This window comes from Variovorax sp. 10L421, from assembly GCF_056395365.1.
In genome coordinates, this window is record NZ_JBFTJJ010000016.1 from 1 (window position 1) to 111,597 (window position 111,597).

Here is a 111,597-nt window from a genome sequence, read left to right on the forward strand (position 1 = left end):
CGCATCGCCTGGTCGGCCAGCTACAAGGCCTGGGGGGAAGCCAGGCAGGCGATCAGCGAGGCGGGACGCAAGGCGGGGTTCAGGAATCCGATCCGGTTCCAGGGGCAGTACTTTGACGACGAGACGGGGCTGCACTACAACCGGTATCGATACTACGATCCCGTGGGTGGGCGATTTATATCCAATGATCCGATTGGATTGCTTGGCGGGATCCACCTTCAGCAATATGCTCCAAATCCCACTGAATGGATTGACCCGCTTGGATTAAATCGTACAAGCGGCGCAGGCCGAAAACGGGAGTCATCAAAGCCCAATCAAAACCCCAAATGCTCCGAATGCAGAAGACCGTGGGAAGTAAATCGCTACGACAGACTTTGCGATGGTCATGTCCCCGGTGTTGGCAGAGTGAAATATTTCCATGATCCCAAAACCAGGCAGTGGTGGTCGCCGGATCAAACAGGACATGGTGGAAGTGCCTGGAAAGTTTACAACAGTGATGGTTCTTGGAGAGCTGATGCGGACCGGTATGGCGACTTTATGAGCAAACATAAGAGTGAAACCGGAAAGAACGTTGACCTCAAAAATATGAAGTGCAAGGATGTTCAATGATTGAGTCTGCAGAAGAATTCGCAAGACTGAGATTAAGCTCTATAAAAGAAGAATATGACCGCGCCGCTCACGAAGAGGCACCAGTTGAGGTTTGGATTGATGTAATAGAAAATTACCCTGAACTCAGGCAATGGGTTGCACACAATAAAACCATTCCTCTTGAAATACTCGAATGCTTGGTCAAAAATCATCCCGAAGTAAATTCATTTGTGGCAGACAAAAGAAAGTTATCTCCGGAGTTGTTTGACATATTGTCTAGAGATGAAAATTATCTTGTTCGCGAAAGAATTGCAATTAATGCAAAAACCCCCATCCACATACTAGAGAGGCTTTCAAAGGATTTTGCAGAAGATGTAGCACAAGCAGCACGCTACAATTTAAAAAATAAAAAATAGTTTCGAATTTAAATCTGAATGTAATACTACGGCGCGCTCTGGTCAAAACAATGTCACGTTCGGCGTGGAACGAACGGCTGGCGAAGGGGACCGCAGTACGGGAAGATGTCCCGTCACCGCGTCACGCGTCACGGTTCGAGGGAATATTTTCAGCGCGATTTACACAGCTTACCCTCAATTATGAATTCATTAAACCTCAATTATCTACGCGGTCTCTATGATTTCTTAATTGGCAAAAATGACGAGGAGCTAGAGGATTTTGATATAAATTCCATCGCCAACCAGAAGAAGCTTTTTGAAGAGATGAGACGCAGTTTTTTGACTTTTGGTCCAACCTCAAAAAAGAATATCATCAGCGGACTAAATTATATTTAGGTGAATTTTTCCGATGATGATTTATGGAGAAGCGCCATCCCCCACGATCTTCCTCTTAATCGCGTGGCAGACAGGCAAAGTTATTTGAAGGGAATTCTCTTTGCATTAACGGACGCCTCTCCAAAATTGGTAAATTTGGATGATTTTAATTTGATTGACGAAATCGGGCCGTGCGGTTTGGATTATTCGAAATAGTCTGGGCACCGTTCCCCTCTTCGACTGGGACGGCGACACGCTGGCCTTCGAGAGCACGCAGAGCACCGAGGGTCAGCAGGAACAGGCATGGCGCGGCGACCGCGTGCACTACCTCCACGCGCCCCGACCCCAAGGAGAGAAGGGTAGAGCGCGCGACGGCACCGCCCATGCGCTGCAGATAATCGAAACATGATCGCGCTCGACTGCTACTACAGCCTCTCCTCCCCCTGGGCCTACCTCGGCGGCCCGCAACTGCAGGACATCGTGCGCCGCCACCACGTGCGGCTCACGCTCAAGCCGTACGACTTCCAGGCCGTGGTGCCTCAGACCGGCGGCATCCCGCTGAAGACCCGGCCGGAGCCGCGCCGCACGTACCACGCGCTCGAGCTGGCGCGCTGGAGCGACTACCTCGGCATGCCGCTGAACCTGGCGCCCGCGCACTATCCCAAGGGCGCGCCGAGCGACCCGAACTGGAACAAGTACCCTGGCTGGATGGTGATTGCCGCGCAGCTGCAGGGGCTCGACGCGCAGCCGCTGTCGCACGCGCTGCTGCGCGCGCTGTGGGCCGAGGAGCGCGACACGTCGCAGGCGGAAGTGCGCATCGCGGTGGCCGACGAGAGCGGCTACGACGGCGCCTCGCTGCAGGCGCTGGAGCAGGCGGCCGAGACGCTGGCAGCCTATCGTGCCAACAGCGCGGCGGCAGTGGAGGCGGGGGTGTTCGGCGCACCGACCTTCATCCTGAACGGCGAGCGCTTCTGGGGGCAGGACCGGCTGGCGTTTCTCGATCGGGCATTGGACAGACTGCGCCAAGCCAGCGGCGGATAATCCGAGGATGCGAATCCGCTTTACCAAGATGCAGGGAGCCGGCAACGATTTCGTCGTGCTGGACGAAACGCGCGGCACGTTGGGCCTCAGCGCCGCGCAGTACCGCTTCCTGGCCGACCGCCACTTCGGCGTCGGCGCCGACCAGATCCTCACCGTGCGGCCCTCGCCCGCGGAAGGCATCGATTTTCAATACGTCATTCACAACGCCGACGGCGGCGAGGTGGAGCAGTGCGGCAATGGCGCGCGCTGCTTCATGCGCTTCGTGAGCGAACACAAGCTGACCAAGAAGACCGAAGTGCGCGTGCAGACGCTGGCCGGCGTCATCGAGCCGCGCATGGGCGCGGACGGCCGCGTGACGGTCGACATGGGCGCCCCCGTCTTCGAGCCCGAACGCATTCCCTTCGACACCGCCGGGCTCGACCCGCAGCATGACGGTGCATGGCAGAAGTGGCATCTTGCGCTGGGTACGCGAGCAGGCAGTGCTATCGTTTCGGTAGCGGTGCTGTCGATGGGCAATCCGCACGCGGTGCAGGTGGTCGACAACGTCGAAACAGCCCCGGTGGCCGAGCAGGGCCCGCAGATCGAGCACCACCCGCGCTTCCCGCAGCGGGTGAACGCGGGCTTCATGCAGGTGGTCGACCGCTCCAACATCAAGCTGCGGGTGTTCGAGCGCGGTGCCGGCGAAACGCTGGCCTGCGGCACGGGCGCCTGCGCGGCGGTGGTGGCGGGCATCCGCCTCGGCCTGCTGGACCGCCGGGTCGACGTGCAGACGCACGGCGGCATCCTCACGATCGAGTGGCAGGGAGAAGGCCAGCCGGTGCTGATGACCGGGCCGGCCACCACGGTCTTCGAAGGCGATATCGAGGTGCCTGAGCTGCCATGACCCCCTTCACGAACAACAACGACGCCAAAAACGCCATGAATCCGATCACCGAAGACGACATCGCGAACTACCTGGCGAACACGCCCGATTTCTTCGAGCGCCATGCCCAGCTGCTGGCGCAGGTGCAGCTCACCAGCCCGCACGGCAACCGCGCCGTGAGCCTGCAGGAGCGCCAGGCCGAGATGCTGCGCGAGAAGATCAAGGCGCTGGAGCACCGCCTGATGGACATGGTGCGCCACGGCACCGAGAACGTGGTCATCGCCGACCGCCTGCAGCGCTGGACCAAGGGCCTGCTGACCACGCGCGATCCGCGCAGCTTGCCGTACAGCATCGCGGTCGACCTGCAGTCGCTGTTCCTGGTGCCGCAGACGGCCATCAAGGTGTGGGACTGCGGCAGCGAATACCTCAACGAGGCCTATGCCCAGTGGGTGAGCGACGACGTGAAGGCGCTGGCCACTTCGCTGACCTCGCCTTACTGCGGGCTCAATTCGGGCTTCGAGGCGGCCAACTGGCTGCCGGAGCCGCAGGCGGCGATGTCGATCGCGCTGATTCCGCTGCGCCCCGACGCCGAATCGCCGGCCTTCGGCCTGCTGGTGCTGGCGTCGCCCGACGCGCAGCGCTTCAACGCCGAGATGGGCACCGACTTTCTCGAGCGTATCGCCGAGCTGGCGTCGGGCGGGCTTTCGCGGCTGCGTCCTTGAAACGCCCGCGCTGGTTGCGGCGGCCCTGGCAGGTCGCGCTGGCCGGCGCGCTGCTGGCCGTGGCGCTGGCGTACGCGGCCATCGGAGCGTTCATCTGGTCGCATGCCGAAGAGCTGCTGGCGCATCCGACGCAGCGGCCGGCCGACGCGGCATTGGTGCTCGGCAGCCGCGCCTATCTCGACGGAAAGCCGCACCCGTGCCTCACCGGTCGGGTCGATACGGCATTGGCGATGGCGCATGCCGGCGTGGTCAGGCAGCTGGTTTTTTCAGGCGGCGTTGATTCGGAAGACGGCCGCACGGAGGCCATGGCGATGCAGGAGCATGCCGTGGAGGCGGGCTTTGCCGGGCCGATGTTGCTGGAGCCGGCGTCGACTTCCACGCGGCTGAATCTTTCGCTGTCGCGTCCGCTGCTGCTGGCGGCCGGCGTGCGCAGCGTGGTGATCGTGTCGGAGCCGTATCACCTGTGGCGGGTCGAGCGGCTCGTGAAGATGAGCGGCTTCGACCAGAGCTTCGACGTGCAGTACGCGGCGGCGCCCACGTCGTGCTGGCGTGCCCTGGGCCCGTTCTCCAAGGGCGCATTGCGCGAGCCGGCGGCCATCATCAACAATGCCGGCCATGGCTACCTCTTCTGAGCCGGTCGCATCCACTCCATCGGACTGGATCGAGAAATACCTGGAGCACGTGCGCGTCGAGCGCCGGCTCGCGGCGCGTACGGTCGAGCTCTACGCCTTTCACCTGCAGGCCCTGCGCGACCACGCAGCCGAGGCCAGGCTGCCGCTGGACCGCGTGCAGACCGCCCACGTCCGACGCTGGATGGCGCAGCTGCACAGCGCCGGGCGCGAGCCGCGCGGCATTGCGCTGGTGCTGTCGTGCTGGCGCAGCTTCTACCGCTGGCTGGGCCACGAAGGCCTGATCGGCTTCAACCCCGTGCAGGATGTGCATGCGCCGAAGGCCGGCAAGCCCTTGCCCAAGGCGCTGGGCGTGGACGACGCGGTGCGCCTCGCCGAGCTGTACGACCCCGATGCCGACCCCTGGACCGAGGCGCGCGACGGCGCCATCGTCGAGGTGCTCTACGGCTGCGGCCTGCGCGTGAGCGAGCTCACGGGGCTCGACGCGCAGGCGAGCGGCACGGCGCGCGGCTGGCTCGATCTCGATGCGGGCGAAGCCAATGTGCTCGGCAAGGGCAGCAAGCGCCGCATCGTGCCGATGGGCAGCAAGGCGGCCGAGGCGGTGCGCGACTGGCTCGCCGTGCGCGCAGACTGCGCCGGACTGGCCACCGCCCGGCTGCGCGACCCGCAGGCCGCGGCCGCGCTCTTCATCAGCGCCAAGGGCCTGCGGATGTCGTCGCAGGCGGTGTGGAAGCTGCTGCGCGAGCGCAGCCTCAAGGCCGGCCTTGCAGCGCCGGTGCATCCGCACATGCTGCGCCATTCGTTTGCGAGCCACGTGCTGCAGTCGAGCAGCGACCTGCGCGCGGTGCAGGAGCTGCTGGGCCACGCCAACATCGCGACCACGCAGGTCTATACACGGCTGGATTTTCAGCACCTGGCCAAGGCCTACGACGCGGCACATCCGCGTGCCAAGGCCAGGCCCGAGAACGACAAGTAAGCAAGCAACGAACAATGAAAACCCTTCGCCTCAAACCCGGCAAAGAGCGCTCGATGCAGCGCCGCCATCCCTGGGTCTTCGAATCCGCCATCGCGCGCGGTGGCGCCGACTCCGGCGAGACGGTGCGCGTGGAGTCGCACGACGGCGCCTTCCTCGCCTGGGCGGCGTTCAGCCCCACGTCCAAGATCCGCGCGCGGGCCTGGAGCTTCGTCGAAACGCAGCGCATCGACGCCGCGTTCTTCGCCTCGGTGTGCGCCCGCGCCGTGACTGCCCGCGGCCTGTTCGATCTGCAGAGCGACGGTGTGCGGCTGGTGCACGGCGAGGCCGATGGCCTGCCGGGGCTGATCGTCGACCGCTACGGCGATACGCTGGTGGCGCAGTTTCTCTCGGCCGGCGTCGAGCGCTGGAAAGATGTTCTGGCCGACGCGCTGCTCAAGGCCACGGGCCTGATGAAGCTCTACGAACGCTCCGACGCCAGCGGCCGCGAGCGCGAAGGCCTGAAGCCGGTCACGGGCTGGCTGCGCGGGGAGGGCGCCACCGAAATCACGATCCGCGAGCACGGCTGGAAGCTCTCGCTCGACATCGCGACCGGCCACAAGACCGGCTTCTACCTCGACCAGCGCGACAGCCGCCAGCGCTTTGCCGAGCTGGCGCAGCATCGGCGCTTCCGGCGCGTGCTGAACTGCTTCTGCTACACGGGCGGGTTCACCGTCGCGGCGCTGGCGGGGCTGAAGGCCGCGGGCGCGCTCGAAGGCGCGGAGCTGGTGTCGGTCGATTCATCGCAACCCGCGCTCGAACGCGCACGCGGCCATCTCGCGCTCAACGGCTTCGAAGGCCAGGGCATCCAGGCGGAGTTTCTCGACGCCAACGTCAACACCGTGCTGCGGGAGTTCATCGACCAGGGGCGCACCTTCGACGCCATCGTGCTCGACCCGCCGAAGTTCGCGCCCACGGTGGCGCATGCCGAGCGCGCCGCGCGGGCCTACAAGGACATCAATCGCCTGGCGCTCAAGCTGCTGGAGCCGGGCGGCGTTCTGTTGACGTTCTCGTGCTCGGGCGGCATCAGCGCCGACCTGTTCCACAAGATCGTGGCCTCCGCGGGGCTCGATGCAGGCGTGGACGGCTATATCGCCGAGCGCCTGGGCGCAGCGCCAGACCATCCGATGACCATCGAATTCCCGGAAGGGGAGTACCTGAAGGGCCTTGTGGTGGTCCGAAAGCCAGCCTGAAACCGGCTTGACCCTGCCACCAACGCAACTCAGTGGCATTGGCTAAACTGCCGGCCACGCCTTTTTCGCCCCCTTTTTCCTGTTTTTCCGCTTCCGGAGCACTCCCTTCATGGCCCTCATTCCCGCGACCATCCTCACCGGCTTTCTCGGCTCGGGCAAGACCACGCTGCTCAAACGCATCCTGACCGAAGCCCACGGCCAGAAGATCGCGGTCATCGAGAACGAGTTCGGCGAAGAGAACATCGACAGCGACATCCTCGTGACCGAGTCGAAGGAGCAGATCGTGCAGATGAGCAACGGCTGCGTCTGCTGCACCATCCGCGAAGACCTGCGCGAGGCGCTGCAGCTGCTGGCCGCCAAGAAGCGCCAGGGCCTGCTGGATTTCGACCGCGTGGTGATCGAGACCACCGGCCTGGCCGATCCCGGCCCGGTGGCGCAGACCTTCTTCATGGACGACGAGATCGCCGAGAGCTACCTGCTCGACTCCATCCTCACGCTGGTCGATGCCAAGCATGCGCCGCAGCAGCTCAACGACCGCCAGGAAGCGCGCCGCCAGGTGGGCTTTGCCGACCAGATCTTCATCAGCAAGAGCGAGCTGGTGTCGGCCGAGGAGACCGATGCGCTCATTCATCGCCTGAAGCACATGAACCCGCGCGCGCCGCAGCAGAAGGCGCACTTCGGCGATGTGCCGCTGAAGGACATCTTCGACCTGCGCGGCTTCAACCTGAACGCCAAGCTGGACATCGACCCCGACTTCCTCAAGGAAGAAGACGATCACCACGATCATGACCACGCGCATGGCGAGGCATGCGACCACCCCTCGCACAAGCACGAAGGCGGCCACGGCCACCATCACCACACGGACGACGACGTCAAGAGCTTCGTCTACAAGGCCGACCGGCCGTTCGACCCGGCCAAACTCGAAGACTTCCTGGGTGCGATCGTCAACATTTACGGCCCGCGCATGCTGCGCTACAAAGGCGTGCTGAACATGAAGGGCACCGAGCGCAAGGTGATCTTCCAGGGCGTGCACCAGCTGATGGGCAGCGACCTGGGCCCCGAGTGGGGCAAGGACGAGGCCCGCCAGAGCCGCATGGTGTTCATCGGCATCGAGCTGCCGCGCGAGATCCTGGAACAGGGTCTAGAGCAGTGCCTGGTCTGAGGCCCTGACTTGCTCCTTCCCCCGCTGGGGGAAGGTTGGGATGGGGGCAGGCCTTCGATCGGGCTCTGCGCTTTTTTCGGAGGCCGTCGTGCCCCCACCCCGGCCCTCCCCCAGAGGGGAGGGAGAAACACCGCGGCTTACTTGCCCGCGCTGCCCATGCCGCCCAGCGGCTTGCCGTTGACCTTCAGGCTGCCGTCGCTGAACTCGACCTGGCCGGTCACGTCGTCGCCGTCGCGCTTCACGAAGCCCATGGCCTCGCCTTGCTCGACCAGGCCGGCCACCATTTCGGGCGGGGGCGTCTGGCCGCTCTCGGCGCCGGTTTCGGCCAGCTTCTCCAGCCACTTCATGGGCAGGCGCGCATGGGCCTTGAGTGCGCCGCGCTTCATCATCAGCGCGGTGCCCGGCAGTTGCAGGTCTTCGTCCGTCACGCCGGCCATGCTGACCGTGTAGCCGAGTTCGCCGCGCTTGCCGTCGATCTCGACCAGCATCCTGTCGAGGCCGGCCTCGGGGGCGTACTTGGCCATGGCCTTGAGGTCGGGCGCGAGCTGCTCGGCCAGCGCCTGCATCGCTGCCTGGGAGGCCTTGCTGCCGCCCTTGCCGCAGCCGTTGACGGCACCGGACTGCATCCAGGCGTCGGCCAGCTTCTTGTAGCCGGCGGCATGGATGCGGCGCGCGCTGCTGGTCAGCTCGAACTTGTCGATCTTGGTTTCGCCGATCTTGCCGGCGCCCTTGAGCGTGCCGCTCGACGTGTAGAGGCCGTCCTTGATGCTCGCGTCGGCCAGCAGGTCGATGCCCTGGAGCACGACGGTCGGCAGCGCCTTCGGTGTTTCGGCCGCAGCCGCGCCGTCAGCGGCTGCCTTCTTCTTGATGGCGAATTCGAGGGTGTCGAGCCGGCCTTCGCTCTTGCCGGTGGCAAGGAACCAGCCGGCGCTGCTGTCCATGTCGGCCTTGGCGGTGAGCTTGCCCATCTTCATGGTGATGCCGCTGCGCGCGTCGCTGAAGTCCAGGCCGGGCACGGTGAGGTCGTAGCGCGCCTGGGTGCGTGCTGCGTTCACTTCCACGCGGGCCTGCGCGCCTTGCCAGTCGAGCCGGCCCTTGCCTTCCTCGGCCAGCTTGACGGGCGCGACGGTCAGGTCGGTCGTGACGGCGCCGCTGAAGCCGACCTTGGTGTGCGCGGTCAGGGGCTTTGTCTTGCCGAAGAACTTCTCGACATCGGCCTGCACCTTGGCGTCGAGCACCAGCTCGCTGTCGATGGTGGCCGCCGCCAGCATGCCGCCGGCCAGCGGGCCGTGGTGGATGGTGTCGCGGATGGTGAGGCGCAACTGCTTCGGCGGCTTGATGCCGGCGTCCTCCTCGTCGTCTTCCTCCGCTTCGTCGCCCTCGGCGGGCTTGCTGGCGACGGCCGCGGCGGCATCGGGCGCGCAGCCGATTTCCAGCGTCACGGTGCTGACGGCGCCGAGGAAGCCGCGTTCGTACTTGCGCTCGGCCACGCGCACCAGCGCGGTCTGCTTCGGCAGCTCGTCGAATGCGGTGTCGTAACGCGACTTGATCTGCGAACCGGCCCACCAGGTGCTGCCGCCGTAGGCGACGGCGATGGCCGCGGCCAGGACTCCCAAAACTGCTTTCTTGTTCAAGGCTTGCTTTCTTTTTGCGAATGATCGGATAAGCCCTGCCGCCATATGGGCAAAGGCTCGGGCCCCGCGCTGCCCCCTCAGGCAGCGCGGGGCGATGCTAACGGAGTTGGCCGGCACGCCAGGACATCGCCCACGCCTGTGAGTTCTCTATACAATCGCGCGCCTGTTCCGGCAGCCATGTCCAGTTCCCATGGGCAAGATGTGACTTCCGGCACGGGGCGCCATACGTTACTGGGGGGCTTTCGGGGGTATAACCCCGGGGTTCGCCACTGGCGAGCACCCCGACAACGGGGAGCCTGCGTGGCCTGAAAGCTGCAAGGGGCTCCCATGGGAGGAGACACCCAGTGAAAGCGCGTTCCAGTTCGTCCAAGGAGCCAGTCACCGTGAAGAAACCCGCCGCCAAGGCCACGCCAGCACCCAAGCCCGCCGCAAAGAAGGCGCCGGCTGCGAAGCAGGCTGTACCTGCGGCCAAGAAGGTTTCTGCCACCGCACATGGCCCTGTCGCGAAGGAGAAAAGCGCGCCGTCCAAAAAGCCCGCAGCACCACCGGCCAAGGCCGTGACCGCTGCGACCAAGAAGTCCGCCAAGCCTGCAACTGCCGCCACCAGGACCGCAGGCGCGGGCTCATCGTCATCCAAACCCGTCGGCCGCCCTGCTGCCGCTCCTTCTGCTCCCTCGATCCCCATGAAAAAAACGGCTGCCGCCTCCACTTCCGCCCCGGCGACACCCTCGATGCCCGCTCAAACCGCCACGCCCGCACCCGCCGCGCGTGGTGGCCGTGTGTCCCGGCTGTCGCAACTGACCGTGCCCTCGATGCCGCAATCCGTGGCATCGACCGCCGCCAAGTCCAGCTTCTCGCAGGCGCCTTCCAACGCGCTGGTGCCGCCACCGCCACTGGCCGTGAAGAAAGACCCGAAGCTGGCCAACAACTGGAAGACCAAGACGCCCGCCGAGCTGAGCGATGCCGAAGTCATCGCCATGCCCGACGACGAGTACATGAACGAAAAGCAGATGGCGTTCTTCCGCCTGAAGCTCGAAGAACTCAAGCGCGGCATCCTCGAGAACGCCGGCGAGACCACCGAGCACCTGCGTGAAGACACGGTGGTCGTGCCCGACCCGGCCGACCGCGCCACCATCGAGGAAGAACACGCCCTCGAGCTGCGCACGCGCGACCGCGAACGCAAGCTGCTGAAGAAGATCGAGCAGTCGATCCAGCGCATCGACGCCGGCGACTACGGCTACTGCGACGAAACCGGCGAGCCCATCGGCGTAGGCCGCCTGCTGGCCCGCCCGACCGCGACGCTGTCGCTCGAAGCGCAGCAGCGCCGCGAGCTCAAGCAGAAGATGTTCGGGGATTGACACAGGGTCAAGGTAGATAGAAACCAGCGTCTTCGATAGCCTTCGCCGAATGCCAAAGGAAGAATCGGGCCGCCTTTTTTCAAAGGTGGCCAAGTTTGTCCGCAATCCCCTGAAGGATTGGTCGGAGCTGGATGCCCCTGCCGCCGCCTCGACCTCGGACTCCTCGCTGCCCGCCCAGACCTACAGCCGCGAGATGCTGAAGGAGATGATCGAGCGGCGCCAGCGCAACGATTTCGTGCGCCGGCGCGAGTTCGACATGCTGCGCAAGCTGCGCCAGCGCGAAGCTGCGGCCCATGCCTTCGAGGCGACGGTCACGCCGTCCTCGTTCAACCTCAACAGTTCCTCCGAGGGATCGGACGGACGCGCACTCACGCTCAAGAAGATCGACGAGATCGAGCAGCAGATGTCGCAGCAGTGGTGGAAGGGGCGGGGCCCGAACGGCGAAACGCTGGTCAACCCGCCGCCCGACGCCGGGGCCGAGACGCTGCCGCCGGTGCATACCGACGAACTGCTGGCCGAGCCTGCCGGACACTTGCCTGTCCCCGCGGCCGCTGAAGCCAGCAGCAGCCCGGCCGCGGCTGCCGGCGACGTGCCGCTGATGTCGTCTCGCCTCGCGCACGACGGCGCGCTGGAAGAAGCGGTGATCCGCTTCGCGCACGGCGACGACACCGGTGCCGAAGCCATCCTCCTGCAGGCCCTGGCCTCCGAGAGCGCGCCGGCCACCGAGGACGGCCACGACAACCCCGCCGCCGAACGCGACGACGGCCGCTGGCGCGCCCTGTTCGATTTGTACCGCGCAACGGGCGATGCCGCGAAGTTCGCGGCCGCCCGCATGCGCTACGCGCAACGCATGCGGCGCATGGGCCCTGACTGGGTGTCGCTCGAAGAGCTGGCCCGCAGCGTCAAGGCCGTGACCGCCAGCGAAGAGGCCGCCGAGGCGGCTGCCGAAGGCGGCGCCGCCCATGCCGATTGGACTTGCCCCGCGCGCCTGGCGCGCGAAGGCCTCATGGAGCTCACCCGTGCGCTCTCGAAGGCGGGCGCGGTGTGGACGCTCGACTGGCGCGGGCTGCACGCCATCGAGCCCGAGGCGGCCGCGCCGTTGCGCGTGCTGTTCGCCCACTGGGCCGGTTCGCCGGTCCAGCTGCGCTTCATGGGCACGGCGCAACTGCTGGCCGTGTTGTCCGAGGCTGCGCCCAACAACGAGCGCGGCACCGACGACGTCTGGTGGCAACTGCACCTCGCGGCGCTGCGCATGATGCATCTGCCCGACGACTTCGAGCTGGTCGCGCTCAACTACTGCATCACCTACGAGGTGTCGCCGCCCGCCTGGCAGGACCCGTGCGGCGAGTGCACCACGCTGGCCGCGCCGCCCGCAAGTCGGTCCAACTCGGTCTGGTCGCTGCTGTCGGTCGGCGGTGATTCCGAGAGCTTCCCGTCCACCGACAGCGGTTTTGCCGCGCTGGCGGGCGACCTGCGGGGAGAGTCGCTGTCGAACTGGCAGCGGCTGGACAACGACCTGCGCCACACCACGGCGCCCGTCATATCCTGCGCGGCGCTGCTGCGCATGGACCTGGCCGCCGCCGGCACGCTGCTGAGCTGGGTGCGTGCGCGCGATGCCAACGGCGAGCGCGTGCAGTTCGTCGACGCGCATCGGCTCATCGCCGCGCTGTTCAATCTGGTAGGCATTGCCGATCACGCCACGGTGGCGGTTAGAAAAAACTAAACCGGTACCGCTTCTCGGCGGTTGCATTGCCGCCGCACACCCCCAGATGGCTGCGATGGAACAGTTTCACGGCACCACCATCGTGAGCGTGCGCCGCAAGACCCCCCAAGGCGACCAGGTCGCCATCGGCGGGGACGGGCAGGTCACTCTCGGCAACATCGTCATCAAGGGCACGGCGCGCAAGGTGCGGCGGCTCTATCACGGCAAGGTGCTCGCCGGCTTCGCCGGCGCCACGGCCGATGCCTTCACGCTCTTCGAGCGTTTCGAGGCCAAGCTCGAAAAGCACCAGGGGCACCTGACCCGGGCGGCCGTCGAGCTCACCAAGGACTGGCGCACCGACCGCGTGCTGCGCAAGCTCGAAGCCATGCTCGCCGTGGCCGACGCGACCACCTCGCTCATCATCACCGGCAATGGCGACGTGCTGGAGCCCGAGGACGGCGTGATCGCCATCGGTTCGGGCGGCGCGTATGCCCAGTCGGCGGCCAAGGCACTGATCGAGAACACCGAGCTCTCGGCCGAGCAGATCGTGCGCAAATCGCTGGCGATCGCCGGAGAAATCTGCATTTACACGAACATGAATCACACGGTGGAAGCGCTCTGACCATGTCCATGACCCCCCAGGAAATCGTCTCCGAGCTCGACAACCACATCGTCGGCCAGCCGGCCGCCAAGCGCGCGGTGGCCATCGCCCTGCGCAACCGCTGGCGCCGCCAGCAGGTCGACGACAAGCTGCGCCACGAGATCACGCCGAAGAACATCCTCATGATCGGCCCCACGGGTGTGGGCAAGACCGAAATTGCCCGCCGCCTCGCTCGCCTGGCCGACGCGCCCTTCATCAAGGTCGAGGCCACCAAGTTCACCGAGGTGGGTTACGTCGGCAAGGACGTCGATTCGATCGTCCGCGACCTCGCCGAGATCGCGGTCAAGCAGACGCGCGAATCCGAGAGCATCAAGGTGCGCGCGCGTGCCGAAGACGCCGCCGAAGAACGCATCCTCGATGTGCTGCTGCCCCCGGCGCGCGGCGCCGACGGCGCAACGCCTGCGCTGGACGGCCCCAGTCCCACGCGCCAGGCGTTCCGCAAGAAGCTGCGCGAGCATCAGCTCGACGACAAGGAAATCGAACTCGACCTCGCCGAGGCCCGCGCCCCGCTCGAAATCATGGGCCCGGCCGGCATGGAGGAAATGACCGAGCAGCTGCGCGGCATGTTCGGCCAGCTCGGCGGCGGCAAGCGCAAGACGCGCAAGCTCAAGATCGCCGAGGCGATGCGCCTGCTGATCGACGAAGAGGCTGCCAAGCTGGTCAACGAGGACGAGATCCGCGCGCAGGCCATCACCAACGCGGAGCAGAACGGCATCGTCTTCATCGACGAGATCGACAAGGTCGCCACCCGCAGCGAAGCCCAGGGTTCCGACGTGTCGCGCCAGGGCGTGCAGCGCGACCTGCTGCCGCTGGTGGAAGGCACGGCCGTGACCACCAAGTACGGGGTGGTGCGCACCGACCACATGCTGTTCATTGCGAGCGGCGCGTTCCACCTGAGCAAGCCGAGCGACCTGATTCCAGAGCTGCAGGGGCGCTTTCCGATCCGCGTCGAGCTGCAGTCGCTCTCCGTGTCGGACTTCGAAAGCATCCTCACGCAGACCCGCGCTTCGCTCGTGAAGCAGTACCAGGCGCTGCTCGCCACAGAGGGCGTGACGCTCGAATTCACGCCCGAGGGCGTGAACCGGCTGGCCGCCATCGCCTTCGAGGTGAACGAGCGCACGGAGAACATCGGCGCGCGCCGCCTGTCGACCGTGATGGAGCGCCTGCTGGATGAGGTAAGCTTCGACGCGACCCGCCTCGAAGGGCAATCGATCCGCATCGATGCCGCCTACGTCGACGAGCGCCTCGCGGCACTAAGTCACGACGAAGACCTTTCGCGCTTCATCCTCTGAAGCCGCTTCTCCTCCCCCTGTAACGGGGGAATCCTTCACGCATCACTTTCACTGCGTGGGCTAAGTACTTCATTCTCAACGAAATTCGCCGATTCCGAGGATTTGGAATCGGCGCTAAGTCGTTGATTCCATTACAAAAAATAGCCCAAACGGCCAGTTGCTTCTGAAGTGTTTCCTGCTACAGTGCAAAAAAGTGCAGTTAAGTGGGAAAAAGTGCGGGTAGTGCCTCTTTCAGGTGCCGCAGCACTCCCAAAACAGGGGTTTCGTGGTCGTGTTTCAAGGCGCTTCATCGCTCAGTCTGGATGCCAAGGGGCGGCTCTCCGTGCCGACCCGGCACCGTGACGTCCTGAGCGCGACGGCAGGCGGCCAGCTCACGATCACCAAGCATCCGCACGGATGCCTGATGGTGTTCCCCCGTCCCGAATGGGAAAAATTCCGCGAGCGCATCGCTGCGCTGCCGATGTCGGCGCAGTGGTGGAAGCGCGTCTTCCTGGGCAACGCCATGGACGTCGAGATGGACGGCACCGGCCGCATCCTGGTGTCGCCCGAACTGCGCGCGGCCACCGGCATCGTGCGCGACACGCTGCTGCTGGGCATGGGCAACCACTTCGAGCTGTGGGACAAGGCCACCTACGAGGCCAAGGAGGCCGAGGCCACCCAGGGCGAGATGCCGGATGTGTTTCAGGACTTCGCGTTCTGAGGGCTCACGTGAACACCGCATGGACCCATACGACCGTCTTGCTGAACGAGGCGGTGGAAGCCGTTCTTTCCGGCAGCACGGCGGCAACCGGCACCTACGTGGACGCCACTTTCGGTCGGGGAGGGCATGCGCGTGCAATTCTCTCCAGGCTGGCGCCGGAGGGCAGGCTGATCGCATTCGACAAGGATGCAGAAGCAGTGGCCGAAGCAGCGCGCATCTCCGATGCGCGTTTTTCCATCCGCCATCAGGGATTCCGCTCGCTGGGCGAATTGCCCGATGCGAGCGTCGACGGCTTGCTGATGGACCTGGGCGTGAGTTCGCCGCAGATCGACAACCCGGTGCGCGGTTTCAGTTTTCGTTTCGACGGTCCGCTCGACATGCGCATGGACACCACGCGCGGCGAGAGCGTGGCCGAATGGCTGGCAACGGCCGAACTTCCACAAATTGCAGAGGTGATCCGTGACTATGGCGAAGAACGGTTTGCTGTTCAGATTGCAAAGGCGATTGTTGCTCGCAGACAAGAACGGGGCGCAATTTCAACCACCACCGAACTGGCCGAGCTCGTGGCTGGCACGGTCAAAACCCGCGAGCAGGGCCAGAACCCTGCAACGCGCACATTTCAGGCTTTTCGGATTTTCATCAACGCCGAGCTTGAAGAGCTGCAACAGGCGCTAGAGGCCAGCCTGTCCGTGCTCAAGCCCCACGGGCGGCTCGCGGTGATCAGCTTCCATTCGCTGGAAGACCGCATCGTGAAGCAGTTCATCGCCAAGCACTCGAAGGAGGTCTACGACCGCCGTGCGCCGTTTGCCGCCCCGAAGGTCATGAAACTGCGCGCCCTGGAGCGCATCAAGCCCTCCGACGCCGAGGTAAGAGGCAATCCGCGCTCGCGCAGCGCCATTCTTCGCGTCGCCGAACGCACCGAGGCGCCCTGACATGGCGCGCATCAACCTGCTCCTGCTGATGGCCGTCATTGCGACGGCGCTGTACCTCGTGCATACGCAGTACCTCTCGCGCCAGCTCTATACCGAGCTCGATCGCGTGCAGCAGGATGCCCGCCGCCTGGAAACCGACCGCGACCGCCTGCAGGTCGAGAAGCGCGCGCAGGCCACGCCGCTGCGCGTCGAGAAGCTCGCCAAGGAGCAACTGCAGATGCGCACCACCTCGCCGGCGATCACGCAGTACGTGCGTCCCGACGGCACGGTGATCCCGGCCGTTGCGCCCGTGGCGCCCGCACCCGCCCCACCCAAGCCGGCCACGAAGCCGGCCACCGCAGCGAGGGCCGCACGATGAGCCGGGGCAACCGCAGCGTGCGCTACACCACCAGCCCCTTGCTCGCGAGCAAGACGCCGGTGTGGCGCAGCAAGTTCATCGTTGCGGGCATCGCGCTCGGCTTTGTCATGCTGGCGGGCCGGGCGGCCTACGTGCAGGTGCTCAACAACAGCTTCTTCCAGCGGCAGGGCGAAGTGCGCTTCGCGCGCACGCTCGAACTGCCGGCCAACCGCGGCCGCATCCTCGACCGCAACGGGCTCATCCTCGCCTCCAGCGTGGTGGCGCCGAGCATCTGGGCCATTCCGGAGGACATCGAGCGCGATGACCCCGAGGTGCGCGCCAAGCTCAAGCAGGTCGCCAAGCTGCTCGAGATGCCGCAGAAGGACTTCGACAAGAAGCTCGAGGACGAGGACAAGACCTTCGTCTGGATCAAGCGCCAGGTCGACGAGCCCGTCGCCAAGCAGATCGCGGCCCTGAACCTCAAGGGCATCTACCAGCGCAAGGAATACAAGCGCCAGTACCCCGAGGGCGAGGCCGCTGCGCACGTGGTGGGCTTTACCAACGTGGAAGACAACGGCCAGGAGGGCATCGAGCTCGCGTTCAACAAGGAGCTGGCCGGCAAGGCCGGTTCGCGCCGCGTCATCAAGGACCGCCTCGGCCGCGTGGTCGAGGGCGTGGGCGAGACCGTGCCACCGCTCGACGGCAAGGACATCCAGCTCAGCGTCGACAGCAAGGTGCAGTTCTTCGCCTACCAGAAGCTGCGCGACGCCGTGACCGCGCGCAAGGCCAAGGCCGGCAGCGTGGTGGTGCTCGATTCCGTCACCGGCGAAGTGCTGGCGCTGGCCAACTACCCGAGCTACGTGCCGGACAAGCGCCAGAACCTGACCGGCGAGCAGCTGCGCAACCGCGCGCTCACCGACACCTTCGAGCCCGGTTCGACCATGAAGCCGATCACGGTGGGCATGGCGCTGGAAGCCGGCCGAGTGAAGCCCTCGACGCTGATCGAAACCAGCCCCGGCCGCTTCCAGCTCGGCGGCTTCACGATCAGCGACACCCACAACTACGGCACGCTGACGGTGGAAGGCGTGATCCAGAAGTCGAGCAACGTCGGTGCGCTCAAGATCGCCCAGAAGATGACCCCGCACGAGATGTGGGACACCTACACCGCGCTCGGCTACGGCCAGAAGCCGCAGATCCAGTTCCCCGGCGCCGTCACGGGCCGGCTGCGCCCGTGGAAGACCTGGAAGCCGGTCGAGCAGGCCACCATGGCCTACGGCTACGGCCTGTCGGCGTCGCTGTTCCAGATGGCGCATTCGTACACCTCGTTCGCACACGACGGCTCCATCATTCCGGTGACCATCCTGAAGAATTCAGAGGCGCCGGTCGGCGTGCGCGTGTTCTCGCCGTCGAATGCGCTGGCGGTGCGCAAGATGCTGCAAATGGCCGCCGGCCCCGGCGGCACCGGCACGCGCGCGCAGACGGTCGGCTATTCCGTCGGCGGCAAGTCGGGCACGGCCCACAAGCAGGTCGGCAAGGGCTACGCGAGCAACAAGTACCGGGCCTGGTTCACCGGCATGGCGCCTATTGAGAAGCCCCGCATCATCGTCGCCGTGATGATCGACGAGCCGAGCGACGGCCAGTATTTCGGCGGCGTCGCCGCGGCCCCCGTGTTCAGCGAAGTCGTGCAGCAGACCCTGCGCATGATGAACGTACCGCCCGATCTGGCGGTCAAACCGCTTGTGATGACGCAGGGCGTCGACGAGAGTTTCTGAACATGCTGACCTTCACTTCTCCCCAACTGGCCGCGGCCTGGCTCAAGGAGCGTGCATCGCAGGCCGCGATGCATGCCGACAGCCGTGCCGTGGGTGCGGGCGACGTCTTCGTCGCCTGGCCCGGCGCCGCGACCGACGGGCGCAAGCACGTGGCGGCCGCGCTGGCGCAGGGCGCGGCGATCTGCCTGGTGGAGCACGAGGGCGTGGAGGCCTTCGGCTTCGAGGGCGACGAGCGCATCGTGAGCTACCCCGGTTTGAAGGCCGCCACCGGCCCGATCGCCTCGGCCTTCTACGACAACCCTTCGGCCCTGCTCGACGTGCTGGCCGTGACCGGCACCAACGGCAAGACTTCCACCGCATGGTGGCTGGCCGAATCGCTTTCCACGCTGAGCGCGGCGGGTGGCGTGCGCGCGATGAACCCCGACGGCACCGTGCAGCGCGATGCGCCGTCGCCCTGCGCGGTGATGGGCACGCTGGGCATCGGCGTGCCGCCCGAGCTGACCTACACCGGCCTGACCACGCCCGACCCGGTGATGCTGCAGCGCGAGCTGCGTTCGCTGGTCGAGCGCGGCTTCGGCGCCTGCGCCATCGAGGCCTCGTCCATCGGCATCGCCGAACGCCGGCTCGACGGTGCGCAGATCGCGGTGGCCGTGTTCACCAACTTCACGCAGGACCACCTCGACTACCACGGCAGCATGGATGCCTACTGGCAGGCCAAGGCCGAGCTGTTCCGCTGGCCCGGCCTGCGCGCAGCGGTGATCAACATCGACGACACGCACGGCGCCAGCCTGTGCGCGAACCTGATCGACGCCGGTATCGGCGCGCTCGACGTCTGGACCGTCTCGGCCGGCGGCAAGCCGGCCCGCCTCATGGCGCGCGACATCGGCTACGACGCGCAGGGCCTGGAGTTCTCGGTGGCCGAGCACGGCACCACCGCGGTGGAACGGCTGTCGACCGGCCTCATCGGCCAGTACAACGTGGCCAACCTGCTCGGCGTGCTCGGCACCCTGCGCGCGCTCGGCCTCACGCTGGCCCAGGCCGTGGCCGCCTGTGCCAGCCTCACGAGCGTGCCGGGCCGCATGGACCGCGCGGGAACCGGCGAAGGTGCACCGCTGGCGGTGGTCGACTACGCCCACACACCCGACGCGCTCGACAAGGCCCTGATCGGCCTGCGCCCGCTGGCCAGGCAGCGCGGCGGTGCGCTCTGGTGCCTGTTCGGCTGCGGCGGCGACCGCGACCCGATCAAGCGCCCGATGATGGCCGCGGTCGCCGAACGCCAGGCCGACCGCGTGATCGTCACCAGCGACAACCCGCGCAGCGAGAAGCCCGACGCGATCATCAGCCAGGTGCTGCGCGGCTTCTCGCGTCCCGAGGCTGCGCAGGTGCAGCCCGACCGCGCCATCGCCATCGCCGACGCGATCGCGCAGGCCGCGCCGCGGGACGTCGTGCTGATCGCCGGCAAGGGCCACGAGGCCTGGCAGGAAATTGCCGGCCAGCGCATCGACTTTTCGGACAAGGCCCACGTGCTGCAGGCGCTGGCGAAGCGGAGTGCCGCGGCATGACCGACACGACGCCGCTCAATATCACGCTGGCCCAGGTGCAGCAATGGATTCCGGGTTCGCGCCTCGTGGGTGACGCCTCGACCGTCATCGCGCGCGTGCACACCGACACGCGCACGCTTGCGCAGGGCGACCTGTTCGTCGCGCTCAAGGGCGAGCGCTTCGACGCCAACGACTTCCTCTCCGATGCGAAGAAGCAGGGCGCCGTGGCCGCCATTGCGCACCGCGGCCTGGAAGCCGTCGGCCTCGCCGGCCTCGAGGTGCCCGACACGCTGGCCGCGCTGGGCGCCCTCGGCGCGGGCTGGCGCGCGCAGTTCGAGCTGCCGCTGATCGCCGTGACCGGCAGCAACGGCAAGACCACGGTCACGCAGATGATCGCGGCCGTGCTGTTCGCCGCGCGCGGGGAACGTGCCTTGGCCACGGCCGGCAACTTCAACAACGAGATCGGCGTGCCGCTCACGCTGCTGCGCCTGCGCGCGCAGCACCAGCTCGCGGTGCTCGAACTGGGCATGAACCATCCGGGCGAGATCGCGCGGCTGGCCGCCATTTCGCGCCCGACCATCGCGCTCGTCAACAACGCGCAGCGCGAGCACCAGGAATTCATGGCCACCGTCGAGGCGGTCGCCGTCGAGAACGGCGCCGTGTTCGCGGTGCTGCCCGACGACGGCACGGCCGTGTTCCCCCATGGCGACCCCTTCACCTCGCTGTGGACCGACATGGCGCATGCCACCGGCGCCCGACGCTGCATGACCTTCGGCGAGTCCGAAGACGCCGACATCTCGCTCGACAGCGCCGAATGGAAGCAGGGCGCCTGGGCCGTGCGCATCCGCACGCCGCTCGGCGCCTTTGACGCGCGCCTGCACATCGCGGGCCGGCACAACGTGGTCAATGCGCTGGCGGCCACCGCCTGCGCGCTCGCGGCCGGCGTGTCGCTCGAGACCATTGCCGAAGGCCTGTCGGCCTTCGAGCCGGTCAAGGGCCGCTCGCGCGCCAGCGAGATCGTGCTGGCCGGCGGCCATGCGCTGACGCTGGTCGACGACAGCTACAACGCGAATCCCGATTCCGTGATCGCAGCCATCGACGTGCTCGCCGCCCTTCCGGGCCCGCGCCTGCTGGTGCTCGGAGACATGGGCGAGGTGGGCGATCGCTCGCCCGAGTTCCATGCCGAAGTCGGCGCGTGGGCGCGCCGGCGCGGCATCGAGTCCGTCTACACGCTGGGCGCGGCGACGATGCACACCGCCACCGCTTTCCAAGAGAGCGGCGAGGGACGCGACGGACGCCATTTCGACGAGTTCGACGCGCTCGGCGCGGCCGTGCTCGCGCGCCTGCCGCAGGTCGGCAGCGTGCTTGTGAAGGGATCGCGCTTCATGAAGATGGAGCGCGTGGTGAAAGCCATCGAGGCACAACAACAAAAGGAGGCCGGTCATGACGCATGAGCCGCGCGAAAAGACATGCTGATGACCCTGGCCCAATGGCTGCAGACGCTCTCGCCCGAGTTCGGGTTCCTGCGCGTCTTCCAGTACCTCACCTTCCGCGCGCTGATGGCCGCGCTGACCGCGCTCGTGGTCGGCCTCGTGGCCGGCCCTTACGTGATCCGCCGCCTTGCCGCACTCAAGATCGGCCAGCCCGTGCGCGGCTACGGCATGGAAACGCACCTGACCAAGAGCGGCACGCCCACCATGGGTGGCGTGCTCGTGCTGTTCGCCATCGCCTTCGCCACGCTGCTGTGGTTCGATATCTCGAACCGCTTCGTGTGGATCGTGCTGTGGGTCACCATGGGCTTCGGTGCCATCGGCTGGGTCGACGACTGGCGCAAGGTGGTGCGCAAGGACCCGGAAGGCATGCGCTCGCGCGAGAAGTACTTCTGGCAGTCATTGGTCGGCCTGCTCGCGGGCTTCTACCTGCTGTTCAGCATCTCCGAAAGCTCCAACTGGCGCGTGCTCGAGCTGTTCTTCGCCTGGGTGCGCTCGGGCTTCGATCTCGACTTTCCGCCCAAGATCAACCTGCTGGTGCCTTTCTTCAAGGAAGTGAGCTACCCGCTCGGCGGCATCGGCTTCGTGATCCTCACGTACCTCGTGATCGTGGGCGCGAGCAATGCGGTGAACCTGACCGACGGCCTCGATGGGCTGGCGATCATGCCGGTGGTGATGGTGGGCTCGGCGCTGGGCGTGTTCGCCTACGTCACGGGCAGCGCGGTGTATTCCAAGTACCTGCTGTTCCCCAACATCCCGGGCTCGGGCGAGCTGCTGGTGTTCTGCTCGGCCATGGCCGGCGCGGGGCTTGCGTTCCTCTGGTTCAACACGCACCCGGCGCAGGTGTTCATGGGCGACGTGGGCGCGCTGGCGCTCGGCGGCGCGCTGGGCACCATCGCGGTCATCGTGCGCCAGGAGATCGTGTTCTTCATCATGGGCGGCATCTTCGTGGTCGAGGCGATCTCGGTGATGGCGCAGGTCATGTACTTCAAGTACACCAAGAAGCGCTTCGGCGAAGGCCGCCGCGTGCTCAAGATGGCGCCGCTGCACCATCACTTCGAGAAGAGCGGCTGGCGCGAGACGCAGGTCGTTGTGCGCTTCTGGATCATCACGATGCTGCTGTGCCTCGTGGGCCTTTCGACGCTGAAGCTGCGGTGACAGGAACATGCGGCATCTGAAAGACCTCCCCGTCCTCGTCCTCGGCCTCGGTGCGTCCGGGCTGGCGATGACGCGCTGGTGCGCGCGCCACGGTGCCGTCGTGACCGTGGCCGACACGCGCGAAGCGCCGTCGCTGCTGGCGACGCTGCGGGCGGAACTGCCCGAGGTGGGCTTTGTCGGCGGGCCGTTCTCGGCCGCGCTGGTCGAGGGCACACCGATTCGCGCCGTGTACCGCTCGCCGGGCCTGTCGCCCGAAACCATCGCGCCGGTGGCCGATGCGGCGCGGGCCATGGGCCTGCCGGTCGGTGGCGAACTGGACCTGTTCGCGCGCGCGCTGCTGGATCTGCGCACGGTCGAGGTGCCGGTGGTGGAAGCCGGGCCGGAGCCTGAACCCGAAGCCGCCGCCGAAGCGGAAGCACCGGCCGAGCCCGAAGCTCAGGCGCAGCTGGCGCTGGAGGAGCCTGCGCCGGTTGAAGAAGCGGTCGAACCCCCGGCCCCGGCCGAAGCTGCTGAACCTGTCGAAGCGCAGCCCGAATCGACCGTCCCCGCGATGGCCGAGGCGATGCCGCGCGACCCGTCGATGAGCGTTGCCGCCCCGATGCCGTCGGAAGCTTCGGAGGCCGCACCCGCCGAAGTCATCACGACGACGGAAGCCGTCGAGGCCGAACCTGAGCAGACCGACGGCGCAGTGCAAGCAGCACCGGAGGCGGCGGATGCGCCCAAGGCTGCACCCGCCACCGTCTCCCGCCTCCCGACCACAGGCAAGCCCTACGTCCCGACCGCCGCCAGGGAGGCTGCAGAGTTCGTCGCCAAGATCGCCGAAATCTCCGCCACCAATCCGGCCTCGGCCGCGGTGGAGGAAGAGTCGCCCCAGCTCGAACTGGCGCCTCCCGTCGAGCCCGAAGCGCCAAAGGGCTATACGCCCGCGGTGCTCGCCATCACCGGAACCAACGGCAAGACCACCGTGACCTCGCTCACCGGCCAGCTGATCGAACGCGCGGGCAAGACCGTGGCCGTGGCCGGCAACATTGGCCCGACGCTGCTCGATACGCTGTCCGCGCACATCGATGCCGGCACACTCCCCGACGTGTGGGTGCTCGAACTGTCGAGCTTCCAGCTCGACGGCGTGCAGGGCTTCGAGCCGACCGCTGCGACGGTGCTCAACCTCACGCAGGACCATCTCGACTGGCACGGCGACATGAAGGCTTATGCCGCAGCCAAGGCGCGCATCTTCGGTTCACGGGGCTTGATGATCCTGAACCGTGACGACGACGGCGTGATGGCCATGCTGCCCGCACCCGTCAGGGTCAAGCTGCAGCGCCCGCAGATCCGCACGCACATCACCTTCGGCAGCGCGATGCCGCTGCGCCCGGGCGACTACGGCATCGAGCGCGTCAACGGCATGGCCTGGCTGGTGCGTGCACTGGAGGCCGACGAAACGCAGAAGCGCAAGCGCGGTGCCGTGGTCGAGGAAGAAATCTTCCTGCAGCGACTGATGCCCGCCGATGCGCTGCGCATCCGCGGCCGCCACAACGCCATGAACGCGCTGGCCGCGCTCGCGCTGGCCAGTGCCGCCGACTGCCCGCTGGGCCCGATGCTCTACGGCCTGCGCGAATACCGCGGCGAGCCGCATCGCGTGGAACCCATCGCCATCGTGGACGAGGTCGAGTACTTCGACGACAGCAAGGGCACCAACGTAGGCGCCACCGTGGCCGCGCTGACCGGTCTCGGCGAAGAGCGCCGCGTCGTCGTGATCCTCGGCGGCGAAGGCAAGGGACAGGACTTCGAGCCGCTGGCCGAACCCGTGCGCCAGTACGCGCGCGCCGTGGTGCTCATCGGCCGCGACGCGCCGCTCATCGAAGCCGCGCTGGCACAGACCGGCGTTTCGCTGCTGCATGCCGGCTCGATGGACGAGGCCGTGAAGCTCGCATCCGCACGCGCCAACCCCGGCGATGCCGTGCTGCTGTCACCGGCCTGTGCGAGTTTCGACATGTTCAAGGATTACGCGCACCGCGCCGAGGTGTTCCGCGAGGCCGTGCAGGCCTTCGAGGACAGCCCGCGCGGCATGGGCGATTCGACGGAGGACACGGTTTGAACTCTGCCGCCTCGGGCGCCACGCCCAACGCATCCACCGGCCGCTTCGGCGGCTGGTTCAGGCGCGCCCGCAGCGGGATCGACTCGCTGCCCGTGCACCTGCCTGTGCGGTTGGGCGGCGCCGGCGTCGCGCAGACAAAGGCCACGCCGATGCGCGTGCTGGGTTTCGACCAGGCGCTGGTCTGGGTCACGGTCGCACTGCTGATGTGGGGCCTGGTCATGGTGTATTCGGCCTCCATCGCGCTGCCCGACAACCCGCGCTTTGCGCGCGCCGGCTACAGCGCCTCGTATTTCCTCACGCGGCATGCGGCCTCGGTGATCTTCGCGTTCATCACCGCGCTGCTGGCTTTCCAGATCCCCATGAAGACCTGGGAGCGCGCCGCGCCATGGCTCTTCGTGGCTTCGCTGCTGCTGCTGGTGGCCGTGCTCATTCCGCACATCGGCATCAACGTGAACGGTGCGCGCCGCTGGCTGCCGATGGGCTTCATGCGCTTCCAGCCCTCGGAGCTGGCCAAGCTCGCGATGGTGCTCTACGCCGCCAGCTACATGGTGCGCAAGATGGAGATCAAGGAGCGCTTCTTCCGCGCCGTGCTGCCGATGGGCATCGCGGTGGTGGTGGTCGGCATGCTGGTGATGGCCGAGCCCGACATGGGTGCCTTCATGGTGATCGCGGTGATCGCCATGGGCATCCTGTTCCTGGGCGGCGTGAACGCGCGCATGTTCTTCGTGATCGCCGCGCTGGTGGTGGTGGCCTTCGGCACCATCGTCGCGACCAGCCCGTGGCGCCGCGAACGAATCTTTGCCTACCTCGATCCGTGGAGCGAAGAGCACGCGCTCGGCAAGGGCTACCAGCTGTCGCACTCGCTGATTGCCATCGGGCGCGGCGAGATCTTCGGCGTGGGCCTGGGCGGCAGCGTCGAGAAGCTGCACTGGCTGCCCGAGGCGCACACCGACTTCCTTCTGGCCGTGATCGGCGAGGAATTCGGCCTGGTCGGCGTGCTGCTGATCATCGGCCTGTTCCTCTGGCTCACGCGCCGCATCATGCACATCGGCCGGCAGGCGATCGCGCTCGACCGCGTGTTCTCGGGCCTCGTGGCCCAGGGCGTGGGCGTGTGGCTCGGCTTCCAGACCTTCATCAACATGGGCGTGAATCTCGGTGCGCTGCCGACCAAGGGTCTGACGCTGCCGCTGATGAGCTTCGGCGGCTCGGCCATCCTGATGAACCTGGTGGCGCTGGCCGTGGTGCTGCGCATCGATTACGAAAACCGTGTCCTCATGCGTGGAGGCCGCGTATGACCGGCCGTACCGCACTCGTCATGGCCGGTGGTACCGGTGGCCACATCTTCCCCGGACTCGCGGTGGCCGAGGCCCTGCGCGAGCGCGGCTGGCAGGTGCACTGGCTGGGCGCGCCCGGCAGCATGGAAGAAAAGCTCGTGCCGCCGCGCGGCTTCGCCTTCGAGCCGGTGCAGTTCGGCGGCGTGCGCGGCAAGGGCCCGCTCACGCTGTTCCTGCTGCCGCTGAAGCTGCTGCGCGCCTTCTGGCAGAGCCTGCGCGTGGTGCGCCGCGTGAAGCCCGACGTGCTGGTGGGCCTGGGTGGCTACATCACCTTTCCGGGCGGCATGATGGGCGTGCTGCTCAACAAGCCGCTGGTGCTGCACGAGCAGAACTCGGTGGCCGGCCTCGCCAACAAGGTGCTGGCAGGCGTCGCCGATCGTGTGTTCACGGCCTTCCCGAACGTGCTGAAGAAGGCGCAATGGGTGGGCAATCCGCTGCGCGCGGCGTTTACCTCCAAGCCAGATCCGGCCGTGCGCTTCGCGGGCCGCACCGGGCCGCTCAAATTGTTGGTGGTGGGCGGCAGCCTCGGGGCGCGCGGCCTCAACACCGTGGTGCCGCAGGCGCTGGCCCGCATCGAACCGGCGACGCGCCCGCAGGTGCTGCACCAGAGCGGCGCCAAGCAGATCGACGAGCTGCGCGCCAACTACACGGCGGCCGGCGTCGAAGGCGAGCTCACGCCCTTCATCGAAGACACCGCGCAGGCGTATGCCGACGCCGACATCATCGTCGCGCGCGCCGGTGCCAGTACCGTCACAGAAATCGCGGCCGTCGGCGCAGCAGCGCTGTTCGTGCCTTTCCCCTCGGCGGTCGACGACCACCAGACCACCAACGCGCGCTTCCTCGTGGACGCGGGCGGCGGGTGGCTCGTGCAGCAGACCGACCTCACTCCTGAATTGCTGGCTGATTTGCTACAGAAAACCGGGCGCGACGCGCTGATAGAGAAGGCCGTCAAGGCCAAGACCATGCAGAAGACGAAGGCGGTGGAAGCCGTAGTCCAAGCCTGCGAGGAGCTTGCCAAATGAAGCACGCGATTCGTCACATCCATTTCGTGGGCATCGGCGGCTCTGGCATGAGCGGCATCGCCGAGGTGCTGCTCAACCTGGGCTACAGGATCACGGGCTCCGACCTGTCCGACAGCGCCACGCTGCGCCGGCTCGCGGGCCTGGGCATCGGCACCTTCGTCGGTCACGCTGCTGCGCACATCGACGGGGCCGACGCGGTCGTCACCTCCACCGCCGTGCAGTCGGACAACCCCGAAGTGCTGGCCGCGCGCGAGAAGCGCATTCCGGTCGTGCCGCGCGCGCTGATGCTGGCCGAGCTGATGCGGCTGAAGCAGGGCATCGCCATTGCCGGCACGCATGGCAAGACCACCACCACCAGCCTGGTGGCAAGCGTGCTCGACGCCGCCGGACTCGACCCGACCTTCGTGATCGGCGGGCGCCTGAACAGCGCCGGTGCCAACGCGCAGCTCGGCAGCGGCGACTACATCGTGGTCGAGGCCGACGAGTCGGACGCGTCGTTCCTGAACCTGCTGCCCGTGATGGCGGTGGTCACGAACATCGATGCCGACCATATGGAGACCTACGGGCACGACTTCGCGAAGCTCAAGAAGGCCTTTGTCGATTTCCTGCACCGCATGCCCTTCTACGGCGTGGCCATCCTGTGCACCGACGATCCGGCGGTGCGCGAGATCGTGGCCAACGTGACCTGCCCGGTCACCAGCTACGGCTTCGGCGAGGACGCCCAGGTGCGCGCCGTCGACGTGCGCGCGGTCGGCGGCCAGATGCATTTCACCGCGCAGCGCCGCAATGGCGTGACGCTGCCGGACCTGCCCATCGTGCTGAACCTGCCGGGCGAGCACAACGTGCGCAACGCGCTGTCGGTGATCGCGGTGGCGGTGGAGCTCGGCATTCCCGACGAGGCCGTGCAGCGCGGCCTTGCGGACTTCAAGGGCGTGGGCCGCCGCTTCCAGAGCTACGGCGACGTGGCCGTGCAAGGGGGCCATGCAGCCGGCACCTTCACCGTCATCGACGACTACGGCCATCACCCGGTCGAGATGGCGGCCACCATCGCGGCCGCGCGCGGCGCGTTCCCGGGCCGTCGGCTGGTGCTGGCCTTCCAGCCGCACCGCTACACCCGCACGCGCGACTGCTTCGAGGATTTCGTGAAGGTCATCGGTACCGCCGACTCCGTGCTGCTCGGCGAGGTCTATGCCGCGGGCGAGGCACCCATCGTGGCGGCCGACGGGCGCACGCTGGCGCGCGCGCTGCGCGTGGCCGGCAAGGTCGAGCCGGTGTTCGTCGACGACATCGCGGCCATGCCGCAGGCCATTCTCGACAACGCCCGTCCGGGCGACGTGGTGCTCTCCATGGGCGCCGGGTCCATCGGCGCGGTGCCGGGCAAGGTCGTCGAACTCGGCGCGGCTGTGGCTGCGGCACCCTCAACATCGGAGCGCGGTTCGCGCAAAGGGAGGGCCTCATGAGCCTTCAGAATCCTCAACTCTTCGGCAAGGTTGCCGTGCTGTTCGGCGGCAGTTCCGCCGAACGCGAAATCTCTTTGATGTCGGGCACCGGCGTGCTCGAAGCCCTGCGTTCGCGCGGTGTCGACGCGCACGCCTTCGATCCTTCGCAGCGCGAGCTGGCCGACCTCAAGCGCGAAGGCTTCGCGCGCTGCTTCGTCGCTTTGCATGGCCGCCATGGCGAGGACGGCACCGTGCAGGGCGCGCTCGAACTGCTCGGCATTCCCTACACCGGCTCGGGCGTGATGGCGTCGAGCGTGGCCATGGACAAGGTCATGACCAAGCGCATCTGGCAGGCCGACGGCCTGCCCACACCCAAGTACGTGCGCCTGGCCTTCGACCAGCAAAGCCGCGAGCAGGTCATGGTGGTGCCCGACGTGCTCGGCCTGCCGCTGATCGTGAAGCCACCGCGCGAGGGCTCGTCCATCGGCGTGACCAAGGTCGAGGGCTACTCCCAGATGCAGGACGCGGTCACGCTGTCCGCGAAATACGACGCCGATGTGCTCTGCGAGGAGTTCATCGAGGGCGAGGAAGTGACCTGTGCCGTGCTCGGCCAGGGGCTCGATGCGCGCGCGCTGCCGGTGGTGCGCATCGCCGCGCCCGAGGGCGCCTACGACTACCAGAACAAGTATTTCACCGACGACGTGAAGTACCAATGCCCGAGCGGCCTTCCCGAGGCCGAGGAGCACGAGATCCAGCGCATCACGCTGGCCGCGTACCACACGCTCGGTTGCCGTGGCTGGGGCCGCGCCGACGTGATGATCCGCGCCAGCGACCGCAAGCCATTCCTGCTGGAGATGAACACCTCGCCCGGCATGACCAGCCATTCGCTAGTGCCGATGTCGGCCCGAGCCGCGGGCATCGCGTACGAAGAACTGTGCCTGCGCGTGCTGGCCTCGGCCGCGCTCGACGCCACGGGGGGGGCGCAATAGCCATGGCCGACGGCATCCCCGCTCCCTTCGACGTCAAGCTCATGAACATCGTCGCGAACATTGCCTTCGCGATGGTGGCGCTCATGCTGCTGGCGGCGGGCGCGTGGTGGGTGCTTCGGCAGCCGTTCTTCCCGCTCGCCGGGATCAAGGTGGACGGCGAGGTCACGCACAACAACGCGGTCACGCTGCGCGCCAACGTGGCACCGCAGCTGTCGGGCAACTTCTTCACCATCGACCTGGCGCGCGCGCGTTCCGCCTTCGAGTCCGTGCCGTGGGTGCGCAGCGCGGTGGTGCGGCGCGAGTTTCCGAACAAGCTTCGTGTGACGCTGACCGAGCAGGTGCCGGTGGCCAACTGGGGCGACGAGGCGGGCTCGAAACTGATCAATGGTTTCGGCGACGTGTTCGAGGCCAACGTGGCCGAGGTCGACGACAACCTGCCGCGCCTCGATGGCCCGATCGAACAGGCGGGCCAGGTGCTGGGCATGTACCGCGTGCTGCAGCCGCAGTTCCAGCCCTACGACCTGGCCGTCGACGAGCTCACGCTGTCGAGCCGGGGCAGCTGGAAGGTGGTGCTCGACAGCGGCGCAGAGATTGAACTCGGCCGCGGCCAGAGCGAGGAGGTGACGGCCCGCCTGCAGCGGTTCCTGAAGACCGTGACCCAGGTCGCGGGGCAGTACCGCCGCACGATGGCCGACGTCGAGGGCGCCGATCTGCGCCACAACGACGCGTATGCACTGCGGCTGCGCGGCGTCACCACGGTCTCGCCAGAGGCCCCAAGAAAAATCAAGTAGCGAATACCGAGAAATCGAGGACATATCAATGCCCAAAGAATACAAAGACCTGGTCGTAGGACTCGACATCGGCACCGCCAAAGTGATGGTGGTGGTGGCCGAGGTGCTACCCGGTGGCGAGCTCAAGCTGGCCGGCCTCGGCATCGCGCCGAGCAATGGGCTCAAGCGCGGCGTGGTGGTGAACATCGACGCCACGGTGCAGAGCATCCAGCAGGCGTTGAAAGAGGCCGAGCTGATGGCCGACTGCAAGATCAGCCGCGTCTACACCGGCATCACCGGCAGCCATATCCGCGGCATCAATTCCAGCGGCATGGTGGCGGTGAAGGACAAGGAAGTGACGCCCGCCGACGTGGCCCGCGTGGTGGAGACGGCGCGCGCCATCAACATCTCGAGCGACCAGCGCCTGCTGCTGGTGGAGCCGCAGGAGTTTGTGATCGACGGCCAGGACGTGAAGGAGCCGATCGGCATGAGCGGCATGCGGCTCGAAGCCAAGGTGCACATCGTGACCGGCGCTCAGAGCGCGGCCGAGAACATCATCAAGTGCGTGCGCCGCTGCGGCCTCGAGGTCGACCAGCTGATGCTGAACCCGCTGGCCTCGAGCCAGGCGGTGCTGACGGAAGATGAACGCGAACTGGGCGTGGTGCTGGTCGACATCGGCGCGGGCACCACCGACGTGGCGATCTTCACCAACGGCGCGATCCGCCACACGGCCGTGATCCCGATCGCGGGCGACCTCATCACGAGCGACATCGCGATGGCGCTGCGCACGCCGACGAAGGACGCGGAAGACATCAAGGTCGAAAACGGCTATGCCAAGCAGCTGCTGGCCGACCCCGACACGCAGGTCGAAGTGCCGGGCCTGGGCGATCGCGGCCCGCGCATGCTGAGCAAGCAGGCGCTGGCCGGCGTGATCGAGCCGCGCATCGAAGAGATCTTCTCGCTGGTGCAGCAGGTGGTGCGCGAGTCGGGCTACGAGGAAGTGCTGTCGTCGGGCGTGGTGCTCACGGGTGGCAGCGCGGTGATGCCGGGCATGGTCGAGCTTGGGGAAGACATCTTCCTGAAGCCTGTGCGGCGCGGCATTCCGAAGTATTCGAGCGCGTTGTCCGACATGGTCGCGCAGCCCCGTGCGGCGACAGTCATGGGTCTGCTCGAAGAAGCTCGCTTCGCGCGCATGCGCGGCTTCAAGGTCGCGCAGAAGAATGGGTCGGTAAAGACTGCATTCGGACGTTTCAAGGACTTCATCGTGGGGAACTTCTGACCATGATCCATTCCCCACTCTGGCTCGCGCGTGGAAGCCCTCCATTGCATTTCAACGAGCGATGGCGGCGCACAGGTCCACCATCGTGACGGTCTCATCGTTGATCCCGTCACGGCACAAGAAAAATTCATAGATACACAACGGCAACTGCAAGATTCAAGGAGTTAAAAATGACCATCGAAATGATCGAAGTCGAAGAGTTCAACCAGGGCACGCAGATCAAGGTGATCGGTGTCGGCGGTGGCGGCGGCAACGCGGTCGCCCACATGATGGAACGCGGCGTGCAGGGCGTTCAGTTCGTCTGCGCGAACACTGACGCACAGGCACTGCAGCGCAGCAGCGCGCACAAGATCATCCAGCTCGGCACCAGCGGCCTGGGCGCCGGCAGCAAGCCCGACAAGGGCCGTGAAGCGGCCGAGCTCGCGGTGGACGACATCCGCGCGGCCATCGACGGCGCACACATGCTGTTCATCACGGCCGGCATGGGCGGCGGCACCGGCACCGGCGCCGCTCCCGTGATCGCGCGCGTCGCGAAGGAAATGGGCATCCTCACCGTGGGCGTGGTGACCAAGCCCTTCGACTGGGAAGGCGGCCGTCGCATGACCAACGCCGACGCCGGGCTGGCCGAACTCGAAGCCAACGTCGACTCGCTGATCGTGGTGCTCAACGAGAAGCTGCTCGACGTCCTGGGCGAGGACATCACCCAGGACGAAGCCTTCGCGCACGCCAACGACGTGCTGAAGAACGCCGTGGGCGGCATCTCGGAAATCATCAACGAGTACGGCGGCGTCAACGTCGACTTCGAAGACGTGCGCACCGTGATGGGCGAACCCGGCAAGGCCATGATGGGCACGGCCGCCGCCGCGGGCCCGGACCGCGCGCGCATCGCCGCCGAACAGGCCGTGGCCTGCCCGCTGCTCGAAGGCATCGACCTCTCGGGCGCCAAGGGCGTGCTGGTGCTGGTGACGGCGTCGAAGGGTTCGCTGAAGCTGAACGAGTCGAAGCTCGCGATGAACACCATCCGCGCCTACGCTTCGCCGGACGCGCACGTGATCTACGGCGCCGCCTACGACGACAGCCTCGGCGACCAGATGCGCGTGACCGTGGTGGCCACCGGCCTCTCGCGTGCCGATGCCCGCCGTCAGGCCCCCACGCTCGAAGTGATCCGCACCGGTACCGACAACATCCCGTTCACCGTGCCGACGCTCGGTGGCATGGGTCATGCCGGTGGCAGCGGCAGCCAGCCCAACTACGACGGCATGGCCGTTCCCAGCGTGTGGCGCACCAACCGCACGATGGCCGCCGCGAAGGTGGACGCGCTGTCTTCGGGCGGCATGGACGACTTCGAGATCCCGGCCTTCCTGCGCCGCCAGGCCGACTGATATCGGCTCGCCCCCAGGCTGCGCGCACTTCGTGTCGCTTCGCCTTCCCCCTGCCGGGGGCAACACCTGAGGACCGGCGGAGCCGGATCCTCGGTGTTTCGCGAAGCGGCCTATAGACGCAGAGGGCACGAAGGTTCGCAAGGGGCGCAGGGGGGACCTGAAAGGGACTTCCCCTGACCCTAGGCGCTGCGTTCACTTCGTGCCCCTTGCGTCCATCGTCGGGGCTTTAATGGATAGGACCCATGTCTATCGGTGCCATAGCGAAGGGCCTAGGGGCCCACGCCCGGCGCGCGCCTAAAATCCCCGGCGTGCTGCAACAACGAACCCTCAAGTCGATCAGCCGCGCCGTGGGCGTGGGGCTTCACAGCGGCCAACGCGTGGAGCTGACCCTGCGTCCGGCCCCGGCTGACACGGGCATCGTGTTCCGCCGCGTCGACCTGCCGGAGCCGGTCGAGATCCGCATGACCGCCGAGTCGGTCACCGACACGCGTCTCGCGTCCACGGTCTCCACCGGCGGCGCGAAGGTGCAGACCGTCGAGCACATCATGTCCGCCTGCGCGGGCCTGGGCATCGACAACCTCTACATCGACATCACGGCCGACGAAGTGCCGATCCTCGACGGGTCGGCCTCGTCCTTCGTGTTCCTGCTGCAAAGCGCGGGCATCGCGCTGCAGAAGGCGCCGCGCCGCTTCATCCGCGTGACCCGCAAGGTCGAGGTGCGCGAGGGCGAAGGCGCCAACGAGAAATGGGCGAGCCTGGAGCCATACCACGGCTACAAGCTGAGCTTCGAGATCGACTTCGACCACCGCGTCGTCAACTCCACCGGCCAGCGCGTGGAGTTCGACCTGGGCACCGATTCATACAGCCGCGACATCGCGCGTGCGCGCACCTTCGGTTTCACCAAGGAGGTCGAGTACATGCGCAGCAAGGGCCTCGCGCTCGGCGGCGGGCTGGACAACGCCATCGTGATGGACGACACCAAGGTGCTCAATGCCGGCGGCCTGCGCTATGACGACGAGTTCGTGAAGCACAAGATCCTCGACGCGATGGGCGACCTCTACATCATCGGCAAGCCGCTGCTGGCGGCCTACACCGCGTTCCGCTCGGGCCATGCGCTCAACAACAAGCTGCTGCGCGAACTGCTCTCGCACAGCGACGCCTACGAAGTCGTGACCTTCGACGACGAGAAGCGCGCGCCACGCGGTTTCGGCGAAGTCGCCCGCGCCTGGTAGGCGTCGCCCCGACGATGCTTCTTTTCCGCTGGGCCATCCTGCTGCTTCTGCTGGTGGCGGGCGTGTGCTTCGCGTTCTATGCGGGCACGGGGCAGGCCAGGTACCGGCGCATCGGATGGATCGTGTTGAAGTGGACGCTGCTCGCGGCGTTCGGCTTCTTCGCGGTGCTGATCGCCGAACGCGTCGTGTAGTTGGGCTCGCCCCCAGGCTTCGTGCATTGGCCCGTCAGGTGGCCAGCGCCTGCAACGCCTGCACCTGTTGCGCGAGCAGCGGTCCCTTGCGGTGTGTGGGCACCAGCAGCATGACTGTGTCGCCGACTGCTTTCGGCCTGCCCCAGGGCGCATGCAGCTTGCCTTGCGCAAGCATTGGCGCAACCAGCCGCTCGCGACCCATCAGCACGCCTTCGCCATCGAGCGCGGCCTGCAGTGCGAGGCTGTAGAGCGAGAAGTCGGGGCCGGCCGCGAGCGCGTCGGCTTCGATCGCCGTGGTGCCGGGCCGCACGGCTTGCAGCCAGCGCGGCCAGTCGTCGCGCCAGACGGTGTCGTGCAGGCCGCCGCAGCGCGCCAGCAGTTCCGTCAGGTCATCGAGGGAGCGCGGCCTGCCGCTGGGCGATGGCTGCTGCAGGCGCGGGCTGCACACCGGCAGCAGCCGGTCGCGTACCAGCGGGATCGCCTGCGCGCCAACGGCTGTTTCGATGTGCTCGCCGGCCCGTGCATAGAACAGCCCGAGATCGAAGGGCTCGCGGCGGAAATTCGGCGGCTGCTCCAACGCCGTGACCGACACCTGTACGCCGGGCAGCGCGGCCTTCAGCCGGGAGAGCCGCGGCGACAGCCAAAGCTGCGCCACGGCCGGCAGCGCAGCCACCTGCAGCGTGCTGCGGCGCGCGGCGGTCTGGGTCTCGTGGCGCAGTGCCTGCACCGCAAGGCCGAGCTGATCGACGGCCGCGCTGAGGGCAGGCAAGGCACGCCGCCCGTGCGGGCTGAGGCGAATGCCCTGGCTGTGCCGCTCGAACAGTGCGCCGCCGGCCCAGGTTTCCAGCGCCTTGATCTGCTGCGCGACGGCGGCCGGCGTGACGAACAGTTCTTCGGCCGCGCGCGCGAAGCTGCCGTGGCGCGCGGCCGCCTCGAAAGCGCGCACGGCCGTGTGCGGCGGCAGGCGAGGGCGGGGCGGTGCGAGCGGCATGCGAGGATCTTCCAGGCCAAGTTTTTCCAGGGCTCAGGCCTAGATTATCCGGTTTGCCCGGCCGCGCACTGCAGGCGACGATGCGCCCATCCATCACTTCCAGCGAGATCCACCGCATGCCCGCCGCCCTGCAACGCCGCCCCTGGGTTCCCGCCGCCAGCGAAGACCACGTGCTTTCCATTGCCGCCGACGCCGCCGCGCGCGATGCGGCGGGCGTCGCCACCGAGATCGAGCGGCTGGTGGCCGACAACCACCGCATCCACGACATCGACGGGCTGAATCTCAACCCCGCTACCAACGTGATGAACCCAGCCGCCGAGGCGCTGCTGTCGCGCGGGCTCGGCTCGCGCCCCTCGCTCGGCTATCCGGGCGACAAGTACGAGATGGGATTGGAGGCCATCGAGCGGATCGAGGTCGTCGCCGCCGAACTCGCGGCTGAGGTCTTCGGCGCGAAGTTCGCCGAAGTGCGCGTGAGTTCCGGCGCGCTGTCGAATCTCTACGTGTTCATGGCGACTTGCCAGCCTGGCGACACGATCATCGTGCCGCCGCCCAGCATCGGCGGCCACGTCACGCACCATGCGGCGGGCGCGGCCGGGCTCTATGGCCTGAAGCCGGTTTCCGCGCCCGTCGATGCCGATGGCTATACGGTCGATACCATCGCGCTGGCCAGGCTGGCGCGCGAAGTGAAGCCGAAGCTCATCACCATCGGCGGCAGCCTGAACCTGTTTCCGCATCCGGTGCCCGAGATCCGCGAGATCGCCGATGGCGTGGGCGCGAAGCTGCTGTTCGACGCGGCGCACCTCTCGGGCATGGTGGCCGGCAAGGCGTGGCCGCAGCCGCTCGAACAGGGTGCGCATGCGATCACCATGAGCACCTACAAGAGCCTGGGCGGCCCGGTGGGTGGCCTGATCGTGTCGAATGACGCGGCGCTGATGGAGCGCATCGACGCCATCGCATACCCCGGCCTCACGGCCAATTCGGATGCGGGCCGCACGGCCGCGCTGGCCCGCGGGCTGCTCGACTGGAAGGCGCATGGCGCAGCCTATGCAGCTGCCATGCGCGAGACCGCGCAGGCACTGGCGCGCGCGCTCGATGCGCAAGGCCTGCCCGTGTTCGCGAAGGCGCGCGGCTTCACGCAGTCGCACCAGCTTGCGGTTGAAGCAGCGCGCTGGGGCGGCGGGCAGCATGCGGCGAAGAAGCTCGCGCGAGGCGGCCTGCTGGCCTGCGGCATCGGCCTGCCGATCGCGCCCGTGGAGGGCGACATCAATGGCCTGCGGCTCGGCGTGCCCGAGATCGTGCGCCTGGGCTTCACGCCCGACGACATGCCGCAGCTTGCCGACTGGATCGCGCGTGCACTCGAAGGCGATGCGGCGTGCGTGGCCGCCGAAGTGCGCGAGCGCCGCACGCGGCTCGGCGAGTTGCGCTACATCGTGCGCTGACTCAGCGCGAACGCCCTTGCCGGTAGGTGCCGGCGTGGGTCTTCGACAGCTGGGCCGCTTCCGCGAGCCGCGCCATCGAGCGCCCCACCTGCGCATGCGTGATGGCGATGCCCAGCGCGTCCGCCGCATCGGCGCCCGGCAGGCCCGGCAGGTCGAGCAGCCGCCGCACCATCTCCTGCACCTGCGCCTTGGCGGCCTGGCCGTGGCCCGCCACGGCCTTCTTCATCTGCAGCGCGGTGTACTCGGCTACCGAGAGGTTGTTGCTGACCAGCGCGGTCACGCAGGCACCGCGCGCCTGCCCCAGCAGCAGCGTCGACTGCGGGTTGACATTGACGAAAATGATCTCGACCGCCGACGCATCGGGCTGGTAGCGCGACGTGATCTCCGCGATGCCGTCGAACAGCACCTTCAGGCGCGCCGGCAGGTTGCCGGTGCCCAGGTGCCGGGTGCTGATGGTGCCGCTGGCCACGTAGCGCAGCGCATGGCCGTCCGCGTCGACCACGCCGAAACCGGTGGTCTGCAAGCCGGGGTCGATGCCAAGAATGCGCATGAGAGAAACGAAAGGCCTACGCCCGAGCAAAGAGGAGAGAGAAGGACCGAGCCAGCGCTGGAAAGCCGCGCGATCGCGGGCAGAATCCGTGCCGATTCGTACAGTCTGCCCCGCTTCCCGCAGGGCACGCCACACAAGGAAGCGAATGTGAATGTAGTCGAGTCCTCCGCGCAGCGGCAACTGGACGAGGCGCAAGCCTTGCTCGAACGCCTGCAGCACCCCGCTGAACGCGCAGCCGCGAGCTTCCGGCGCGTCGAACTGCTCAACGACCTGGGCCGCCGCGACGAGGCGCTGGCCGGCTGCACCCGGCTGCTCAACGAATTCGCGGCCATGCCCGAGGCCGGCGTGGTCGTGCCCTGCTGCCAGGCGCTGCGCCTGCTGGCGCACATGCTGCGCCAGATGCACCGCCCCGCCGATGCGCTCGCCACCCTCGACCGCCTGATCGCCGCGCACGGCCAGCGCGGCGAGCCAGGGATCCGCGAGCACATCGCCCATGCGCTGTACCAGCGCACCTGGTGGATCGACGAGCCCGCGGCGCGCTGCGAGGCCTGCGACGCCATGAGCGAACTGCTCGACAGCCAGCCCGATGCCGCGCTCGACGCCTGGCGCGCGGAGGCCCGGCTGCTCAAGGCCGAGATCGAACATCACCGCGGCCTGCCGCAGGACGCACTGGCCACGCTCGATGCGGTAATCGAGCGCTTCGACGGCAGCACCGACCCGGGCGTGGTGCTGCGCGTGGCGCGCGCGCGCCTGGCCTCGGTGCTGAACCTGCGCGAGCTGGCGCAGCATGCGCAGGCCCAGGTGATGTGCCTGGCGGTGGCCGACCAGATCGAGGCCGGCCTTGAGGACGCGGCGCCCGAGCTGCGCATCGAGGGCGTGCGGGCGCTGACCCTGTTCTTTGACGGGTTCGGCATCGACGAGCATGCGAACCGCGCCGAGCTGGTCGACTGGCTGCTCGAGCGCTACGGCCGCGATGCCTCGGCGCAGGTACGCCGCATGGCCGTGCGCCGTGCCTACGACTGGTCGGTGGGCCTGCGCGAGCAGGATGACGGGGAGGCCGCGCTGGCCGCCTGCGAGCGGTTGCTCGCCACCTTCGGCGCAGACTCCGATGCCGGGGTGCAGCGCACCGTGGCGGGCGCGCTGCTCAACAAGGGCTTCGTGCTGCTCGAACGGCTCGGCCGGGCCGAAGAGGCGCTCGCCGTGTACGAGCAGCTCGCGAAGCAATTGCGGGGCGCTCTCACGCCCGAGCTGCAGGACACCCTGGACAAGGCCACCGCCGGCCGCCAGGCCTGCCTGAAGCGGCTGCGCAAGGCCGATGCCGCCGGCAACCTGCCGGAACTGCCGTCCGAGCTGCGCGACGAAGTGCGCGACAAGGTCAGGCAGGGCCGCAAGCATGGCGATGCCGGCGAATCGAACGAGGCCATCGCGCTGTTCGACGAGGTGCTGGCCGCGCATGGCGCGTCGCCGCACCCCGAGCTGCGCCGGCAGTGCGCGCGGGCGCTGGTCCACAAGGCCTTTTGCCTGGTCGCGCTGGAGCGCTTCGCCGAAGTGGTCGTTGCCGCCGATGCGATGGACGCGCGCTACGGCGCCGACCCGTCCACGGAGATGCAGGAGACCGTCGCGCTGTGCCTGCAATACAAGAGCACCGCGCTCGACCGCCTCGGCCTGCACGACGACGGGATGCGGGTGCACGACCAGATCGTCGCGCGCTGGGGCAACTCCGAGTTGCCGGACCTGCGCGGGCGCGTGGTCGGTGCGCTGTTCCGCAAGGGCGCCACGCTGCGCCAGACCGGCCAGCTCAAGGCGGCCGTGGACTGCTACGACGAGGCCATCGCTCGCACCACCGGTGCGAGGGAAGGCACGCTGCAGCTGTGGGCCGCCAAGTCGATGATCAACAAGGCCAAGGCGCTCGACAAGCTCGGCGATCCCGTGGGGCAGGCCAAGGCGTATCGCGCGCTCATTGCGCGCTTCGGCGATACAGGCGATGCCGCACTGCGCGAACGCGTCGCCAATGCCTGCGAATGGCTGGCCGAGGCCGAGGGCCGGCAGGGTCGCGTCGAGGCGCAGCGCGCGGCGCTCGAAGCCGCGCTGGGGCGCTTCGGCACGGCGTTGTCGGCCGAGCAGCGCGCGCGCCTCATGCGCGAGCTGCAGGCGCTGAAGGCCAGGGCGTTCGGCCGAAAGGCCAAGGAGGCCTTCGACCGCGTGGTGCGACGCAAGGCCTGAGCGAGGTCACCCGACACTCGAATCTGAACTGTCTCCGGAGTTCTTTCAGGAATACCGCGGAACCGGCTTTGCCGGGCCGCAGGTATTGCCCCCTGCAAGGGGGTTGGCGAAGCGACACGAAGTGCGCGCAGCCTGGGGGTGTGCCACGTTCAGGCGTTGAAGTACCAGCGGATCGAGTGGAAGAAGATCGGGGCGGCGAAGCACAGCGCATCGACCCGGTCGAGAAGGCCGTTGGCTCCCGTCACGCCCACGCCCTTCTGGCCCCAGTTCGGAATCCCCCGGTCGCGCTTGAGCGCCTTCATCACGAGGTGCCCCATCGATCCCGCGATGCAGGCAATGACCGATACCGCCAGCGCTTGCCCGAACCTGAACGGCGTGATGAACGAGAACAGCGCGCCCACCAGGCTGGCCACGACGATGCCGATGCCCCAGCTGGTCCAGTTGAAGCTGCGGCTCACGTTGGGCGCGAAGGGCGTGCGCTGCATGCGGCGCGAGATCAGGTGCTGCACCAGCACCGAGGTCTGCACCACGAACACCAGGAAGAACACGAGGAACGCGCTCTTGCCTTCGTAGCCCGGAAAGCTCAGCAGCAGCAGCGCAGGCACGTGGCTCATGCCGTAGACGCAGACCATGATGCCCCACTGCAGCTTGGCGTTGCGCTCGAGGAACTGGCTCGGGTCGTCGGCCAGCGCGCTCGCCACCGGGATCGCGAGGAACACGTAGACCGGGATGAACACGGTGAACAGGTCGAAGCGCGCGGTGGCCACCAGCCAGAACTGGATCGGCAGCACCACGAAGAAGGCCAGGATCAGGCTGCGGTGGTCGCCGCGCCGCGTGGGCGAGAGCGTGATGAACTCGCGCAGCGCGAAAAAGGAAATCAGCGCGAACAGCACGGTGGCCACGGTTTCGCCCAGCGCCCAGCCGATCCAGAAGATGATCACCATGAACCAGGTGGTGCCCAGCAGCGCGCGGAAGTGCGCCAGTTCGGCTTGCCAGGCGGCGTCGTGCACGGGGTTGCGGCGCTCCCGGAAGGTGAGGAAGAACGCGGTGGCGCTCACGATTGCGAGCAGGCCGAAGACGATGAGGAAGAGTGCAGCGACCTGTTGGGTCGGGGTGAGGCTGCGCAGGAACTGGTTCATCTGTCGGTCATTTCAGACATCGCGCAAGGCAATCACCGCGGCACGCGCACGATCAAGGAAGGGCCGGCGCTCTTCGCCTTCTTCGACACGGATCGGCGCGCCGAAAGTGACCGAGCAGAGGATGGGCACTGGCACGATCTCGCCCTTGGGCATCACGCGCTGCACGTTGTCGATCCAGGCGGGCACCAGCACCACCTCTGGGAACATCGTGGCTAGCGTGTAGAGGCCCGACTTGAACTTCTGCGGCTCGCCCGTGTGGCCGCGCGTGCCCTCGGGAAAGATGATGATCGAGTCGCCGCTTCGCAGGGCTTCGACGAGGGGCGCAAGCGGATCGGGGGCAGGAGCTGCCGCGACGGGCGGGGCTTCGGGTTCTGCCGACGGAGGCGGCGGGGCAGGGGGCTCCGGCAGGTCGAGCCGGCCTTGCGCTTCGGGCACCGTCTCGGCGGGCGGTTCCGGTGTCGTCAATGGCAGCAGGGGCTCCATCGACGGCTCGATGCGCTCGGCCGGTGAGGGAGCGACGGCTCGCGCAGCGGGCGCTGGCGGCGGGGCCTCGACCGCCACAGGGGCAAGGGATGCCGTCGCAGCAGGCGCCGCCTGGCGCTCCACGTACACCGCGTTGAACACCTCCGTCGTGATCCAGCGCTTGACCGGCGTGTTGGCCCAGTAGTCGCGCGCCGCGATCGGCCGCGTGATGCTGCGCAGCTCCTCGGGCAGCGCCGCCCAGATCATCACCAGGTCGGCATGGCTCTGGTGGTTGGCGAAGTAGATGCGCTGCTCGGCCTTCGGCGGACAGCCATACCAGCGCGCCTGGGCGCCTGTGAGCAACCGGACGATTCCCAACAACAACCAACCCGTGAGCTTTGCCAGCATATGGGCGCGATGATACGGGCCATGCGATGGCGTCTCGATCCTCTTTCACTCGTGTGGGCGGTGGCCCTGTTCTTCGTTCTCGTGCTGCTGGCCACCGTCGGCGCGCGCTGGGGCTGGCTGCGCAGCTTCTTCGGCGACGTGCTGGCCGTGGTGTGGGTGTACTTCGTCTTCAGGACCGCGATCGCCGCACGCGTATGGCCGCTGGCATTGGCCGCGCTGGGCGTGGGGCTCGCGGTCGAGCTCGGGCAATACCTCGCGGCGGCGTGGCACCTGCACATCCCGAACCGCGCCTTGCGCATCGTGCTCGGCAGCACGGCCGACTGGTGGGACGTGCTGGCCTATGTGATCGGCTTCGGTGCGGTGCTGGCCATCGAAGGCCTGCGCGGCACGCTCAGGGCAGTTCGGCCGCAGGCATCCGTGCCATGACCGTCGACGCCCGCCCGCTCAGGTAGGGCGAACCGAGCCGGCGCTCGAAGAACCTGGGGCTCGGCAGCATCACCGCGAGGCGCGCGGCCTCGCTGGTGCTCAGGCGCGACGCCGGCTTGCGGAAGTAGTACTGCGACGCCGCCTCGGCGCCGAACACGCCTTCGCCCCACTCGACATTGTTGAGATAGATCTCGAGGATGCGCCGCTTGTCCAGCAGCACTTCGAGCAGCGTGGCGAGCACCAGCTCCTGGCCCTTGCGCAGCAAGGTGCGTTCGCTGGACAGCAGCAGGTTCTTCGCGAGCTGCTGCGTGATGGTCGATCCGCCGCGCAGCTGCACGGGCCGCACCGGCTTGCCGCGTGCCAAGGCGCGCGCCGCGCGTTTGGCGGCCAGCTCCTCGGCCTTGGCGTTGCGCTGGCGCGCGCGCTCGATGGCTTCCCACTCCACCCCGTTGTGGTCGACGAAGCCGGCGTCCTCGCTCGCGATGACGGCGCGCTTGAGCGTGTCGTTGATCTGCGAATAGGGCACCCACTGCTGCCGCCAGCCGCCGCCGCTGCCCTGGTGGATGGCAATCTGGAAGGCTTCGGAGCGCTGGAACGCGGTGCTCTGCGGATCGACCACGGCCATTGCCGCGATGCGCGCCACGAAGAACAGCTCGAGTGCCGCGCCCGCCACCACGAGGCAGGCGATCAGGCGCAGCACGGCTTTCATTTTTTCGCAGCGGCAAGCGATGCGCGCACTTCGGCCAGCACCTGTGCGGAAGGCGGGCGCACGCCGCGCCAGATCTCGAACGACTCGGCCGCCTGCTCGACGAGCATGCCCAGCCCGTCGCGCGCCACCGCGCCATGCGCCTCGGCCCAGGCCATGAAGCCCGCGGCCGCGGGGCCGTACATCATGTCGACCGCGAGCCCGCCGGCGCGCAGCACGCTGGCCTTCACCGGCACCGCGTCGCCCGCGAGGCTGGAGGCGGTGGCGTTGACCACCACGTCGAAGGCGCCCGGCACTTCGTCGAGCGCCCAGGCCTCGAGCGAGGCGCCATGGCGCAGCGCGATGGCCGCATGGTGGCGCACCAACTCGACGGCCTTGCCGACGGTGCGGTTCGCGACCACGACGCGCGAGACGCCCGCATCGAGCAGCGGGCCGAGCACGCCGGCTGCCGCACCGCCCGCGCCGATCAGCAGCAGCGCCTTACCTTTCAGCGGCACGCCCGCGTTGCGCACGATGTCGTTGACCAGGCCGATGCCGTCGGTGTTGTCCGCGTGGATGCTGCCGTCGGCGTCGAAGCGTAGCGTGTTGGCCGCCTGCGCGAGCAGGGCGCGTTCGCTGGTGTGCTGCGCCAGCGCAGCGGCTTCGAACTTGAAGGGGACCGTGATGTTGCAGCCGCGCGCGGTGTCGCCGCGTTCGGCGGCTTCGCTGCGAAAGGCCGCGATGCCTTCGGCGAAGGCGCCGAGCGGAATCAGCCGCCGGCCGTAGTCCAGCTGCTGGCCGCAGAGTTCGGCAAAACGCGCGTGGATGCCGGGCGAGCGGCTGTGCTCGACCGGGTTGCCCATGACGCAGTACAGGTCCATGGCGTCTGCCTCCTTGGGTTTTCTTGTCGTCTACTGCGAGGAGAGTTCGACCGACCCGTCGTGTGCAAACCGGAAGTGCGGCCGGATCACGATCTGGTCCGCATGCTCCTTGCGCATCGCATCGGTGAACTTGCCGAAGTTGCCGACGCTGGCGACGATGGCCTGGGCGCGGCGGTCCAGCACGGGAGCGCCCGAGCTTTCATCGACCACCGTCGAGAGCAGTCGGCCGTCGAAGTTGACCGTGATGGTCATCGTGAGCTCGCCATAGAGCTTCTTGCCGGCGAGCGTCGGAAAGTTGGCTGTGCCCTGGGCTTCCACCCGGCGGCGCAGCGAGTCCACGTAGCTCGCGAAGGCCGCTTCCCGCGTGAAGGGGCTCAGGAAGCGCTTCTTCGGGCGTGCGTTTTCCTCGTTCACGCGGCGCTCGATCTCGGCCAGCAGGTTGATCATCTGCCGGCGCTTTTCTTCCTGCGCCGTGGCCTCGGTCGGGTCGCCGGGGTTGCGCGGGTCGGGCGCAGGCATTGCGGCGAGCTCGCGCTTGAGCTGGGTGAGCATCTGCAACTGCTCGGTCTGCATCGCATCGACCTTGCGCTGCGCGTCCTCGAACGAATCACCGACGGTGGTGAAGCTCGACGGCGGCAGCGGGCTGGTTGCGCGGCCCTTGTCGAGGTCGCCGCCGCCCGCAAGCGAGGTCTGCGCCCGCAGCCGGGCGCTGGGGTCGGGCTTGTCGTTGGTCCTTGTGTTGACCAGGATCACTTCGAGCGGCGTGTCGCTGAAGACCTTGTTGAACGATTCGGGATCGACGAAGCGCACCGCGAGCAGCACGGCATGCGCAATGACCGACACGCCCAGTGCAATCTGCAGCGTGCTGAGGTCCTTGAAGTTCATTCTCGAAATTCCTCCAGGGGGCGCATTTCTCCGGACGAGCTGCCGAAGTTCATGCTGGCGTGTTTTCGGGTGCGGCTTCGCTGTCGCTCAGGTCGACGGCAATGGCGATCGGGCCTGCGACCACCTCTTCTTCCTCTCCGCTCTCTTCGTCGACGGCCGCATCGGCCTTCGGCGCGTCGAGGCGTTCGAGCACGGTGCCGGTCACGTCGAGCGCGATCTCGTCGATCTCGCCGAGCTTCACGCGCAGCCGTGCGCCGCGTTCCTGCTGGCCGGCCACCGGGAACACCAGCGGCAGCGTGTCGGCACGCACCAGCGCGCCGTTCGGCAGGTCCTTGATGACGGTGGCTTCGAGTTCGGTGATGCCCTGCTGCTGCAGGTACTTCAGCGTCCAGAAGCGTTCCATGCCGCCCTGGTAGGCGTTGTACGTGGCATAGGCCGCGTCGAAGCCGGAGAGGATCGAGAACAGGTCGGCGTCCTTCGGCTTGAAAGGCGCGGCCAGTGCAGCGGTCTTGCCGTGGCGCGCCGCCGCGATGATCTGCCACTGGTTCACGAGGTCGGTATAGCGGCGCAGCGGCGAGGTGCTCCACGCGTAGCTCTTCACGCCCAGGCCCGCATGCGGCAGCGCGCGCGTGCCCATGCGCACCTTGATGCCGGGCGCGAGGCTCGCCTGGCTGCGGTAGAGGCCGGGCACGCCCAGTTCGCCGAGCCAGCCGCCCCAGCTGCTGTTGGCCAGGATCATCGCCTCGGACACGATCAGGTCGAGCGGCGCGCCGCGCTGGCGCGTGCTGATCTGCACCTGCTCGCTGCCGGTGGGCTCGCCGTCGTTGCCGACGAGGCGGAAGTTGTAGTCGGGCCGGTTGAAGTTCTCGGGCTTGCCGCGCACCACCTCGCGCTGCGCCTTCAACTGCTTGGCGAGGCGGAACAGGAAGGAGAGCGGGGCGCGCAGGTTCGCGGCGGCTTCGGGCGTGTCGTCGCTCTGGAACGCGCCGTCCTCCAGCCAAGGCTGCGTGACGACGCTGTCGAGCTGGTCGTGGCGCAGGTTGGCCACGATCGGCACGCGCTCCAGTTTCGTTTCGGTGGCTTGCAGTTCCAGCGTGGCTTCGTCGAAGCGCGCATAGAGCGACACGGCAGGCCGGTCACCGCCTTCGAGCAGGGTGTAGGTGTTGACCACGTCGTCGGGCAGCATCGTGATCTTGTAGCCCGGCATGTAGACCGTCGACATGCGCGCACGCGCCACGTTGTCGATGGCGCTGCCCGGCGTCAGCGCCAGAGCCGGCGCCGCGATGTGGATGCCGACCGTGACGGTGCCCGTGCCCAGGCCTTGCACCGAGAGCGCGTCGTCGATCTCGGTGGTCTGCGAATCGTCGATCGAGAAGGCCTGCAAGCCGGACGCCACCGGCAGGTCGTCCACGATGGCCGGTGCCGCGAGCGCGGGGAAACCGGTGCCCTTGGGAAAGTTCTCGAACAGGAAGCGGCGCCAGTGGAACTGGTAGGGCGAGTCGATGGCGCCGGCGCGCTCCAGCAGATCGAGCGGCGGGCGCTGCGTGGCGCGCGAGGCGTCGACCACGGCCTTGTATTCGGGGGCGTTCTTGTCGGGGCGGAACAGGATCTTGTAGAGCTGCTCGCGCACCGGTGCGGGGCACACGCCTTCGGCCAATTGCGCGGCCCATTCGGCGATCTGCGCCTGGATGGCTTTTTTCTTCTCGATGGCGGCCAGCGCCTGCTGCACGATCTCGGCCGGTGCCTTCTTGAAGCGCCCCTTGCCCGCGCGGCGGAAATAGTGCGGCGCCTCGAACAGCGCGAACAGGGCGGCGGCCTGCTGCGCCAGCGAGGGCTTGTCGCTGAAATAATCGGCTGCGAGATCGGCAAAGCCGAATTCCCCCTCGGCCGCGAATTCCCAGGCGAGGTCGAGGTCCATGGCGGCGGCGAGCGTGCGCGCCTCGGCGATCAGGTCGGTGGGCGACGGTTTCTCGAAACGCAGCACGATGTTGGCGCCCTTGACCTTGACGCGCTTGCCGGTGTCGAGTTCGACCTGTGCCGACGCCTCGGCCTCCGATAGCACGCGGCCGCCGAGGTACTTGCCGGCTTCTTCAAACAATACAAACATCCCTCGATTGTCCCACGCTGAAAACCGGCGCGATCCAATTCCAGGATGCAGCGGAACCGGCCTTGCCGGGCCGCAGGCATCGCCCCCCTGCAGGGGGATTGGCGCAGCGACATGAAGTGCGCGAAGCCCGGGGGTGTACCTAGATCGGGTTGATGAACGCCATGACGTCGTCGAGATGCGCTTTCTCGAAGTCGGAGAGGGCGTGGTCGCTGCCTTCGAGCAGCTTGATGTTGCTGTCGGGATAGCGCGCGGACATCTCATGCCAGTCGAGCGCTTCGTCGCCCTTGGCGATGATGGCGAAGACGCGCTCGGGCCGCGTGAGCGGGCCGACTTCCATCGCACGCAGTTCGTGGATGTATTCGGGGCGGAAGTAGAAATGCTCGGCCGGGTCGTGCCAGAGGGTCTGGTCGCCGATGTAGCGCGTGAGGTCGCGTGCGGGATGCACGGCCGGATTGAGCAGCACCGCGCGGCAGCGCGTCATGCCGGCCACGTAGGTCGCGTAGTACCCGCCGAGCGACGAGCCCACCACCGCCATCGACTTGCGCGGCCAATGCGCGATGCCCTTCATCACCATGTCGATGGCATCGTGCGGCGACGGCGGCAATTGCGGGCACCACCACTGCAGGTTCGGGTGGCGCTGCGCCACGCGTTCCGCGACGATCCGGGCCTTGGTCGAACGAGGCGAAGAACGGAAGCCGTGCAGATAGAGCAGGTGAGTGGTGTGCGCATCCATGCGAGGAAAGGACGGGAGGTGCGGCTGTTGCACCTCGCTTGGCGGGACCGGGTAATTCTGCATGAGGTCTGTTCTCGCGAGGCCGCTTCCAACATACGAAAAGCCCGCTGTGCGGGGGTTCTTCGGGAACGCTATAGCTTACTGAGGCCTGGGGCGCGTGGGCACCCTGTGTACGCGGAATCCAAAAGTACTCATGTGATGGCCGAGGGGTGCAGGTGGCCTGCGTTCGGGCTACGTCACATGCGAGAGAGGGGCTCGCCTCGGAAAAGCGCGGTTTCGTGGAGCCTTGCGATGTGCATCCCATGAACCGGGTAGGCGCGTACGGATTCGGTGGGGGCGCCGAGGCTTATGCTCTGCCCATGAACACTGAGGCTCAGGAGGACGCGACGCTGCACCGCTGGGGTGTGCTCGTTGTCGAAGACGACAGCCGCGCGCGTGCCTTTTTCGAGGCCAGCGTGCAGCGCAGCCCACGCCTTTTCTGGCTCGGCAGCGCCGGAACGGTGCAGGAAGCGCTGGGATGGCTGGCCCGCACCGCCACCATTCCCGACGTGCTGCTGGTCGACCTCGGCATGCCCGACGGCACGGGCCTCGACGTGATCCGGGACGCGGTCGCGCGCTTTCCTGGCTGCGAGCCGCTGGTGGTGTCGGTCTTCGGCGACGAGGAGAACGTGCTCGCCAGCATCGAAGCAGGGGCCGTGGGCTACATCCACAAGGACGCCGCACCGGAGGACATCGCGCAGACCATCGTGGAGATGAAGGCTGGCGCCTCCCCGATCTCGCCCATGATCGCGCGGCGCGTGCTCGCGAAGTACCGCAGCCTGCAATCGGCAGCCCCTCCCGGCGCGGCGCCGGGGGCAGCGCCCGAAGCCGCCGCGGAAGAGTCCGACCGCGGCCTGCTGTCGGCGCGCGAGCACGAGGTGCTGACGCTCATCGCTCGCGGCTTCTCGTACGCGGAAATCGCGCGGCTCAAAGGCCTGAGCGTGCACACGGTGCAGACCCACATCAAGAATCTCTACGGAAAGCTCGCCGTGCATTCCAAGAGCGAGGCGGTTTTCGAAGCGACGCGTCTCGGCCTGTTGTCTCATCCGGGCTGAACGCAGATGCGACCAAGTCGGGTGCTGCTGCTGGTGCTTTGGCTGGCGATGCTCTTCGCGGGTATCCCCGGCGTCTGCGGCGCGGCCGCGTACGAGGCACCGATCGAACTGCGCCAGGGCACCGTCACGACCTCTGTCGACGGCACCACGCGCACGGGGCCTGTCGAGCTGCCCTACCACTGGGACCGCCGGCACCAGGGGCGTCCCGGCCTGGCGAGCTTCGATCTGCCGTTCAGGCTCGAGGCCGTGCCCGAGACACCGTGGGGCATCTTCATCCCGCGCGTCGGCAACGTTTTCGAGGTGCAGCTCAACGACGCGCTGCTGCAGGTCTACGGCGACCTGAGCCGCGGCAATGATGCCGACTACGCCAAGGCGCCCATCTACGTGCCGGTGCCCGGGCGCCTGCTGCGAACGGGCGACAACCTCCTGCAGATCCGGCTGCGCGCCGACACCGCGCGGCGCGCGGGGCTTTCGCGGGTGGTCATCGGGCCGGCCACGCCGGTGCGCAACGAACTCTTCGAGAGTGCCTACGCATGGCGCTTCACCGGCTCGGTGCTGCTGATGGCCTTCAGCCTGATCGTGGGCGGCATCGCGTTGGCGCTGTGGCTGACGCAGGTCGACGCCGATGCCAGGGGCGCGCAGCGGCGCGACGGCATCTACTTCTGGGCCGCGCTGGCCGAGTTCTGCTGGGCGCTGCGGGTGGCCGACGGCGTGATCGCGGAGCCGCCGCTGTCCTGGGGGCCATGGGGCGTGCTGATGGCCGCCTGCTATGCGGGCTGGGCAGCCTCTTCCATGATGTTCGCCTATCACCTCGCGGGATGGGCGCGCGAGCGCCGCGGCCGGTGGGTGCGGTGGCCGATCGCGGGCGTCGTGGCCGGGACGGTGTTGTCCAGTGCGCTGTCGCTGCAGCGCGACGAGCCGATGTGGCTCACCGGCTGGCTCGCCGTCGAGATCGTTTTCGTCCTGGCCTTCGCCGGTGCCTTCGCGGTCGCCACCCTGCGCAAACCGAACGCAGAGCGGCTGCTGGTGGCCGGCGCTGCCCTGGTGACGGTGGCCTTCGGCACGCGCGACTGGCTGGTGATCCGCCTCGGCGACGCCTACGGCGAGACCACCTGGGTGCGCTATTCGTCGGTGTTCTTCGGCGTGGCGCTGCTGCTGATCGTGCTGCGGCGCTTTCGCGCGGCGAGCGTGCAGGCGCGCGGCTCGGTCGCGGCGCTCGCCGAGCGGGTGGCCCAGCGCGAGCGCGAGCTCGCGGCCACCTACGCAGAGCTCGAAGCGGCGGCGCGCGACCAGGCGCGCACCCACGAGCGCGAACGCATCCTGCGCGAGATGCACGACGGCGTGGGCTCGCACATCAGCTCGGCGATCCGGCAGCTGCAGTCGGGTCAGAGCAGCTCGGGCGACCTGCTGCGCACGCTGCGCGATTCGCTGGACCAGCTGAAGCTGTCGATCGATTCGATCCACCTGCCGCCGGGCGACGTGGGCGCGCTGCTGGCGGCGGCGCGCTACCGGCTGGAGCCCCGGCTGGCGGCGGCGGGCATCGAGTTCGAATGGGCGGTGGACGAGGTGGAGCCGGTGGAGGGGCTCGACGCGCTGGGCATGCGGCAGTTGCAGTTCCTGCTGTTCGAGGCGATCTCCAACGTGCTGCAGCATGCGCAGGCCACCGTGCTGCGGTTCGAAGCCGGCATGCAGGGCAAGACGGTGCAGCTGCGGGTGATCGACAACGGCAAGGGCTTCGACGCGGTGAAGCACCTGCCGCGGTCGCTGGCGGAGCGCTCGGGGGCCATCGGGGCCCGGCTGGCGGTGGAAAGCCGACCCGGGCGCACGGTCGTTCAGCTCGAATTCGATTGAGGGGGCTGGCGGGGCAGGGATAATCCGCCCCCATGTCTGCCGTGTTCAACCAGCCCTCCCTGGCGCGTCGCATCGCGCCCATCTTCCAGGGCTTCGACGGCTTTCTGGCCTTCGCCGTGCTGCTGCTCGCGTTCGCCGGGCTGCTGACCATGTATTCCTCCGGCTACGACCACGGCTCGCGCTTCGTCGACCATGGCCGCAACATGCTGCTGGCCGGCTTCATCATGTTCGCGGTGGCGCAGGTGCCGCCGCAGCGGCTGATGCTGGCGGCCGTGCCGCTCTACACGATGGGCGTGGCCCTGCTGGTGGCGGTGGCGCTGTTCGGCATCACCAAGAAGGGCGCCACGCGCTGGATCAACGTGGGCGTCGTGATCCAGCCCAGCGAAATCCTGAAGATCGCGATGCCGCTGATGCTGGCCTGGTGGTTCCAGCGGCGCGAGGGCCAGCTGCGGCCACTCGATTTCGTGGTGGCGACGGTGCTGCTGGCGGTGCCGGTCGGCCTCATCATGAAGCAGCCCGACCTAGGCACCTCGCTGCTGGTGCTGGCGGCCGGGCTGGCGGTGATCTTCTTTGCCGGGCTGCCATGGAAGCTGATCGTGCCGCCGGTGCTGATCGGCGCGGTGGCCGTCACGCTGATCGTGGGTTTCGAGTCGAGGCTGTGCGCCGACGGGGTCGACTGGCGCGTGCTGCACGACTACCAGAAGCAGCGCGTGTGCACGCTGCTCGACCCCAGCAAGGACCCGCTGGGCAAGGGCTTCCACATCATCCAGGGGATGATCGCCATCGGTTCGGGCGGGGTGGGCGGCAAGGGCTTCATGCAGGGCACCCAGACGCACCTCGAGTTCATTCCCGAGCGCACCACCGACTTCATCTTTGCCGCGTATTCCGAGGAGTTCGGGCTGATGGGCAACCTGGCGCTGATCTCGGCCTTCATCCTGCTGGTCTTTCGCGGGCTGGTCATCGCGACCAACGCGGCCACCCTGTTCTCGCGCCTGCTGGCGGGAGCGGTGACGATGATTTTCTTCACCTATGCCTTCGTGAACATGGGCATGGTGAGCGGCATTTTGCCGGTGGTGGGGGTGCCGCTGCCGTTCATCAGCTACGGCGGCACCGCCATGGTGACGCTGGGGCTGGGGCTGGGCATCCTGATGTCCATCGCCCGGGCCCGAAAACTGGCTCAAAGCTAGCGCACCCCCAGGCCAGGAACACCGGGGAACCGGCCTTGCCGGGCCTCTGGTGTCCCCGGCAGGGGGAAGGCGAAGCGACGCGAAGTGCGCGCAGCCTGGGGGCGAGCCATAGAATCCTGAAATGATCTCTCGCGAACCCACCATCGAGCGCCTCGCCACGGCGCAACAGCTCCTGCTCACGCCGTTCGGACTCGACGAATCGCACCTGAGCAAGGCCTTGGCCGAGATCACCGCGCACCGGGTGGACGACGCCGACCTGTACTTCCAGTACACCCGCAGCGAAGGCTGGAGCCTCGAAGAGGGCATCGTCAAGACCGGCAGCTTCAGCATCGACCAGGGCGTTGGCGTGCGCGCGGTCAGTGGCGAGAAAACCGCCTTCGCTTACTCCGACGATATTTCCGAAGCCTCGCTGCTCGACGCGGCGCGCACGGTCCGCTCCATTTCCTCCGCTGGCCGCACCGGCCGCGTGAAGACGGCGACCCGCAAGATCGCCTCCAGCCGCTCGCTCTACGACGGCATCGACCCCATCGCCACGCTCGACAGCACCGCCAAGGTGAAGCTGCTCGAAAAGGTCGAAAGACTGGCCCGCTCGCGCGATCCGCGCGTCGCGCAGGTCATGGCCGGCCTCGCAAGCGAATACGACGTGGTGCTCGTGGCCCGCGCCGACGGCACGCTGGCCGCCGACGTGCGCCCGCTGGTGCGCCTGTCGGTCACAGTGATCGCCGAGCAGAACGGCCGCCGCGAAATCGGCTCCGGCGGCGGCGGCGGGCGTTTCGGCCTGGCCTATTTCACCGACGAGCAGATCGCCGAATACGTCGGCCACGCCGTGAAGGCCGCGCTGACCAACCTCGACGCGCGCCCGGCCCCGGCCGGCGAAATGACCGTGGTGCTCGGCTCCGGCTGGCCCGGCATCCTGTTGCACGAGGCCATCGGCCACGGGCTCGAGGGCGACTTCAACCGCAAGGGCTCCAGCGCGTTCTCGGGCCGCATCGGCCAGCGCGTGGCGGCCAAGGGCGTCACCGTGCTCGACGACGGCACCATTGCCGACCGCCGCGGCTCGCTCAACGTCGATGACGAGGGCAACGCCAGCCAGCGCAACGTGCTGATCGAGGACGGCATCCTCAAGGGCTACATCCAGGATGCGCTCAACGCGCGCCTCATGAAGGTCAAGCCCACCGGCAACGGCCGCCGCGAGAGCTACGCCCACGTGCCGATGCCGCGCATGACGAACACCTACATGCTCGGCGGCGACAAGGACCCGAAGGAAATCGTCGCCAGCATCAAGAAGGGCCTGTACGCCACCAACTTCGGCGGCGGGCAGGTCGACATCACGAGCGGCAAGTTCGTGTTCTCGGCCAGCGAGGCCTACTGGGTCGAGAACGGCAAGATCCAGTACCCCGTGAAGGGCGCGACCATCGTGGGCAACGGCCCCGACGCGCTCACCCGCGTGACCATGATCGGCAACGACATGGCGCTCGACTCCGGCGTCGGCACCTGCGGCAAGGAAGGCCAGAGCGTGCCCGTGGGCGTCGGCCAGCCGACCCTGCGCATCGATGGTTTGACCGTAGGCGGAACGGCCTGAGAGCTTGCTAAGCTGCGCTCCTTCACAAACTAGGAAGGAGCTTTCGATGATGAGGATCAGGATCAATTCGTCCGCGACCCTGTGGGCCGTGACTGCAACGGTGGCGCTGGCAGGCGCAGGCTGCGCGTCGCGCGGCGGCAGCCAGGGCGCGGCTGCGCCGGCACCCGCGGCCGCTCCCGCCGCACCGGCCCGCGGCGGCGCGAAGGCCGGCATGGATGCCCAGGGCAACGTGGTCGATTCCTCCAAGGTCGAGGCTGGCAGCGGCCGCACCGTCAAGGGCCTGAACGGCTACGAAGGCGAGATCACCGGCAACCCGGCGCGCAACAGCAAGTTCGCGCGCCTGCAGATCGGCATGAGCGCCAGGCAGGTCACGGACCTCGCGGGCCCGCCGACCGACCAGGGGGCCTACGTCACCGGCAAGGCCTTCATTCCGTTCTATTTCGGCAGCGACCGCCACCGCTACGAAATGACCTACAAGGGGCAGGGGCGGCTGGTCTTCGCGGGCGGCGGCATGGGCGACTACTCCAGCGGCAACCTGATCTGGATCATCCACAACCCGAACGAATCGGGCTACCGATAAACAACGCACATCCCGGCCGCTTGACCGGGATTTTTCTTTCCGTGCTACATTTCGCCTCCATGTCCGCTCTTCGCGCTTATTTCTTTGCCTACTTTTGGTTCCCGGTTTCCGGCGGACGAGAGGCGAGCGCGTAAAGCAAACGAACACCCTCCCAAAACCGCCGGTGGCCTCAAGCCCCCGGCGGTTTTTTTATGCCCTGACGACATTCACTCCAACAAGGAAGCACCCATGAGCACGAACACTGCCCCCGCCAGCGACAGCTGGTATGCGAGCGTCGAAAAAACCAGCAAGACCGACGACGAACGCATCAAGGACATCAACGTGCTGCCCCCTCCCGAACATCTGATCCGCTTCTTCCCGATCCGCGGCACGCCGGTCGAAACGCTGATCGAAGGCACGCGCCGCAGCATCCACAACATCATGGCCGGCAAGGACGACCGGCTGCTGGTGATCATGGGTCCCTGCTCGATCCATGACCCGGCCGCCGCGCTCGAATACGCCCGCCGCCTCAAGGTCGAACGCGAGAAATACGCCGGCACGCTCGAGATCGTGATGCGCGTGTACTTCGAGAAGCCGCGCACGACGGTCGGCTGGAAGGGCCTCATCAACGACCCGTACCTCGACGAGAGCTTTCGCATCGACGAAGGCCTGCGCATCGCGCGCCAGCTGCTGATCGACATCAACCGCCTGGGCCTGCCGGCGGGCAGCGAGTTCCTCGACGTGATCTCGCCGCAGTACATCGGCGACCTGATTTCCTGGGGCGCCATCGGCGCGCGCACCACCGAAAGCCAGGTGCACCGCGAACTGGCCTCGGGCCTGTCGGCTCCGATCGGCTTCAAGAACGGCACCGACGGCAACATCCGCATCGCCACCGACGCCATCCAGGCGGCGGCGCGCGGCCATCACTTCCTGTCGGTGCACAAGAATGGCCAGGTCGCCATCGTGCAGACCAACGGCAATCGCGACTGCCACGTGATCCTGCGTGGCGGCAAGGCGCCGAACTACGACGCCGCCAGCGTCGAGGCCGCCTGCAAGGACCTGGAAGCCGCCAAGCTGCCGCCCACGCTGATGGTCGACTGCAGCCACGCCAACAGCTCCAAGCAGCACCAGAAGCAGATCGACGTGGCGCAGGACATCGCTGCGCAGATCGCCGGCGGCTCCAACCGCGTGTTCGGCGTGATGGTCGAAAGCCACCTGCAGCCGGGCGCCCAGAAGTTCACGCCGGGCAAGGACCAGCTGTCGGGCCTCGAGTACGGCAAGAGCATCACCGACGCCTGCATCGGCTGGGACGATTCGGTGCAGGTGCTCGACACGCTCTCGCAAGCGGTCAAGCAGCGCCGGGGTTAAAGCATTTCGGCCAGGTCGGGCCAGTGGTGCCGCATCGACGCAGCCTCGCTGCTGTCGGTCGGGACCATCGAGAAGTCGGCGAAATCGAAGCCCGGCCCGACCATGCAGGCGACCAGCGTGTAGTCGCCCGAGCTGTGGCCCTGAATCGGCCGGGCGGCCTGCCATTGGCCGGCGGGCACCACGTGCTGGGGGCGCGTGCCGTGTACATCGACCGGGCCCAGCTTCACGTGGGCCGGCGCCGTGCGCATCGCGGCGTCGCAGGTCCACAGTGCCAGCGGCACGCCTTCAAGATGAACCCAGACCTCGTCGGACAGCACTCGGTGCCAGCGCGAATGCTGGTTTGCTTCGAGCAGGAAGTAGATGCTGGTCAGCGCGCTGCGGGGCGCGCGGCCGTCGACGGGCTCCACGCTGGCGGGCGATCGGAACACCTCGGCATACCAGCCGCCCTCGGGGTGGTGCTGGAGCTTCAGGGCGTCGATCAGCTCACGCGCGCGCATGGCGCTCATGATGCGTGGGTGGCGCGTAGCGCCGCAAGCAGTTTGTCGTGCACGCCGCCGAAGCCGCCGTTGCTCATGCAGACGATGTGATCGCCCGGCCGGGCGGCGGCCACGACCTGCCTCACGAGCGGCTCGATGGCCCCGGCCACCTGCGCGCGCGCGCCCATCGGCGCAAGCGCCGCCGCCGCGTCCCAGTCGAGCCCCGCCGTGTGGCAGAACGACAGGTCGGCCGACTCCAGGCTCCACGGCAACTGCGCTGCCATGACGCCCAGCTTCATCGTGTTGCTGCGCGGTTCGAAGGCCGCGAGGATGCGCTCACTTTGCTTGCCGGCCGCGTCGAGCTTCTGGCGCAGGCCGTCGAGCGTGGTGCGGATGGCCGTCGGATGATGCGCGAAATCGTCGTAGACCGTGATCGCCCCGCCGTTGTGCTCGACTGTGCCGCGCAGTTCCATGCGCCGGCGCACATTGCGGAAGCTGCCCAGCGCCCGGGCCGCTTCGGCCGGCGCCACACCCACGTGCTCGGCCGCGGCGATGGCGGCCAGCGCATTCATCTGGTTGTGCAGGCCCGAGAGCTCCCATTCGACCCGGCCGACGACTTCGCCCCGCTGCAGCACGTCGAAGGCGTCGTGCGAGCCGCGCGCCTGCCATTCGCCCCCGGCACCGAAGCGCGCGAGTTCGCTCCAGCAGCCCTGGGCCAGCACGCGCTGCAGGCTTTCTTCGGCAGCGTTTACCACCACCCGGCCGGTGCCCGGCACCGTGCGCACGAGGTGATGAAACTGGCGTTCGATGGCGGCAAGATCGTCGAAGATGTCGGCATGATCGAACTCGAGGTTGTTCAGCACGGCGGTGCGCGGCCGGTAGTGCACGAACTTGCTGCGCTTGTCGAAGAAGGCCGTGTCGTACTCGTCGGCCTCGATCACGAAGGCCGGGCCGTCGCCCAACCGGGCCGAGACGCCGAAGTCCAGCGGCACGCCGCCCACCAGGAAGCCGGGTGCCTTGCCGCCTTTTTCCAGCACCCAGGCCAGCATCGACGTGGTCGTCGTCTTGCCATGCGTGCCGGCCACGGCCAGCACATGGCGGCCCAGCAGCACGTGTTCGGCCAGCCATTGCGGGCCGCTGGTGTAGGGCTTGCCGGCGTCGAGGATGGCCTCCATCAGCGGGAACTTGGGGCTGCCGTCAGGCAGCCGTGCCCGGGACACCACGTTGCCGACCACGAACATGTCCGGTGCCAGGGAGAGCTGGTCGGCGCCGAAACCCTCGATCAGGTCGATGCCGAGGGCGCGCAGCTGGTCGCTCATCGGCGGGTACACGCCGGCGTCGCAGCCCGTGACCCGGTGGCCTGCCTCGCGCGCCAGGGCGGCCACGCCGCCCATGAATGTGCCGCAGATACCCAGAATATGAATGTGCATCGGTCGATTCTAGGGAAGCGGCACGCCGCGCCCGTGCCGGGGCCGCGTGTTTCTCCCGCTCTTCGTACTGATGTTCATGTGAGGGGTGCCTACTGCGGGCAAAATGCCCCGATGGACACGTCCAAGCGTGAAATTGCCGCTGCTGCTGCCCGCCTCGTCGTCGAGGAGGGGCTGGAATACGGCCCGGCCAAGCGCCGGGCCCTGCGCGACCTGGGCCTTTCGGCGCGCACCGCGCTGCCGAACAACGACGAGGTCGAGGCCGAGGTGCGCGAGTACATTGAGCTTTTCTGCGCCGACACCCAGCCTCAGGAACTGCATGTGTTGCGGCTGCTCGCGCTCGAGTGGATGGAGCGCATGGCCGCGTTCCGCCCCCATGTGGGCGGTGCCGTGTGGCACGGAACGGCGACACGGTTGTCGGACATTTATATTCAGTTGTTCTGCGATGACTCCAAATCGGCCGAAATCGCCTTAATTGATCACCATGTGGACTATGAGCCGCGCATGGTGACCGGCTTCCACGGCGAGCAGGTCGAGGCCTTGAGCGTGCATGCTCCGAGCCGCGTGCTCGGCGAGGAGATCGGTGTGCACCTGCTGGTCTACGACCTCGACGACCTGCGCGGTGCCCTGAAGCCCGACGCCCAGGGGCGCGCGCCGCGGGGCGACCTGGCTGCGCTGCGCCGACTGATCGAACAAGAAAAGGACAAGTGAATGATTTCTTCGCCCACCCGACGCGGCATGCTTTATGCCGGCGTGGCGGCAGCGGCTGCGGCCGCCGGGTTTGGCGGCGCCTGGTGGAAGGAGCGCAGCAGCGGCACGGGCGGTGAGATGCTCGACGCGGCCTTCTGGGCCCAGAGTTTCGAGCGGCCGGAGGGCGGTGACCTCGTGCTGTCGAGCTTGCGCGGCAAGCCGCTGCTGCTCAACTTCTGGGCGACGTGGTGCCCGCCATGCGTCGAGGAAATGCCCCTGATCGACGCCTTTTTCCGCGAACAGGGTGCTAATGGCTGGCAAGTGGTCGGATTGGCCATCGACCAGCCGAGTGCCGTGCGCAAGTTTCTGCAGCGTACGCCGGTGACCTATCCGACGGGCCTGGCCGGCTTGCAGGGCACGGAGCTGGTCAAGAATCTAGGCAACACGGGCGGCGGTTTGCCCTTCACGCTGGTCCTGAATGCGAACGGCTCCGTGGCCGCCCGTAAAATGGGCAAGCTCGATGCTGCCGACCTGAACACTTGGCGGCGTGAACTGGTTCACGGTTAGAATCACTTCCTTACGCTGGCGTTAGACGCCGAAAGCCGAAAATCACCGATTTTCGAACAAGTTATATCCTGAAGACCGGCTCAGCCGGCACTGGAGTCCCATGGATCTGCGCAAACTCAAGACACTGATCGATTTGGTGTCCGAATCGAATATTTCCGAACTGGAAATCACGGAAACCGAAGGCAAGGTTCGCATCGTCAAGGGCGGTGGTGCCGCCCCCGTGCAGTATGTGCAAACCCTGGCAGCGCCTCAGGCGGCCGCTGCACCGGCAGTCACCGCTGGTGCTCCGGCGGCATCCGCCGTGGCCGGCGCACCGGCAGCCGAAGCCGCTCCGGCAGGCCATGCCGTGAAGTCGCCGATGGTCGGCACCTTCTACCGTTCGTCCAGCCCGGGCGCCCCGGCGTTCGTCGAGGTCGGCAGTAAGGTCACCGAGGGCGACACCGTCTGCATCATCGAAGCGATGAAGATCCTCAACGAAATCGAAGCCGACAAATCCGGCACGATCACCCAGATCCTCGGCGAAAACGGCCAGGCGGTCGAATACGGACAGCCGCTGTTCATCATCGAGTGACCATGTTCAAGAAGATTCTGGTTGCGAACCGGGGGGAGATTGCACTCCGGATTCAGCGTGCCTGCAGTGAACTCGGCATCAAGGCCGTGATGGTCTATTCCGAGGCTGACCGCGAAGCGAAGTACGTCAAGCTCGCCGAAGAAGCGGTGTGCATCGGTCCGGCCCCGTCGGCGCAGAGCTACCTCAACATGCCGGCGATCATTTCGGCGGCCGAAGTGACCGACGCCGAAGCCATCCACCCCGGCTATGGCTTCCTGAGCGAGAACGCGAACTTCGCCGAGCGCGTGGAGCAAAGCGGTTTCCAGTTCATCGGCCCGACGCCCGACAACATCCGCACGATGGGCGACAAGGTGTCGGCCAAGCAGGCCATGATCAAGGCCGGCGTGCCGTGCGTGCCCGGCTCCGAGGGCGAACTCTCGGACGACGCCGCCACCAACAAGCGCATCGCGCGTGCCATCGGCTACCCGGTCATCATCAAGGCGGCGGGCGGCGGTGGTGGCCGCGGCATGCGCGTGGTGCACACCGAGGCGGCGCTGGTCAATGCGATCCAGATGACCAAGGCGGAAGCCGGCGCGGCCTTCAGCAACCCGGCCGTGTACATGGAGAAGTTTCTCCAGAACCCGCGCCACATCGAGATCCAGATCCTCGCGGACAAGCACAAGAACGCGGTCTACCTGGGCGAGCGCGACTGCTCCATGCAGCGCCGCCACCAGAAGGTGATCGAGGAATCGCCCGCCCCGGGCATTCCGCGCAAGCTGATCGAGAAGATCGGCGAACGCTGCGCTGCCGCCTGCAAGAAGATCAACTATCGCGGCGCCGGCACCTTCGAGTTTCTCTACGAAAACGGCGAGTTCTATTTCATCGAGATGAACACGCGCGTGCAGGTGGAGCACCCGGTGACGGAGTTCACCACGGGCATCGACATCGTCAAGACGCAGATCATGGTCGCGGCCGGCGAGAAGCTGCCGTTCACGCAGCGCCAGATCCAGATGCACGGCCATGCCATCGAGGTGCGCATCAATGCCGAGGACGCGTGGAAGTTCACGCCGTCGCCAGGCCGCATCACGATGTGGCATCCGCCGGGCGGCCCGGGCGTTCGCGTCGATTCGCACGCGTACACCAACTACTTCGTGCCGCCGAACTACGACTCGATGATCGGCAAGATCATCGTCTACGGCGACACGCGCGAGCAGGCCATGGCCCGCATGCGCACGGCGCTCAACGAGACCGTGATCGAAGGCATCCAGACCAACATTCCGCTGCACCGCGAACTGATGGTCGATTCCAAGTTCATGACGGGCGGCACCAACATCCACTACCTCGAAGAGTGGCTGGCTGCGCACAAGCGCTGACCCGGGACGTCGCGATGTTCGAACTCCGCCTGATGGCGCCGGAAGACCGGGTCGAAACGCTCGGTGAAGCGCTCGATGCACTCGATGCATTGAGCGTGTCGGTGGAAGACGCCGACGCGCAGACCGATGCAGAGCAGGCACTGTTCGGCGAACCGGGCATGCCGCCGCCGAAAGAAGGCTGGCAGCGTTCGCGCGTGATCGCGCTGTTCCCCAACGAGGCGCTCGCGAAAGAGGCCGCGTCGGTGCTGGTGCTGCAGGACTTCTTCGAAGGCTGCGAGGTGCTCGGCATCGCGCCCGTGCCCGAGCAGGACTGGGTACGCCTCACGCAATCGCAATTCGCGCCGGTCGAGATCACGCCCGAGTTCTGGATCGTGCCGACGTGGCACGAGCCGCCCGGGCAGGCCAGGCAGGTGATCCGGCTAGACCCCGGCTTGGCCTTCGGCACCGGCACGCATCCCACCACGCGCATGTGCCTGCGATGGATCGCCACGCAAGGCACGCTCGGCAGCCAGCGCGTGCTCGACTACGGCTGCGGCTCCGGCATTCTCGCGATCGGTGCGGCGAAGTTCGGTGCAGCCGAGATCGACGCCGTCGACATCGATGAAGCCGCGGTCTCCTCGACCCGGCTCAATGCCGAGGCCAACGGCGTCCGGCTGAACGCCGGCCTGCCCGAAGCGGCCAAGGGCCACTACGACACCGTGCTCGCCAACATCCTGGCCACGCCGCTCAAGGTGCTCGCGCCGCTGCTGCGCAGCCATGTGAGGGCGGGTGGATCGCTGGTGCTGGCCGGCATTCTCGAGCGCCAGGCCGACGAGTTGAAGGAAGCCTACGCGCCTTACGCCGCGCTCGAAGTCAGCGACACCGAGGACGGCTGGATCCTCATGACCGCGCGCTGCTGAGCCACCGCATCGCGCCCCTCTCGCGGCGAGGGCGCAACCCTACAATCGCCCGGTCATGAGTCTCGTCACGCGCTGCCCTGCCTGCACCACCACCTTCAAGGTGGTGCGCGACCAGCTTCGCATTTCGGACGGCTGGGTGCGCTGTGGCCGGTGCAGCCACGTGTTCGACGCCACGCTCGATCTGCACGAGGCGCCAGATGGCGCCCCGGCAAATGCGTCGCCGCCGGTACCGGGTGGCGGCTACATGCCGGGACTGGTCGAATCTTCCCCGGAGTCCGAAGCGACGCCCCCTCCGGAACGCCGGCAGCCGGCGGAAGATGCGGATTTCGTCGGCGACGAGCCCGAGCCACAACCTCTGCACACGCTGCCACCGGGAGTTCCGGCATCCGCACCGTCACCCGCGGCTGTGTCGCCGCCGGCGTTCTCGCTGTCATTGCCCGAACACGGCATTGACGAGCCGTGGTCCGACCTCGACGCCAGCGAACCCGCGTGGAAGCCGCCGCCGAGCACGCTGCCACCGTTTCCGAACATCGACCTGAACCTCGCTTCGCCGCCCCCAGCGCCGTCGCCTCCAGCGCCGCCGCTGCCCGTTGCCTCGCGCATCAGGACGCGCGCGCTGATCGAGCATGCGAGCATCGACGACGATGGGGAGGGAGAGCGCCAGCAGCAAGAGAAGGACCATGACCAGGTGCAGATGCAGAAAGCGCTGCGCCGGGCCCGCATCAAGTCGGCCAAGATCGCGAGCGCCAAGGCCCGCGAGGAGCGTGCAGCCGCGAAGGCGCCGGCCGTGGTGGTGCAATCCGAGAGCGAAAGCGAGCCTGCCCCTGCGTTCTCCTCGGACTTGGAGCTGCCGGTGGGCCATCCCCTCGCGGACGAGGACGAGCTTGCCGAGAAGGCGCCCAGCTTCTGGCAGCGCAAGGGTGTGCGCATCGTGCTGATCTTGCTGGCGGTGCTCGCCGTGCTGCTGCTCGTCGTTCAGGTCATTCGCCATGAGCGCGACGGCATCGCGGCGCGCCAGCCGAACCTGCGGCCTGCCCTCGCGGCGCTGTGCCAGCACACCGGCTGCGAACTCGCTGCCCTGCGCCAGATTGGCGACATCGTCATCGAAGGCGCGGCCTTCGCGCGTGAGAAGAGCGGAGGCAACGACTACCGCCTGAGCTTCACCCTGCGCAATGGCGCGACCGTGCCGCTCGCCATGCCGGCCGTCGAGCTCTCGCTGCTCGACACGCAGGAGCGCGCCGTGGTGCGTCGCGTGCTGATGCCGGCGGACTATGGCGCGCCGGCGGTACTGCCGGCCCGCGCCGACCGCGCGGCCTCGCTGCCCCTGGCCTTGTCCGCCTCGGAGGCCGCGGCGCTGCCGCCCATCGCGGGCTATCGCGTCGAAGCTTTCTATCCCTGAGCGGCGGCGCCTGCCTGCACGCGTCCTTTTTCCTCCCCAATTCTTTTACCAACGGTGCACCCATGGCAGCAGTGATTTGCGGTTCCCTCGCATTCGACACCATCATGACTTTCGAGGGCCGGTTCGCCGACCAGATCCTTCCGGACCAGTTGCACATTCTCAATGTGTCGTTCCTGGTGCCGACCCTGCGTCGTGACTTCGGCGGCTGCGCGGGCAACATCGCCTACAGCCTCAATGCATTGGGGGGCACCGCGCTGCCCATGGCCACGCTCGGCAGCGACGGCGCGTCGTACCTCGAGCGCATGCGCTCGCTGGGCATCGATACCGGGTTCGTGCGCCAGCTCGACGACACCTTCACCGCGCAGGCGATGATCATGAGCGACGTCGACAACAACCAGATCACCGCCTTCCACCCCGGAGCGATGCAGCAGGCGCACATCACGAAAGTGGCGGCGCGTGACGACATCAAGCTCGGCATCATCGCGCCCGATGGCCGCGACGCGATGCTGCAGCACGCGGAGCAGTTCGCCGCCGCGGATGTCCCGTTCGTGTTCGATCCGGGCCAGGGCCTGCCGATGTTCGACGGCGAGGCGCTGCGCCATTTCGTCGACCTTGCGAGCTGGGTTGTGGTGAACGACTACGAAGGCAAGATGCTTTCGCAGCGCACCGGCTGGAGCCTGGCCGAGATCTCGAAGCGCGTGCGCGGCCTGGTCGTTACGCTGGCGGCCGAGGGCTGCGAGGTATGGATCGATGGCGAGCGCGAGCATGTGCCTGGCGTGGTCGCGACCGAAGTGGTCGAGCCCACGGGTTGCGGCGACGCCTGGCGCGGCGCGCTGCTGTTCGGTCTGGAAAAGGGTTGGCCGCTGGCGCGATGCGCCGCACTTGGCAACAAGGTCGGTGCGCTCAAGATCGCGCAGCGCGGCCCGCAGAACTACGAGATCGACCGAAAGGCCCTGGGCCTCTGATCTTCCTTCTTCCCGAAGCACCAATAAAAAAGCCCGGCACCGCAAGGTACCGGGCTTTGCGCCTTCAAGGCCGCTGAGAAACTCAGGGCTTGCTGGCCGTGGGGAACGGCCAAGCTGCCTGAGGATTCAGCGTCGTTTGCGCTGCAGGGGCAGGCGCTACGGCTGCGGCCTTGGCGGGCGCAGCGGCCTTGGGAGCCTTCTTCGCAGCAGGCTTCTTGGCAGCAGGCTTTTTCGCGGCTTTCTTGGCCGCGGCCTTTTTCGCAGGCGCCTTCTTGGCAGCAGCCTTCTTCGCAGGGGCCTTCTTCGCGGCTGCCTTCTTGGCAGGAGCCTTCTTCGCCGCCGCCTTCTTGGCAGGAGCCTTCTTTGCTACGGCCTTCTTTGCCGGAGCCTTCTTGGCAGCGGCCTTCTTGGCCGGTGCTGCCTTCTTCGCGGCTACCTTCTTGGCAGGCGCCTTCTTCGCTGCGACCTTCTTGGCCGGAGCCTTCTTCGCAGCTACCTTCTTGGCGGGAGCCTTCTTGGCTGCGACCTTCTTTGCCGGAGCCTTCTTTGCAGCGGCTTTCTTAGCCGGCGCTTTCTTTGCAGTTGCCATTTCTATTTCTCCTTGATCAAGTTGAAAAAATCAACCTATTGAAGCACTCCACGCACGTTGGGTAGCGTGAAGCGATTCATGGCGTTGGAATCTGAGCCCAGCACCATGAACACCTGAGCCCTCGTCCATGCCGCGCTCTTCGGCGCGATCGGTGGCAAGGGCAATTCTTGAATTCATTAATTATTGTCGGAAAGATTCAATCCCAGGAGAGCGCACCACCCGACTGGTACTCGATCACGCGGGTTTCGAAAAAGTTGCGCTCTTTCTTCAGGTCAATCATTTCGCTCATCCAGGGGAAGGGATTTTCTTCGTTCGGGAAGAGCGTTTCGAGGCCGATCTGCTGCGCACGCCGATTGGCGATGTACCGCAGGTAGCCCTTGAACATGGAGGCGTTCATGCCGAGCACGCCGCGAGGCATGGTGTCTTCGGCGTATTTGTATTCGAGCTCGACGGCGCGCATGAAGAGCGCCTTGATCTCGGCCTTGAACTCCGCCGTCCACAGGCCGGGGTTCTCGAGCTTGAGCTGGTTGATCAGGTCGATGCCGAAATTGCAGTGCATCGACTCGTCGCGCAGGATGTACTGGTACTGCTCGGCGGCGCCGGTCATCTTGTTCTGGCGGCCGAGCGCAAGGATCTGCGTGAAGCCGACGTAGAAGAACAGGCCCTCCATCAGGCAGGCGAACACGATGAGCGACTTGAGCAGCGTCTGGTCGGTCTCGTGCGTGCCGGTCTTGAAGAGCGGGTCGCTGATGGCTTCGATGAACGGGATCAGGAACTGGTCCTTCTCGCGGATCGACGGCACTTCGTTGTAGGCGTTGAAGATCTCGCTCTCGTCCAGGCCGAGCGACTCGACGATGTACTGGTACGCGTGCGTGTGGATCGCTTCCTCGAAGGCCTGGCGCAGCAGGAACTGGCGGCATTCGGGCGCCGTGATGTGGCGGTAGGTGCCCAGCACGATGTTGTTGGCGGCCAGCGAGTCGGCGGTCACGAAGAAGCCGAGGTTGCGCTTGACGATGCGGCGCTCGTCTTCGGTCAGGCCGTTCGGGTCTTTCCAGAGCGCGATGTCGCGCGTCATGTTCACTTCCTGCGGCATCCAGTGGTTGGCGCAGGTGGCGAGGTACTTTTCCCAGGCCCATTTGTACTTGAACGGCACCAGCTGGTTGACGTCGGTCTGACCGTTGATGATGCGCTTGTCGGAAGCCTTGACGCGCTGGGCGACGGGTGCCGCGGCACGCATCGCGTGTTGCTGCGCAAGCTGTGCAGTTTGCGCGAGCGACGAAGTCGGAGCATCCACCACACGGCCTGCGGGCGAACCGCTGGTCGATGCGTTGTGGTGCTGCAATCCTTGCTGCATATCCTTTGGTAAGGAGGGCTTGACTTCTTCGTCCCAGGTCAACATAGAAAAATCCAATGCTCAATTATCGGAGCAACGCGTGAGAGTTGCAAAGTGCTCGTTCACACCGTGCTCCATTTATGTGGTTGTTATGTTGCTCGCATGCGTCGCGCGGTGTCGGTCAATGCCTCGATTGACCGAACGCCGCGCGATTTTTTTTCTTCGCACGTGCCTCGCTGATTCAGCGCAGCGTCACTGGCACGCTTCGCAGGTCGGATCGTCGACACCGCAGAACGCGATGTCGGTGGCGGGCATCGCGCTCATCTGCGCCTTCGCTGCGGCAGCGGCGGCTTCGAGTGCGCTCATGCCCGAGGGTGCGTCGTTGCCCGACGACACTGCGTTGAGACGGCCCGATTGCACCGTCGATTTTTCGGCGTGCGTCGCGCTCTGCGTGCGCAGGTAGTACGTGGTCTTCAGGCCGCGCACCCATGCGAGCTTGTAGGTGTCGTCGAGCTTCTTGCCCGATGCGCCGGCCATGTAGATGTTCAGCGACTGCGCCTGGTCGATCCACTTCTGGCGGCGCGCGGCGGCCTCCACCAGCCATGTCGTTTCGACTTCGAACGCGGTGGCGTAGAGCGCCTTCACGTCCTGCGGCACGCGGTCGATGGGGCGCAGCGAGCCGTCAAAGTGCTTCAGGTCCATGACCATCACGTCGTCCCACAGGCCCAGGCGCTTCAGGTCGCGCACCAGGTAGTGGTTGATCACGGTGAACTCGCCCGACAGGTTCGACTTGACCGACAGGTTGCCGAAGCAGGGCTCGATCGAAGCGTCCACGCCGATGATGTTCGAGATGGTCGCGGTCGGGGCGATGGCCACGCAGTTCGAATTGCGCATGCCGTCGGCCTTGATCTTCTGGCGCAGCGTGTCCCAGTCGAGGGTGGCCGAGCGGTCGACCTCGACGTAGCCGCCGCGGGCCTTCTCGAGCAGGTCGAGCGAGTCGATCGGCAGGATGCCCTTGTCCCACAGCGAGCCCTTGTAGCTCGAGTACTTGCCGCGTTCGCGGGCCAGCTCGGTCGAGGCCCAGTAGGCGTGGTAGCAGATGGCTTCCATCGACTCGTCGGCGAACTGCACGGCTTCCTGCGAGGCGTAGGGAATGCGCAGTTCGTACAGCGCGTCCTGGAAGCCCATCAGGCCCAGGCCGACCGGACGGTGGCGCAGGTTGGAGTCGCGCGCCTTCTTCACGGCGTAGTAGTTGATGTCGATCACGTTGTCGAGCATGCGCATCGCGGTCGAGATCGTGCGCTTGAGCTTTTCCTGGTCGACCTTGCCGTCCTTCAGGTGCTGCAGCAGGTTCACCGAACCCAGGTTGCAGACGGCGGTTTCGGTGTCGCTGGTGTTCAGCGTGATCTCGGTGCAGAGGTTCGACGAGTGCACCACGCCGGCGTGCTGCTGCGGCGAGCGCACGTTGCAAGCGTCCTTGAACGTGATCCAGGGGTGGCCGGTCTCGAACAGCATCGTGAGCATCTTGCGCCACAGGTCGGTCGCCTGGATGGTGCGCGCGGGCTTGATGTCGCCGCGGGCAGCCTTCTCTTCGTAGGCCACGTAGGCCTTTTCGAAGTCTGCGCCGAACAGGTCGTGCAGGTCGGGCACGTTGGAGGGCGAGAACAGCGTCCAGGTGCCCTTTTCCATCACGCGGCGCATGAACAGGTCGGGAATCCAGTTGGCAGTGTTCATGTCGTGCGTGCGGCGGCGGTCGTCGCCGGTGTTCTTGCGCAGCTCCAGGAACTCCTCGATGTCGAGGTGCCAGGTTTCCAGGTACGTGCAGACCGCGCCCTTGCGCTTGCCGCCCTGGTTCACGGCCACGGCCGTGTCGTTCACCACCTTCAGGAACGGCACCACGCCCTGCGATTCGCCGTTCGTGCCCTTGATGTGGCTGCCCAGCGCGCGCACGCGGGTCCAGTCGTTGCCCAGGCCGCCCGCGAACTTCGAGAGCAGGGCGTTTTCCTTGATCGACTCGTAGATGCCGTCCAGGTCGTCGGGCACGGTGGTCAGGTAGCAGCTCGACAGCTGCGAGCGCAGCGTGCCGGCGTTGAACAGGGTGGGCGTGCTCGACATGAAGTCGAACGACGACAGCACTTCATAGAACTCGATGGCGCGGGCTTCGCGGTCGATTTCGTTCAGCGACAGGCCCATGGCCACGCGCATGAAGAAAGCCTGCGGCAGCTCGATGCGCGTCTTGCGCACGTGCAGGAAGTAGCGGTCGTACAGGGTCTGCAGGCCGAGGTAGTCGAACTGGTTGTCGCGCTCGGCCTTCAGGGCGGCGCCCAGGCGGGGCAGGTCGTACTGCAGCAGCTTCTCGTCGAGCAGCTCGTTCTCGACGCCCTTCTTGATGAACTGCGGGAAGTAGTCGGCGTAGGCGGTGGCGCGCTCGACCGGCATCACTTCGCGGCCGATGATTTCCTTGAAGATCGTGTGCAGCAGCAGGCGCGCTGTGGCGAAGGTGTAGTCGGGGTCCTTCTCGATCAGCGTGCGGGCTGCGAGGATGGACGCCTTGTAGACCTCGTCGAGCGGCACGCCGTCGTACAGGTTGCGCATCGTCTCGGCGACGATCGGCGCGGCCGTGATGCTGTCGCCCAGGCCTTCACAGGCGGACTCGATCAGGCCCTTGAGTTCGTTCAGGTCGAGCGCGACCAGTTCGCCGTTGTCCAGCACGTGCAGCGCGGGCGCGGCCGGCACGTCCTGTTCGCCCTGCTTCGAACGCTCTTGCGAGCGGCGCTCGCGGTACAGCACGTAGGCGCGGGCGATTTCATGGTGGCCGCCGCGCATCAGGCCGAGCTCGACCTGGTCCTGCACGTCCTCGATGTGGAAGGTGCCGCCGCCCGGACGCGAACGCACCAGCGCGCGGATCACACCCTGCGTGAGCACATCGACCGTTTCGCGCACGCTGGCGGAAGCCGCGCCCTGGGTGCCGTGCACGGCCAGGAAGGCCTTCATCATCGCGATCGCGATCTTGTTCGGCTCGAAGGGAACAACGGCGCCGTTGCGCCGGATGATCTGGTAGTGGGCGAGGTTCTGGCCGCTGGGGGAGCCAGCAGTGTCTCGCTGCTGTTGCAGTGACGTCGAGGGAACGGCACGCGGGGTCGATTGGGGGTTCAGGGCTGTTTGCATTCGCTTCCTCTCGGTTGGCAATTCTTGTTGGATGGCGGCGCCTGGTCGGGGCACCGCGCCGGTGTGGATGACCGGACGGAGGACACTATATCTAGGGTGCCGGGGGTCTACAAGCCACTACAGGTAGTGTTTTGCGGCAATTTTTGGTAGTAGGGGTAACTATCTAGGCATCGGCACGGCCGTCGATGCCGCGTGGACACTGGACTATGGTCGCGCAACCCGCATGGAGCTTGGCTTGCAAGACGATTTGGGCCTGCAGGGCGCATGGTTGCTGCATCGCGCGTTCGCAACTTTCGTATTGCTGCGCTGCACGAGTGGCGCATCGCGGGGCGCCGGGCGATTGAAAAAATTAGCGCTGCGTCACCTGCGGCGGAAACATCTGTGGATTCCAGCCGAGCTGTTCACGCAGCCGACGCCACTCGAAGCCCGCGCCTGGGTCCTGCTTGCGGCCCGGCGCGATGTGCTCGTGGCCGGCGATGTGCGCGATCGGATAGTGCTGCGCGACCGCTGCGCACAGGCTCGCGAGCGTCTCGTATTGCGGCTCGTCGAACGGCTGGCCCTCGAGTCCTTCGAGCTCGATGCCGACGGAGTCATCGTTGCAGTTGCCGCGGCCGCGCCACGACGATGCACCGGCGTGCCAGGCACGGTCGTCGCAGCTCACGAACTGCCAGAGTTCGCCGTTGCGGCGCACGTAGAAATGAGAGGACACCTCGAGCCCGCGGATCGACTGGAAATAGGGGTGCGCGTCCCAGTCGAGCTGGTTGGTGAAGAGCCGCTGCACCGCATCGCCGCCGTATTCGCCGGGCGGCAGGCTGATCGAGTGCAGCACGATGAGGTCGGTCTGCGCGCCAGCGGGCCGGGGCCCGAAGTTGGGCGAGCGCAGCGCCTTCGCGAAGCGGTACCAGCCGGCTTGCCAGAGTCCGTCGTCGCCGTTGTCAGGAGCGCCGGGCGTGGGTGCTTCAGTCGTCGGCATGGTTGCTCGCGCCATCGTCGCCGTTGGGCGTGGTGATGCCCAGCCGCGCGATGCGGTAGCGGATCTGGCGCAGGCTCATGCCGAGCCGTGCGGCGGCCGCGGTGCGATTGAAGCCGCTCTCGTGCAGCGCGCGCACGAGGATTTCGCGCTCCTGCTGGTCGAGGTAGGCCTGCAGGTCGGAGGGCAGCGGCGGCGGTGCGGCCTTGGGTGGTGCGACCGGCGCCATCGGCAGCGGAGCCGGCGCGGCAGCAGATGCATCGGCAGCGGGCGACAGCGGCGCCGGCGCGGATGCCGCGGCTTCGACGGAGGCGGTGAAGCCGCCCATCAGGTCGAGGTGCAGTTCGTCGCCGTCGTTCAGCGCCACCGCGCGGTGCAGCAGGTTCTCGAGCTCGCGCACGTTGCCGTTGAGCGGGTGCTGCGCGAGGCGGCGCAGCAGGTCGTCCGAAAGGTGCGGCACCGGCAGCCCGCCGTCCTGCGCGATGCGCGACAACAGCGCGGCGCACAGCGCGGGCAGGTCCTCGCGGCGCTCGCGCAATGCGGGCACCGCGATCTCGATCACGTTGAGGCGGTAGAAAAGGTCTTGCCGGAAACGGCCTGCCTGCACTTCGGCGTGCAGGTCTTTATGGGTGGCGCTCACGATGCGCACGTCGACGGCGTCTTCCTGCGTCGAGCCGATCGAGCGCACGCTGCGCTCCTGGATCGCGCGCAGCAGCTTCGACTGCATGGCCAGCGGCAGGTCGCCGATCTCGTCGAGAAACAGCGTGCCGCCGCGCGCGGCCTGGAAGTAGCCGTCGCGGTCCTGCGACGAGCCGGTGTACGAGCCCTTCTTGGCACCGAAGAACTCGGCTTCGAGCAGGTTCTCGGGAATCGCGCCGCAGTTCACCGCGACGAACGGCCCCTCGCTGCGCTGGCTGCAGGCATGCACCGCGCGCGCCACCAGCTCCTTGCCGGTGCCGGACTCGCCGCGTACCAGCACCGGTGCCATGCCGCGCGCCACCTTGGCGATGCGCGACTTGACGAGGCGCATGGGCTCCGACTCGCCCACGAGACGGTCGAGTGCGGCGATGCCGGTGCTGGAGGTGGCCACCACGGCGTCGCTGATGACGTTGTTGTTGACGGCGGGCGCAGCCTGCGCCAACTTGGCCATCGGCTGCGGCGCGTGCCGCGCCTGCACCGCGGAGGCCACCACGGCGCGGAACTGCTTCAGATCGACCGGCTTCGTGAGGTAGTCGAAGGCGCCGGCCTTCAATGCTTCCACCGCGTTCTCGGCGGAGCCATAGGCCGTCATCACCACGCAGCGCTCGCTGCGCTGGTCTTTCTGGATGCGGTGGATGATTTCCATGCCCTGCCCGTCGGGCAGCCGCATGTCGGTGATCACCGCGTCGAAACGGCCGGCCTCCAGGTGCTCCCACGCTTCCGACACGCTGCCGGCGGCCTCGACGCGATAGCCCTCGCGCAGCAGCGTCAGTTCGTACAGCGTGCGCAGGTCGGGCTCGTCGTCGATGACCAGGATCTGCGCCGGCCGCTGTGTGGAAGGGGTGGAGTTGCTCACGGGCGTTATTGTGTCAGCCGGTTTTCGCTGGCGGCAAAGCTGACGAAGAATTCGTTGCCCTCGGGTCCGCCCGGCACCAGCGCGCGCCGCTCGTAGCCGATGGTGGCGCCGTGCCGCCGGCACAGTTCGCGGCACAGGAACAGGCCCAGCCCGCTGGAGCGGCTCTCGGACGAGAAAAAGGGTTCGAACAGGTGCCGCTGCACCGCCGGTTCCAGCGGCGCGCCGTCGCTCCACACCATCAGGCTCGGGCGGTTGCTGCCGCCGCGCTGCTGCGCGGTCAGCACCTGGATCGAGCCTTCGCTCTTGCCGGCGTAGCGTGAGGCGTTGTCCAGCAGGTTCACGATCAGCCGGCGCAGGTGCTCGGCGTCGAAGCGCACCTCGCTGCCGGGCGCGTCGAGCGACACCAGTACGCCCTTGCGCTGGGTCTGGCGCACCCATTCCTCGGCCAGCACCTGCACCGCGGGGTCGAGCACGACCTGCTCGCCGAGCGACAGCACGCGCTGCTGGCGCGCGCGCGAGACGTCGAGCACGTCGTCCACGATGCGCGCGAGCCGCTGCGCGTTGTGCTGCACCATGCTCGTGAGCTTGCGGTGCGCGGGATCGGTCAGGTCTTCGTTGAGCAGCGCGCTGGCCTGCGTGATGGCGGCCAGCGGATTGCGGATTTCATGCGCCACGGCGGCCGACATGCGGCCCATCGCGGCCAGCTTCTCGGTGCGGATGCGGGCCTCGAGCTCGCGCAGGTCCTGCAGGAACATCACGCACAGGCTGTCGAGGCGCTGGTCGCTGGTGGGCGTGAGCCGCGTGCGCACGCGCACTTCGCGCGCCGCACCGCGCGCCTGCGCGACGGGAATTTCTTCCGTCTGCGGCGCCCGGCGCGCGAAGGTCTGGCGCGCCAGCGCGGCCAGTGCATGCCAGGCGGGCTGGGCATGCAGCGGGAACGGCAGCGTCAGCTTCGCCAGGCCCTGGCCGAGGATCGCGTCGGCCGCCGGGTTGGCCGCATGCACCAGGCCTTCGGCGTCGATCACCAGCACGCCTTCGCTCAGGGTCTCGATCACCAGGTCGTTGACCTGCGCCTGCATCTGCGCGCTGCTGCGGCTGCGCTGCGCCACGGCTTCCTCGCGCGCCAGCCGGCGGGCCATTTCGTGCGCGAGCAGCGCCACCACGAACAGTCCGGTGCCGGTGAGCGCCGCCTGCACGAAGCGTGCCGACGAATCGACCGGCTGCTGCAGCCAGTGCCAGCCCGCGTCGGCCAGCAGCAGCAGCGTGACGGTGGCGGTGGTGCCCAGGCTCACGATCATGGTGCCGAGCACCGCGCTCATGAGCACCGGCAGCGCGAACAGCGGCGTGTAGTTGACGCTGCCGCCCTGCAGCACCTGCAAGGCGGTGAAGGCGGCCAGGTCGATGCCGATGGTCAGCAGCCAGAGCGCGGCGAAGCCGCGGATCGGCGGCTGGACGCGCCTGTAGCGCATGCCCAGCCAGGTCGCGACGAGGTACAGGGCCGAGATGGCGATGGCCACCGGCTGCATCGTCTGCCCGATGGCAAAGGCCACGCCCTGCAGCAGCACCAGCACCAGCGCGACGAAGCAGCGCGCGCCCATGAAGCCGCGCCAGAGCCGGATCAGCGCCGTGCTCTCGTCCGGGTGCTGGTCGAGCACGTCCCAGTCGGTGACCGGCTCGCCGCGCGCCCAGAGCGGGGAACTCATCGCGCGGCGGCCGCTTCGCGGTGCGCAGCGCTGCAATAGACCGCGCCGCCTGGGCCGGAGATGGCGTCGGTCGCGGGCAGGTGCAGCCCGCAATGAGCGCAGCGCACCATGGCCTGCGGCGGCCCGGGCGGAGTGGGGACGCGTTGCTGTGCCTTGGCCGCGCGCTCGCGCATGGCGTCGCGCATTTCTTCGCGCCGGTTCTTGCGCCAGAGCCAGATCGCGACCCAGAGCACCGCGAGAACGAGGAGGTATTTCATACGGGAGGCCGGGCCAGCACCACTTCGAACACGAAGCGGGAGCCCACGTAGGCCAGCAGCAAAAGGGCGGAGCCGGCATACAGCACGCGCCGCGCCGTACGGCCGCGCCAGCCGAAGCGGGCCCGGCCGGTCAACAGGATCGCGAAGGTGAGCCAGGCGAGCACCGAGAAGGTGGTCTTGTGGTCCCACTTCCAGACGCGGCCCGCGGCGCCGTACAACTGTTCGCTGAACAGCAGGCCGGCCAGCAGCGTGGCCGACAGCAGCACGAAGCCGGCTGTGACGAAACGGAAGGTGAGCCGCTCGAGCGTGAGCAGCGGCACGCCGCCCTGCGGTTCGGCGGTGGCGAGCCGGATCTGCTTTTCGGCGCGGGTGATCAGCCAGGCGTGCACGACCGCAGCGCCGAACAGGCCGTACGAGGCGATGCCGAGCGCCAGGTGCAATGGCAGCCACGGCGAGGCCGTGACATGCAGCGGCGTGCCCGGGAACAGGATGGCCAGCAGCACCGCGGCCGCGCCCAGCCAGGCCAGCGCGCGCCGTACTTTCAATTGGGGATACATGCGGCTTTCGACCGCGTAGACGGTGAGCACCAGCCACGCGGTGACCGACAGGGCGGGCGCAAAGCCGAAGCGCGGCTCGCCGCCGATGAGGCCGTGGACCAGCACGGCGGCATGCAGAAGCCATGCAATGCCGAGTGCCCACTGGGTCGATTGGCGGCTCAGTCTTGCGCCGGCAGCGGCGACAAAACCGTAGGCAGCCCCGGCGGCGATGCCCAGCGCCACGCCGAGTGGGGAGGGGATCGCTAAAATCATCGGCTGGAGTTTATCTCCCCCAGGCTTGCGCACTTCGTGCCGCAGCGCCAACCCCCTCACCGGGGGCGGCACCGGAGGCCCGGCCAAGCCGGTTCCCCGGCGTCTCGCGAAGGGGCGCAAGCCGCCGATTCAGGTACACGACTTTCCAATGACCCGCTGCGGCGGGCAGCAAGGCATCCCGCTCATGGCCACCGCCCTCACAGAAAAGTTCTCCCGCCTCGTCAAGACGATGAGCGGCCAGGCCCGCATCACCGAAAGCAACGTGCAGGACATGTTGCGCGAAGTGCGCATGGCGCTGCTGGAAGCCGACGTGGCGCTGCCCGTGGTGCGCGACTTCGTGGCCCGGGTGAAAGACAAGGCGCTCGGCCAGGAAGTGCTGGGCTCGCTCAAGCCGGGCCAGGCGCTGGTCGGCATCGTCAACCGCGAACTGGCCGCCACCATGGGCGAGGGCGTGTCCGACATCAACCTCGCGGCTCAGCCGCCGGCCGTGATCCTCATGGCCGGCCTGCAGGGCGCCGGCAAGACCACCACCACCGCCAAGCTGGCCAAGCACCTGATCGAGAAGCGCAAGAAGAAGGTGCTGACGGTGTCAGGCGACGTGTACCGCCCCGCCGCCATCGAGCAGCTCAAGACCGTCACCAAGCAGGCCGGCGCCGAATGGTTCCCGAGCACGCCCGACCAGAAGCCGCTCGACATCGCGCGCGCAGCGCTCGACCACGCCAAGCGCCACTATTTCGACGTGCTGCTGGTCGACACCGCCGGCCGCCTTGCGATCGACGAAGCGCTGATGACCGAGATCAAGCAGCTGCACGCGGCGGTCGACCCGGTCGAGACCCTGTTCGTGGTCGATGCCATGCAGGGCCAGGACGCGATCAACACCGCCAGGGCCTTCAAGGAAGCGCTGCCGCTCACCGGCATCATCCTGACCAAGACCGACGGCGATTCGCGCGGCGGTGCGGCGCTGTCGGTGCGGCAGGTCACGGGCGTGCCGATCAAGTTCGCCGGCACCAGCGAGAAGATCGACGGCCTCGAGGTATTCGATGCCGAGCGCCATGCGGGCCGCATCCTCGGCATGGGCGACATCGTCGCGCTGGTCGAGCAGGTCACGGCCGGCGTCGACGTGGCGGCGGCGCAGAAGCTCGCGGCCAAGGTCAAGAGCGGCGCGGGCTTCGACCTGAACGACTTCCTGGGCCAGCTGCAGCAAATGAAGCAGATGGGCGGGCTCTCCAGCCTGATGGACAAGCTGCCCACGCAAATGGCCGCCAAGGCGACCGAGGCCGACATGACGCGCGCCGAGCGCGACATCCGCCGCAAGGAAGGGATCATCCAGAGCATGACCCCGCTGGAGCGCCGCAAGCCCGAGCTGCTGAAGGCCACGCGCAAGCGCCGCATCGCGGCCGGCGCCGGCGTGCAGGTTCAGGAGGTGAACCGCCTGCTCAACGAGTTCGAGCAGATGCAGGGGATGATGAAGAAGATGAAGGGCGGCGGCCTGATGAAGATGATGAAGAAGATGGGCGGCATGAAGGGCATGGGCGGGATGGGCGGCCCTGGTGGCCCGAAGCTGCCGTTCTGAGCGAACGCCACACGCACATATATATAAGAAGGCCCGCCGGTTCGCACCGGCGGGCCTTCTGTCTTCAGGGCTGCACTTCGTAGACCTGCTGCGCCTCGGCGGCTGCGTGCACGCCAGCGCGACCTGCATGCCCGCCATGAAAAAAGCCGACCCTGAGGCCGGCTTCGGGGCGCTGTGTCTTCAGCGCATCAGGCGGTTGCCAGTGCAGCAGGCCGCGCGAGGCGAACCGCATGCATCCACGCACGGCGCAGCACGGCCGGCGAGCGCGATTCCTCTGGAATCAGCAGGAAGCCGCGGTCGCGCAGCGTGGTGCCCAGTGCGATCTGGCTGGTCAGCACCGTCAGCGGAATCGCCAGCAGCAGCGGCAGGCCGACGGGCATGAGCCAGATCAGCGCGCTCGGGTCGATCATCGCGACGCCGACGGCCAGCATGGCGATCACCAGCGTCATGGGGGCCAGCTGCGACGCGGCGACCTTCCACGGCACGGCGGCGGCTTCGCGCGGGGGCGACTTCCAGTCGAGCTTGATGCCGGTGAGGGCGACCAGCACGAACAGCGAGTGGGCCAGCATGCGGACCGGGGCCTGCACGATGGCGAGGCCGCTTTCCATCATGGAGCTCTTCACGAGGCCCCACACACCGCCGTACTGGCGTTGCTCGCCGCGCATCAGCACGGCAGCGATGCCCAGCACGCGCGGCAGGAACAGCAGGCACAGGGTCCAGACCCACAGGCCGGCCAGTTCGGCGGGCAGCACGCTCCAGCTCGACACGAGGCTCGAGCCGCTGAGCCACAGGGCGGTGCCCAGCGTCAGGAAGGCCAGCCACAGCGGGGCGGAGACGTAGGCCATGGTGCCGGTCACGAACATCGCGCGGTGCACCGGGTGGATGCCGGGCTCGGCCATCAGGCGGGCGTTCTGCAGGTTGCCCTGGCACCAGCGGCGGTCGCGCTGCAGTTCGGCCAGCAGGTCCGGCGGTTGCTGCTCGTAGCTGCCAACGAGGTCGGACACCAGCCACACGTTGTAGCCGGCACGGCGCATCAGCGCGGCTTCGACGAAGTCGTGCGACATGATGCCGCCCGACATGCCGCCGGTGCCCTTGATCGGGGCCAGCGCGCAATGCTTCATGAAGGGTTCGACGCGGATGATCGCGTTGTGGCCCCAGTAGTGCGATTCGCCCAGTTGCCAGAACTGCATGCCCAGCGTGAACAGGCGGCCCGTCACGCGGGAAGCGAATTGCTGTGCGCGGGCATGCAGCGTGACGTGGCCGATGGCCTGCGTCGCGGTCTGGATGATGCCGGCGGTGGGATTGGCTTCCATCAGCTTGACCATCGAGGTCAGGCAGTCGCCGCTCATCACCGAGTCGGCGTCGAGCACGACCATGTAGCGGTAGTCCTTGCCCCAGCGGCGGCAGAAGTCGGCCACGTTGCCGGCCTTGCGGTGCGTGCGGCGGGTGCGCAGGCGGTAATACACCTCGACCTGCGGCTGGTTGGGGCTCTCGGCCAGGGCGGCACGCAGGTCTTCCCAGGCGGCGCGCTCGGCGGCGGCGGTCTCGGGGTTGTAGCTGTCGGACAGCACGAACACGTCGAACTGCTTTGCGTGGCCGGTGGAGGCGACCGATTCGCAGGTGGCGCGCAGGCCGGCGAATACCGTGGCAACGTCTTCGTTGCAGATCGGCATGATGATCGCGGTGCGGGCCTCGGGGTTCATCGGGTGGTTGGCCACCTGTTTCGCCGACAGGGCGTGCTTGTCACCGCGTACCGAGACGTAGAAGCCCATGAGTGCGGTCACGAAGCCGGTCACGACCCAGCCCGAGAGCAGGCCGTACAGGCCGATCTGGCCGTATTCGAGCCAGACGTTGTCGTAGTCGGGTTGCACGCCGGCGAACAGCGTCGAGGCGATCACGGTGCTCAGCACGGTGAGCAGCATGAACGCGTTGCGGCGCTGGGCCGCGGCACGCTGCCACGGTTGGCGGGCTTCGGCCGGGCCGGCGCTTTGGCGCTTGCCGCCGGCACCGAGCCTGACCAGCAGGGCGGTGCCGATGCTGTTCCAGAAACCGCGCCAGGGGCGGGGCGTCATCGAACCGCGGTTGACCGGCGGGGCGGTGACCGAATTGGGATGGCGTTCCTCGCGAACCGCGCTGCGGTGCGAAAAATCGGTGTCGGCCAGCACGTTCAGTTGGGAGAAGTCGTTCGGCTTCATGTGATTTACCAACGTTGCTTGTCGAGGGAAGGGGTGTCGCCAATGGCAGGAAAGCGCTTGATCACGCAATCCGGCTCGGCGCCGCCAGCGCTTGCGAGCGCGGCGAGCGAATGGCCCGCGGCACGGGGCCGCGAGGAGGAAAACTGCTTTTGACGCAGGCCGTCGCGCTGCTGGCGCAGTGCGAAAGATGGGCTGGTTAGTGCTGTCATGCCAGTACAGGGGCAAACCCTGTGCCAGGCTGGAAAAACGCTTTCAGATCAATGACTTGGACCGATCCGGAGGTGTTTTTCGCGGGAGGAGGCTGCCGGAAGGCCTCCAAACCCCTGTTTTTGTCGCCGAATCCCGACAAGCCTCCTGGGCGGGTAGGGATTGGCTATATAAATCAATGACTTAGGGGCGTCGCTACTCGGCGACAGGGTCCCCGCCAGGAGCGACAGCGTCGGCCTTGAAGTGGCCTGGCGTGAGTTCGTGCTTCTGCAGAAGCCGGTAGAACTCCGTGCGGTTGCGATCGGCCAGGCGGGCCGCATCGGCCACGTTGCCGTCGGTCAGTTTCAGCAGGCCGACGAGGTAGTCGCGCTCGAAACGCTGCTTGGCCTCGGCGTAGGTCTGGACCTCGACCGTCGGCACGCGCAGCGCGCGCTGCACCAGCGCCAGAGGAATCAGCGGCGAGCTCGACAGTGCGCAGACCTGCTCGACCACGTTGAACAGCTGGCGCACGTTGCCCGGCCAGGCGGCCGTGGTCAGCGCCTTCAGCGCCTCGGGTGCGAAGCCCGACAGCCGCTTGCCGTACTTGGTCGACAGGCGCTGCAGAAAGTGGTTGGCCAGCAGCGGAATGTCCTCGCGCCGCGCCGACAGCGGTGGCAGCGTGAGCGTCACCACGTTCAGGCGGTAATACAGGTCTTCGCGGAACTGGCCGGCCTCCATTGCGGCGTCGAGGTCGCGATGGGTGGCCGAGACGATGCGCACGTCGACCTGGATCGACTGGCTCGCGCCCAGCGGGCGCACCGCGCGCTCCTGCAGCACGCGCAGCAGCTTGACCTGCAGCGCGGGCGGCATGTCCCCGATTTCGTCGAGCAGCAGCGTGCCGCCGTCGGCCTGCTGGAACAGGCCCTTGTGGTTGGCATGGGCGTCGGTGAAGGCGCCCTTCATGTGGCCGAACAGCTCCGACTCGAGCAGCGCTTCGGGAATGGCACCGCAGTTGACCGCCACGAAGGGCTTGTCGGCACGCGCGCTGGCCTTGTGGATCGCGCGCGCGAGCATTTCCTTGCCGGCGCCCGAGTCGCCGCGCAGCAGTACCGAGGCGTCCGACTTGGCGACCATGCGCGCCTCGGCCAGCAGTTCGGCCATGCGGTTGCTGCGGCTCACGATCTCGGAGCGCCAGCTGTCGTCGCCGGCCTTGCTCGGCGTGGTGGCGGGCGCGCCGAGCGCCAGCGCCTGCGCGATCTTGTCGAGCAGCTCACGGCCGTCGTAGGGCTTGGTGAGGTAGGTGAACACGCCACGCGCCGTGGCCTCGACCGCGTCGGGGATGGTGCCGTGCGCGGTGAGCAGGATCACCGGCAGCGAGGGATGGCGCTTGCGGATCTCGTCGAAGAGCTGGAGGCCGTCGCGCCCGGGCAGGCGCACGTCGCTCAGCACGAGCTGCGGGTGTTCGATCTCGAGCTGCGTGAGCGCAGTCTCGGCCGAGGTGACGGCCGTGACCTGGTAGCCCGCCGAGCTGAGCCGCATCGAGAGCAGCCGCAGCATGTCCGGGTCGTCGTCGACCACGAGGAGGCGGGCGCCGGTAGTGCTCATGGGGTCGGTTTGCTTCCGTTGGGCGCCGCCGGTGCTGCGGGCGCCGTGTTGGGCCGCGCGAAGCTGCGCTCGATGGCGCGCAGCGCTTCGATGCGGTCGTTCAGCTGGTCGATGCGGCGCTGGCTGTCGCGCAGCTGCTGCACCTGCTTGTCGCGATCGTCCTCGACGCGGCGCTGCTCCACGTAGCGCGCGGCCAGGGCGCGTGCCAGCGGGTGCAGGGCCTGGGCCTCGGGTGCGGGGTTGGCGATCACGCGCTGCAGCAGGCCCAGGGCACGCGCCAGGTCGGCCGGCACGCGGGTCTGCGAGAGCAGCAGCGCCAGCTGCATCTGCGTGGTGGGCGAATCGCCCGGGTCGCCGATGCGCGAGATTTCCGTGCTCAGGTCGGCGCCGTTCAGCGGGCGCACCTTGTCGGCATACGACAGCATGGCCGCCTGCGGTCCCTGCGTCATCAAAGTAAAGAGCGACGAGGCGGGCTGCGTGGCCGGCGCCTTCGGCTCGGCCTCCACCGGCATCACGCGCGGCACGACCGGGGGCGGCGGCAGCGCCTCGGCCTCCGCGGGCGGCTTGGGCTGCGTGGCGCAGGCGGCCAGCAGCAGGACGAAAGGCACGGTCATCGCCCCGGCGAAGGAGGAACGGCGGACGAACGAAAAAGACATGGGTCGAAGAAAGGACGCGAGGCGGTGAGGCAGTGTTGGAGAGGAGAAGACGCCAGGGTGGTCAGGCCGTGCGCGGCAGTTCGATGCGAAAGCGAGCACCGGGTCCGCCCGGCTGCAGGGTGATGCGGCCCCCGTGGGCTGCAATGTACTCCTGCACGATGGAAAGTCCGATGCCCGTGCCTTTCACCGTGTGCTCGGGCTGGCGCTCGCCGCGGAAGAAAGGTTCGAAGATCCGGTCGCGGTCGCCCTCGGCGATGCCCGGCCCGGCGTCGTTGACGTCGATGTGCACTGCCTCGGGCGTCCCCGATACCGCCAGGGTGATGACACCGCCCGTTACCGAAAAGCGAATGGCGTTGCTCAGCAGGTTGGCGATCGCGGTGCCGAGCTTGGTGCGGTCGACCGTGATCGCGATGGGGTCGCCCTCGGCCCGCACGCGCAGGCCATGCGACTGCCATTGCAGGCGCTGGGCCTCGATCTGCTCTTCAATCAACGGCAGCAGCTCGGTGCGCTCGCGGCGCAGTTCGCGCGCCTCGAAGGCGGCGGCGTTGAAGCGCAGCAGCGCCTCGATCTGGCCCTGCAGCGACACGGTGTTCTGCTGCAGGATCTGCGCAACCTCGAGCTGCGCCGGGTTCAGCGGACCGGTCACTCCGTCTTCGAGCAGCGAGACACCCTCGCGCAGCGCGGCCAGCGGCGTCTTCAGCTCGTGCGACACGTGGCGCAGGAAGCGCGCCTTGTCGGCATCGAGCTCGGTCAGGCGCAGCCGCAGCCACTCGAGCTGCTGCGACACGCGCCGCACGTCGGCCGGGCCGCGGATGTCGATGGGTTCGTCGAGCCGGTTCTGGCCGAGGCCGACGATGGCGTGCTCCAGCCGCTTGAACGGCCGCGCCAGCCAGATGCCGAAGGCCAGCGCCAGCGACACGGCCAGCACGCTGGCGGCCACCACTTCGCGCATCAGCCGGCGGCGCGCGTTCTCGATGCGCCTGGCCAGTGCGTCGTTCTGCGTTTCGATCAGGAACTGCGCCTGCTGCGCAAGATTGGTGTTGAGCGCGTCGAGTTCGCGGAATTGCATCGCCATCGTGCTCTCGCGGGCCAGGGCGCTGTCGGCGTTGCCGCTCATCAGGCCCTCGATCACGCCGAGCTGGGTGCGCCACATCTCGATGCCGGCGGGCGCCAGGCCGTTCTTCTCCAGGCGCTCGAGCACCTGGTGCGCCTCGCGCGCAGCGTCGTCGAAGCGGCGGCGCAGCACTGCGTCGTTGAGCACCAGCGACTGGCGCCCGGCGCGCTCCATGGCCGCGCTGCGCTCGGCCAGCGACTGGGCCGCGCCCGACAGGCGCAGCGCGCGCGCGGCCGCGTCGCGGCTCTGCGTCATCAGCGCGTCGTACTGCAGCACCGAACGCAGCGCCACGCCGACCAGCAGCGCGGTGATCAGCAGGAAGGCAAACAGCAGGAGCTGCTGGAACGAGCCCCGGGTAGACGGTCGCTTCGCCATCAGTGGGCGAGCACCGGCATCGGCGATTCGCTCGTCACGACCTCGCCGCGCAGCGTGTAGGCCAGCGAGCGCGTGATGCGCAGGTCGGCCATCTGGCCGACGAGGCGCGCGTCGCCTTCGAAGTTGACGACGCGGTTGCAGGCGGTGCGGCCCATGAGTTCGTTCGCGTCCTTGCGCGAGGCGCCTTCCACCAGCACGCGCTGCGTGGTGCCGACCAGCGCCTGGCCGAAGCGCTTCACGTTGACGTCGATCACGGCCTGCAGCGTGTGCAGGCGAGCGAGCTTCACTTCATACGGCGTGTCGTCCTGCAGTGCGGCGGCGGGCGTGCCGGGGCGCGGGCTGAAGATGAAGCTGAAGCTGGCGTCGAACTGGCAGTCGTCGATCAGCTTCATCATCTTGTTGAAGTCGTCGTCCGTCTCGCCGGGGAAGCCGACGATGAAGTCGCTGCTCAGGGCGAGCTCGGGGCGAATGGCGCGCAGCTTGCGCACCGTGCTCTTGTATTCCATGGCGGTGTAGCCGCGCTTCATCGCCATCAGGATGCGGTCGCTGCCGTGCTGCACCGGCAGGTGCAGGTGGCTCACGAGCTGCGGCACCTTGGCATAGGCCTCGATCAGCCGGGGCGTGAACTCGTTCGGGTGGCTCGTGGTGTAGCGGATGCGCTCGATGCCGGGGATCTCGGCGACGTATTCGATCAGCAGCGCGAAGTCGGCGATCTCGGCGGTGTCGCCCATCCTGCCGCGGTAGGCGTTCACGTTCTGGCCCAGCAGCGTGATCTCGCGCACACCCTGCTCGGCCAGGCCGGCGATCTCGACCAGCACGTCGTCGAGCGGGCGGTTCACCTCCTCGCCGCGGGTGTAGGGCACCACGCAGTAGCTGCAGTACTTGGAGCAGCCTTCCATGATCGACACGAAGGCCGTCGCGCCCTCGACGCGCGCGGGTGGCAGGTGGTCGAACTTCTCGATCTCGGGGAAGCTGATGTCCACCTGCGGGCGGTTCAGGCGCTCGCGGTCGTTGAGCATCTCGGGCAGGCGGTGCAGCGTCTGCGGGCCGAACACGATGTCGACGTAGGGAGCGCGCGCGATGATGGCCTCGCCCTCCTGGCTCGCCACGCAGCCGCCCACGCCGATCTTCACGCCCCTGGCCTTCAGGTGCTTCACGCGGCCGAGGTCGGAGAACACCTTTTCCTGTGCCTTCTCGCGCACCGAGCAGGTGTTGAACAGGATGAGGTCGGCCTCGTCCACGTTCTGCGTGGGCTCGTAGCCCTGCGCGGCGTTGAGCACGTCGGCCATCTTGTCCGAGTCGTACTCGTTCATCTGGCAGCCGAAGGTCTTGATGAATACTTTTTTCATGGGGAGCTCTCTCTCATGCCCTCCGCAACAACGGGGAGGGCTCGGCGGCGGTCAGCGCATGGGCCGCGCCGCCGTCTTTGCCTACTGCGTGTTGACGGTGTCGTTCGAGGTGAACGGCCAGATGTTCAGGAACGGCTTGTTCAGCGATTCGCGTGGGGCCGAGGCTTCGTCGGCCGTGAGGATCCAGACCTCGCGCAGCAGGCCGGCGGCATCGCGCGTGTAGTTGACCAGGTACTTCTGGCCGGTGATGGCGCCGGGCATGACCAGCATGTTCTGCGGGCTCCGGATGCGCGCGCCGGCCCCCAGCCGATCGGCATGGCCGTCGAGGTCGACGTCGGGCGCGTTGAGGACCGTGAACTTGCCGCGCAGGGTGCCGATGGGGAAATTGCGGCCCCCAACGAGCGATTCGTTCTGGGTCTGCGGCCGGGGCACTTCGTCCTGCGCGCTGGCGGTGAGCGGAAAAAGGCCTGCCGCAGCAATGGCTGCTGTGCAAAGCGCTATGAAGGTGAGAGCATTCGTGGGTGTCTTGCAGCGGTTCATGGGGTTTATCCAGAGGCTGTGGAGCGGCGATTTTAGCGAGGGGGTGCGGTTCCCCGGCGCCGGCCACAGCAGGTAGTGCGGGGCTTTCGGTTGACTGGCTTTACATTTCTTTACGGGGGCCACGAACACCGGGAGTCGGCCGCTGATCCAATAGCCGCTGTCAGCCCAAAGTGCACAAAGAACCCATGAAGAAAAATGTCGCTGTCGCCCTTGCGGGCGTATTGATCGTAGCCGTCGCGGGCGGGTGGTGGAGCATGTCCGGGGACAAGTCTGCCGGCAAGGACGCGAAGGCTCCGGCTGCGAACAGCAACAGCGGCGGCGCCCCCGCACTCGTGACCCTGGCCACCGCGCAGAAGCAGGATGTGCCGGTGACTGTGCAGGTCAACGGCAGCGTGGTGTCTCTCAACAGCGTCGACCTGCGTCCGCAGGTGACGAACACGGTGAGCGCGGTGCATGTGAAGGAAGGCCAGTTCGTCAAGGCCGGCCAGCTGCTCTTCACGCTCGACGACCGCAACGACCAGGCCAACCTCGCCCGCGCCCGCGCGCAGCAGCAGAAGGACGAGGCCACCATGGCCGACCTGGAGCGCCAGTACAAGCGCAGCCAGGACCTCGTGGCGCAGAACTTCATCGCCAAGAGCGCGGCCGACGCCACGCTCTCGCAGCTCCAGGCTCAGCGGGCCTCCGTGGCCGCCGACCGCGCGGCCGTGCAGTCGGCGCAGGTGGCGCTGGGCTACGCAACGCTGCGCGCGCCCATCGCCGGGCGCATCGGCGCCGTCAACATCTACCCGGGCACGCTGGTGCAGCCGACGCTGTCGCTCGTCACCATCACGCAGCTCGACCCGATTGCCGTGAGCTTCCCGGTACCCGAAGGCAACCTGCAGGATCTGCTGGAAGCCGCGCGCACGCACGCCAAGGTCGAGGCCGTCGTCACCGGCGGCAAGGCGCCGCTGAGCGGCACGCTCGACTTCGTCGACAACACCGTCGACCCGCAGATCGGCACGGTGCGCGCCAAGGCCGTGTTCGCGAATGCCGACCAGAGCCTGTGGCCCGGCCAGTTCGTGGGCACGCGCATCACGGTGCGCACGCTCAACGGCGCCACGGTGGTGCCGGCCGCGGCGCTGATGATGCTGTCCGACGGCACTTCGCTCTATGTGGTCGACGGGGGCAAGACCGCCACGCGCCGCAAGGTGAAGACGCTGCACACCTTCGGCACCAATGTGGCGGTGAGCGGCGTGGAGCCGGGCGAGCAGGTGGTGATCGAGGGCAGCCAGAACGTGCGCCCGGGCGGCAAGGTCCGCGTCGATGCCAAGGCGCCGGGTGCGCCTGGCGCAACGGGCAACGGCACCACCGGCGTCACGCCCGGCAGCGCCGCTTCTTCCGACGGCGCCGACATCAAGCCGCCGCAGCGGGAACGCGCATGAACATCTCGGAGCTCTGCATCCGCCGTCCGGCGATGACGGTGCTGCTGTCCGCGGCGGCCGTGGTCGTCGGCATCTTCGCGTACTTCAGCATCCCCGTCGCCGCGCTGCCCAGTTACAACACGCCGGTCATCAACGTCAATGCGCAGTTGCCGGGCGCGAGTCCGGACACCATGGCGAGTTCGGTGGCACTGCCGCTCGAAAAGCAGTTCTCCACCATCCCGGGCCTGCAGACCATCAGTTCGGTGAACACGCAGGGCGTGTCCTCGATCACGCTCGAATTCGTGAGCAGCCGCGACATCGACGCCGCCGCGGTCGACGTGCAGGCCGCGCTGCTGCGCGCCCAGCGCCAGCTGCCGCAGGAGCTCACGCAGCTGCCCTCGTACCGCAAGGTCAACCCGGCCGACGCGCCGGTGCTGTTCATCGCGCTGATCTCGCCGTCGATGAACCCGTCGGAGCTCAACGACTACGCCGAGAACCTGATCTCGCCCACGCTGTCGACCATCGATGGCGTGGCGCAGGTGGGCGTGTACGGCCGCAAGGCTTTCGCGGTGCGCATCAAGGCCAATGCCGACCTGCTCAACGCGCGCAACATCACGCTCGACGAATTGGCCAAGGCCGTGAACTCGGCCAACGCCAACACGCCGGTCGGCGTGCTCGACGGCCCGCGCCAGACGCTCACCATCCAGGCCAACCGCCAGCTCCTGAAGGCGGCCGACTTCGCCAAGCTGATCGTCGGCCAGCACAACGGCGCGCCGGTGCGGCTCGACGAAGTGGCCACCATCGAGGACAGTTTCGAGTCGGTGAAGACCGCGAGCAGCTTCAACGGGCAGGACTCGATCTCGCTGGCCGTGCAGCGCCAACCCAACGCCAACACCGTGCAGGTGGTCGATGCGGTGCGCGCGCTCATCCCGCGCTTCAAGGCGGAGCTGCCGCAGTCGGTCGAGATCCAGATGGTGAACGACCGCTCCATCTCCATCCGCGAGGCCGTGCACGACGTGCAGCTCACGCTGCTGGGCACCATCGCGCTGGTGGTGCTGGTGATCTTCCTGTTCCTGCACCGGCTGGTGGCCACGCTGATCCCGGCCGTGACCATTCCGATTTCGCTGATCGGCGCGGTGGCGCTGCTCTATGCCTTCGGCTACAGCCTGGACAACATCTCGCTGCTCGGCATCACGCTGGCCGTGGGGCTGGTGGTGGACGACGCCATCGTGGTGCTGGAGAACATCATGCGCTACGTCGAGAAGGGCATGGACCCGTTCGCGGCGGCGCTGCGCGGCGCGCGCGAGGTGGGCTTCACCATCGTGTCGATCTCGATCTCGCTGGTGGCCGTGTTCATCCCGATCTTCTTCATGCCCGGCGTGATCGGCCTGCTGTTCCACGAGTTCGCGGTGGTGGTGGCGCTGGCGGTGCTGGTGTCGGCCGTGGTGTCGCTCACGCTGGTGCCGATGCTCGCGAGCCGGCTGCTCAAGCAGGTGCCGCGCCGTGCGGGCGCGCTCGATCACGAAGAAGAGCATCCCGAGCCGGGCACGGCCATCGGCCGAGCCTTCGAGCGCGGCTACCGCGCGGTGCACGCAACCTACATGCGCTCGCTCGGCTGGACGCTGATGCACCGCAAGGTGATGCTGGCGATCGCGGGGCTGACCTTCGTTGTCACCGGCTGGCTGTTCGCGACCATCCCGAAGGGCTTCTTCCCCGAAGAGGACATCGGCCAGATCCAGATCACGACCGAGGCTGCTGAGGACATTTCATTCAGCGCCATGAAGGCGCTGCAGGACCGCGTGGCCGCCACCCTCAAGGACGACGCGAGCGTCAACTACGTGAGCTCCTTCGTCGGCGTGGGCGGTCCCACGGCCACGCAGAACTCCGGGCGGCTGTTCGCGGTGCTCAAGCCGCGCAGCGAGCGCCCGCCAATGGCGAAGGTGCTCGAATCGCTGCGCCAGCGCTTCCGCGAGATCCCCGGCATTGCCGTCTACATGCAGCCGGTGCAGAACCTGCGCCTGGGCGGACGCCAGAGCAAGGCGCGCTTCCAGTACACGCTGCAGAGCGTGAACGCGGGCGAGATGGTGCCGTGGGCCACGCGGCTCATGGAGCGCATGCGCGCCGACCCGGCTTTCCGCGACGTGACCAGCGACTCGCAGAACCGCGGCCTGCAGGCCACGCTCGACATCGACCGCGACAAGGCCGGCGTGCTCGGCGTGGCGGTGGGCGACCTGCGCACCGCGCTCTACAACGCCTACGGCGACCGCCAGATCGGCAGCATCTACGGCACGAGCAACACCTACCAGGTGATCCTTTCGGCGGCCGACAACGATCGCCAGTTCGAGGAAGACGTCTCGCGCCTGTCAGTGCGCAGCACCACGGGCAGGCTGGTGCCGTTGTCGGCCTTCTCGACCGTCAAGCGCACCGTGGGGCCGACCGCGGTCAACCACCAGGGCCAGCTGCAGGCGGTGACGGTGTCGTTCAACCTCGCGCCCGACGTGCCGCTGGGCGACGCGACCGCGAAGATCGACCGCTTCAAGGACGAGCTGAAGATGCCGCCCTCGATCATCACCACCTACGGCGGCGACGCGGCGGTGTTCCAGAGTTCGCAGTCCAGCCAGGCGGTGCTGCTGGTGCTGGCGGTGCTCGTGATCTACGTGCTGCTCGGCGTGCTGTACGAGAGCTACATCCACCCGATCACGATCCTCGCCGGGCTGCCTTCGGCGGCGGTGGGCGCGCTGATCTCGCTGAAGCTCTTCGGCTTCGACCTGACGCTGATCGCGACCATCGGCATCCTGCTGCTGATCGGCATCGTGAAGAAGAACGCGATCATGATGATCGACTTCGCGCTCGATGCGCAGCGCACCGAGGGCCTGCAGCCGGTGGACGCGATCCGCGAGGCCTGCCGCCTGCGCTTCCGGCCGATCATGATGACCACGCTGGCCGCGCTGATGGGCGCGCTGCCGCTCGCGCTGGGCCTGGGCGCCGGCGCCGAGCTGCGCCAGCCGCTGGGCGTGGCGGTGGTGGGCGGGCTGATCTTCTCGCAGGTGATCACGCTGTACATCACGCCGGCGATCTACCTCGCGCTGGACCGCTACAGCGGGACGGGGCCGATGGTGAGTCTGCCGGACGAGGCGAAGGCGGAAGCGGGCCATGGGGCTGCTTCGCACGCTTGAGGGATTCGGGGGCGTGTGCGAAGGGCGCACCTCGGACAACACACAGCGCATCGTGAAGAGCGATGCTTAGCTCGTCGTCTCGTCGAGCGCGTCACCTGCCGTCAGATGGGCGGTGTCGCTCCAGCCCACGAGGCTGAAGCCTTCCGGCGTCCAAAGCATGCGGTTGATCGCGGCATTGCCGAGTTGCCAGGTGCGCGGCGCCTGCAGCTCCTGGCGGGTGGCGGCGCGGTAGAGCACGTCCATCACGCCGCCGTGCGCGACCAGAACCACCAGTTCGCCCGGATGGCGCGCCGCCAGTTCGGCGGCCACGCCCGTCACACGGTCGCGGAACATCAGCAGGCTCTCGCCGCCCTCGGGCTCGAATTCGGGATCGCGCTCGCGCCAGAGCCTGGCCTGCACGGGCAGCGTGGCTTCGATCTCGGCAAAGCTCAGGCCCTCGAAGTTCCCGAAGGCCCGTTCGCGCAGGCGCGGCTCGGGCTGCACGGGCAGGCCGTGGGGCCTGGCGATTTCCTCGGCGGTCTGCCAGGCGCGCGAGAGGTCGCTGGCATAGACGACGCCGATGGGCTCGTCGGCCAGCGCACTGCCGGCGCGCTGTGCCTGCCAGATGCCCGTGGCGTTGAGCCCGATGTCGAGCTGGCCCTGGATGCGGGTGTCGACGTTCCAGGCGGTTTCGCCGTGGCGAACGGCGATCAGGCGGGTGGCTTCTTCCATCCGGGGAATTCTAGAAGGCGCTACTTCCGGGCCTGCGCCGTCGGCAGCTCGATGTTGACCCGGCGCTCGCCCTGCGGCGGGTTCGGGAAGCCCTGCAGCGCGGCCTGGAACATCACCGGCAGGATCGCCGTGCTCGAGGTGTAAGGGCCGTCGTTCCGGGCGCGAGTTTCGTACACCACGCGGTTGGAGCCTGCCTCGCGCAGCACGATGCTGACCTCGCGCTCGTACCAGGGGTTGGCCGGCGGCGCGAACATCGGGCCGCCATACCAACCGCCGCCGTACCAGCGCCGGCCGTAGTTGCCATAGCCGCCGTAACCGTAGCCCCAGGGACCGTTGTAGAGCCACGGGTCGGCCCAGGGCGAGAGGCCTGCCGTCACGCGCGCGCCGATCTGCGCGGTGTACTGCGGCCTGGCATCGTCGCGGCGCAGGCCGACCTTGTCGAGCGCGGCGCCGGCCATGGCTTCGAGCGATTCCTGCCGCGCGCCGTCGGCCTGCTGCGAGGGCAGGCGGTCGAAGCGGTAGGTGGCGCCGGGGGCCACGGTGCCGATGGAGGAAAAGCTCTTCACGTCGCTGTCGACCACCCAGGAGGTGGCGCAGCCCGTCAGGCTTGCGGCAAGAAGAAGAGCCGAGAACGCAGATTTCATGAGGGTCTCCGGGCGCTGAAGCCCAAAATTCCCCTGGGTTGCCCGTTCAGCCCTGGACGATGCGCAGGGCGGCAGGTGCCTGGGAGAGCAAATCGAAGGAAGGCGGGTCGAAGGCCTTGTCGCCATCGTCGTCCGCCACGCCCGTTGCCTTCAGACCCTTGAAGTCATGCTGCGTTCCGTCGAGCAGGTGCGAAGGCACCACGTTCTGCAGCGCGGTGAACATGTTCTCCACGCGGCCGGGATACTTCTTGTCCCATTCGCGCAGCATTTCGCCTACCTGCTTGCGCTGCAGGTTTTCCTGGCTGCCGCACAGCGTGCACGGAATGATCGGGAACTCGCGGTGCTGGGCCCAGCGCACCGTGTCCTTCTCGGCCACGTAGGCCAGCGGGCGGATCACGACGTGCTTGCCGTCGTCGCTCACCAGCTTGGGCGGCATGCTCTTGAGCTTGCCGGCGAAGAACATGTTGAGGAAGAAGGTCTGCAGCATGTCGTCGCGGTGGTGGCCCAGCGCGACCTTGGTGGCGCCCAGCTCGTCGGCCACGCGGTACAGGATGCCGCGGCGCAGCCGGCTGCACAGGCCGCAGGTGGTCTTGCCCTCTGGAATGACGCGCTTGACGATGCTGTAGGTGTCCTGGTTCTCGATGTGGAAGTCCACGCCCAGGTCGCTCAAATACCTGGGCAGCACCTCTTCGGGAAAGCCGGGCTGCTTCTGGTCGAGATTGACCGCGACGATGTCGAAGTGAATCGGCGCGCGCGCCTTCAGCTTGAGCAGGATGTCGAGCAGCGCGTAGCTGTCCTTGCCGCCCGAGACGCACACCATGACCTTGTCGCCCTCTTCGATCATGTTGTAGTCGACGATGGCTTGCCCGACCTGGCGGCACAGGCGCTTTTCGAGCTTGTGCGTTTCGCGCTCGATCTTCAGGGAATTGGCAGTGGCGTCGGCGGCGGCGGGCGCCTCGTCGATCCAGACGGCGTTCATGGGCAGCAATGTCTTGGGGGGAAAGGGGGGATTTTGCCCCGGATCACCATTCCCCGGCTTCCATGCGGATCGCCACCTCGCAGTCGTCGAAGATTTCGAGCTTGGCGATCTTCACGCGCACGCCCAGCACGCCGGGCAGTTGCAGCAGGCGCTGCACCAGCTTGCCGATCAGGCTTTCGAGCAGGTTGACGTGCTCGGCGGTGCACTCCTCGATGATGATGCGGCGCACCTTGCGGTAGTCGAGCACGTGGAAGATGTCGTCGTCCTGCGGCAGCAGCGGCTGCGGGCCGAGGCTGAGCTCGGCATCGACCAGGATCGGCTGCGGCGCCGTCTTTTCCTGCTCGAGGATGCCCAGGTTGGCGTCGAAGCGCAGGCCCTGGAGGGTGAGTGTCTGGCGGCCTTGCACGGGCATGGGAATGGACATGGTGGTGCTCACATGAGCGAGAAATCGCGCTCGAATTTCATCAGGTGCTGGCCGCCGTCCACCAGCAGCGTGGTGCCGGTGATCGAGCGGTTCTCCAGCGCGAACCTCACCGTGGCGACCACGTCGTCCGGGGTGGAGGAGCGGCCCAGCGGCGACAGCTTGTGCAGCTGCGCGAACCTGTCGTCGTCCAGCATGTGGCTCGCCAGCGTAAGGCCGGGCGCCACGCCGACCACGCGCACGCGCGGTGCAAGGGCCAGCGCCAGCATCGGCGTGGCGGCTTCGAGCGCGGCCTTGGAAAGTGTGTAGCTCAGGAAGTCGGGGTTCGGGTTCCAGAGCTTCTGGTCGAGCAGATGGACCACCACGCCTTGCGCGTCGCGGGCCGCCAAGTGCTCGTGCAGGGCATGCGCCAGCAGGATTGCCGCGCCGGTGTTGCTGCGCGCATGGCGCTCCATGAGTGCGTAGCTGAAGGTGGCGGCCTCGTCGTGCTCGAACAGCGCGGCGCTGTGCACCACGGCATCGACGCCGCGAAAGCGCGCGACCACGCGCGGCAGCAGGGCGCGCGTGGCCTGTTCGTCCTCGAGGTCGGCCGCGAAGAGCGCCGAATCGCCCGAGAGCGCGGCGCAGTCGGCCACCGTCTGCTCGGCCTCGGTGCGCGAACTGCGGTAGTGCACCGCCACCTGCCAGCCGCCCGCGGCGAGCGCCAGCGCGATCTCGCGGCCCAGCCTGCGGCCCGCGCCGGTGACGAGGACGGTGCGGCGGGAAGCGGAGGAGGGAGGCGCGGCGGGGCTCATGCGAGGAGGGGAGAATGGCGCTGTGACGACAAAGACGACCCCCAGCAGTTTACCCACCGCCCTCGACCACCTCATCGCGCGCTCCGTCGAGCGCGCGGGCGGATGGATCGGGTTCGACCGCTTCATGGCGCTCGCGCTGTACGCGCCGGGCCTGGGCTATTACGCCAACACTTCGGCCAAGTTCGGCCACATGCCCTCGTCGGGCAGCGACTTCGTGACGGGGCCCGAGTTGACGCCGATGTTCGGGCAGACCCTGGCGGCGCAGGTGGCGCAGGCACTGGAGAAGACGGGCACCGACACGGTGTGGGAATTCGGCGCAGGCTCGGGGGCGCTCGCGGTTCAGCTGCTGCATGCGCTCGACGAGATGGGGCGCAGTGATGTGCGCTATCGCATCGTCGACCTGTCGGGCACGCTGCGCGAGCGGCAGCAGCAGGCGCTGGTGCGCTATGCGGACCGCGTTGAATGGCTCAACGAGCTGCCCGATTCGATGGAAGGCGTGGTGGTCGGCAACGAGGTGCTCGATGCGATGCCCGTGCAACTGCTGGCGCGTGTGGGTGGGCAGTGGTTCGAGCGCGGCGTGGTGCGCAACGCGCAAGGCGACGGCTGGGCCTGGGCCGATCGCGTCACCGAACTGCGGCCGCCGGTCGAGGTGCCCGGCGAGCACGACTACCTGACCGAGATCCATCCGCAGGCGCGGGCCTTCATCGCCACGCTGGCCGACCGGCTCGGCAAGGGCGCGGCCTTTCTCATCGACTACGGTTTTCCCGAGGCCGAGTACTACCACCCGCAGCGCCACATGGGCACCGTGATGTGCCACCGCGCGCACCAGGCCGATGGCGACCCGCTGGCCGACGTGGGCTACAAGGACATCACCGCGCACGTCGACTTCACCGGCATTGCGTTGGCGGGGCAGGACGCGGGGCTCGAAGTGCTGGGCTATACGAGCCAGGCGCGGTTTCTGCTGAACTGCGGGTTGCTGGCTCGGATGGAAGCGGGGTCCGTCGCGGAGCGGGCGATGGCGGCGCGGCTGATCCATGAGCACGAGATGGGGGAGTTGTTCAAGGTGATTGGCTTTGCCGTCGGCGAGGCTTGGGATGCGATGGGGTTTGCAGAAGGGGATCGCAGTCATACGCTTTGAGCGGTTGGCTTGGGTTGCTTTCCGGGGCCGGGACTCGCCCCGGCGGGCGACCTACTTTTCTTTGCTTACTTTCTTTTGGCGAAGCAAAAGAAAGTGAGTCGCCTGCCGGGGCGAGACCCGGCCCCGGAAAGACATCAGCCCCTCAAAACAAAGTCATAAGCTAGCAACAAAGAGTTCGTTGGCGATCCAAACCCCGCCCCCTACATTCCCGGCATGACTGCCGCCCCCACCAGCGAGGTAAATGCCCCTTCGCAGCACTTCGAAGTGCGCCCTTTCGATGCCCCGGTCGGCGCCGAGGTGGTAGGCCTCGACATCTCGAAGCCCATCAACACCGAAGACTTCATCCGCCTTCACAAGGCCCACCTCGACCACCACGTCCTGGTCTTCCGCGACCAGCAGATCACCCCGCAGGAGCACATCGATTTCAGCCGCCGCTTCGGCCCGCTCGAAATCCACGTGCTGCACCAGTTCCAGCTGAAGAACCACCCCGAGATCCTCATCGTCTCCAACATCAAGGAGAACGGCGAGCCCATCGGCCTCGGCGATGCGGGCGTCTACTGGCATTCCGACATTTCGTACAAACCCAACCCCAGCCTGGGCTCCCTGCTGCACGCGCAGGAGCTGCCGAGCGAAGGCGGCGACACGCTGTTCGCCAACCAGCATCTTGCATGGGAATCGCTGAGCCCCGAGCTGCAGCAGCGCATCCTGCCGCTGAAGGCCGAGCACAGCTACCTCGCCAAGTACGAAGAGTTGCGCGCGAAGAATCCGTGGCGGCCCAAGCTCTCGCAGGCGCAGATCGACCAGGTTGCGCCCGCCGTGCAGCCGGTGGTGCGCACGCACCCTGAGACGGGCCGCAAGGCACTGTTCGTCAGCGAGCATTTCACGACGCGCATCGTCGGCCTGCCCGCGCAGGAAAGCGATGCCCTGCTCGCCGAGCTGTTCGCGCACAGCGTGAAGCCCGAGTTCGTGTACCGCCACAAATGGGCGCCGCACGACCTGGTGTTCTGGGACAACCGCTCGCTGATGCATCTCGCGGCGGGTACGCCCGACCACCTGCGCCGCCGCCTCAACCGCACCACGATCGTCGGCGATACCCCTTTCTGATCTTCTCGTTCCCGGACCGACTTCAATGAACCGCTTCACCCGCAAAGCCGCCGCGCTCGTCGCCGGCCTGGGCCTCCTGGCCGGCAGCCTCGCCGCACACGCCGAGGGCCGGATCCGCATCGCCGAGCAGTTCGGCATCGTCTACCTGCTGCTGAACGTGGCGCAGGAGCAGAAGCTCATCGAGAAGCACGCGAAAGCCGCGGGTGTCGATGCCAAGGTCGAATGGGTCAAGCTCTCCGGCGGCTCGGCGGTGAACGACGCGCTGCTCTCGGGCAACATCGAGATCGCGGGCGCCGGCGTGGGGCCGCTGCTCACGCTCTGGGACCGCACCAAGGGCCGGCAGAACGTGAAGGGCGTGGCCTCGCTGGGCAACTTCCCGTACTACCTGGTGAGCAACAACCCGAACGTGAAGACCATCGCCGACTTCACCGACAAGGACCGCATCGCACTTCCTGCCGTGGGTGTCTCGGTGCAGTCGCGCGTGCTGCAGTTCGCCTCGGCCAGGCTCTGGGGCGACAAGGAGTTCGACAGGCTCGACAGGATCAGCGTGGCGGTGCCGCACCCCGATGCTGCAGCGGCCATCATCAAGGGCGGCACGGAGATCACGGGGCACTTCGGCAATCCGCCGTTCCAGGAGCAGGAGCTCGCGGGCAATCCGAATGCGCACATCGTGCTCAACTCGTACCAGGTGCTGGGCGGTCCGTCGTCTGCAACGGTGCTGTACGCAACGGAGAAATTCCGCAGCGAGAACCCGAAGACGTACAAGGCCTTCGTCGATGCGCTCGACGAGGCGGCGAAGTTCGTCACCGCCAACCCTGAGAAGGCGGCCGACATCTACCTGAAGGTGAGCAACGCCAAGCTCGACCGCGATCTGCTGTTGAAGATCATCAGGAACCCCGAGGTGCAGTTCAAGACCACGCCGCAGAACACCTATCCGCTGGCGGAGTTCATGCACCGAGTGGGCGCGATCAGGAACAAGCCGGCTTCGGTGAAGGACTACTTCTTCGACGATGCGCAGAACGTGTCGGGCAACTGATGAGCGGCACGGCGGCGGTCCTTGATTCGCGGGGTGACTCCCTCTCCCGCGAGCGGGAGAGGGGGCAAGACACTGCCGCGGCACCGGCACTGCTGCGGGTCGACAACGTCAGCCTCGAATACCGCACCCCCCAGCGCCTCGTCCGCGCCACGCACCGCGTGAGCTTCGACGTGCATGCCGCCGACCGCTTCGTGCTGCTCGGTCCCTCGGGCTGCGGCAAGTCCACGCTGCTGAAGGCCGTGGCCGGCTTCATTCCCCCGGTCGAAGGTGAGATCCGCATCGACGGCCGGCGCGTGGCGCAGCCTGGTCCCGACCGCATCGTCGTGTTCCAGGAGTTCGACCAGTTGCCGCCGTGGAAGACCGTCAAGCAGAACGTGATGTTCCCGCTGCTCGCTTCGCGCACGCTGGGCCGGAAGGAGGCCGCGGAACGCGCGCTGCACTATCTAGGCAAGGTCGGCCTGGCGAAGTTCGCCGAGGTGCATCCGCACCAGCTTTCCGGCGGCATGAAGCAGCGCGTGGCCATTGCCCGCGCGCTCGCGATGCAGCCGCGCGTGCTGCTGATGGACGAACCCTTCGCCGCGCTCGATGCGCTCACGCGTCGCAGGATGCAGCAGGAACTGCTCGAGCTGTGGGACGAGGTGCGCTTCACGCTGCTGTTCGTCACCCACTCCATCGAGGAGGCGCTGGTGGTGGGCAACCGCATCGCGCTGCTGTCGCCGCACCCGGGGCGCATGCGCGCCGAGGTCAACAGCCATGGCTTCACACTGGCGAGTGTGGGCGGTGCCGAATTCCAGGGCACGGCGCAGCGGATCCACGACATGCTGTTCGAGGAAGAGGCCATCGCATGAGTGCCATCGTCCCGCCGGTCCGGCCCGAGTACGAGCGCACGCTGGAGCCCTTCACCGAAGTACCGGTGGAGCGTTCGCTGCCGATGGGCGAGCGCATCTGGTCGCAGGCATGGCTGCGCAAGGGCCTGATCCTCGCCGTCGTCGCCGTGCTCTGGGAGCTCGCGGCCCGCTGGCAGGACAACGACCTGCTGCTGCCCACCTTCACCGCCACGGCAACGGCGCTGTTCGGAGGCCTCGCGAGCGGTGAGCTGATCGAGAAGGTGCGCATCTCGCTGGCCGTTCTGTTGCAGGGCTACCTCGCCGGCGTGCTGCTGGCCTTCGCGCTCACCACGCTCGCGGTGTCGACGCGCGTCGGCCGCGACCTGCTGGACACGCTCACGTCCATGTTCAACCCGCTGCCCGCCATTGCGCTGCTGCCGCTGGCGCTGCTGTGGTTCGGGCTGGGCCGCGGCAGCCTCGTGTTCGTGCTGATCCATTCGGTGCTGTGGCCGTTGGCGCTCAACACCTATGCCGGCTTCCAGGGCGTGCCCGAGACGCTGCGCATGGCGGGGCGCAACTACGGCCTGAAGGGCCTGCCCTACGTGCTACAGATCCTGGTGCCGGCGGCGCTGCCGTCGATCCTGTCGGGGCTGAAGATCGGCTGGGCCTTTGCATGGCGCACGCTGATCGCGGCGGAGTTGGTGTTCGGTGCCTCGTCGGGCAAGGGCGGGCTGGGCTGGTACATCTTCCAGAACCGCAACGAGCTCTACACCGACCGCGTGTTCGCGGGCCTCGCCCTGGTGGTGCTGATCGGCCTGCTGGTCGAGAGCCTGGGCTTCAAGACGCTGGAGCGCCTGACCGTTCGCCGCTGGGGCCAGCAGCGCTAGGGAGCGCGGACGAGGCCCTCAGCCGCCGGTCTTCTTCGCGGCCTGCCGCAGCGCGCGCAGCTCGCTGTTGAGAAACTCGTTGGCGTCGCGCACCACGCCATCGGTCAGCTTCACCTTGTAGGCCTGCCCCGTCATCTCCGAGCGCGAGGCGCAGCGCTCGATGAAGTCTTCGGCCGTCACCAGTTCCTTTTTGAAGTGGTCGTACTTCGCCTGCATGTGCTTGGCAGCATCCGCGGCGTTGTATTCGCTGCCGTTGCGCATGAAGACCATGGCCGACATCTTCGAGACGCGCTGGATCAGCGTGTCGATCAGCTTTTCCTCCGTGGCGGAAGGGGTGGCGTGAGCCAGCAGGGCCGAAGCGCCGAGCAGGAGGGCGAGCCACGCGCTCCGCAGGAATCTGGATGAAGTCATTTGTCGTGTTCCCTGGCAATTTCCGGGCCATGCTAGGGCTGGCGCCACTGCCGTGTCAAACCCGGCCCGGCTCGGGTCTAATCGCAGTTTTGGCACGTGTACTCCTCTCTCCCATGAGCTCCTCGACCCCCGATCTCCCGTCGATTGCCCAGGCGCTGGCCGATGCCGCGGCCGCGCAGTCGATGCGCTACTTCCGTACGCCGCTGGACATCATCACCAAGGCCGACGAAAGCCCCGTCACGCTGGCCGACCGCGCGGCCGAGACGGCCATGCGCGACATCCTTGGCGCTCGCGTGCCGGCCGACGGCATCTACGGCGAGGAGCATGGCCCCGAGCGGCTCGACGCGGGGCGCATCTGGGTGCTCGACCCCATCGACGGCACGCGCAGCTTCATCACCGGCTCGCCGCTGTGGGGCACGCTGATCGGCGTGCTGGAGGGTGGGCGCGTGGTACTGGGCATGATCGACATGCCGGTGCTCGAGGAACGCTGGATCGGCCACAACCCCAAGGACGGGGGCAAGGGCGCCACGCGCGACGGCCAGCCCGTGCGCGCGAGCGGCTGCACCGACGTGGCCAAGGCCCGCATCGTCACCACCTCGCCCGACATCTTCGCGCCGGCCGACTGGGCCGCCTTCGACAGACTCAGCCGCCAGTGCGCGATGCGCCGCTTCGGTGGCGACTGCTACGGCTACGCCCAGCTGGCGGGCGGCACCATCGACCTCGTGGTCGAAACCGGCCTGCAGCCCTACGACTACCTCGGCCCGGCCGGGCTGATCGAGGCGGCGGGCGGCGTCATCACCGACTGGCAGGGCCAGCCGTTGGGGCTGAAGTCCGACGGGCGGGTGATCGCGGCGGCAACGCCCGAACTCCACCGGCAAGCCATGGCCATTCTCTCGGCCTAGACTGTTGTCCATATGTTCCGCTGGCTGATCGTCGTCGTCCTGGCACTGGTGCTCATGAGCGGGCTGGCCGCCTGGCTGCGCCGCTTCGGCTTCGGACGCCTGCCCGGCGATTTCGAGTTCCGCGCCTTCGGCCGCGAATGGCAACTGCCGATTGCGAGCACGGTGGTGCTCAGCATGATCGCGGCGCTGGTCGCGCGCCTTCTGTAGACAAGAGACAAACAGCAATGAGAGCCTGCGTAGACATCGGCGGCACCAAGGTGGCCGTGAGCCTTTCCGCCTCGAGCGACGCGCCGCTGATCGGCCGCCGCAGCGAGCCCACGGCCAAGACCGGCGACAACGATGCGGTGGCGGTGCAGATCATGCGGATGATCGACGAGGTCTGTGCGCAGCAGGGCATCGATGCGGCGAGCATCGATCGCGTGGGCGTGTCGTCGGCCGGGCCTTTCGAGCTGCGCGACGGCCAGGTCGAACTGGCCACGCCCAACATCTGCGGCGGCATCGCCGGCCCGGCGCGCGGCCTGCCCAACACCTGGATGACCGCGCTGATCGAGGCCCCGCTGGCAAGGCGCTTCGCCCGCGTGCGGGTCGAGAACGACGCCGTGGCCGCGCTGGAGGCGGAGCGCCATTGGGGTGCGCTCCAGGGCGTGGACGATTGCGCCTACGTCACCTGGAGCACCGGCGTCGGCGTCGGCCTGTGCGTGGACGGCCGCGCGTTGCGCGGCAAGAACGGCAACGCCGGCCATGCCGGCCACAGCTTCGTGGTGGACGACGCCAGCGGCGCGCTGTGCGGCTGCGGCAACGTCGGCGACGTCGAAGGGCTGATTGCCGGCAACTCCATCGCGCGGCGCTTCGGCCAGCCTGCGGCCGATCTTTTCAGTTCGGCTGCGGGTGGCGAGCGGCATTCGCTCGAGATCGTCGATGCGCTGTGCCGCGTGATGGGCCGCATGCTCTACAACCTGATCGCCACGCTCGACCTGCAGCGCATCAGCCTGGGCGGCAGCGTGTTCTGGCACCACCGCGACTTTCTGCTGCCGAGGCTGCAGGCGCAGGTCGACGGCAAGCTGCCGCCGCTCACGCACGGCGTGCGCCTCGTGCCTGCCGGCCTGGGCGACAAGGTCGGCGACTACGCGGCGCTGGCGCTGCTCGACTGAACGGCCACGCGCGCCGGCGAAACCAATGACTCAGCTGCCCCGCCGCCGCTCCTATGCCTACCTGCTGTGGCTGGTGGGCGGCTTCATCGGGGCGCATCGCTTCTATTTGGGGAGCTACCTGGGCGGCGCGGCGCAGCTGGCGCTGCTGCTGTACGGAATGGCGGGCCTGCCGGGATCGCGTTTCGGCCTGGTGCTCGTCCTGCCGTGGCTGCTGTTCGACCTCTACTGGATTCACCGGCAGCTGGCGCGGCAGGGTGCGGCCGGGGCCAGGAAGGAAGACGCCGCGGCCCGGCGCAACGTCCGCCGCGCCGCGGCGAGCGACGCCAAGGACTTCGACCTCGCCGCCCTCGCCGAAGCCAGCCGGCTGCAGGAGCGCTTCGTGGCCGCAGCCGAGGCCGATGACTGGGCCGGGGCCGTCGCCATCGGCGAGCAGGTCGTCGCCAGCGCGCGCCGCGTGTTCAAGGGCCCGCACCAGAACCTCGCGATGAGCCTGTGCATGCTGGGGCAGGCCTGCCACCAGCTCGGCGCCCTCGACAAGGCCCGGGCCTGCCTTGAGGAAAGCCTGTCCATCGGCCGCAAGATCGGCATGCCGGCGGAGGACATCGACATCGCCCGCAAGGCACTCGACCTGGCCCTGGCCGACATTGAGGAGCGCAAGGCCCGCGGCGCGGCATCCGACGAGCAGGGCGCATTGCTGAAGCTGCTCGAAGACCGCGAGGCGCGCTACCGCGACGCGCTGGCCCAGGGCGACCTGCCGAGTGCCGAGAAGCTCTGTGCCGAAACCGTCGCCGCCAGCCGCCGGCTGTACGGCGGCCCGCACAAGGCCGTGGTGCTCCACCTGTCCAGCCATGCGGAGCTGTGCCGCCGGCTGCACTGGAACGACGAGGCGCAGGCCGCGGCCGACGAGGCGCTGGCCATGGCCGGGCAGCTCGGCCTCGACGACAGCTGGCGGCGCGGGCCGACCAACACCCTTGCGCTGCTGCACGCCGCGGCCGGGCGCTCCGACGAGGCCGAGACGCTCTACAAGAAGACCATCGCCATGGCGGTTGCCGAGGCCCGGGGCGGCTCCAGCGACGGCGTGGTGCGCGCCTTCAACAACCTCGCGTTCCTTTACGCCGACTCTGGCCAGGACGAGAAGGCGGAGCTCTGCTACGCGCGCGCCCTCGTGCACCTCGACAAGCTCCCGCCGGGCGAAGGCGATGCCGAACTGCATTCCGACATGCTCAACAACTTCGCCGGCCTCTACATGGCGCGGCGCGACTTCGTCCGGGCCCGGGAACTGTTCGAGCGTTCGCTCGACATCCAGCAGCGCGACTGCCGCGGCATCTCCCCGGCAGCCGCCACCGCCCACAACGATCTGGGGCTGATCGCGCAGGAAGAGGGCGACCTGCGCCAGGCGCTGGTGCACTTCAAGCGCACGCTGCTGCTCAACCAGATCTGCTCGCCCGACCACTTCAGGAACATCGACAACGCGCAGCGCAACATCGACAGCGTGAGCATGGCGCTCGCGGCCGTCGCACGCGCCGCACGCATGGAGCCCAGCACTTGAGCATCGGCGCCGCCTTCTACGCCCTCGACCGCTACCGGCTGCGCGCGCTGGTGATCGATCCGTCCACCGTGTCGGACTTCCTGCACTCGCCTGCCGAGCAGGGCGGTCCGCACTATAGCCAGACGGTGGAACAGGCCTGGGACGTGGTACGCACGCTGATGCCCGAGGCGGTGGATGGCGAAGAGCTCGAAGGCACCGACGGCCTGGGCTGCATCTATCTCACGGCGGCCCACGTGGAGCGCGCGGCGGCGCGGCTCGCGCAGTGCGACGTGGCGGAACTGATGGGCCGTTTCATGGGCGAGCCGGCAAAGTTCGCCGAGCTCTACTGGGCCAGGGTCTGGCAGGACGGCACACAGGATCTCGCGGGCTTCATGGAAGGCGTGAAGCGATTCTTTGCAGCCGCGGCCGCGAGGCGCGACGCGGTCGTCTTCTACATCGTCTGAATCGCAGCTAGCCCGGCGGCCGCACGGCCGCCACGATCTCGCCCAGCCGCCTCAGCCCCGCATCCACCGCCTTCGAATACGGCCAGCCGCAGTTGAGGCGCAGGTAGTTGTCGAAGCGACCCGAGTTCGAGAACTGCGCGCCCGGCGCCACCAGCACGTGCTCGCGCAGCGCGGCTTCGAACACGTCCACCGACGAGCGCTGCGCCGGCAGCTCGACCCACAGCTGCAGCCCGCCGCGCGGCAGGTTCAGCCGCGTGCCGGCCGGAAAATACCTGGCGATGGCGTCCGCCGTCTGGTCGCGCTGCACGTGCAGCCGCTCGCGCAGCCGGCGCAGGTGGCGGTCGTAGGCACCGCTGGCGATGAACTCGCCCGCCGCGATCTGCGCCAGTGCCTCGTTGTTGCGGGTCTGCGCGTACTTGAGCATTTCCACCTGCGCATGCCAGCGTCCGGCGGTGATCCAGCCCAGCCGCAGCCCCGGCGCCAGTACCTTGTGCAGCGAGGCGCAATAGATCACGTTGCCCGTGCGGTCCCACGACTTCATGGCGCGCAGCGGCGTGTCGCTTTCCACAAGGTCGCTGTAGGTGTCGTCCTCGACCAGCGCAATGCCATGGCTCTCGCACAGGTGCACCAGCCGCTGCTTGTGGGCGTCGGGCATCACGCTGCCGATGGGGTTCTGCAGGTGCGGCACCACCACCACGGCCTTGATGTCGTCGTAGGTGTGGATGGCGAGGTCGAGCGCCTCGAGGGAGATGCCGGTCTGAGGGCTGGTCGGGATCTCCAGCGCGCGCAGCCCCAGGCTTTCGAGCACCTGCAGCAGTCCGTAGAAGGTGGGCGACTCCACGGCCACCGTGTCGCCCGGCTTGGCGATCGCGCGCAGTGCGAGATTCAGCGCCTCGATGCAGCCGTTGGTGACGAGCACTTCGTCGGGCGGCACCGTCATGCCGACGCGCAGGTTGCGCTGCGCCAGCGCCTCGCGGAACTGCTCGTGGCCTTTCTGCGACGAGGCGGTGGTCAGCAGCTCGGGCCGCTGGCGCAGCGCGCGCGTCATCGAGTTGCGCAGCGCCTCGGCCGGATAGAGCTCGGGGGCTGCGCGGGCGATGGCGAAGTTGAGCTTCACGCCGGTGTGCCGGCCGCGCGCCATGAAGTTGGCCATGCGCGCCCGCATGCTGACGAACTGCGCCGGGTCGGGCGGCACGCCAGCCACCGGCTCTTCCATCGGCGCGATGGCCAGCCGCTGCGGCCGCCGCACGAAATACCCCGAGCGGTCGCGTGCCTCGACCCAGCCGTCGCTCTCCATCGCGCGGCAGACCTGCAGCGCGGTCGACAGGCTGATGTCGTGCAGCCGCATCAGGCTGCGCAGCGACGGCATCTTGTCGCCCTGTTTGAGCGAACCGATGTGGATCGCGTCCACGTAGTGCGCGGAGAGCTGGCGGTAGAGCGGTAGCGAGTCCATGGCGTCGATGTTCCCCGCACCGGGCATCCGAAAACAGATGCAGTTGCTCGGGAAAACGACCATAACAGATGCGTTCACAGCCGGGCTGTTCCGGTCGCAATAGCCGTGGCGTGTGCCTGTTTTTTGAGTGGTCGGATTTCTACGATCGATACCCGAATCACCGCTTTTCAAGGCACGCCATGATCACCACGCTCACCTCCGCACCTGCCTCCGTCATCCTGGAGCCGGGCCAGTCCCTGCGTACCGCTGTCGATGCCGGCACGTGGCTGCAGGTGGCCGAGGGCCGGGTGCGCGTGGTGTCCCCGCCCGGGTGGTTCGGCGAGACGGTGCTCATGGCGCAGGCGGTGCTGAACGAGGGCGATATGCATCACCTGGCGCATGGCGGCTGGATCGAGGTGTCTGCGCTGGCGACGGCGCATCTGCGGATTCATGCGCCGGCGGCGGGGCTGGTTTCAGGACCCGAACAGGGCCGGCCGGTGATGCGTTTCGTGCGCTTGCTCACTGGCTGGTGAGCGTCTCATTCCGTGGCGCGTGCGAAGGACACCGGGTGCTCCCCCCCCGCGAATGTCCCCCGGTCGGTGTGAGCACGCCCCCGAACTGAACTGAACAGACAGTTTCAGCGCTCGCTCGCAGCCTCCCGCAGCGCATCCAGAAAGCTCCGGCGCCACCAATGGATGTCCTGCTCGCGAATGCGAGACAGCAGCTTCTGGTGCCGCTCGCGCCGCTCCTCCAACGGCATCTGCAGCGCCTGCTGCACCGTCTCGGCCGTGCCATGGGTGTCGTACGGATTCACCAGCAGCGCTTCCTTCAGCTGCTCGGCCGCGCCGGCAAAGCGCGACAGCACCAGCACGCCCGGGTCGGCCGGGTCCTGCGCCGCGATGTATTCCTTGGCCACGAGGTTCATGCCGTCGCGCAGCGGCGTCACCAGCCCGACGGCCGCCGCGCGGCACAACCCCGGCACGCGCTTGCGCGCCACCATGCGGTGGATGTAGCGCACCGGCATCCAGTCGAGCTCGCCGTAGTCGCCGTTGATGGCGCCGCACAGCGATTCGAGCTCGCGCCGGATGTCTCCGTACGCATCGACCGTCTCGCGCGTGGGCGAGGCGATCTGGATCAGCGTCGCGCTGCGCCGGTTTTCGGGGTAGTTGGCCAGCAGCTCGCGGAATGCGCGCACGCGCTGCGGAATGCCCTTGGAGTAGTCGAGCCGATCGATGCCCAGCAACAGCCGGCGGCTCGAGTACTCGCGCTTCATGGTCTCGTACATGTCGCGCGACTCCTTCGCGTGCGTGAGCGCCGCGAACTCGTCGACGTCGATGCCGATCGGGAAGGCGTTGCTACGCACCGTCTGCCCGTAGGCGCGGTACATGTCGTCGCCCAGGTACTCGCCGTGGGCCTCGTTGCGCACGTAGTGCTCGAAGTGCTGCACGTCCTGCTGCGCCTGGAAGCCGATCAGGTCGTAGGAGAACAGCGAGCGCATCAGCCACGCGTGCTGCGGAATGGCCGCGGTGATGATCTGCGGGGGCAGCGGAATGTGCAGGAAGAATCCGATGCGCTGCCTGCAGCCCATGGCGCGCAGATCGGCCGCCAGCGGGATCAGGTGGTAGTCGTGCACCCAGATGATGTCGTCGTCCTTCAGCAGCGGCAGCAGCTTGCGCGCGAACAGCTGGTTCACGCGCCGATAGCCGCCGATGAAGCCGGCCTCGAAGTGCGCCAGGTCCAGGCGGTTGTGGAACACCGGCCACAGCACGTCGTTGCTGTAGCCGAGGTAGTAGCTGTCGTGGTCCTCGCGGCTCAGGTCGATGGTGGCGAGCGTGACATTGCCGGCCTGCTGCCTGTGCAGTTCGCCTTCGCCGGTCGGGCCACCCTCGACGATCTGTCCGCTCCAGCCGAACCACAGGCCCCCGCTTTGCTGCAGGCTCTCGCCGAGCGCCACGGCGAGGCCGCCGGCCGCCGGCTTGCGCGGGTCCGCCACGCGGTTGGAAACGACGACGAGTCGGCTCATATGCAGGAATCCCAGGGCGCCGACAGGCGCACGGCCGCATTGATGATGCCGACCATCGAATAGGTCTGCGGAAAGTTGCCCCACATCTCGCCGGTGACCGGGTGCGTGTCTTCCGACAGCAGGCCCAGCGGGTTGCGTGCCGCGAGCATGGTCTCGAAGATCTGGCGCGCCTCGGCCTTGCGGCCGATCTTGGCGAGCGCGTCGATGCGCCAGAAGGTGCAGATGTTGAAGGCGGTCTCGGGCTTGCCGAAGTCGTCGGCGGCCTCGTAGCGGCGCATGTAGGGGCCGTCGCACAGCGACTTTTCCATGGCGTCGACGGTGGAGATGAAGCGCGGGTCGCGCGCGTCGATCAGGCCCACCTCCACCATCAGCAGGATGCTCGCGTCGAGCTCGTGGCCGCCGAAGCTTTCGGCGAAGGCCTGGCGCTCCTCGCACCACGACTTGGCGAGGATCTCTTCCTTCATGCGCGAGGCATGGCCGTGCCAGTAGGCCGCGCGCTCGGGCAGGTTCAGCGCGCGTGCGATCTTGGAGAGCCGGTCGCAGGCGGCCCAGCTCATCAGCGCCGAGCTGGTGTGCACGCGGGCGCGCGTGCGCAGCTCCCACATGCCGGCGTCGGGCGTGCCGTACACGCGCACCGCCTGCTCGCCCACCGCCTCCAGGTGCGGAAACTCCGCCACGCCCGCGCGGCTGAGCAGCCGATGGTCGTGGAAGGCCTGTGCCGCACCGAGCACGATGTTGCCGTACACGTCGTGCTGGAAGTGCTCCTGCGCCTGGTTGCCCACGCGCACCGGACCCATGCCGCGGTAGCCCGGCAAGCCCTCGACGAAGGACTCGGGCAGCTCGCGCTCCAGCCCGATGCCGTACAGCGGCTGGATGTGCTCGCCGTGCGAGCCGATCACCACGTTGCCGAGCCAGCGCAGGTAGTCTTCCATGGTGCCCACTTCGCTCAGCGAATTGAGCGCGCGCACCACGAAGAAGGCGTCGCGCAGCCAGCAGTAGCGGTAGTCCCAATTGCGCTGGCTGCCCGGCGCCTCGGGGATGCTTGTGGTCATGGCGGCCACGATGGCGCCGGTGTCCTCGTACAGCGAGAGCTTGAGCGTGATGGCCGCGCGGATCACCGCCTCCTGGTACTCGAAGGGAATGGCCAGGCGCTTGCTCCAGGTGCGCCAGTAGGAGATGGTTTCCTGCTCGAACTTGCGCGCGGTGTCGGCGATGCCGTCGAGCAGCGTCTCGTCCACGCCGAACATGAAGTTGTATTCGCGCGAGATCACGAAAGGCTGGCGCGCGAGGATGTGCGAGATCGAGGCGTCGGTGTTCAGCCGCAGCGTCACGTCGGGACCGACGTAGCGGATGTGGTTGCTGCCGCGCGTCACCTCCTCCGGCGCCACGGCGCCCCATTGGAAGCGCGGGTCGAGCGACACGCGCACGCGCGGCGCTCCGGCGATCGGCCGCACGCGGCGCACCATCATCAGCGGGCGGAAGTAGCGCGAGCGGCTGTAGAAGCGCGGCGCGAAGTCGGTGATCTCGATGCCCTGGCCCGCGCTGTCGAACAGCTGCGTGCGCAGCACCGCGGTATTGGGTTCGTACCACTGCTTGCTGGAGGCGAAGTCCTCGATCTCGATGGCCCAGGCGCCGGAGTCTTCGCCGGGATGCAGCAGGGCATTGAAGACCGGATCGCCGTCGAAGCGCGGCAGGCAGCACCACACGGCCCGGCCGCGCGCGTCGATGAGCGCGCTGTAGGCGCAGTTGCCGATCACGCCCACGTTCAGCGAAGGTTCGGCCGGCGGCGCGAAGCCGCGCGTTCCGGGCGCGGCGGCCGCCTTTGCATCGACGGGGGCCTTGTCGTCGGGACCGGCGGCACCGGCCAGCGCCTCGCCCGCGCGGTCTTCGGGAGCCTCCATCAGTTGTTGCTCGCTCATCGGGGGCTCCTCGGGGGTTCGGTGTTCTTGTTTTCGGGGGCTGTCAGCAGGTCGCGTGCCTGCACCAGCCATTCATAGACGTCGCGCGGCGATTCGAGGCGGTGCAGCGCCAGGCTCGGCCCGGAGCCGACCTTGACGGCGATGCCGCCGCGCGGCTGCACCACGGCAAAGCCGGTTTCGTCGGTGGTGTCGTCGCCGAGGAAAACCGGCATGCGGCCCGCGAAGGGCGCTTCGCTCATGAAGGCCTCGATGGCGATGCCCTTGTGCACGCCGGCAGGCTTCACCTCGAAGACGAACTTGCCGTGCATCAGCTCGAGCTGCGGTTCGTGCGCGATGGCGCGCGACATCGCGTCGCGGCACACCGCCTCGAGCTGCGGCGCGAGCCGGTAGTGCAGCGCGATGGCGGCGTGCTTGCGCTCCACCAGCAGGCCTTCGTGCACACGCGCGAGTTCGTTGGCGATGTCGAGGATGGACACGAGGTCGGGCGCACGCTGCTCCTGCATATGGCCCTCGGCGTCGCGGCGCTGCACGCCGTGCTCGCCGGCCGCGGGCAGGCGCAGCGGGGCCAGGAAGCGGTCGATGGAATCGATCTGGCGGCCCGACACCACGGCGAGCGCGCCGCCGAGCAGGTCACGCAGATCGCCCAGCAGGGGCACGAGGGCAGGGGGAATCTCGATGGCTTCAGGCGTGGGCGCGAGTCCGACCAGCGTACCGTCGAAGTCGAGAAAGAGGGCTGCGTCCCGGCCTAACGGAGGAGGCAACTGCAAGTTGCTGGAGGACTTTGGCATTGGGAAAAACCATAACACGCGCCATCATGCGCGCGTGTCGGCAAATGCCGAATCTCCCTTTGGCGTCAGCGGGCGGCCGTTTCAGGTTCGTGCCGGCAGCGATGCCGCGACGGCTTCCACCCGCGCCCGGTGAATCGCCTCGCCGATCTTCGGGCCGGTGGCACCCGACTGCTGCGCAGCCTTCGCCACCGCATCGGTGGCCACTGCCGCCGCCGTTGCCAGCAGCGCGAGCAGGCGCTCTCGCTGCGGGTAGGTCGCGTTGCCGAAGCCGGGCCGGCCGCGCGCATCGCACTCGCAGGCCAGCAGCGCCTCGGCGAAGCGTGCGGGCTTGCGGAAAGCATCGCAGCGCTCCAGCAGGCGCACCAGCCCCGTTGCATCGAGTGCGCCGCTGCCGTCGACGTGGCCATGCTCGCGCGCCACCACCTCGGCCAGCTCCCGGATGTCCACCGGCACGCGCCAGCGGTCGCACACCTGCTGCAGCTGCGGTTGTCCAACGCTGCGCATGAGGCAGGCGAAGCGCACCGCCAGCGAGACCTGCAGGCGCGCACCGGCATCGATGGCCGCCATGGCTTGCGTGCCGGTTTCGATCCCGGGCAGCAGCACGGCCAGCGCGCCGCAGTCGCGCAGCACCTCGAACATGCGCGAGGGACGCGCTTCCATCAGGCCGCGCGACAGCTCCTGCCACACGCGTTCGGGCACCAGCGCATCGGCCTCGCCGGCCGCGACCATCTCGCGCATCAGCGCCATCGTTTCCGGGGCGACGGAGAAGTCGTCGAAGCGGGCCGCGAAACGCGCCACGCGCAGGATGCGCACCGGGTCTTCGCGGAAGGCGTCCGTCACGTGGCGCAGCACCTTGTCGCGCAGGTCGCGCTGGCCGTGAAAAGGGTCGGCGAGCGCGGCGGGCGTGGGGTCGAAGCGGCCGTCGGCGCCCACCAGCTCGGCCGGCAGCGCGATGGCGTTGACGGTCAGGTCGCGGCGCGCGAGGTCTTGTTCCAGCGTGACGTCGGGCGCGGCATGCACGGTGAAGCCGCGGTAGCCCGGGGCGCTCTTGCGCTCGGTGCGGGCCAGCGCGTATTCCTCGCGCGTCTCGGGGTGCAGGAACACCGGAAAGTCGCGCCCCACCGGCAGGTAGCCCCGGGCCACCATTTCTTCGGGCGTGGCGCCGACCACCAGCCAGTCGTGGTCGGACACCGGGCGCTCCAGCAGGCGGTCGCGCAGTGCACCGCCAACGAGAAAAATCTTCATGGGTGCAGTGTAGGGATACTCCCGGGTTCAAAAAATAGAACGGTCGTTCGATAATTTTCGAGGCAAACCGGGTAATCGTTCGTCGACCGGACGAAATGAAGCGGCAGACACAAGCCAGCTCCCGAATCCGCGGAGGGATCTTTCAACCAAAGGAGCAATTCGCATGAAGAAGACGATGTTTGCGCTGGCGACTCTGGGGGCCTTGGCGTCCGGAAGTGCGATGGCGCAACAGGCCGGCAACTGGGTCCTCGGCACGGGCTGGTTCCATCTGTCACCGCAGGATTCCAGCAAGCCGCTGACCGTGACTTCGCCCATTCCGGCCGTGCTGCCCGGCTCCGGCGCGAGCGCCAGCGACTCCGACACCCTCGGCCTCAGCGCCATGTATTTCCTCGACAGCCACTGGGCGGTGGAAGGCGTGTTCGGCGTGCCGCCGAAGTTCAAGCTCGACGGCACCGGCACCCTGGGCCGCGTCGGCCAGCTTGGCGAGGCCCGCCAGTGGAGCCCGACCATCCTGGGCAAGTACTACTTCAACGAGGGCAACGACGCCTTTCGTCCCTATGTCGGCCTGGGCGCCACCTACGTCTGGTACAGCGGCGTCAAGCTGACCTCGAACCTGCAGGGCGCGCTGGCCAGCCAGTTCCACCAGTCGCCGTTTGCGGTCAACACCACGGCCAAGCTCGACAGCTCGTTCGCACCCGTGGTCAACGTCGGCGTGGCCTATCAGTTCGACAAGCACTGGGGCCTCTCGTTCTCGGTGTCGTACATCCCGCTGAAGACCAAGGCCAGGCTGACCACGACCTCGGTCACCGGCCTGCCGGTGGCCACCAGCGAGGCCAGCCTGAAGCTGAACCCCATCGTGACCTACCTCGCGGCCACCTACCGGTTCTGACCTGCCACCTGCCTCCAGGACCCTAGCGCCGGGTGCGGTAGGGCTCTTCGAATGGCAGGAAGTCCTTCTCCGCCAGTGCATCGTCGATCCAGGCCTTGACGCCCGGCAGCGCCTGCACGCGCTCGATGTAGGCCGTGATGTGCGGCGGCACCGGCAAGCCAAAGGTCTTGATGCGCGTGCCGACCGGTGCGAAGTAGGCGTCGGCGATGCCGAACTGGGCGCCGAACAGCATCGGGCCGCCGTGCGCCTCCAGCAGGCCGCTCCACATCTGCACGATGCGCGCGAGGTCGCTGGCGACTTCAGGCACCTCCTTCATCAGCCGCGCACCCACTTCGGGCAGCGAAGCCTCGATGTTCATGCCGCAATGGTTGCGCAGGCCGCTGAAGCCCGAATGCATTTCGGCGCAGACGCTGCGCGCGCGCGCACGGTCGGCCACCGACCGGGGCCAGAGCTGCTTCTCGGGGAAGGCTTCGGCGAGGTATTCGGCGATGGCCAGCGTGTCCCAGACGACGAGTTCGCCGTCCACCAGCACCGGCACCTTGGCCACCGGGTTGAGCGCGCCGATGGTGTGCTTGAACTGCGAGTCGGCATCGAACGAATCGAAGCGCAGCACGACTTCCTCGAATTCGATGCCGGCCTGCTTCATCAGCACCCAGGGCCGCATGGACCACGACGAGTAATTCTTGTTGCCGACATAGAGCTTGCGCATGGGGAGGCCTCCGTTCGTTGCGGTGATTCGGGGAAATGCCTTCGATGCTAGCCGGGCGCCGCGCCGCGATTGATGCCGAACGCGGCGCGAATTGATGCGGGGCCGTGTTCGGCCTCAGGGCAGGTCCTTGTTCGGTTCCGGCTCGGCCGCGTCGCGCGGCCCCACGCGGCCCAGGCGCTCCTTCAGCGACTGCGGCCGGCCGCTGATGATGGCGGCATAGTTGGTGGTGTTGGCCAGCACCTTCTTCACGTAGTCGCGCGTCTCGGTGAACGGCACGTTCTCGGCCCAGATGGCGGCGTCGAGTACCGGCCCGTTGCGCCAGTTGCGCGGTCGGCCGGGGCCGGCGTTGTAGGCGGCGGCGGCCAGCGCCATCGATCCGTCGAAGTCGTCGAGCGCGAGCTTCAGGTAGTTGGTGCCGATGGTGATGTTGGTCTCGCGGTCGTTGATCTGGCCGGGCGAGAAGTCCGACATGCCGATCTTGCGGGCCGTCCAGCGCGCGGTGGCGGGCATGACCTGCATCAGGCCCGAGGCGCCGACGCCGGAGCGTGCATCCATGATGAAGCGGCTTTCCTGGCGGATCAGGCCGTAGACGTAGGCCGGGTCGAGGCCGATGTCCTGGGCCTTGCGCAGCACCGTGTCGTGGAAGGGCATCGGGAAGCGCTGCTCCACGTCGACCACGCCCTTGGTGCGCTCACTGGTGTTGATGCAGCGGTCCCACACCTCGCGCTGGCAGGCGAAGTCGGCCGCGGCCAGCAGCGCGCGGTCGTCCATGCCGCCCTTGTCGTGCAGGTTGGTGGCGTAGTTCCACTCGCGCGTGCCTTCGGGGCGCAGGCCCATCGCGATGGCGTAGAGGCCGCGGGCGAGCGCCGGGTTGTTGCGCGCGGCGGCCTTTTCCTCGGGCGTGAGCGGGGCGGGGCGCGTGGGCACCACGGTGCGCTGGCCCAGCTCTTCGAGCGCCAGCATTTCGTAGAAGCCGCGCGAGCCGGCGATGCTCTGGTAGAGCTCGCGGGCCTGGGCGCGGCGTTCGTCGCCGCCGACGCTGGCCAGGGCGCGGGCTTTCCAGTAGACCCAGGTCGGGTCGAGCTGGGCGGTTTCGCTCATGGCGTCGATGGCGGGCGCCACCTCCTTCCACTGGCCCGTACGCAGGGCGGCGCGCACGCGCCAGCCGAGCATGTCGTCGGACAGGTCGCCGTTCTTCGTGACGTTGGCGAAATAGCTGCCGGCCTGCGGCCACAGCTTGATGGCGGCGGCGCGGCCGATGGTTCCCCAGAGCCAGTTGCGCTCTTCGGCGGAGAGCATCGGGCCCCACTTGCTGTCGAGCTGCGAGGCGGCCAGTTCGGGATCGGCAATGGCGACCTTGATGAGCGCCAGCACCACCAGCTCCTTGCGCGACTTGGCTGCCACGAAGGCGCGGCCGGTCAGGAACTTGGCCGAGCTGGCGTTGAGCTCGTCGAACAGCGGCAGCGCATCGGGCGCGGCGATGGTGACGGCGGCGCGCGCGGCCTGCGGGCGGTTGGCCTCGATGGCCAGGCGGGCCTTCTTCCAGACGTCGTTGGTCGACATCAGGCGGGCGGCGACCATGCGGTCTGCGGCGGTGAGGCAGCCGTCGTCCAGGTCTTTCTGGGCGAGCCAGCTGCGACGCACCTCGTCGGCCTGCGCCTGCGTGGCGGTGCCACTGCGCAGCGTGTCGACCAGGACCGCGTAGCAACGCACCTGTGCATCGTCGCCCATGCGGAAGCCGTCGAGCGAGGCGGAGAAGTTGTCCCAGTCGCGGCGCTGGCCGGTGAGCAGCAGCCAGTCGTTGCGCAGGCGGTCTTCCTGGTAGGTGCCGGGGTAG

At 67.6% G+C, this 111,597-nt stretch carries 102 protein-coding genes (1 of these 102 only partly in view); 62 read left to right on the forward strand and 40 right to left on the reverse strand.

What is annotated here, in order from left to right:
* From AC1DFC_RS19690 to AC1DFC_RS19735, 10 genes are all read left to right on the forward strand, one after another.
* Positions 1-609 (forward strand): RHS repeat-associated core domain-containing protein (locus AC1DFC_RS19690; protein WP_478179843.1); only part of this gene is annotated, 609 nt, incomplete at its 5' end.
* The gene (locus AC1DFC_RS19695; RefSeq protein WP_478179844.1) at positions 606-1,004 is read left to right on the forward strand and encodes a hypothetical protein; all 399 of its coding nucleotides are present in this window, start codon (positions 606-608) and stop codon (positions 1,002-1,004) included. The genes AC1DFC_RS19690 and AC1DFC_RS19695, both read left to right, overlap by 4 nt.
* A 105-nt stretch (positions 1,005-1,109) precedes the next feature.
* Positions 1,110-1,379 carry a hypothetical protein gene (locus AC1DFC_RS19700; protein WP_478179845.1) on the forward strand — a complete coding sequence of 90 codons (270 nt, stop codon included), beginning with the start codon at positions 1,110-1,112 and terminating at the stop codon, positions 1,377-1,379.
* A gap of 384 nt (positions 1,380-1,763) precedes the next feature.
* Complete coding sequence (locus tag AC1DFC_RS19705; RefSeq protein WP_007838424.1) at positions 1,764-2,399, forward strand: 2-hydroxychromene-2-carboxylate isomerase; 636 nt, start codon at positions 1,764-1,766, stop codon at positions 2,397-2,399.
* A gap of 7 nt (positions 2,400-2,406) precedes the next feature.
* The gene (gene dapF / locus AC1DFC_RS19710) at positions 2,407-3,282 is read left to right on the forward strand and encodes a diaminopimelate epimerase (RefSeq protein WP_478179846.1); all 876 of its coding nucleotides are present in this window, start codon (positions 2,407-2,409) and stop codon (positions 3,280-3,282) included.
* Positions 3,279-3,983 carry a DUF484 family protein gene (locus AC1DFC_RS19715; protein ID WP_413316006.1) on the forward strand — a complete coding sequence of 235 codons (705 nt, stop codon included), beginning with the start codon at positions 3,279-3,281 and terminating at the stop codon, positions 3,981-3,983. The genes dapF and AC1DFC_RS19715 overlap by 4 nt, the downstream gene beginning before the upstream one ends.
* Positions 3,980-4,615, forward strand: a complete 636-nt coding sequence (locus AC1DFC_RS19720; RefSeq protein ID WP_413333776.1) for a YdcF family protein — start codon at positions 3,980-3,982, stop codon at positions 4,613-4,615. The genes AC1DFC_RS19715 and AC1DFC_RS19720 overlap by 4 nt, the downstream gene beginning before the upstream one ends.
* On the forward strand, positions 4,599-5,588 hold the full coding sequence (locus AC1DFC_RS19725; RefSeq protein ID WP_478179847.1) for a tyrosine recombinase XerC: 990 nt from the start codon (positions 4,599-4,601) through the stop codon (positions 5,586-5,588). Before AC1DFC_RS19720 ends, AC1DFC_RS19725 begins: the two co-directional genes overlap by 17 nt.
* Positions 5,589-5,602: 14 nt before the next feature.
* Positions 5,603-6,817, forward strand: coding sequence for a class I SAM-dependent rRNA methyltransferase (locus AC1DFC_RS19730; RefSeq protein WP_478179848.1), 1,215 nt, complete (start codon positions 5,603-5,605; stop codon positions 6,815-6,817).
* Positions 6,818-6,926: 109 nt separating this feature from the next.
* Complete coding sequence (locus AC1DFC_RS19735; protein WP_007838435.1) at positions 6,927-7,979, forward strand: CobW family GTP-binding protein; 1,053 nt, start codon at positions 6,927-6,929, stop codon at positions 7,977-7,979.
* A 137-nt stretch (positions 7,980-8,116) separates the two neighbouring features.
* Here AC1DFC_RS19735 and AC1DFC_RS19740 read toward each other — a convergent pair whose 3' ends face one another.
* A complete protein-coding gene (locus AC1DFC_RS19740) occupies positions 8,117-9,613 on the reverse strand; it encodes a YdgA family protein (protein ID WP_478179849.1) in 1,497 nt (498 codons plus the stop codon).
* A 731-nt stretch (positions 9,614-10,344) separates the two neighbouring features.
* Between AC1DFC_RS19740 and dksA the strand changes: the two genes are divergently transcribed.
* From dksA to AC1DFC_RS19845, 21 genes are all read left to right on the forward strand, one after another.
* Positions 10,345-10,971, forward strand: coding sequence for an RNA polymerase-binding protein DksA (gene dksA, locus AC1DFC_RS19745; protein ID WP_007832472.1), 627 nt, complete (start codon positions 10,345-10,347; stop codon positions 10,969-10,971).
* 49 nt (positions 10,972-11,020) lie between these two features.
* Positions 11,021-12,694 carry an STAS domain-containing protein gene (locus tag AC1DFC_RS19750; RefSeq protein ID WP_007832471.1) on the forward strand — a complete coding sequence of 558 codons (1,674 nt, stop codon included), beginning with the start codon at positions 11,021-11,023 and terminating at the stop codon, positions 12,692-12,694.
* Positions 12,695-12,749: 55 nt separating this feature from the next.
* Positions 12,750-13,295 (forward strand): ATP-dependent protease subunit HslV, encoded by a 546-nt coding sequence (gene hslV / locus AC1DFC_RS19755; protein WP_007832466.1) that lies wholly within the window; start codon positions 12,750-12,752, stop codon positions 13,293-13,295.
* Positions 13,296-13,297: 2 nt separating this feature from the next.
* The gene (gene hslU / locus AC1DFC_RS19760) at positions 13,298-14,626 is read left to right on the forward strand and encodes an ATP-dependent protease ATPase subunit HslU (RefSeq protein WP_007832463.1); all 1,329 of its coding nucleotides are present in this window, start codon (positions 13,298-13,300) and stop codon (positions 14,624-14,626) included.
* 271 nt (positions 14,627-14,897) lie between these two features.
* The gene (gene mraZ / locus AC1DFC_RS19765) at positions 14,898-15,326 is read left to right on the forward strand and encodes a division/cell wall cluster transcriptional repressor MraZ (RefSeq protein ID WP_012746060.1); all 429 of its coding nucleotides are present in this window, start codon (positions 14,898-14,900) and stop codon (positions 15,324-15,326) included.
* Between the two features lie 8 nt (positions 15,327-15,334).
* Positions 15,335-16,258, forward strand: a complete 924-nt coding sequence (gene rsmH, locus AC1DFC_RS19770) for a 16S rRNA (cytosine(1402)-N(4))-methyltransferase RsmH (protein ID WP_007832459.1) — start codon at positions 15,335-15,337, stop codon at positions 16,256-16,258.
* A gap of 1 nt (position 16,259) precedes the next feature.
* Positions 16,260-16,616 (forward strand): cell division protein FtsL, encoded by a 357-nt coding sequence (ftsL, locus tag AC1DFC_RS19775; protein WP_007832458.1) that lies wholly within the window; start codon positions 16,260-16,262, stop codon positions 16,614-16,616.
* Positions 16,613-18,367, forward strand: coding sequence for a peptidoglycan D,D-transpeptidase FtsI family protein (locus AC1DFC_RS19780; protein WP_007832457.1), 1,755 nt, complete (start codon positions 16,613-16,615; stop codon positions 18,365-18,367). Before ftsL ends, AC1DFC_RS19780 begins: the two co-directional genes overlap by 4 nt.
* 2 nt (positions 18,368-18,369) lie before the next feature.
* Positions 18,370-19,929: a UDP-N-acetylmuramoyl-L-alanyl-D-glutamate--2,6-diaminopimelate ligase gene (locus tag AC1DFC_RS19785; protein ID WP_007832456.1), complete on the forward strand. Its 1,560-nt coding sequence runs from the start codon at positions 18,370-18,372 to the stop codon at positions 19,927-19,929.
* The gene (locus AC1DFC_RS19790; protein WP_478179850.1) at positions 19,926-21,362 is read left to right on the forward strand and encodes a UDP-N-acetylmuramoyl-tripeptide--D-alanyl-D-alanine ligase; all 1,437 of its coding nucleotides are present in this window, start codon (positions 19,926-19,928) and stop codon (positions 21,360-21,362) included. Before AC1DFC_RS19785 ends, AC1DFC_RS19790 begins: the two co-directional genes overlap by 4 nt.
* A 15-nt stretch (positions 21,363-21,377) precedes the next feature.
* Complete coding sequence (mraY, locus tag AC1DFC_RS19795; RefSeq protein ID WP_007832453.1) at positions 21,378-22,556, forward strand: phospho-N-acetylmuramoyl-pentapeptide-transferase; 1,179 nt, start codon at positions 21,378-21,380, stop codon at positions 22,554-22,556.
* A 7-nt stretch (positions 22,557-22,563) separates the two neighbouring features.
* Positions 22,564-24,651, forward strand: coding sequence for a UDP-N-acetylmuramoyl-L-alanine--D-glutamate ligase (gene murD / locus AC1DFC_RS19800; protein WP_478179851.1), 2,088 nt, complete (start codon positions 22,564-22,566; stop codon positions 24,649-24,651).
* The gene (gene ftsW / locus AC1DFC_RS19805; protein WP_007832450.1) at positions 24,648-25,946 is read left to right on the forward strand and encodes a putative lipid II flippase FtsW; all 1,299 of its coding nucleotides are present in this window, start codon (positions 24,648-24,650) and stop codon (positions 25,944-25,946) included. Before murD ends, ftsW begins: the two co-directional genes overlap by 4 nt.
* Positions 25,943-27,007, forward strand: a complete 1,065-nt coding sequence (murG, locus tag AC1DFC_RS19810) for an undecaprenyldiphospho-muramoylpentapeptide beta-N-acetylglucosaminyltransferase (protein WP_007832448.1) — start codon at positions 25,943-25,945, stop codon at positions 27,005-27,007. The genes ftsW and murG overlap by 4 nt, the downstream gene beginning before the upstream one ends.
* On the forward strand, positions 27,004-28,467 hold the full coding sequence (murC, locus tag AC1DFC_RS19815; protein WP_007832447.1) for a UDP-N-acetylmuramate--L-alanine ligase: 1,464 nt from the start codon (positions 27,004-27,006) through the stop codon (positions 28,465-28,467). The genes murG and murC overlap by 4 nt, the downstream gene beginning before the upstream one ends.
* A complete protein-coding gene (locus AC1DFC_RS19820) occupies positions 28,464-29,435 on the forward strand; it encodes a D-alanine--D-alanine ligase (RefSeq protein WP_007832446.1) in 972 nt (323 codons plus the stop codon). The genes murC and AC1DFC_RS19820 overlap by 4 nt, the downstream gene beginning before the upstream one ends.
* A gap of 2 nt (positions 29,436-29,437) precedes the next feature.
* Positions 29,438-30,226: a cell division protein FtsQ/DivIB gene (locus AC1DFC_RS19825; RefSeq protein WP_007832445.1), complete on the forward strand. Its 789-nt coding sequence runs from the start codon at positions 29,438-29,440 to the stop codon at positions 30,224-30,226.
* A 28-nt stretch (positions 30,227-30,254) separates the two neighbouring features.
* Entirely contained in the window at positions 30,255-31,484 is a 1,230-nt protein-coding gene (gene ftsA, locus AC1DFC_RS19830) for a cell division protein FtsA (RefSeq protein ID WP_007832444.1), read from the forward strand.
* Positions 31,485-31,654: 170 nt separating this feature from the next.
* Complete coding sequence (gene ftsZ, locus AC1DFC_RS19835) at positions 31,655-32,866, forward strand: cell division protein FtsZ (RefSeq protein WP_007832443.1); 1,212 nt, start codon at positions 31,655-31,657, stop codon at positions 32,864-32,866.
* Between the two features lie 308 nt (positions 32,867-33,174).
* Positions 33,175-34,098 carry a UDP-3-O-acyl-N-acetylglucosamine deacetylase gene (lpxC, locus tag AC1DFC_RS19840; RefSeq protein WP_042673244.1) on the forward strand — a complete coding sequence of 308 codons (924 nt, stop codon included), beginning with the start codon at positions 33,175-33,177 and terminating at the stop codon, positions 34,096-34,098.
* A 14-nt stretch (positions 34,099-34,112) separates the two neighbouring features.
* Positions 34,113-34,289 (forward strand): hypothetical protein, encoded by a 177-nt coding sequence (locus tag AC1DFC_RS19845; RefSeq protein ID WP_007832441.1) that lies wholly within the window; start codon positions 34,113-34,115, stop codon positions 34,287-34,289.
* Between the two features lie 34 nt (positions 34,290-34,323).
* On the opposite strand, the gene AC1DFC_RS19850 is transcribed toward AC1DFC_RS19845, so the two are convergent.
* The gene (locus tag AC1DFC_RS19850; protein ID WP_007832440.1) at positions 34,324-35,280 is read right to left on the reverse strand and encodes a LysR family transcriptional regulator; all 957 of its coding nucleotides are present in this window, start codon (positions 35,278-35,280) and stop codon (positions 34,324-34,326) included.
* Between the two features lie 116 nt (positions 35,281-35,396).
* Between AC1DFC_RS19850 and AC1DFC_RS19855 the strand changes: the two genes are divergently transcribed.
* Positions 35,397-36,719: a serine hydroxymethyltransferase gene (locus AC1DFC_RS19855; RefSeq protein WP_413333404.1), complete on the forward strand. Its 1,323-nt coding sequence runs from the start codon at positions 35,397-35,399 to the stop codon at positions 36,717-36,719.
* Between the two features lies 1 nt (position 36,720).
* On the opposite strand, the gene ruvC is transcribed toward AC1DFC_RS19855, so the two are convergent.
* Complete coding sequence (gene ruvC, locus AC1DFC_RS19860) at positions 36,721-37,269, reverse strand: crossover junction endodeoxyribonuclease RuvC (protein ID WP_007832433.1); 549 nt, start codon at positions 37,267-37,269, stop codon at positions 36,721-36,723.
* Between the two features lie 147 nt (positions 37,270-37,416).
* Between ruvC and AC1DFC_RS19865 the strand changes: the two genes are divergently transcribed.
* On the forward strand, positions 37,417-39,492 hold the full coding sequence (locus tag AC1DFC_RS19865) for an ATP-binding protein (RefSeq protein WP_478179852.1): 2,076 nt from the start codon (positions 37,417-37,419) through the stop codon (positions 39,490-39,492).
* 149 nt (positions 39,493-39,641) lie between these two features.
* Here the strand turns inward: AC1DFC_RS19865 and AC1DFC_RS19870 are convergent, their stop codons facing one another.
* Positions 39,642-40,631, reverse strand: a complete 990-nt coding sequence (locus AC1DFC_RS19870) for a phosphatidate cytidylyltransferase (RefSeq protein ID WP_007831391.1) — start codon at positions 40,629-40,631, stop codon at positions 39,642-39,644.
* A 12-nt stretch (positions 40,632-40,643) separates the two neighbouring features.
* Positions 40,644-41,501: a lysophospholipid acyltransferase family protein gene (locus AC1DFC_RS19875; RefSeq protein WP_007831392.1), complete on the reverse strand. Its 858-nt coding sequence runs from the start codon at positions 41,499-41,501 to the stop codon at positions 40,644-40,646.
* Here AC1DFC_RS19875 and AC1DFC_RS19880 point away from each other — a divergent pair, their 5' ends adjacent.
* Entirely contained in the window at positions 41,502-41,927 is a 426-nt protein-coding gene (locus tag AC1DFC_RS19880) for a ribosomal maturation YjgA family protein (protein WP_007831394.1), read from the forward strand.
* On the opposite strand, the gene mtgA is transcribed toward AC1DFC_RS19880, so the two are convergent.
* The 5 genes from mtgA to AC1DFC_RS19905 form a co-directional block, all read right to left on the reverse strand.
* Entirely contained in the window at positions 41,893-42,636 is a 744-nt protein-coding gene (gene mtgA, locus AC1DFC_RS19885) for a monofunctional biosynthetic peptidoglycan transglycosylase (RefSeq protein WP_007831396.1), read from the reverse strand. The two genes, AC1DFC_RS19880 and mtgA, sit on opposite strands and share 35 nt — an antisense overlap.
* Positions 42,633-43,493, reverse strand: coding sequence for a shikimate dehydrogenase (gene aroE, locus AC1DFC_RS19890; protein WP_007831397.1), 861 nt, complete (start codon positions 43,491-43,493; stop codon positions 42,633-42,635). The genes mtgA and aroE overlap by 4 nt, the downstream gene beginning before the upstream one ends.
* 30 nt (positions 43,494-43,523) lie before the next feature.
* Positions 43,524-44,378 (reverse strand): cell envelope integrity TolA family protein, encoded by an 855-nt coding sequence (locus AC1DFC_RS19895; RefSeq protein ID WP_007831398.1) that lies wholly within the window; start codon positions 44,376-44,378, stop codon positions 43,524-43,526.
* A 49-nt stretch (positions 44,379-44,427) separates the two neighbouring features.
* A complete protein-coding gene (locus tag AC1DFC_RS19900; RefSeq protein ID WP_478179853.1) occupies positions 44,428-46,485 on the reverse strand; it encodes a ribonuclease catalytic domain-containing protein in 2,058 nt (685 codons plus the stop codon).
* A 139-nt stretch (positions 46,486-46,624) separates the two neighbouring features.
* Entirely contained in the window at positions 46,625-47,218 is a 594-nt protein-coding gene (locus AC1DFC_RS19905) for a YqiA/YcfP family alpha/beta fold hydrolase (RefSeq protein WP_042673102.1), read from the reverse strand.
* A gap of 359 nt (positions 47,219-47,577) precedes the next feature.
* Here AC1DFC_RS19905 and AC1DFC_RS19910 point away from each other — a divergent pair, with 359 nt between their 5' ends.
* From AC1DFC_RS19910 to AC1DFC_RS19935, 6 genes are all read left to right on the forward strand, one after another.
* Positions 47,578-48,312 carry a response regulator transcription factor gene (locus AC1DFC_RS19910; RefSeq protein WP_042673104.1) on the forward strand — a complete coding sequence of 245 codons (735 nt, stop codon included), beginning with the start codon at positions 47,578-47,580 and terminating at the stop codon, positions 48,310-48,312.
* A 6-nt stretch (positions 48,313-48,318) separates the two neighbouring features.
* The gene (locus AC1DFC_RS19915; RefSeq protein WP_413333384.1) at positions 48,319-50,163 is read left to right on the forward strand and encodes a sensor histidine kinase; all 1,845 of its coding nucleotides are present in this window, start codon (positions 48,319-48,321) and stop codon (positions 50,161-50,163) included.
* Between the two features lie 32 nt (positions 50,164-50,195).
* Positions 50,196-51,350 (forward strand): rod shape-determining protein RodA, encoded by a 1,155-nt coding sequence (rodA, locus tag AC1DFC_RS19920; protein WP_007831412.1) that lies wholly within the window; start codon positions 50,196-50,198, stop codon positions 51,348-51,350.
* Positions 51,351-51,471: 121 nt separating this feature from the next.
* Complete coding sequence (gene tldD, locus AC1DFC_RS19925) at positions 51,472-52,932, forward strand: metalloprotease TldD (protein ID WP_478179854.1); 1,461 nt, start codon at positions 51,472-51,474, stop codon at positions 52,930-52,932.
* A gap of 46 nt (positions 52,933-52,978) precedes the next feature.
* A complete protein-coding gene (locus AC1DFC_RS19930) occupies positions 52,979-53,512 on the forward strand; it encodes a hypothetical protein (protein ID WP_478179855.1) in 534 nt (177 codons plus the stop codon).
* 228 nt (positions 53,513-53,740) lie between these two features.
* The gene (locus AC1DFC_RS19935) at positions 53,741-54,859 is read left to right on the forward strand and encodes a 3-deoxy-7-phosphoheptulonate synthase (protein ID WP_007831418.1); all 1,119 of its coding nucleotides are present in this window, start codon (positions 53,741-53,743) and stop codon (positions 54,857-54,859) included.
* On the opposite strand, the gene AC1DFC_RS19940 is transcribed toward AC1DFC_RS19935, so the two are convergent.
* Both AC1DFC_RS19940 and mpl read right to left on the reverse strand, forming a co-directional pair.
* Positions 54,856-55,365 carry a cupin domain-containing protein gene (locus tag AC1DFC_RS19940; RefSeq protein ID WP_413333381.1) on the reverse strand — a complete coding sequence of 170 codons (510 nt, stop codon included), beginning with the start codon at positions 55,363-55,365 and terminating at the stop codon, positions 54,856-54,858. The two genes, AC1DFC_RS19935 and AC1DFC_RS19940, sit on opposite strands and share 4 nt — an antisense overlap.
* Positions 55,362-56,765: a UDP-N-acetylmuramate:L-alanyl-gamma-D-glutamyl-meso-diaminopimelate ligase gene (gene mpl / locus AC1DFC_RS19945; protein ID WP_413333379.1), complete on the reverse strand. Its 1,404-nt coding sequence runs from the start codon at positions 56,763-56,765 to the stop codon at positions 55,362-55,364. Before mpl ends, AC1DFC_RS19940 begins: the two co-directional genes overlap by 4 nt.
* A gap of 111 nt (positions 56,766-56,876) precedes the next feature.
* Here mpl and AC1DFC_RS19950 point away from each other — a divergent pair, with 111 nt between their 5' ends.
* From AC1DFC_RS19950 to AC1DFC_RS19980, 7 genes are all read left to right on the forward strand, one after another.
* Positions 56,877-57,473: a hypothetical protein gene (locus AC1DFC_RS19950; RefSeq protein WP_413333377.1), complete on the forward strand. Its 597-nt coding sequence runs from the start codon at positions 56,877-56,879 to the stop codon at positions 57,471-57,473.
* Positions 57,474-58,019, forward strand: coding sequence for a TlpA family protein disulfide reductase (locus tag AC1DFC_RS19955; RefSeq protein WP_413333375.1), 546 nt, complete (start codon positions 57,474-57,476; stop codon positions 58,017-58,019).
* A 100-nt stretch (positions 58,020-58,119) separates the two neighbouring features.
* Complete coding sequence (gene accB, locus AC1DFC_RS19960; RefSeq protein WP_007831428.1) at positions 58,120-58,590, forward strand: acetyl-CoA carboxylase biotin carboxyl carrier protein; 471 nt, start codon at positions 58,120-58,122, stop codon at positions 58,588-58,590.
* A gap of 2 nt (positions 58,591-58,592) precedes the next feature.
* Positions 58,593-59,942, forward strand: coding sequence for an acetyl-CoA carboxylase biotin carboxylase subunit (gene accC, locus AC1DFC_RS19965; protein ID WP_007831429.1), 1,350 nt, complete (start codon positions 58,593-58,595; stop codon positions 59,940-59,942).
* A gap of 14 nt (positions 59,943-59,956) precedes the next feature.
* Positions 59,957-60,841 carry a 50S ribosomal protein L11 methyltransferase gene (prmA, locus tag AC1DFC_RS19970; protein ID WP_007831430.1) on the forward strand — a complete coding sequence of 295 codons (885 nt, stop codon included), beginning with the start codon at positions 59,957-59,959 and terminating at the stop codon, positions 60,839-60,841.
* A gap of 55 nt (positions 60,842-60,896) precedes the next feature.
* On the forward strand, positions 60,897-62,240 hold the full coding sequence (locus AC1DFC_RS19975; protein ID WP_007831431.1) for a zinc-ribbon and DUF3426 domain-containing protein: 1,344 nt from the start codon (positions 60,897-60,899) through the stop codon (positions 62,238-62,240).
* A gap of 62 nt (positions 62,241-62,302) precedes the next feature.
* Entirely contained in the window at positions 62,303-63,205 is a 903-nt protein-coding gene (locus tag AC1DFC_RS19980; RefSeq protein WP_007831433.1) for a carbohydrate kinase family protein, read from the forward strand.
* An 82-nt stretch (positions 63,206-63,287) separates the two neighbouring features.
* Here the strand turns inward: AC1DFC_RS19980 and AC1DFC_RS19985 are convergent, their stop codons facing one another.
* From AC1DFC_RS19985 to AC1DFC_RS20020, 8 genes are all read right to left on the reverse strand, one after another.
* Positions 63,288-63,794: a histone H1-like DNA-binding protein gene (locus AC1DFC_RS19985; protein ID WP_478179856.1), complete on the reverse strand. Its 507-nt coding sequence runs from the start codon at positions 63,792-63,794 to the stop codon at positions 63,288-63,290.
* A 196-nt stretch (positions 63,795-63,990) separates the two neighbouring features.
* The gene (locus AC1DFC_RS19990) at positions 63,991-65,193 is read right to left on the reverse strand and encodes a ribonucleotide-diphosphate reductase subunit beta (protein WP_413315110.1); all 1,203 of its coding nucleotides are present in this window, start codon (positions 65,191-65,193) and stop codon (positions 63,991-63,993) included.
* Between the two features lie 186 nt (positions 65,194-65,379).
* Positions 65,380-68,295 carry a ribonucleoside-diphosphate reductase subunit alpha gene (locus AC1DFC_RS19995; protein WP_007831437.1) on the reverse strand — a complete coding sequence of 972 codons (2,916 nt, stop codon included), beginning with the start codon at positions 68,293-68,295 and terminating at the stop codon, positions 65,380-65,382.
* Positions 68,296-68,644: 349 nt separating this feature from the next.
* Positions 68,645-69,268, reverse strand: a complete 624-nt coding sequence (gene ampD / locus AC1DFC_RS20000) for a 1,6-anhydro-N-acetylmuramyl-L-alanine amidase AmpD (protein ID WP_007831439.1) — start codon at positions 69,266-69,268, stop codon at positions 68,645-68,647.
* Positions 69,255-70,820, reverse strand: a complete 1,566-nt coding sequence (locus AC1DFC_RS20005) for a sigma-54-dependent transcriptional regulator (protein ID WP_007831440.1) — start codon at positions 70,818-70,820, stop codon at positions 69,255-69,257. The genes ampD and AC1DFC_RS20005 overlap by 14 nt, the downstream gene beginning before the upstream one ends.
* A 5-nt stretch (positions 70,821-70,825) precedes the next feature.
* Positions 70,826-72,523: a two-component system sensor histidine kinase NtrB gene (locus tag AC1DFC_RS20010; protein ID WP_007831441.1), complete on the reverse strand. Its 1,698-nt coding sequence runs from the start codon at positions 72,521-72,523 to the stop codon at positions 70,826-70,828.
* Positions 72,520-72,780: a PP0621 family protein gene (locus AC1DFC_RS20015; protein WP_413315107.1), complete on the reverse strand. Its 261-nt coding sequence runs from the start codon at positions 72,778-72,780 to the stop codon at positions 72,520-72,522. The genes AC1DFC_RS20010 and AC1DFC_RS20015 overlap by 4 nt, the downstream gene beginning before the upstream one ends.
* Positions 72,777-73,589 (reverse strand): cytochrome C assembly family protein, encoded by an 813-nt coding sequence (locus tag AC1DFC_RS20020; RefSeq protein ID WP_007831443.1) that lies wholly within the window; start codon positions 73,587-73,589, stop codon positions 72,777-72,779. Before AC1DFC_RS20020 ends, AC1DFC_RS20015 begins: the two co-directional genes overlap by 4 nt.
* A gap of 184 nt (positions 73,590-73,773) precedes the next feature.
* Here AC1DFC_RS20020 and ffh point away from each other — a divergent pair, with 184 nt between their 5' ends.
* Positions 73,774-75,162: a signal recognition particle protein gene (ffh, locus tag AC1DFC_RS20025; protein WP_042673110.1), complete on the forward strand. Its 1,389-nt coding sequence runs from the start codon at positions 73,774-73,776 to the stop codon at positions 75,160-75,162.
* A gap of 188 nt (positions 75,163-75,350) precedes the next feature.
* Here the strand turns inward: ffh and mdoH are convergent, their stop codons facing one another.
* From mdoH to AC1DFC_RS20060, 7 genes are all read right to left on the reverse strand, one after another.
* The gene (gene mdoH / locus AC1DFC_RS20030; RefSeq protein WP_007831446.1) at positions 75,351-77,357 is read right to left on the reverse strand and encodes a glucans biosynthesis glucosyltransferase MdoH; all 2,007 of its coding nucleotides are present in this window, start codon (positions 77,355-77,357) and stop codon (positions 75,351-75,353) included.
* Between the two features lie 5 nt (positions 77,358-77,362).
* Positions 77,363-77,566: a hypothetical protein gene (locus AC1DFC_RS20035; protein ID WP_056509013.1), complete on the reverse strand. Its 204-nt coding sequence runs from the start codon at positions 77,564-77,566 to the stop codon at positions 77,363-77,365.
* A 193-nt stretch (positions 77,567-77,759) separates the two neighbouring features.
* A complete protein-coding gene (locus tag AC1DFC_RS20040) occupies positions 77,760-79,148 on the reverse strand; it encodes a sigma 54-interacting transcriptional regulator (RefSeq protein WP_007831448.1) in 1,389 nt (462 codons plus the stop codon).
* Positions 79,145-79,804, reverse strand: coding sequence for a hypothetical protein (locus AC1DFC_RS20045; protein WP_007831449.1), 660 nt, complete (start codon positions 79,802-79,804; stop codon positions 79,145-79,147). The genes AC1DFC_RS20040 and AC1DFC_RS20045 overlap by 4 nt, the downstream gene beginning before the upstream one ends.
* A gap of 61 nt (positions 79,805-79,865) precedes the next feature.
* Positions 79,866-81,293 (reverse strand): sensor histidine kinase, encoded by a 1,428-nt coding sequence (locus tag AC1DFC_RS20050; protein WP_007831450.1) that lies wholly within the window; start codon positions 81,291-81,293, stop codon positions 79,866-79,868.
* Entirely contained in the window at positions 81,293-82,642 is a 1,350-nt protein-coding gene (gene miaB, locus AC1DFC_RS20055) for a tRNA (N6-isopentenyl adenosine(37)-C2)-methylthiotransferase MiaB (RefSeq protein ID WP_413316243.1), read from the reverse strand. Before miaB ends, AC1DFC_RS20050 begins: the two co-directional genes overlap by 1 nt.
* Before the next feature lie 81 nt (positions 82,643-82,723).
* A complete protein-coding gene (locus tag AC1DFC_RS20060; protein WP_007831453.1) occupies positions 82,724-83,182 on the reverse strand; it encodes a hypothetical protein in 459 nt (152 codons plus the stop codon).
* Between the two features lie 254 nt (positions 83,183-83,436).
* On the opposite strand from AC1DFC_RS20060, the gene AC1DFC_RS20065 reads away from it, so the two are divergent.
* Positions 83,437-84,603: an efflux RND transporter periplasmic adaptor subunit gene (locus tag AC1DFC_RS20065; RefSeq protein ID WP_478179885.1), complete on the forward strand. Its 1,167-nt coding sequence runs from the start codon at positions 83,437-83,439 to the stop codon at positions 84,601-84,603.
* Positions 84,600-87,758: an efflux RND transporter permease subunit gene (locus tag AC1DFC_RS20070; RefSeq protein ID WP_478179857.1), complete on the forward strand. Its 3,159-nt coding sequence runs from the start codon at positions 84,600-84,602 to the stop codon at positions 87,756-87,758. The genes AC1DFC_RS20065 and AC1DFC_RS20070 overlap by 4 nt, the downstream gene beginning before the upstream one ends.
* A 66-nt stretch (positions 87,759-87,824) precedes the next feature.
* Here the strand turns inward: AC1DFC_RS20070 and AC1DFC_RS20075 are convergent, their stop codons facing one another.
* Genes AC1DFC_RS20075 through AC1DFC_RS20095 form a run of 5 tightly spaced genes read right to left on the reverse strand, consistent with a single transcriptional unit; the run spans position 87,825 to position 91,307 of the window.
* The gene (locus tag AC1DFC_RS20075; protein WP_007831460.1) at positions 87,825-88,469 is read right to left on the reverse strand and encodes a histidine phosphatase family protein; all 645 of its coding nucleotides are present in this window, start codon (positions 88,467-88,469) and stop codon (positions 87,825-87,827) included.
* Between the two features lie 20 nt (positions 88,470-88,489).
* Entirely contained in the window at positions 88,490-89,113 is a 624-nt protein-coding gene (locus AC1DFC_RS20080) for a DUF4136 domain-containing protein (RefSeq protein ID WP_413316249.1), read from the reverse strand.
* 46 nt (positions 89,114-89,159) lie between these two features.
* Positions 89,160-90,092: a tRNA 2-thiocytidine(32) synthetase TtcA gene (ttcA, locus tag AC1DFC_RS20085; RefSeq protein ID WP_007831464.1), complete on the reverse strand. Its 933-nt coding sequence runs from the start codon at positions 90,090-90,092 to the stop codon at positions 89,160-89,162.
* A gap of 43 nt (positions 90,093-90,135) precedes the next feature.
* Positions 90,136-90,516 (reverse strand): dihydroneopterin aldolase, encoded by a 381-nt coding sequence (locus tag AC1DFC_RS20090; protein ID WP_007831468.1) that lies wholly within the window; start codon positions 90,514-90,516, stop codon positions 90,136-90,138.
* Between the two features lie 8 nt (positions 90,517-90,524).
* Complete coding sequence (locus AC1DFC_RS20095) at positions 90,525-91,307, reverse strand: SDR family oxidoreductase (protein ID WP_413333225.1); 783 nt, start codon at positions 91,305-91,307, stop codon at positions 90,525-90,527.
* Between AC1DFC_RS20095 and AC1DFC_RS20100 the strand changes: the two genes are divergently transcribed.
* The 5 genes from AC1DFC_RS20100 (at position 91,306) to AC1DFC_RS20120 (ending at position 96,299) form a co-directional block, all read left to right on the forward strand.
* On the forward strand, positions 91,306-92,445 hold the full coding sequence (locus AC1DFC_RS20100) for a class I SAM-dependent methyltransferase (RefSeq protein ID WP_478179858.1): 1,140 nt from the start codon (positions 91,306-91,308) through the stop codon (positions 92,443-92,445). The genes AC1DFC_RS20095 and AC1DFC_RS20100 overlap by 2 nt on opposite strands.
* A gap of 213 nt (positions 92,446-92,658) precedes the next feature.
* Positions 92,659-93,549 carry a TauD/TfdA dioxygenase family protein gene (locus tag AC1DFC_RS20105; protein WP_413315340.1) on the forward strand — a complete coding sequence of 297 codons (891 nt, stop codon included), beginning with the start codon at positions 92,659-92,661 and terminating at the stop codon, positions 93,547-93,549.
* 25 nt (positions 93,550-93,574) lie between these two features.
* Positions 93,575-94,585, forward strand: a complete 1,011-nt coding sequence (locus AC1DFC_RS20110; protein ID WP_413315339.1) for an ABC transporter substrate-binding protein — start codon at positions 93,575-93,577, stop codon at positions 94,583-94,585.
* Complete coding sequence (locus AC1DFC_RS20115) at positions 94,585-95,433, forward strand: ABC transporter ATP-binding protein (protein WP_413333221.1); 849 nt, start codon at positions 94,585-94,587, stop codon at positions 95,431-95,433. Before AC1DFC_RS20110 ends, AC1DFC_RS20115 begins: the two co-directional genes overlap by 1 nt.
* A complete protein-coding gene (locus AC1DFC_RS20120) occupies positions 95,430-96,299 on the forward strand; it encodes an ABC transporter permease (protein WP_413333219.1) in 870 nt (289 codons plus the stop codon). Before AC1DFC_RS20115 ends, AC1DFC_RS20120 begins: the two co-directional genes overlap by 4 nt.
* Before the next feature lie 18 nt (positions 96,300-96,317).
* Here the strand turns inward: AC1DFC_RS20120 and AC1DFC_RS20125 are convergent, their stop codons facing one another.
* The gene (locus tag AC1DFC_RS20125) at positions 96,318-96,710 is read right to left on the reverse strand and encodes a DUF5329 family protein (protein ID WP_413333217.1); all 393 of its coding nucleotides are present in this window, start codon (positions 96,708-96,710) and stop codon (positions 96,318-96,320) included.
* Positions 96,711-96,823: 113 nt separating this feature from the next.
* Here AC1DFC_RS20125 and hisN point away from each other — a divergent pair, with 113 nt between their 5' ends.
* Genes hisN through AC1DFC_RS20150 form a run of 5 tightly spaced genes read left to right on the forward strand, consistent with a single transcriptional unit; the run spans position 96,824 to position 100,755 of the window.
* Positions 96,824-97,612 carry a histidinol-phosphatase gene (gene hisN, locus AC1DFC_RS20130; RefSeq protein WP_007831476.1) on the forward strand — a complete coding sequence of 263 codons (789 nt, stop codon included), beginning with the start codon at positions 96,824-96,826 and terminating at the stop codon, positions 97,610-97,612.
* 12 nt (positions 97,613-97,624) lie between these two features.
* The gene (locus AC1DFC_RS20135) at positions 97,625-97,819 is read left to right on the forward strand and encodes a DUF2905 domain-containing protein (RefSeq protein WP_007831478.1); all 195 of its coding nucleotides are present in this window, start codon (positions 97,625-97,627) and stop codon (positions 97,817-97,819) included.
* Between the two features lie 17 nt (positions 97,820-97,836).
* Entirely contained in the window at positions 97,837-98,763 is a 927-nt protein-coding gene (locus tag AC1DFC_RS20140) for an ROK family protein (protein ID WP_413333215.1), read from the forward strand.
* A gap of 25 nt (positions 98,764-98,788) precedes the next feature.
* Positions 98,789-100,312, forward strand: coding sequence for a tetratricopeptide repeat protein (locus AC1DFC_RS20145; RefSeq protein WP_413333213.1), 1,524 nt, complete (start codon positions 98,789-98,791; stop codon positions 100,310-100,312).
* Positions 100,309-100,755 carry a DUF1877 family protein gene (locus AC1DFC_RS20150; RefSeq protein ID WP_413333211.1) on the forward strand — a complete coding sequence of 149 codons (447 nt, stop codon included), beginning with the start codon at positions 100,309-100,311 and terminating at the stop codon, positions 100,753-100,755. Before AC1DFC_RS20145 ends, AC1DFC_RS20150 begins: the two co-directional genes overlap by 4 nt.
* Before the next feature lie 7 nt (positions 100,756-100,762).
* Here the strand turns inward: AC1DFC_RS20150 and AC1DFC_RS20155 are convergent, their stop codons facing one another.
* Positions 100,763-102,208, reverse strand: coding sequence for an aminotransferase-like domain-containing protein (locus AC1DFC_RS20155; protein ID WP_042673126.1), 1,446 nt, complete (start codon positions 102,206-102,208; stop codon positions 100,763-100,765).
* 179 nt (positions 102,209-102,387) lie between these two features.
* On the opposite strand from AC1DFC_RS20155, the gene AC1DFC_RS20160 reads away from it, so the two are divergent.
* Complete coding sequence (locus AC1DFC_RS20160) at positions 102,388-102,720, forward strand: hypothetical protein (RefSeq protein ID WP_478179859.1); 333 nt, start codon at positions 102,388-102,390, stop codon at positions 102,718-102,720.
* A 104-nt stretch (positions 102,721-102,824) separates the two neighbouring features.
* Here AC1DFC_RS20160 and otsA read toward each other — a convergent pair whose 3' ends face one another.
* The 4 genes from otsA to AC1DFC_RS20180 all read right to left on the reverse strand — a co-directional run bounded on the left by otsA (position 102,825) and on the right by AC1DFC_RS20180 (position 108,162).
* Entirely contained in the window at positions 102,825-104,210 is a 1,386-nt protein-coding gene (gene otsA, locus AC1DFC_RS20165) for an alpha,alpha-trehalose-phosphate synthase (UDP-forming) (protein WP_478179860.1), read from the reverse strand.
* Positions 104,207-106,129, reverse strand: a complete 1,923-nt coding sequence (locus AC1DFC_RS20170; protein ID WP_413333206.1) for a glycoside hydrolase family 15 protein — start codon at positions 106,127-106,129, stop codon at positions 104,207-104,209. The genes otsA and AC1DFC_RS20170 overlap by 4 nt, the downstream gene beginning before the upstream one ends.
* Positions 106,126-106,917, reverse strand: coding sequence for a trehalose-phosphatase (gene otsB, locus AC1DFC_RS20175; RefSeq protein WP_413333204.1), 792 nt, complete (start codon positions 106,915-106,917; stop codon positions 106,126-106,128). The genes AC1DFC_RS20170 and otsB overlap by 4 nt, the downstream gene beginning before the upstream one ends.
* A gap of 81 nt (positions 106,918-106,998) precedes the next feature.
* Positions 106,999-108,162 (reverse strand): multifunctional CCA addition/repair protein, encoded by a 1,164-nt coding sequence (locus tag AC1DFC_RS20180; RefSeq protein ID WP_478179861.1) that lies wholly within the window; start codon positions 108,160-108,162, stop codon positions 106,999-107,001.
* A 163-nt stretch (positions 108,163-108,325) separates the two neighbouring features.
* On the opposite strand from AC1DFC_RS20180, the gene AC1DFC_RS20185 reads away from it, so the two are divergent.
* Entirely contained in the window at positions 108,326-109,051 is a 726-nt protein-coding gene (locus AC1DFC_RS20185) for an OmpW/AlkL family protein (RefSeq protein WP_007831496.1), read from the forward strand.
* Between the two features lie 22 nt (positions 109,052-109,073).
* On the opposite strand, the gene AC1DFC_RS20190 is transcribed toward AC1DFC_RS20185, so the two are convergent.
* Positions 109,074-109,760, reverse strand: a complete 687-nt coding sequence (locus AC1DFC_RS20190; protein ID WP_478179862.1) for a glutathione S-transferase family protein — start codon at positions 109,758-109,760, stop codon at positions 109,074-109,076.
* Positions 109,761-109,874: 114 nt separating this feature from the next.
* Positions 109,875-111,597 carry the 3' portion of a lytic transglycosylase domain-containing protein gene (locus tag AC1DFC_RS20195; protein ID WP_478179863.1) on the reverse strand. 311 nt of this gene lie beyond the right edge of the window, so only the last 1,723 of its 2,034 coding nucleotides appear in the window; the start codon falls outside the window, past its right edge — the gene reads right to left on this strand; it ends in the stop codon at positions 109,875-109,877.

Excerpts from the sequence above, each read along its gene's own strand:
- AC1DFC_RS19695 (WP_478179844.1), top strand. The coding sequence starts at position 606 with ATGATTGAGTCTGCAGAAGAATTCGCAAGACTGAGATTAAGCTCTATA.
- AC1DFC_RS19700 (WP_478179845.1), top strand. The coding sequence starts at position 1,110 with ATGTCCCGTCACCGCGTCACGCGTCACGGTTCGAGGGAATATTTTCAG.
- AC1DFC_RS19705 (WP_007838424.1), top strand. The coding sequence starts at position 1,764 with ATGATCGCGCTCGACTGCTACTACAGCCTCTCCTCCCCCTGGGCCTAC.
- dapF (WP_478179846.1), top strand. The coding sequence starts at position 2,407 with ATGCGAATCCGCTTTACCAAGATGCAGGGAGCCGGCAACGATTTCGTC.
- AC1DFC_RS19715 (WP_413316006.1), top strand. The coding sequence starts at position 3,279 with ATGACCCCCTTCACGAACAACAACGACGCCAAAAACGCCATGAATCCG.
- AC1DFC_RS19725 (WP_478179847.1), top strand. The coding sequence starts at position 4,599 with ATGGCTACCTCTTCTGAGCCGGTCGCATCCACTCCATCGGACTGGATC.
- AC1DFC_RS19730 (WP_478179848.1), top strand. The coding sequence starts at position 5,603 with ATGAAAACCCTTCGCCTCAAACCCGGCAAAGAGCGCTCGATGCAGCGC.
- AC1DFC_RS19735 (WP_007838435.1), top strand. The coding sequence starts at position 6,927 with ATGGCCCTCATTCCCGCGACCATCCTCACCGGCTTTCTCGGCTCGGGC.
- dksA (WP_007832472.1), top strand. The coding sequence starts at position 10,345 with ATGCCCGCTCAAACCGCCACGCCCGCACCCGCCGCGCGTGGTGGCCGT.
- AC1DFC_RS19750 (WP_007832471.1), top strand. The coding sequence starts at position 11,021 with ATGCCAAAGGAAGAATCGGGCCGCCTTTTTTCAAAGGTGGCCAAGTTT.
- hslV (WP_007832466.1), top strand. The coding sequence starts at position 12,750 with ATGGAACAGTTTCACGGCACCACCATCGTGAGCGTGCGCCGCAAGACC.
- hslU (WP_007832463.1), top strand. The coding sequence starts at position 13,298 with ATGTCCATGACCCCCCAGGAAATCGTCTCCGAGCTCGACAACCACATC.
- ftsL (WP_007832458.1), top strand. The coding sequence starts at position 16,260 with ATGGCGCGCATCAACCTGCTCCTGCTGATGGCCGTCATTGCGACGGCG.
- AC1DFC_RS19780 (WP_007832457.1), top strand. The coding sequence starts at position 16,613 with ATGAGCCGGGGCAACCGCAGCGTGCGCTACACCACCAGCCCCTTGCTC.
- AC1DFC_RS19785 (WP_007832456.1), top strand. The coding sequence starts at position 18,370 with ATGCTGACCTTCACTTCTCCCCAACTGGCCGCGGCCTGGCTCAAGGAG.
- AC1DFC_RS19790 (WP_478179850.1), top strand. The coding sequence starts at position 19,926 with ATGACCGACACGACGCCGCTCAATATCACGCTGGCCCAGGTGCAGCAA.
- mraY (WP_007832453.1), top strand. The coding sequence starts at position 21,378 with ATGCTGATGACCCTGGCCCAATGGCTGCAGACGCTCTCGCCCGAGTTC.
- murD (WP_478179851.1), top strand. The coding sequence starts at position 22,564 with ATGCGGCATCTGAAAGACCTCCCCGTCCTCGTCCTCGGCCTCGGTGCG.
- murG (WP_007832448.1), top strand. The coding sequence starts at position 25,943 with ATGACCGGCCGTACCGCACTCGTCATGGCCGGTGGTACCGGTGGCCAC.
- murC (WP_007832447.1), top strand. The coding sequence starts at position 27,004 with ATGAAGCACGCGATTCGTCACATCCATTTCGTGGGCATCGGCGGCTCT.
- AC1DFC_RS19820 (WP_007832446.1), top strand. The coding sequence starts at position 28,464 with ATGAGCCTTCAGAATCCTCAACTCTTCGGCAAGGTTGCCGTGCTGTTC.
- AC1DFC_RS19825 (WP_007832445.1), top strand. The coding sequence starts at position 29,438 with ATGGCCGACGGCATCCCCGCTCCCTTCGACGTCAAGCTCATGAACATC.
- ftsA (WP_007832444.1), top strand. The coding sequence starts at position 30,255 with ATGCCCAAAGAATACAAAGACCTGGTCGTAGGACTCGACATCGGCACC.
- ftsZ (WP_007832443.1), top strand. The coding sequence starts at position 31,655 with ATGACCATCGAAATGATCGAAGTCGAAGAGTTCAACCAGGGCACGCAG.
- AC1DFC_RS19845 (WP_007832441.1), top strand. The coding sequence starts at position 34,113 with ATGCTTCTTTTCCGCTGGGCCATCCTGCTGCTTCTGCTGGTGGCGGGC.
- AC1DFC_RS19850 (WP_007832440.1), bottom strand. The coding sequence starts at position 35,280 with ATGCCGCTCGCACCGCCCCGCCCTCGCCTGCCGCCGCACACGGCCGTG.
- AC1DFC_RS19855 (WP_413333404.1), top strand. The coding sequence starts at position 35,397 with ATGCCCGCCGCCCTGCAACGCCGCCCCTGGGTTCCCGCCGCCAGCGAA.
- ruvC (WP_007832433.1), bottom strand. The coding sequence starts at position 37,269 with ATGCGCATTCTTGGCATCGACCCCGGCTTGCAGACCACCGGTTTCGGC.
- AC1DFC_RS19870 (WP_007831391.1), bottom strand. The coding sequence starts at position 40,631 with ATGAACCAGTTCCTGCGCAGCCTCACCCCGACCCAACAGGTCGCTGCA.
- AC1DFC_RS19875 (WP_007831392.1), bottom strand. The coding sequence starts at position 41,501 with ATGCTGGCAAAGCTCACGGGTTGGTTGTTGTTGGGAATCGTCCGGTTG.
- AC1DFC_RS19880 (WP_007831394.1), top strand. The coding sequence starts at position 41,502 with ATGGGCGCGATGATACGGGCCATGCGATGGCGTCTCGATCCTCTTTCA.
- mtgA (WP_007831396.1), bottom strand. The coding sequence starts at position 42,636 with ATGAAAGCCGTGCTGCGCCTGATCGCCTGCCTCGTGGTGGCGGGCGCG.
- aroE (WP_007831397.1), bottom strand. The coding sequence starts at position 43,493 with ATGGACCTGTACTGCGTCATGGGCAACCCGGTCGAGCACAGCCGCTCG.
- AC1DFC_RS19895 (WP_007831398.1), bottom strand. The coding sequence starts at position 44,378 with ATGAACTTCAAGGACCTCAGCACGCTGCAGATTGCACTGGGCGTGTCG.
- AC1DFC_RS19900 (WP_478179853.1), bottom strand. The coding sequence starts at position 46,485 with ATGTTTGTATTGTTTGAAGAAGCCGGCAAGTACCTCGGCGGCCGCGTG.
- AC1DFC_RS19905 (WP_042673102.1), bottom strand. The coding sequence starts at position 47,218 with ATGGATGCGCACACCACTCACCTGCTCTATCTGCACGGCTTCCGTTCT.
- AC1DFC_RS19910 (WP_042673104.1), top strand. The coding sequence starts at position 47,578 with ATGAACACTGAGGCTCAGGAGGACGCGACGCTGCACCGCTGGGGTGTG.
- AC1DFC_RS19915 (WP_413333384.1), top strand. The coding sequence starts at position 48,319 with ATGCGACCAAGTCGGGTGCTGCTGCTGGTGCTTTGGCTGGCGATGCTC.
- rodA (WP_007831412.1), top strand. The coding sequence starts at position 50,196 with ATGTCTGCCGTGTTCAACCAGCCCTCCCTGGCGCGTCGCATCGCGCCC.
- tldD (WP_478179854.1), top strand. The coding sequence starts at position 51,472 with ATGATCTCTCGCGAACCCACCATCGAGCGCCTCGCCACGGCGCAACAG.
- AC1DFC_RS19930 (WP_478179855.1), top strand. The coding sequence starts at position 52,979 with ATGATGAGGATCAGGATCAATTCGTCCGCGACCCTGTGGGCCGTGACT.
- AC1DFC_RS19935 (WP_007831418.1), top strand. The coding sequence starts at position 53,741 with ATGAGCACGAACACTGCCCCCGCCAGCGACAGCTGGTATGCGAGCGTC.
- AC1DFC_RS19940 (WP_413333381.1), bottom strand. The coding sequence starts at position 55,365 with ATGAGCGCCATGCGCGCGCGTGAGCTGATCGACGCCCTGAAGCTCCAG.
- mpl (WP_413333379.1), bottom strand. The coding sequence starts at position 56,765 with ATGCACATTCATATTCTGGGTATCTGCGGCACATTCATGGGCGGCGTG.
- AC1DFC_RS19950 (WP_413333377.1), top strand. The coding sequence starts at position 56,877 with ATGGACACGTCCAAGCGTGAAATTGCCGCTGCTGCTGCCCGCCTCGTC.
- AC1DFC_RS19955 (WP_413333375.1), top strand. The coding sequence starts at position 57,474 with ATGATTTCTTCGCCCACCCGACGCGGCATGCTTTATGCCGGCGTGGCG.
- accB (WP_007831428.1), top strand. The coding sequence starts at position 58,120 with ATGGATCTGCGCAAACTCAAGACACTGATCGATTTGGTGTCCGAATCG.
- accC (WP_007831429.1), top strand. The coding sequence starts at position 58,593 with ATGTTCAAGAAGATTCTGGTTGCGAACCGGGGGGAGATTGCACTCCGG.
- prmA (WP_007831430.1), top strand. The coding sequence starts at position 59,957 with ATGTTCGAACTCCGCCTGATGGCGCCGGAAGACCGGGTCGAAACGCTC.
- AC1DFC_RS19975 (WP_007831431.1), top strand. The coding sequence starts at position 60,897 with ATGAGTCTCGTCACGCGCTGCCCTGCCTGCACCACCACCTTCAAGGTG.
- AC1DFC_RS19980 (WP_007831433.1), top strand. The coding sequence starts at position 62,303 with ATGGCAGCAGTGATTTGCGGTTCCCTCGCATTCGACACCATCATGACT.
- AC1DFC_RS19985 (WP_478179856.1), bottom strand. The coding sequence starts at position 63,794 with ATGGCAACTGCAAAGAAAGCGCCGGCTAAGAAAGCCGCTGCAAAGAAG.
- AC1DFC_RS19990 (WP_413315110.1), bottom strand. The coding sequence starts at position 65,193 with ATGTTGACCTGGGACGAAGAAGTCAAGCCCTCCTTACCAAAGGATATG.
- AC1DFC_RS19995 (WP_007831437.1), bottom strand. The coding sequence starts at position 68,295 with ATGCAAACAGCCCTGAACCCCCAATCGACCCCGCGTGCCGTTCCCTCG.
- ampD (WP_007831439.1), bottom strand. The coding sequence starts at position 69,268 with ATGCCGACGACTGAAGCACCCACGCCCGGCGCTCCTGACAACGGCGAC.
- AC1DFC_RS20010 (WP_007831441.1), bottom strand. The coding sequence starts at position 72,523 with ATGAGTTCCCCGCTCTGGGCGCGCGGCGAGCCGGTCACCGACTGGGAC.
- AC1DFC_RS20015 (WP_413315107.1), bottom strand. The coding sequence starts at position 72,780 with ATGAAATACCTCCTCGTTCTCGCGGTGCTCTGGGTCGCGATCTGGCTC.
- AC1DFC_RS20020 (WP_007831443.1), bottom strand. The coding sequence starts at position 73,589 with ATGATTTTAGCGATCCCCTCCCCACTCGGCGTGGCGCTGGGCATCGCC.
- ffh (WP_042673110.1), top strand. The coding sequence starts at position 73,774 with ATGGCCACCGCCCTCACAGAAAAGTTCTCCCGCCTCGTCAAGACGATG.
- mdoH (WP_007831446.1), bottom strand. The coding sequence starts at position 77,357 with ATGAAGCCGAACGACTTCTCCCAACTGAACGTGCTGGCCGACACCGAT.
- AC1DFC_RS20035 (WP_056509013.1), bottom strand. The coding sequence starts at position 77,566 with ATGACAGCACTAACCAGCCCATCTTTCGCACTGCGCCAGCAGCGCGAC.
- AC1DFC_RS20040 (WP_007831448.1), bottom strand. The coding sequence starts at position 79,148 with ATGAGCACTACCGGCGCCCGCCTCCTCGTGGTCGACGACGACCCGGAC.
- AC1DFC_RS20045 (WP_007831449.1), bottom strand. The coding sequence starts at position 79,804 with ATGTCTTTTTCGTTCGTCCGCCGTTCCTCCTTCGCCGGGGCGATGACC.
- AC1DFC_RS20050 (WP_007831450.1), bottom strand. The coding sequence starts at position 81,293 with ATGGCGAAGCGACCGTCTACCCGGGGCTCGTTCCAGCAGCTCCTGCTG.
- miaB (WP_413316243.1), bottom strand. The coding sequence starts at position 82,642 with ATGAAAAAAGTATTCATCAAGACCTTCGGCTGCCAGATGAACGAGTAC.
- AC1DFC_RS20060 (WP_007831453.1), bottom strand. The coding sequence starts at position 83,182 with ATGAACCGCTGCAAGACACCCACGAATGCTCTCACCTTCATAGCGCTT.
- AC1DFC_RS20065 (WP_478179885.1), top strand. The coding sequence starts at position 83,437 with ATGTCCGGGGACAAGTCTGCCGGCAAGGACGCGAAGGCTCCGGCTGCG.
- AC1DFC_RS20070 (WP_478179857.1), top strand. The coding sequence starts at position 84,600 with ATGAACATCTCGGAGCTCTGCATCCGCCGTCCGGCGATGACGGTGCTG.
- AC1DFC_RS20075 (WP_007831460.1), bottom strand. The coding sequence starts at position 88,469 with ATGGAAGAAGCCACCCGCCTGATCGCCGTTCGCCACGGCGAAACCGCC.
- AC1DFC_RS20080 (WP_413316249.1), bottom strand. The coding sequence starts at position 89,113 with ATGAAATCTGCGTTCTCGGCTCTTCTTCTTGCCGCAAGCCTGACGGGC.
- ttcA (WP_007831464.1), bottom strand. The coding sequence starts at position 90,092 with ATGAACGCCGTCTGGATCGACGAGGCGCCCGCCGCCGCCGACGCCACT.
- AC1DFC_RS20090 (WP_007831468.1), bottom strand. The coding sequence starts at position 90,516 with ATGTCCATTCCCATGCCCGTGCAAGGCCGCCAGACACTCACCCTCCAG.
- AC1DFC_RS20100 (WP_478179858.1), top strand. The coding sequence starts at position 91,306 with ATGCGAGGAGGGGAGAATGGCGCTGTGACGACAAAGACGACCCCCAGC.
- AC1DFC_RS20095 (WP_413333225.1), bottom strand. The coding sequence starts at position 91,307 with ATGAGCCCCGCCGCGCCTCCCTCCTCCGCTTCCCGCCGCACCGTCCTC.
- AC1DFC_RS20105 (WP_413315340.1), top strand. The coding sequence starts at position 92,659 with ATGACTGCCGCCCCCACCAGCGAGGTAAATGCCCCTTCGCAGCACTTC.
- AC1DFC_RS20110 (WP_413315339.1), top strand. The coding sequence starts at position 93,575 with ATGAACCGCTTCACCCGCAAAGCCGCCGCGCTCGTCGCCGGCCTGGGC.
- AC1DFC_RS20115 (WP_413333221.1), top strand. The coding sequence starts at position 94,585 with ATGAGCGGCACGGCGGCGGTCCTTGATTCGCGGGGTGACTCCCTCTCC.
- AC1DFC_RS20120 (WP_413333219.1), top strand. The coding sequence starts at position 95,430 with ATGAGTGCCATCGTCCCGCCGGTCCGGCCCGAGTACGAGCGCACGCTG.
- AC1DFC_RS20125 (WP_413333217.1), bottom strand. The coding sequence starts at position 96,710 with ATGACTTCATCCAGATTCCTGCGGAGCGCGTGGCTCGCCCTCCTGCTC.
- hisN (WP_007831476.1), top strand. The coding sequence starts at position 96,824 with ATGAGCTCCTCGACCCCCGATCTCCCGTCGATTGCCCAGGCGCTGGCC.
- AC1DFC_RS20135 (WP_007831478.1), top strand. The coding sequence starts at position 97,625 with ATGTTCCGCTGGCTGATCGTCGTCGTCCTGGCACTGGTGCTCATGAGC.
- AC1DFC_RS20140 (WP_413333215.1), top strand. The coding sequence starts at position 97,837 with ATGAGAGCCTGCGTAGACATCGGCGGCACCAAGGTGGCCGTGAGCCTT.
- AC1DFC_RS20145 (WP_413333213.1), top strand. The coding sequence starts at position 98,789 with ATGACTCAGCTGCCCCGCCGCCGCTCCTATGCCTACCTGCTGTGGCTG.
- AC1DFC_RS20155 (WP_042673126.1), bottom strand. The coding sequence starts at position 102,208 with ATGGACTCGCTACCGCTCTACCGCCAGCTCTCCGCGCACTACGTGGAC.
- AC1DFC_RS20160 (WP_478179859.1), top strand. The coding sequence starts at position 102,388 with ATGATCACCACGCTCACCTCCGCACCTGCCTCCGTCATCCTGGAGCCG.
- otsA (WP_478179860.1), bottom strand. The coding sequence starts at position 104,210 with ATGAGCCGACTCGTCGTCGTTTCCAACCGCGTGGCGGACCCGCGCAAG.
- AC1DFC_RS20170 (WP_413333206.1), bottom strand. The coding sequence starts at position 106,129 with ATGAGCGAGCAACAACTGATGGAGGCTCCCGAAGACCGCGCGGGCGAG.
- otsB (WP_413333204.1), bottom strand. The coding sequence starts at position 106,917 with ATGCCAAAGTCCTCCAGCAACTTGCAGTTGCCTCCTCCGTTAGGCCGG.
- AC1DFC_RS20180 (WP_478179861.1), bottom strand. The coding sequence starts at position 108,162 with ATGAAGATTTTTCTCGTTGGCGGTGCACTGCGCGACCGCCTGCTGGAG.
- AC1DFC_RS20185 (WP_007831496.1), top strand. The coding sequence starts at position 108,326 with ATGAAGAAGACGATGTTTGCGCTGGCGACTCTGGGGGCCTTGGCGTCC.
- AC1DFC_RS20190 (WP_478179862.1), bottom strand. The coding sequence starts at position 109,760 with ATGCGCAAGCTCTATGTCGGCAACAAGAATTACTCGTCGTGGTCCATG.